The sequence below is a fragment of the Agrobacterium vitis genome, assembly GCF_014926405.1.
Lineage (GTDB): Bacteria > Pseudomonadota > Alphaproteobacteria > Rhizobiales > Rhizobiaceae > Allorhizobium > Allorhizobium vitis_H.
Genome location: NZ_JACXXJ020000004.1, coordinates 517,057 through 620,734 on the forward strand (window position 1 = coordinate 517,057; position 103,678 = coordinate 620,734).

Sequence of the window (103,678 nt, forward strand, 5' to 3'; positions counted from 1 at the left end):
CGCTTCCACACCGTTTGGTGGCTACAAGGAATCGGGCTTCGGTGGTCGCGACAAGTCGATCTTCGCGCATGACAATTATTGCGAACTGAAGACAATCTGGATCGATATTTCCGAGCGTTCCGTGGATGAGACAATCCGATGAACAAAATATCAGTCAAACGTTTGCCCGTTGAAAATGGTGTCTCCGGCTGGGAGGCGATCAGCACGCGTTCGTTTCCCCTCCGTAGCCTCGAAGGCAACGTGACTGCGGATTGGCTGATTGTCGGTGCGGGCTTTGCGGGTCTTTCCGCTGCCCGTCGTCTGCTGCAGCTTCGACCAGACGACAAGATTGTCATTCTCGACGCAAGCGAAGTGGGAAAAGGCGGCTCGGGACGAAATTCCGGTTTCATGATCGATGTTCCGCACGACCTGTCGTCTGGCGAATATTCAAGCGGCAGTACCGACGATACCCGCATCGAAATGGCGCAGAACCGCACGGCGATTGCCTTCGCAACGCAAGCTGCGGCGGAATACGGAATGTCACGCGAGACGTTCGATCCGTCCGGCAAGATCAACGCGGCGGCAACCGAGCGCGGCATAAAGCTAAATGAGGATTTTGGCAAATCCCTGCTGAATGCGGGCGAGAAGCACAGTTTCCTCGATGCGGCACAAATGCGGGAGATCACCGGAACCGATTTCTACCTCGGTGGCATCTACACGCCGGGGGCCGTGCTCATTCAGCCCGCCGACTATATCAGAAACTTCGCAGCCGGGCTTTGGCAGCAGGTCGATATCTTCGAGCGCTCGCCTGTCACGTCCCTGATGCGGGAAAACGGCCAATGGACGGCGTCCTCACCACGGGGCCGTGTCTCTGCACCCAGGGTCATTCTGGGCGTCAACGGCCATATCAATGATTTCGGTCATTTCAACGGTCGCCTCATGCACTTCTTCGGATATGCCTCAATGACGGCTCCGTTCCCGGCAGAGGATTTCGGGCGCAAGGCAAGCGGGCATGATCGATGGGCTCTGCTGCCTGCCGATCCGATGGGAGCAACGGTTCGGAAAATCACATCGAACGGCCAGTCGCGCATCGCTTTGCGGACCAAGTGGACCTACGATTTCAGCCTGAAGCTGACGGATCAGCGTCTGCGAAAAATGGCTCTAGAACATCGGGTATCGCTGGACAGGCGTTTCCCGGCATTGAAGGACCTGCCGTTCGAACACTGCTGGGCAGGCCGCATCTGCCTCACCCGCAACCATGTGCCGGCCTTCGGCGAGATCGAAGAAGGGCTGTATTCGGCTTGCTGCGAAAACGGTCTTGGCACGGTGAAAAGCACGCTGGCTGGCATGCTGACAGCGGAACTCGCCACCGGAAACACCTCGACACATCTTGAAGAATTCAACGATCACGCACAGCCGAGCAGGCTTCCACCGGAGCCTTTCACATGGCTCGGCGCCAACACCGTGATCAAATGGCAGGAATTGCGTGCAGGCCGCGAGGGATAAAACGTCGCCGCGCAATGGGGAGACCGCGCTTAAGCGCGAGGCTTCAACGATAATGGGAACGTAAAACTAGGAGCGAAAAATGAAGACTCTGTGGAAGGCACTTTGCGCAGCGGCGATGGTCGGAATGACCGCCCTGTCGGCACATGCGGAAGAAAAAACCGTCACCATTGGCACGATGTCTTGGGAAGACCTCACCCCGATCACCGGCATCACCAAGAAGGTGCTCGAAGATTCCGGCTACACCGTGAAAGTCGTACCCTTCTCCGAATGGGGCATTGCTTATGCCGCATTGAGCAAGGGCGATGTCCAGATTTTGGCCTCGCAGACCGATTATGTCGCGCAGGATTACTGGAACAAGAACAAGAAGCGCCTGGAAAAAATCTCGCCGGTCTCGCACGGCCTGTATCAGGCGATCGCTGTTCCGAAATACGTCCCCATCGACTCCGTCGATCAGCTGAACGAAAATGCCGACAAGTTCGGCGGCAAGATCATCGGCATCGAGCCTGGCTCGGGCCTGATGAAGGATGCGGCCAACGCCGTCAAGGACTACGGTCTCAAGCTTCAGCTCGTTGAAGGCAGTACCGCCGCGATGACGGCCGCTCTCAAGTCTGCATCCGACCGCAAGGAATGGATTGCCGTGACGATCTGGGAACCATCATGGATGGCACAGAAATACGACGTCAAGTTCCTCAAGGACCCCAAGGGTGTGTTCCCTCCGGCCCAGAGCTACTACTGGATCGGGCAGAAGGGCTTCTCGGCTCAGAACCCACATGCGCGTGAAGTGATTGCCAGCGTGTATGTGCCGCTTGCCGACATCGCCGCAATCAACAGCGCAGTTAGCGACGGCAAGACCATGGATGAGGCCATCAAGAGCTGGACGGACAGCCATGCCGATCTCCTGAAGCGCTGGGAAAACATCAAGTCTGAATAAAATGAGAAGGCCGGGCTGCGCAATGGCGGCGGCCCGGTCCTGACGTCCACAAGAGAGAATGCCGGTCAATACCGGCGCGCGGGGAACGCGATGACCACGTCAATGCATGATGCCAGTGAAGTCCTCATCGACTGCCAATCCGTCTGGAAGATATTCGGAGCTCGGGCGAACGCGGCCGTCGAGGCAGTCAAGACAAGGGGCTTCTCCAAGAAACAGATCCTGACGGAGTACGACTGCGTCGTTGGCGTCTCGGATGCCAGCCTTCAGGTTCGACGCGGAGAGATTTTCTGTATCATGGGGTTGTCGGGCAGCGGCAAATCGACGCTGATCCGTCTTCTGAACAGATTGATCGAACCGAGCCTTGGCACGATTCTGGTCAAAGGCAAGGATATCTCTGCCTTGAACGCCGCCCAGTTGCGCGACATCCGCGCGCGCCATATCGGGATGGTCTTCCAGAGCGTGGCCCTGTTGCCGAACAGGACCGTGTTGGAGAATGCCGCCTTTGGTCTGGAGGTCAGGGGTGTTGGCAAGGAAGAGCGATACAAGACTGCCCGCGCGGCGCTGGAAAAGGTCGGCCTGTCGGACTGGACGGCACGATATCCTTCCGAGCTGTCGGGCGGCATGCAGCAACGCGTCGGTCTTGCCCGCGCTATTGCCGCCGACCCCGAGATCATTCTGATGGACGAGCCGTTCAGCGCGCTCGACCCGTTGATCCGCCGCCAGCTTCAGGACGAATTCCGGCAACTCACCAAGTCGCTTGGAAAATCCGCCGTGTTCATCACCCATGATCTGGAAGAAGCAATCCGCATCGGCGACCGCATCGCCATCATGAAGGACGGTGTCATCGTTCAGGTCGGCAATGCGGAAGAGATCGTTACGCAACCGGCAGACGACTATGTCGCCGAGTTCGTCGCCGGTATTTCCAGAGTTCATCTGGTCAAGGCGCATTCTGTCATGATCCCGATTGAGGATTATAAGTGTGATCATCCCGGCTCAGACATCGACACGCTTTTGTGCGCCACGCCGGAGGCGGATATCGGTGCGCTGATCGCCTTGACGATGCAGTCTGAACGCGATGCCGTAGCGATTGTCGAAGACGGCAACGTCATCGGCATTGTCACCACGCGCGGCCTCCTCTGCGGTGTTGCCGGAAGTCCGGCCCAGCCGACCGCAGCGGCATAGGGGGGAATGTCATGGACACCTCCGTTATTACAGATAGCTTCGATGAACACATTGACGACACGCTCAACTGGATCAGCGATCATGCCTCATGGCTGTTTGATTCCATCAGAGCGGTGCTGGAAGGCACCTATGGCGGCGTTCTCTGGCTGTTTCAGCTCCCGCCATTCTATGTGGTTGCCTTGATTGCAGCCCTTCTCGGATGGCGGTTGATCAACAGCAAGGCCGGTCTTTTGATCGGTGTCGCCATGCTGGGCTGCGCGGTCATGGGCCTTTGGGCCGAAACCATGAGCACCTTGGCGCTCGTGATCACCGCCACATTCATGGCTCTGGTGATCGGCGTTCCTCTTGGCATTGTGGCGGGTTTCGTCAAAGCCTTTGACACGATTGTCGAACCGGTGCTTGATCTCATCCAGACCCTGCCGCCCTATATCTACCTCCTGCCAACCATCGCGCTGATGGGATATGGACCGGCCACGGCCCTTCTTGCCACGGTCATTGTCGCCATGCCACCGGCGATCCGCTTGACATCTCTCGGCATTCGCAGAACGCCCAATGATTTTATTGAATTGGGACAGGCCAGCGGTCTGACGCCCTGGCAGATGTTCGTCAAGATCAGGTTGCCATTCGCGATACCGAGCGTCATGGCCGGGATCAACCAGAGCCTGATGATGGCCTTCGGCATGGTGGTGATCGCCGGTATCGTGGGCTCCGGCGGACTTGGCGAAACCATCTATAGCGCCGTCAGAACGCTGAATATCGCAACGTCGATCAACGCCGCGATTGCCATTGTCATTCTCACCATGGTGCTTGATCGACTGACACAAAGTGCGGCGAGCCGTAACACGGGAGCAAAATCATGACTCCAGCAACAGTTTGGTTTTCTCCGGGTGCCTATCTCGCTCCCGTCGTCGATTGGTTGAACGCGAATTTCCATCCCTTCTTCGACACTGTGACAAAGGTCATCGAAGCCGTTCTTGGAAGTATCGAAACCGTTCTTCTCTTTCTACCTTTCTATACCGTCATTCTGATCACCGTTGCTCTGGCTGCCGTCTTCGTCACTCTTCGTGTTGCGGTGACAAGTGCGTTTGCCCTGTCATTCTGCTTCCTGTCGGGTCTATGGGAAGCGTCGATGCAGACTCTGGCTCTGGTGACGGTGTCGGTTTGTATCTCCGTGCTGATTGCCTTTCCGCTTGGCATTCTGGCGTCCCGGCATCGACGGGTCGAGGCGGTCATCCGCCCGTTGCTCGATATCATGCAGACCGTGCCGCCATGGGTCTACCTGATCCCCGCCGTAATGATTTTCAGCCTCGGTCGAGTCCCGGCAATCATTGCGACGATCGTCTATGGCATACCGCCGATGCTGCGGCTGACAACGCTGGCGTTCAACCAGGTGCCCAAGGACCTGCTGGAGCTTGGACAGGCGACCGGTGCCTCGCCGCGTGCCATCCTGTTCAAGATTGAAATTCCTGCGGCAACGCCCACGCTGCTCGTAGGGTTAAACCAGTGCATTCTTCTGTCGCTGGCCATCGTTGTTCTGGCCGGTCTTGTCGGGGCTGGCGGCTTGGGAGCCGAGGTCACACGCGGACTGACCCGCATGGAAATGGGTCTCGGCCTGCGGGCAGGATTGGCGATCGTCGCGGTGGCGATTTTCCTTGATCGACTGTCACGCGGCGCATTGCAGCGAGGCCGGACACCAGGCGCAGCCAGCACCTGACACTTGATAAGGAACGATCATGCGGCATAGCTTCTTTTGTATCGACAGCCATACATGTGGCAATCCGGTTCGCCTCGTTGCCGGAGGCGGTCCACTTCTACCGCATTTGCCAATCGCTGAGCGTCGGGAACTGTTTGTCCGGGACCATGACTGGGTGCGAAAAGCCCTGATGTTCGAACCACGTGGCCATGACATCATGTCCGGCGCGATCATTTATCCGGCCTACCGCGACGACTGCGATTTCGCAGTCATTTTCATCGAGGTCAGCGGATGCCTGCCGATGTGCGGAGCTGGTACGATTGGCTTGGTGACAGCCGGTATCGAAGAAGGCCTCATCACGCCTAGAGTCGAGGGACAGCTTTCCATCGAAACTCCGGCTGGTCGGGTGGATATACACTATGAAAAGCCCGGCACATTCGTGGAATCCGTTCGTATGTTCAACGTGCCGAGCTATCTCCACGCAACAGATGTCGAGGTTGATATTCCCGGCATCGGGCGTCTTATTGTCGATATTTCCTATGGCGGCAATTATTATGCCGTGGTGGAGCCGCAGGCATCGTGGTCGGGGCTCGACGGCATGTCCGGCAGTGACATCGTAGACCTCAGCGTGAAGCTGCGAGACGCGCTGGCGGATATCTGCGATCCCCAGCATCCGGACGATGAGCGGATTCGAGGTGTTCATCACGCTCTCTGGTGCGATAAACCGACAAGCGATGCGGCAGACGGTCGTGGAGCCGTATTCTACGGCGACAAGGCCATTGATCGCTCCCCGGGCGGGACCGGCACTTCGGCAAGAATGGCACAGCTTTACGGCAAGGGTCGATTGAAGGTGGGTGAGGCGTTTCGTCAGGAAAGTATCATCGGCACTGTTTTCGAAGGTCGGGTCGAGGAAGAGGTCATGGTCGGCACCTTCAAAGCGATCAGGCCGAGCGTTGGCGGATGGGCCCGGATCATTGGTCACAACACCATCTTCGTGGACGATCGAGATCCTCTGGCTCACGGCTTCCAGATCAAATAAAGTAGGGCTTACAGGCACCTCGCGATACATGCCTGCCCCGATTGGAGTTTAGAATGACGCCCTCCGATACCAACGCCCCGGTCGACCGCCTGAAAATCGGCTTCGTGCTCGCGAGATCATTCACACTTTCGGCTTTCGCATTGTTCGTGGACACGCTGCGTCTCGCCAGCGATGAATTCGATCGTTCGGGTCGGGTTCTGGCCGACTGGGATGTGCTCGGCAGCACGCGGCACCTCATCACCTCCAGCTGTGGCGTTCAGGTCGCTCCGACCTCAGACTTGGTAGAAGATCCGAGCCAGTTTCAATTTATTGTCGTCGTCGGCGGGTTGCTGAACAACGAACAGCCAATCGACCGGGAAACGGCTGCATTTTTGAAAAAGGCCGCCACAAAAAACGTCAAACTGATTGGGGTCTGCACCGGGTCTTTTATCATGGCCGAACTTGGCTTGATGAAAAGCCATCGCACATGCGTAAGCTGGCTGCATTATAACGCATTTCGGGAGCGTTTCCCCGATCTTCAGGTTCGCTCCGACCGTATTTTCAATCTCGACAGAACACGGGGCTCGTGTGTGGGCGGGAGTAGCGCCGCTGACATGGCGGCGTTGATCGTTCGCCGTCACATCAGCAAGGATGCCGAGAGAAATGCTCTCGAGGTTCTTCACATCGAGAAAGCCCGATCAGCCCTTGCCATTCAAACACGCAAACCGCTGTCCATCGAGTGCAACGATCCCAGGATCAGAGCGACGCTTATTATGATGGAACAGCACATCGAGGGTAATCTGCCGATCCAGGATCTGGCAGCAGCGGTTGGCCTGTCCAGAAGACAACTTGAACGTCTCTTTATGAACGAAACCAAGAATTCTCCGGCAATGATCTACAGAAGAGTGCGATTGGAGCGCGCAAAACATCTTCTTGTCCAGTCCAAAGCACCTTTGGTCGAAATTGCGCTTGAGGTCGGGTTCGGAAATGCGTCGCACTTCGCCAAGGTCTTTGCTCAGACGTTCGGCCAATCGCCAACTGGCTTAAGAACAGCAATCCGAGCTACTCTCTGATCGGCATCCTCAACTTAACGAAAGACAGGAATCCAATGTGCGATGACGGGTGACGACAGACCGTGATCCCGTATCGCCACCATCGCTTTCCCGCTGAAATCACAGCTCACACCGTTTGGCTCTATTTCCGGTTTCCTCTCAGCCTTCGAATGGTTGAGGACTTGCTGGCGGCTCGTGGGATCATTGTCTCCCATAAAACAGTCCGGCTGTGAGCGGAGAAATTTGGGCGAACTTTCGCCAATGTTTTGATCCGTGACAAGACGCATTGACTGTGGCGCGCTGTGGATCAGGACGGTTTCGTCTTGGAGGTTCTTGTGCAAAGCCGCCGAAATGCCAAGGCGGCCAGGCATCTGATGCGCAAACTGTTGAAGGGCCAGGGTCGCGCGCCGCGGGTGATGATCACCGATAAGCTGCGATCTCACGACGCGGCAAAGCGGGAGATCATGCCCGGTGTTGAGCATCGTTCCCACAAAAGGTTGAACAATCGAGCGAAGAATTCTCACCAACCAGTCCGCCGGCGAGACCGGATCATGAAGCGCTTCAAATCACCGCGACGTCTGAAACGTTTCGTCTCCATCCATGACCACATTGCCAACCTATTCCACATCCCGAGCCCCGATATCCCGTCTAGCCATCGCCGCGTACTGCGCACAGCGGCAATAAACCTATGGACGACAATCGCCCGAGCGTGATCGACGAAATAGGCCGGCGCCATGGTCCTCAGTCAGTGCCGTTAAGTTTACGATGCCCGTCACGACGTTAAATACCGCTAAAAATGTCAGGGCGATGCCACCCCGTGGGAAGCTGCAGAACAGTTTTCCTGGAGAAGGAACCGAATACATATGTTCCATATCAATAGCTTACCTGACAAAATCGGGCGCCAGTGCATCAGTCGTCAATTATCGCTTTATCACGCGACTGTTACACTATAAAATTCATCGTGTATTCGGTTCGGGACACAGAAGCTTTCGCATTTTCCTTATATCCGGCCGATTAGAAGGAACTGGCTTAATCCACGAGAGGAGACAGACATGACGAATGCCTTGCCGCCACTTTACAACGGACATGCGCCGATCACCCTTCAGCAACTGTTCCGCGAAGCGCTTTACGCCTTTGAAGAATGGGACACAGGACTGACAGAACCGCTCGTCACTTTTGAGGGTCGGATCACCCCTATCAGCCTCGTCTTTGAAGCAATGCGCGAATGCAATGACATAGTGCCAATGAACATTTCAATTGCGATCACCCAACGACTAACCAAGCCGTGGGAAGGCGAAGGGCCGCTTGATCAGATGAGTTTCTCTACCGCCGCTCGCATCATGCGGGTCCTAGTACGTAAACGCCTTCTCGCCGATGGCGCTGCTGAGATTGTCACCGTTTCGAAGCTGACGGCCGAACGTATACCGTCTGAATGATATCTGCGGGATCGCGTATAAACGGCGCGATCCCGCGCTCTAAGCTAAACGCCGTGACACCAATTTTATTGGGCTTTGTCGCAAAATTTTTAGATGGTTTGCCGCTTTGATGATCATGAGGTAGATGCCGTCTGGAGAAAGCAGACAGGGCGAACCCTCGCTCTGGCGCAACCGCAATCCGAATACCATGCCCAGCATGAGCGTGGTTTCGATCGCTACGAATGTTCTGGCCATTATGCTTCTTGGCTTTGGCTCCAACGGCGCCGACTTTGCACCGCTTGCCAATTCCTGGAAGGCTACATCGCTAGGTGCCATTTTTGTTTCTCCCAATGTACCCCGCCTTCCAGCTTCGGCTCGGGTTATCAATGGTTCAGCGTCGCTGGTGTCACCGAAGATAATCGCAGCGCGCGAATTGCGGATGCGAGGCGATCTTTCGATCAGGTGATTTCCTCGATCGTCGAAGGGAACGGATTTACCGACAAGCTCGACCGCGTTGCTTTGGTCGGTTTCTCGGGCCGCCTTGCCTCGCCGCTTCCGCTTCAACCGGCTCTGGAAGCGCACATCCTGTTGATACACGGGATGTGCTGACCCGGTGATCCCGGCAACGGAAAGCAGCAAGACTGCAGCCATTCTTCAGTCCCTCGGTCTCAAGGTCGAAACGCTCACACTCCCTGGCGTGCCTCACACGATTTCCGCCAACGGTGCTGCTCAGGCCGGCCGCTTCCTGGCTGATGTCCTTGTGACATAGGAAGGCAGCCAAGGGCGGTGTTACACTGTTTTACCTGTTCCGGTCAGAGACTGTGATCTTCAATAGCCGAGAGCAATTCCGTCCTTGCGGGATTCGGAGGCACCTGTCAGCGTACCATTTTCCCAATCAATCCTGATAATCTGAGCGCCACCGATCGGATCTTCCGCTGGCACGATCTCGAAGCCGCGACGTCTCAACAGGGCAATGGTCTCTCTAGGTACTGTATGCTCGGCCTCGACACGCGGCACCTTGCCACCGACGGGAATGAGGCGCGGCAAATCGATGGCGTCCTGAAGGTCCATGCCATAGTCGATAACCTTGGAAATCAGATGGGCATGGCCCATGGCCTGATAATAGCCGCCCATGACCCCAAAGGATATTTCCGTACGGCCTGCCCGTGTCACCATGCCCGGAATGATCGTGTGCAGCGGACGCTTTCCCGGTGCGATCATGTTCGGATGGTCACGCTTCAGGGAGAAGCTCTGACCGCGATTGTGCAGGACGACACCAGATTGCGGGGCAACAATGCCTGAGCCGAAGCAGTCAAAGATAGAGTTGATGAAACTGACAGCGTTGCGCTCAGAGTCGATCACCGAAATATAGACCGTGTCGCGATGGAGAGGCATCTCGAAGTCCGGCAGATTTGTCAGCGCGCGGGTGAGATCGATCATGCTGGCGAGGTGTGTGGCGAATTCCTCGGAGAGCAGGTCTTCAACGGGAACGCTGGCCTTCTCCGGATCAGCGAGCCAAGCGTCGCGGGCGGCATAGGCAAGGCGCGTGGCCTCGATCTCCAGATGCAGGCGGTCTGCTGAACTTGGATCGTCCTGGGTGTCGAACCGCGAGAGAATATTGAGAATGAGAAGAGCGATAATGCCCTGCCCGTTTGGGGGGCATTCATGGATTGTATGGTCGCGGAATGTCGTGGTGACCGGCACCACATACTCTCCCTTGGCCTCAGCAAAATCCTCAAGGGTATGAAGGCCGCCGAGGGCGCGAAGCCGATCAACCATGTCTTCCGCAACCGCCCCCTTGTAAAAGCCATCTCGGCCTTCAGCGGCGATCCGGCGCAGGGTTGCCGCCAATCGAGGTTGATGGTGGACTTCGCCGATTTGCGGCGCACGGCCGTTGGGAAGAAAGATCTCCGAAGCAGCCGGGTCATCGTTGAGCAGCTTCTCTTCCCGTGCCCAATCCCGATACACCCTTGGTGTGATGGCGTAACCGTTCTCGGCATAGCGGATCGCAGGCTGGAGAATCTGCTCAAACGGAAGGCGGCCATGGTCGGCGTGCAGCCGTGTCCATGCGTCGATAGCGCCGGGTATGGTAACGGCAGACGGCGATTGGCGAGGCACTTCGGCGAGCCCTCGCTCTTCAAACCAGTCCACCGTCAGGGCAGCGGGCGTGCGGCCCGAACCGTTATAGGCAATGACCTGATCACCACCCTTTGGCGCGTAGAGCGCGAAACAATCGCCACCGATGCCGGTGGAACCCGGCTCCACAACGCATTGCACAGCGCAAGCAGCAATGGCAGCGTCCATGGCATTACCGCCTGCTTGCAGGATATTGATAGCGGTGAGCGTTGCATAAGGGTGAGAGGTAGCCGCCATGGCTTCCGTCGATACCGCCACTGAGCGCGTTGGCTTTTCGAAATTGCGCATGTCTTTTAAGTCTCCTCGTCTGAAAATTCGAATAAAGCGCGTCAGCTGCGGGTTCGATACAGTGTCAGTCTGACTTCGAGCGTGGTGAGCGCCTGCACGATGATGAAATTGAGCAGCAGATAGATCGCCCCTGCGGCCATGAAGACCTCAATGGCGCGATAGCTCTGGGAAATCAGCCCCTGCGCTATGCCCGTCACCTCCATCAAGGTGATAATTGATGCCAGCGAAGTGCCCTTGACCATCAGAATGATCTCGTTGCCATAGGCCGGGATGGCCTGGCGCAGAGCCAGCGGCAGGATGATGAAGCGCAGGTTGGCAAGCCGCGACATCCCGAGCGCGGAGGCGGCCTCAATCAGCCCTCGGGGCACATTGCGGATCGCACCGCGCAGAATTTCGCTGCCATAGGCTGCGGTGTTAAGGGTGAGCGCCAATATCGCGCACCAATAGGGCTCACGGAACAGCCACCAAAGGCCGGCCGCCTGCAACGAAGGGCGGAACTGTCCAAGGCCATAGTAAATCAAAAAGATCTGGACGAGCAGAGGCGTGCCCCGAAAAACCGCAACGAAGGTACGAACTGGCCAGACAACCCAGCGCCGTTCACCCTGTTGCACAAGGGCCAGCACGAGGGCAAGAACAAAGCCGCAGACGATCGAGGTGCCTGAGAGCTTCAAAGTCAGAGGTAGACCCGACAGCAGTTTTGGAATGATCTCAAAGAAAAACCCAAAATCGATCATGAGTGCAGGATCCCCCGCGAGGTTCTCACTTCAGCACTGCGGAAGAAACGGCCCGTTACGCCCGCCATCACAAAATAGAGGCATGCGGCGGCCAGATAAAAAAGGAAGGGCTCGCGGGTTGAGCCAGCACCGATCTGCGACTGGCGCATCAATTCCACAAGACCAACCACCGAAATCAGAGCGGAATCCTTCAAGACGAGCTGCCAGACATTGCTAAGACCAGGAATTGCGTGCCGCAGCAACTGCGGTACAATAACCAACAAAAGCATCTGGCTGCGGGAGAGGTCGAGCGCCTTGGCTGCATCAAATTGCCCCCGCTCGACGGCAAGATAAGCGCCACGGTAGACCTCAGCCTGATAGGCACCCGAAATCATGCCGATTGCCACAACGCCCGTTGCCAGCACGGGCAGCCCCACAAATGTGTCGGCTCCGAAAAAACGCGCAACTGTCGTCAGGGCAACGCTACCACCATAATAAAACAGATAGATGGTCAGCAGGTCGGGCACGCCGCGAAAGACGGTGGCGTAGGCAGAGGCAATCACGCGAGGGATACGGGCCGATGATAAGCGACCGGCTGCCGCCAGACTGCCAAAACAAGCGCCGAGCATAAAGCCCAGAACGGACAGCAACAAAGTCAGAGCGGCAGCACCAATCAGTGCCGGACCCCAGCCACCTTCCGCGAACCCGAGCAGATGCAGTTTTTCAAGCATATGGGCGAAACCCTCTCGCAGTTCACGCGGCCAGTGCAACCAAGGCCCTGGCCGCATGCGGTCCGCACCTCTGTTACTTGACCGGTGTCACGTCGGTTTTCACCCATTTTTCGGAGAGACGTTTGATGGTCCCGTCGGCAATAGCCGAGGAGATTGCGGTGTTCAGCATCTCCTTGAGCTTGGTGTCCTGCTTGCGCAATCCCGCACCGGTTCCAAGGCCGAAGACGCCGCCCACGAAGCCCGGGCCTGCAATGGTATAGTCTGCGAATTCTGGCTTTGCGAGTGTCGCGGCCAGTGCCGTCTGCTGGGCGAAGATCGCATCAATGCGACCAGCTGCCAAGTCGAGGTCATGCTGCTCTGTGGTTTTGTACTCGCGGATTTCTACGGTATCGGCAAAATACTTACGCAGAAAATCGAGATTTGTCGTTGCGGCCTGAACGCCAACAACTTTGCCCTTCAGGAGGGATTTCAACTTGTCGATCGCCGCTTTCGAGGGTGCCTCATCCTCAAGTTTGAATTTTTCTGTCGAGATGCCGAGCTTGCCAAGCGCGCTATCCTTGGCAACAGCAAAACCCGAAGGATCCACCGCATAAGGCTGGGTAAAATCGATCGTCTCAAGACGCTTTGGCGTGATGAACATGCTCGCCATGATGACATCGAACTTGCCAACCGTCAGCGACGGAATAAGACCGTCCCAATCCTGAGCAACGATGGTGCATTTGACCTTCATGCGTGCGCAGAGGTCATTGGCGAGTTCGATTTCAAGGCCATCGAGCTTGCCGTCGGAGGTCGTAAAGTTCCAAGGAGCATAGGCTCCTTCGGTTGCAATCTTGATCTCGGTCGGCGCGTCTTGCGCCATGGTGACTGAGCCAGATATCAGTGTCGTGAAGGCGACCGCCAACGCGGCCATGCGACGAAACGTCATGACTTTTCCTCTTTTTGAGCCGTTTTTACGGCGGTTCCCCATCCTTGCCGGATGTTGCCTCCGGCTTCGGACATAGTGACCGATCAGCGTTCAGCGCCGAGCGGGACTTGCGTAGTCGGCCAGCAATGATGCTGTTTCGACGATATGTTCCTGCATTACGGCCTCTGCTCGGCGGGCATCACCTGATCTCAGGGCCTCAATCAGCGTATCGTGTTCCTGACGGGCCGATAGTGGCTTATCAACATAGTCGAACCAGATCCGCATATAGGGTTCTATCACCACATGCAGCGCCGTGATCTGCCGGATGAGCTTCGGGCGGCCACTTAGCCCATAGATAAAAGCGTGGAACTCCTGATGCCGCAAAACCCAGTCGCTGCTTCCGCTTCCGCCTGCGCGCTCCATCCGGGTCAACAAGCGCTCAAGCTCTTCGAAGGTCTCGACATTCATGCGCGGCATTGCGATGCGCACGGCAAGACCTTCCAAAACAGAGCGAATTTCGAATGCCTCTTGAAGTTCAGCGAGTGTCAGACCCGCCACCACACAGCCGCGATTGGGGCGAAGTGTCACCAGCCCATCGGAGGCAAGTCGCCGAAATGCTTCCCGCACCGGCATGCGGCTCATACCGATTTCCGCAGCAATCTCCTCGGCGATCAGGCGGTCACCCGGCTTATAGCGACCAAGGCGCAACGCCTGTTGCATATGCAGATAGGCCTCTTCCTCAGCTGTTGAGGCCTGCATTGCGATGGAGGATTGAACGACGGGCATTTTGGCTCACTGGATTTTTGTATCCAATTATCCAATCATTGCCGTTTCCTCCCGTCAAGGGCTTTTGATTGCTGCCCTGGAAACAGGAGCTCGGCACGGTGTTGATTTCCGAACTAAATTAATAGTTTTGATTGAGTTGAGGATGTCGGCGGTCGCGTACCGATGAGCTCTCTTTGGATTGAGGACTGGCAATGGCACCGTAAACTTATTAGCCTGTGGTCAAAGGATGGCAGGGAGGCACGGCATCAGGCTACCTTGAGATGAGCGACCTCGCTCCACATCTGCATGGCCATTGCTTGTAGGTCACGATGGTGGACAGATGGAATGTCGTGCCGGGGAACGTTAAAGAGGTTGGCGATCGGATCGACGATGAGATCGACCAGTTCACTGCTGATGGAGCTTATGATGGCTATCCAACCTACGACGCAGTTTTCCGTCACAGCCCAGGCGCAAGGGGCGTTATTCCACCGTGCTCGAAGGCAGTTAAACGGCCCAACATCCAAGCATCCTGCCAGAGAGACGACCACGTAGCATCATGCAGGTACATGGCCGGCTGAAATGGCAGGCATCGACCGGCTATGGTAAACGAATGTCAATCGGCGCGGAAAGTTGCCCCATATCGGCGTCTAATATTGGCTCTGACGCAATTTTGGTGGTCAAGGACAGCAAAGCGCGCCAAGTCCCTGGTGCCAAAGTCCGCGCCGCGAGCATTCAGGTTTCGCGTTTTAAACTGCTGTAAAACCTGATTCCGAGGAGACGTACCCTGATCGCTGTAGGATCAAGAGACGTTAGGAGGCACAGCTTTCCAGGTCGCATTGCCCAACCGCATCGGGTTTAGATGAAACTCGATATATCGAGGATTGGTTGAGCTGAAGCGTGCTTCGACTGGGTCTATATGGGCTTCCAGCCAGTGGGTTTGGCGCTCGAAGATGCTAAATCAGGCAAAAACAAAGAAGTCCGAGCTTGGATCATGCGAGTGATCCGACGCGTCGAGATATAAGAGATGCAGCGAAATCCCGTGAAACGAAAAAGCGGACCGCATGCAGACCGCTAGAATTCGGTAAGCCGAGTGAAACAATCGTTCAACGCACCGACGGATCAGCGCTCTCGACTATGACCAACAAATATCTTCTGTGTGCTGGCTTTTCAAGGGGCGGCCCCGTATGCGAGAGAGCCTGACAAAGGACTAGGATTTATGGTCCAGACCGCCGTCATTCTAAGGCGTCAAAAAAATAGGGCCATCGGAAAACCGAGGCCCTTGAAGTGTGAAGGTTAAAACCTCCAGAGGGGAACAACTGATGCGATAGCACTGGTAGAAGGCCATCGCGTGCATCAGCTATGGGATTTATGCCTAGAATATAGGCGGTACGCAAACAAAAATTGTACAATGCACCTATACGTGAAACGGCAGGATCATCGAACGCCCGGAATTCGCGGTTCACGTCGCATGTGAGCCCGATGGTTAAGGATGAAGTCCGACTTGTGAATCATTTGTCAATCGCGAAGACTGTTCGATGGAACACACCATCTGTTTATATAATAATACTCTCGCTTTGAGCCGACGTTACTGCGCCTGCAAGCGACGGACGATGAGGTCTCCAGTAAACTGGACAAGGCAGACCGTGGCAATTAAAACGATGATCACTGCAATCATCACTGTGGTATCAAACCGTTGATATCCATAGCGGATGGCCATATCGCCAAGCCCGCCTGCACCCACGGCTCCTGCCATGGCTGAAGCCCCGATCATCGTTACAATAGTGATGGTAAAACCGCCTACCAGACCGGGCAAGGATTCGGGCAACAGCACATGACGAATAATATGCCAGCGGCGACACCCGATGGCCTGCGCGGCTTCAATCAATCCATGATCCACCTCGCGCAAACTGACTTCGGCAATGCGGGCAAAAAAGGGAGTGGCACTGATCGACAGTGGCACGATGGCGGCCCATACGCCGATGGTGGTGCCCGTGACCAGCCGAGTAAAAGGCAATAATGCCACCATCAGGACGATGAAAGGTGTGGCGCGAAAGCCGTTGATGAGCGCACCCAGTATCCGGTTGGCGCGGGGTGCCTCAATCAACCCACCGGGCGAGGACAGCACAAGGAAAACCGCAAGCGGAATGCCAACGACAAGTGCAAACAGCGCCGAGATCCCCACCATGGTGATGGTGTCCAAAAAGGCGCGGCCCAAGCGTTCATACATCATTTGTGACATAGCCCAATATCCTTGCAGAATGCGCCAGAGCCTGAATCAATGGGGACGAAACATCCGGTGGATTGGCGGCGATGATCAACACCTGACCCTGTACATGGCCCTGAATGCGATCCAGATTGCTTTGAACAAGACGGCTGCCCGGACCAAATGCGGCACTGATGGCACTGAGATCAGGCTCCAGGCCGCCCTCACCGGTATAGGATAATTCAACCACGGCCCGACCATCACCACCAACCTCAAGACGCGATGCGAGATCGGCTGGCAGACCGCGTTGAAGCGGCTCCAGCAAGGCCTTGGTGGCTTCGTGGCTGGGCTTGCCAAAAATCTGCCAGACGGGACCCTGTTCGGCTGTCCCACCCTGTTCCAGCACCAGCACCTGATCGCAGATTTCGCGGATCACGCTCATTTCATGGGTGATCAAGACGATGGTAAGCTTGAGGCGCTGGTTGATGTCTTGCAAAAGCCTGAGGATCGAAAGGGTGGTTTCCGGGTCGAGCGCCGATGTTGCTTCATCGCACAGCAGAATCTCCGGCCTGCTGACAAGGGCGCGGGCGATGCCAACACGCTGCTTTTGTCCACCGGATAGTCGGGACGGATAGGTGGCTCCCTTGCCTTCAAGACCCACCAGTTTCAGCACATCCGCCACACGCTGGTTGATATCATGACGCTCCACCCCCGCCACCAGAAGCGGGAGTGCGACATTGCCCCACACCGTCTTGGCGGACAGCAGATTGAAATGCTGAAAGATCATACCAACGCGGCGGCGAAGGCCCACCAACTGATCATCATTGAAACCGGCAATATCGTCACCATCCACCAGCACGCGACCGCCCGTTGGCCGCTCCAACCGATTGATGGTGCGCAACAAGCTGGATTTGCCGGCACCGCTGCGGCCGATAATGCCAAAAATACTGCCCGCAGGCACGTTAACAGAAATATCTTTCAAGGCATGAACAGGCCCGGCCGATGAGGTGTAAATCTTGGAAAGGTTCTCGAACACGACCGAGCCAGTGCCCTGCAGCGCTAGACTTTTCTGAGGTGCAGCGGAAGCCCGGGTTGCGGCGGTGGCGGAGCCATTCAACCCCGCCTTGCTCGCATCAAGCTGATCAAGCAGCACGGTGGTCACTACTGCCATGCCAGCGTGTAAAGCTTGCGATCATTGCCGAACGCCTTATCGATTGCAGCTTTCACGGCATCGGAGTGCTGATAGATGTCCACCAATTTCTTCAAGGCTGGACTATCGGCCTTGTCCTTTCGTGCGGCAAAGACGATGGCGAACTGCTTGTCATCCACGCCGGAATAGATCAGACCGGAGCTGGGATCAAACGCCTTGGCGGCGACAATAAAGTGAGGATAGCCAAGGGCCAGATCGACATCGCGAGTAATGCGGGCCAGTTGAGGACCTTCCACTTCCGTGAACGTGACGTGTTTTGGGTTGTCGACGATATCGTCGAGCGAACCCTTGAACCCGACACCATCTTTCAGCTTGATCAGCCCGCCTTTTTGCAACAGCAACAGACCACGGCCCTGATTGACCGGGTCATTGGCAATGGCAACGGTTGCGCCATCCGGCACGCTGGCAAAATCCTTGTATTTCAGAGAGTAGATGCCGATATTGGCAAGGGTACCAATGCCCGCAGGCACAATATCATAGCCGCGCTGCGCCACCGCATTGTCCAGAAATGGCTTGTGTTGGAAATAATTGACATCAATATCGCCCGCCTGAAGGGCAATGTTCGGGGTGGTCCAATCACTGAACTCCACCACCTGCACATCCAGCCCGGCGGTTTTTGCTTCTGGCACCAGCGCCTCGATGGAATCGGCATAGACGCCGGGAACAACCCCCACCTTGATGGTTTCGGCATACGCATTGGCAGACAGTGCAATCAGTGCGGCTGCAAGCAGCGTTTTAACTTTGAATGTCATGACACCCCCTAATTTCTATTAGGACATAAATCTAATAGATTTAGTTGTTTTTAGGAGGCGTCTCGTACTCATCTGCGGGAACAAAGGAGAAAATCTTTCTGCCGCAAGCGGAAAGCAACCGGCACGCCGTGTGCAAACCCTCTTGCGGCATCGTGATTTTTATCGTCTGTCCAGTTGTACAACCAATCGATCACCCAGCCATTGGATACCGCAGACAAGGATGATCAGCACAATAACCACGGCAATCATCACCGTTGTTTCGAACCGCTGATAGCCATACCGAATGGCCAGATCGCCAAGCCCACCGGCACCAATCGCGCCCGCCATGGCGGATGCGCCGATGAGGGTGACAAGTGTGACGGTAAAGCCGGAAATAATACCGGGAAGCGCTTCAGGGACCAGAACTTCGCGGATGATGGTCCAGCGATTGCCACCCATGGCGCGCACCGCTTCGATCAACCCGCGATCCACCTCCCGCAACGACACTTCGGCAATGCGCGCATAATAGGGCGTGGCCGCAATGGCCAGCGGTACAATCGCCGCCCAGGTACCAAGCGCTGTGCCAACTATCAACCGGGTCAACGGGATGAGCGCCACCAGCAGAATAATAAACGGAATGGAGCGAAAGGCATTGACCACGGCTCCAAGCACGCGGTTGATCCATAGATGTTCGGCAATGCCACCCTTTGCCGTCACCACCAGCGCCAGACCAAGCGGCAGGCCAGCCACCAGCGAAATCAGGCCAGAAGCAACGGTCATCAGCACCGTTTCCCAGAGAGCACTGAGGAGAAGGTCAATCATCACATCAGACATAGCCAAGGACCTCCACACGGGCATGATGGGATTTCAACTGGGCCTGAAGCTTTTGCAGCAGGGCCAGATCGCTGGCGGGAACTGTCAGAAACAACCGAGCAACCACCTGGGTTTGAATATGCTCAACACCCCCTTGCACCAGCCGGACACCATTCTCAAAACTGTCGGCGAGATCGGCAAACAGCCTGCCTTGGGCATAATCTCCAGCGAGATCGATGCTTAAAACAACAGTTTCCCCCGGTTCCGAGCGGAGCCTTACGGCCAGATGGCCGGGCAGTTGCGGCCGATTGCCCGAAAGCAAGCTCTTGGTGATCTCGGCTTGCGGATTGGCAAAAACCGACCAGACATCGCCTTGCTCGACAATCCTTCCGGCATCGATCACGGCAACCCGGTCGGCAATCGAGCGCACCACATCCATCTCATGGGTGATCAGCACAATCGTCAGGCCAAGCTTTTTGTTGATATCCTTCAACAAGGCCAGAATCGAGCGGGTTGTTTCCGGATCAAGCGCCGAGGTCGCCTCGTCCGACAGCAGCAGGGCAGGCCGTGCGGCAAGGGCGCGGGCAATGCCAACCCGCTGTTTTTGCCCACCGGAGAGGGAAGCGGGATAGGCCTTGGCCTTATCGCTCAAGCCCACCAGTTCCAGCAGATCGCGCGCGCGGGCCAGGCGTTCCGCCTTTGCCACGCCTTCGATTTTCAGTGGCAGTGCCACATTGACTTCTACGGTTTTGGCGGAAAGCAGATTAAAATGCTGAAACACCATGCCAATACGTTGGCGCAAGGGCTGCAATGCCTGCTCCGCAAGGCCAACAATGTTACGGCCCTCAATGCGGATTTCGCCGCGATCAGCCTGTTCCAACCCATTCAGGCAGCGGATCAAGGTGGATTTACCGGCACCGCTTCGCCCGATAATGCCGAGAATTTCGCCTTTGCGGACATCGAGCGAAATGCCGTCCAACGCAATGGTGCCGCCAAAGCGACGATGGACATCGGTGAGTTCAACAACTCTGTCGGGATCAGGAACGGGTGTTGCTTGCGCAAACAATGGCTGACTGTTCATACACTATCACTCCAAACGGGCGAAGGCGGCGGAGCCAAAAGCCTCGCCGCCTCACCACTAAAACGCCTTTCAATGATCAATAGGCAACGATGCCGGTGCCTTTGTAGACCTTGTCAAACACGGCCTTGACCGTATCGTTCTGGTAAGAGGCCACCAGCGTCTTGACCCACGCCTCATTTTCCTTGCCCTGTTTGACGGCAATGAAGTTGCGGTACGGGTTGTCAGCCGTTGGCTCCTGCGCAATGCGGTCGGCGGGTGAAAGACCTGCCTTCAGCGCCCAGTCGGTATTGACGACGGCGGCATCAAGGTCATCAATGGCGCGGCCAACAATGCCAGCATCCAATTCCTTGATCTTGATGGATTTCGGATTTTCAGTGATATCGGCAATGGTTGCCAAAATGCCTGTGCCATCCTTCAACTTGATCAAGCCTTCATTTTGCAGCACGCGCAGCGCACGGCCTTCGTTGGAGGGGTCGTTGGGGACGCCGATCTGCGCGCCCTTGGGAAGGTCCGCAACCGCCTTGTATTTCTTGGTGTAGAGACCGATGGGCCAGACGCCCGTATAGCCAACCGGCGTGATGTGGTAGCCGTGCTGTTTGATCTGGTTGTCCAGATAAGGCTTGTGCTGGAAAGCATTGGCATCGATTTCACCGCGCTCGAGGGCCTCATTCGGCTGGGTGTAATCGTTAAACACCACGGTCTTGATTGTCAGGCCCTTCTTGGCGGCTTCCTGCGCCACTGCGCGCCAGACATCTTCATCTTCGCCGCTGACGATGCCGACCTTGATCACCTTATCCTCGGCGTGAGCCTGCAATGCACCGGTGCCAGCGGCCACTGCCAGCGCCATCAAAGCTGCCAGACCCGCTCTGCGCGACAGAGATGGTGTGTTTCCGAATATTTTTGTCATTGTTGTCGTCCCTTGATGGAAGAAGTCATCGCTCCGATACAACCAACAATGACAGAGTGATCTTCAGGACGCTAAGGCGATAAAACCATTTTTTGCACTGCAAAAGAAATAGGCTTTTGCACAATTTCATTCCTCAAGAACAATAATCTATTGTTTTTGTGGATTAATTGAATTCGGCAATGAAAGGGAGGCAATTCGCATACACCTCAACGTCTTGAGCGCGTCAACCGTAGACCGAGCCTCATAAATCAACAGGCGCCCCTGAAATACGGAAAGCATCGGACAGAAAATACGAATCGGCACGATGCTCTAGATGTCGTAGCTATGTGCGGCATTGATCGTGGAGATGAAACGCTTTGTGCGGTCCTGTTGCGGGACCGTGAAGATATTTTTCGCACTGCCGGTTTCAACGACGCGACCTGCTTCAAGGAAAACAACATCGTTGGCGATCTTTGAGGCAAGCCGGAGATCATGCGTGGCAATGACCATGGTGGTCCCCTCCCCGGCCAATCGGCTCAACACATCCACAACCTCTGCCGCAAGTTCCGGATCCAGTGCCGATGTTGGCTCGTCACACAATAAAACACGCGGCGACGGTGCTAAGGCTCTGGCAATGGCAATGCGTTGCTGCTGGCCACCAGACAAAGTGGATGGCCAGACATCCGCTTTGTGGGCCATGCCCACCTTGTTCAGCAGCTCAATGGCGCGCTGACGCGCTTTTTCCTTTGGCCATTTCAGCACGGTGACCAAGCCTTCCATCACATTTTCGATGGCTGTTTGATGCGGAAACAATTGAAAATTTTGAAAAACCATTCCGGTCTGGCGGCGAATTTTCTGAATGGATTGCCAACCGTTTTTTTGTCCGGGTGCAAATGTCAGACTTGCTTCGCCGATTTTAACGGTGCCGATTGTCGGGATTTCCAGCAAATTGATGCAGCGCAGCAACGTGCTTTTGCCACCTCCGGACGGTCCGACTAGCGCCGTAACATTTCCTTCCGGGATGCGCAGGTTGATATCATTCAGGATAACAGCCTCACCGAAACGCTTTTCGATATTGGAGAGCTCGATCATGCGTTGGACTCCATCATACCGCCATAGCGGGCAAAGCGACGCTCCAACCGCACCTGCACTGTCGAGAGCACAGAGCACAGGGCAAGATAGATCAATGCTGCTTCGATATAGAGGATCAGTGGTTCATAGGTGGTGGCGACAATGCGTTGAGCCGCCTGAAACAGTTCTGGCACGGTAATGGCGGCAGCGAGCGACGTATCTTTCACCAGAGAGATGAACGTGTTGGACAGCGGCGGCACGGCGACACGAGCCGCTTGCGGCAGGATCGTGCGCAGCATGGCTTGATGCCAGCTCATACCAATCGAATAGGCCGCTTCCCATTGTCCCTTCGGCACGGAGGAGATGACAGCGCGAATGATTTCAGAACTATAGGCCCCTATGTTCAGCGTGAAGCCGATCAGCGCCGCTGGAAAGGCATCCAGCAAAATACCAATGCTTGGCAAGCCGTAGAAAATTACAAAAAGCTGGACAAGTAGAGGGGTGCCACGAATGACCCAAACATAAAAGCGGGCAATCGCCGCCACCGGTTTCGCTCCGAACAGCCGGCCGATGGCCGTAACAAGCCCAAGTGTCAAGCCGAACGTGAAGGAAAGTATCGTTAGCGGAATGGTAAACACCAACCCTGCCCACAGAAGAGGGACAAGCGAATCCACCATCAATTGAAGCCAGTGCGGCAAAGACATCTTCCTCAAAAGAGATGCGCCCGGCAGACAATCCCGCCGGGCGCTCTTCACGTGAATATAGGGCGGTTTAAACGATATCCAGCTTTCTACAAAACGCTATTTGGAGACGTCTTGACCGAAATACTTCTCAGAAATCTTCTGATAAGTGCCATCGGCTTTGATGTCAGCCAGCGCCTTGTTGATAGCGGTCCGCAATTCGGGCTCCTGCTTGCGAATGATCACGCCGGAATAATCGGCATCGCTCTGCTGGGCGACGACCTTCACCGGCGCATCTGGCTTGTGCTTCTTGAAGTCGAGGAAAGACAGGCTATCATTGATCGTGGCATCGGCACGACGCGTCAGCACGAGTTGAATGGACTGATCAAACCCATCGGTACCAACCAGTTCCGCACCCGACTTTTCAGCCAGCTTTCCAAAATTGCTGCTGAGAGATTGCGCCGATTTTTTGCCCTTCAGATCAGCAAAGTCCTTGATACTATTGTCATCACTGCGGACGATCAGAACGGCTTTTGAGGCGATATAGGGATCCGAAAAATCATATTTCTGTTTGCGCGTCTCGGTAATGCCCACTTGATTGATCACGGTATCATAGCGCTTCGCATCGAGACCGGCGATCAATCCATCCCATTTTCCTTCCACGAACTCGGCTTTAACACCAAGTTTGGCGGCAATGGCTTCTCCAATTTCCACGTCAAAACCAACCAGCTTGCCACTCTCATTGTGATAGGTGAATGGCGCATAAGTGCCCTCGGTACCGATCTTGAACACGCCAGCCGATTTGATGGTTGCGAGATTTTCACCTGCATGGGCAGGCAAGAGTAAAGCAGCCTGCAGCAATGCTACGGTGGCAAGAGATTTAAGCAGTTTCATATCGGTGATGCGTCCTTATTGGCGATAACCGATAATCGCAGAAATCACATCGAAAATACGCGCATAAAACTGCGCGAGAAATAAGCAATTGCAAATATTTTTCTCATTTTCACGCAAATGCCATGGAATGGTTCAAAGCACTCTTCAATCTCTGTTGGTAAGGAACAAGATAGTCCATGCCGTGCTCCCGGCGCATTGGTAAATCGATGTGGATTTCCTCGGAAATTCGCCCAGGCCGGGGCTTCATGACAATGACCCGGTGGGCAAGCGCGATGGCCTCGTCAATGTCATGGGTCACAATCACCATGGTTGCCTGGGTCGCCTGCCAAATGTCGAGGAGGTGCTGTTGAAGTCGGCCCCTTGTCATGGCATCGAGAGCCGAAAACGGCTCGTCCAACAACAACACTTCAGGACGTGTGACGAGCGCGCGGGCAAGAGCGACGCGCTGGGCCTGACCGCCAGACAACTCCTTTGGCCAACGGTTGCCATAGCCATTGAGGTGAACCGTCTCAAGCACCTCTGCGATGCGGCCCTTGCGCTCTTGGCTATCCAGATGCCGGATTCCGAAGCCGATATTATCGGTAACACGCAACCAGGGCAGCAATCGTGGTTCCTGAAAAATCAAATTGATCAGCGGATGCGGCCTTGTGATGAGGTCATCGCGCAAGTGCACGCCACCCGAGGTCGGTTGATCCAGTCCGCTGATCAACCGCAGCAATGTACTCTTGCCACAGCCAGAACCGCCCACTATCGCCAGAATCTCGCCCGCATTGACATCAAAACTGACGTTGTCCAGCGCTTGAGCACCATTCGCATAGGTCTTGCCAAGATGGGTGACAGACAACATCACAGCCGATCCCCACCATAGGCATCCTGCCAGCGCAGCAAAGGTGCCGTGAGGGCCACCAGCAGCGCATCAGAAAGTTTGCCAATCACAGCAAAGGCAAGAATTGCCGCGATGATCTGTTCGGGCTTACCCAATTGCTGCCCATCAACCAACAGATAGCCCAGCCCTTCCGAAGCGCCCATGAATTCGGCTGCCACCACAAACATCCAGCCAAGACCAAGCCCGGCCCTGAGCGAAACGACAAAGCTTGGCAGCACCGCAGGAAACAGGATGCGCCAGACAAGCTCCAGATTGGACAGCCGAAAGATCTTTCCAACCTCAACAATCTTGCGATCAACCTCACGCAAAGCCGTTGAAATACCAAGGTAGACCGGGAAAAACACGCCGGTGGCAATCAGTACAATTTTGGATGTTTCAAAAATCCCGAACCAGAGAATGAAAAGCGGAACCCAGGCGATGGATGGAATAGCCCTGATCGCCTGAAGGCTAGGGTCCAGCAGCCGTCGTAGAGTGGTGAAATATCCCGTTAGAGCGCCGATGAGCGTACCCGCAGCCGCGCCTGAAACAAAGCCAACCAGAACACGCAATGAGCTTGCCACCAGATGGTGCGCAAGCTCGCCCGTGATTGTAAGCTGCCAAAGCGTTTGCAAGATGCGCGAAGGTGCCGGAATGAGCCGACCAGAGGCCCAACCGAAACGAACAGCGAGTTCCCACAGCACAAATCCCGCCAGTGGCAATATCACGCTTGCAGCAGCACGGTAGAGACCTAGCCTGTAGCCACTGAAGGAGGCTTTCGGCACGGCTTTGCTTTCATCCTGCCGGATCGTTTCAAAAATCGCTACCATAAGGCCTCGTTCACATCGCCCGTTTCTATTGTCCAAGACCGGAGCTGAATTGCGGATCAATCAGCCCGTCAACAGCCTTTGCCACATCCACCTCGGCACCGATGACGCCAGCCTTTTGCAAAGCGACACCCGCTTGGAAAATGGTGTCGCGCTGGGCTGGACCAATCTGCGATGACGACAGATCTGTGCGTTCAAGCTGTTTGGCAATCACAGGTCCCGGCAGCTTGGCAGCTTCTTCCAATGCCACTTTCAAGGCATCAGGATGGGCAATCGCCTCCCGGCGTGCCTGATCGTAGACAGCCAGAACCCGCTTGACCAACGCGGGATGCTCCTTGGCAAACTCTTCCCGTGTGTTTAACACGCCCCATGTATTGTCTTGCGGCTTGCGGTAGAAAAGAACCGCGCCGTTCTCGACCTCAGCCGAGGCCATCAATGGATCGAGGCCTGCCCAGGCATCGACATCGCCGCGCAGCAGCGCAAGCTTTCCATCGGCGTGTTGCAAGAGAACAAGCTTTACGTCTTTTTCGGTCAAACCGGCATCGGCCAGCGCGCGCACCAGAAAGATATGTGGATCGGTGCCACGCGTGACCGCAATTGATTTCCCCTTGAGGTCAGCAGGCTTTGTGATGCCCGTTTCCGCCCGGGTCACCAGAGCGGTCCATTCCGGCTTCGAGTAGACATAGACCGATTTGATGGGATTGCCGTTGATCTTGCCGATCAGGGCAGCAGCCCCCGCTGTGGAGCCAAAATCGATCGACCCGGCATTGAGAAACTCGAGCGCTTTGTTGGAGCCAGCCGACTGCACCCAACGAATGGAAATGCCGTCCTTGGCAAATTCCTTTTCCAGCAAACCTTGCTTTTTCAAGATCAGACTGACCGGATTATAGGTTGCCCAATCCAGCGTAATCTCCTTGGGATCTGCCGCAAAAGAAGACACCGTTCCAAAAGCCAGTAAACAAGCCGTTGCGATTAGCCGCTTCAATATCCGCCCCATATTATCCCCCCTGTTGCGCCGCTTGGCATTTTTCTTTTCCAAAACATAAGGATAGGTGGCAATTGGACGGAACAGAAGAAAAAACCATCTTATTCTATGGAAAATATAGAAAAAAGTTGCCGCACGTGGCGCTCAAGTTAATTGATCGTTGTCAAGCGCTGTCGCCGCGCTGCTTTATCCTCGGGTAATAGCTGATAAATTTACCGGCTTGGCGGCTTCATGGTGTCTTCAATCCTGAATGATCAACCAGGCTCCGTCATGATACGGATTTGATACGCCTCGCCATAATTTTGATCGTTCGTTTCCAATCACGCCACGGTCATGTGCGGCATAATTCAGTGGCCCAAACATGAATCCCAGCGGCGCAGCAAGCGCACGTGCCGAGCCCTTCAAGACAGATCGCGGAAAAAATTGATCGCCCCATGGCTCCCAATTGGGAGTTATATTTCTCAATGAGCTGCATTTAGTACATAAATTCTATATATTATATCATTTTTTAAATACCCTTTTCGCTTGAGATTAAAGCCGGGACATACAGCCTTGAGTATTTTGTCAGCAAGCCAAGACGCCCAACCGCAAGCTGTTTCATACATCCAATACCAGGCTCCACCACCACTTTCTGGTGCGGCCAAGCTCGGCTGGGTCAAAACAGGTTTGCCCGCCAGCGCGCCATCTGCAGCCCCCCTTCCCATGGCGAGGAATTTGCCACCCTGCCTAGTTGGCCGAAAGAAACAGGAGAAACCAAATGGCACTAACCGCTGAAAGCGCAAAAGAACCCGATTTGAAAGGTCCGCTGGATTTTGAAAACAGCCCCCTCAGCCGGGCAGCGCGCCAGCCGCTGATGCTGGGCCTGTTTCTCAATTTGCAGGATATCAATTTTTCCAGCCTGCCCACCAGCAACAGCTGGACTTTTGATTACAATGCCGAAGTGGTCAAAAAGGCCGATGCGCTGGGCTTTGAAATTGCCTTCAGCCGCACCCAATGGCTGCCCAAGGGCGGCTATGACGGTGAGGCATCGCTGGATAGTTTTATTGCGCTTGGGGCCATGGCTGCCATCACCACCAATATCCTGCTGATCTCCACCATCCATGTGCTCTATGGGCCGCTGCACCCGCTGCATCTGGCCAAATATGGCGCAACGCTGGACCACATTGCGAAGGGGCGCTGGGGCATCAATATCGTCACCGGCCACCGCGCCATTGAGCATGAAATGTTCGGCTGGCAGCGCATCGAGCATGACAAGCGTTATGATATGGCATCTGAGCTGTTCCATGTGCTCAACCGGCTGTGGAGCGAGACCGAAAACTTCTCCTATGAAGGCAAGCTCAACCCATGGGCCATCAACAATGGCTGGATCACCCCGAAGCCTGAATTTGGCAGACCACCGCTGGTCACCGCCACCGGCTCGCCCGCCGGGATCGATTTTGCCGCGCGCCATTCCGATCTTGTCTTCGTGACCTCGCCGGGAGGTGCGCATATTGAGAGTGCGCTGGAAACCCTGCCCGACCATATCGCCGCCATCAAAACCCGCGCCGCCTCCTATGGTCGCCGTGTCAAAACCATCATCAACCCGATTGTGGTGAGCCGCGACACCGAGGCGGAAGCCTTCGCCTATGCCGATGCCATTGAGGCGGGCAAGCCACAGCAGGGCACCCGCGCCTTTGCCACCAACAATTACGAGAGCGATGCTCATGCCTGGCGTGGCCGTGGTGATCCACGTCACAAGCAAGGCCGCAATCTGGGTGGCAATATTGAAATCATTGGCACACCGGAACAGGTGGTGGATCAATTGCTGGCCCTGCACAAGGCCGGAATCGATGGCGTTCAGCTGAATTTCTACGATTTCCGCGACGATCTCGATTATTTCGCCGAGCGCATTTTGCCACTGTTGAAGCAAGCGGGCCTTCGGCTCTGAACGGCACGCGCATCTAAACCAAGGGCGCAAACGTCCTTGGTCCTCCCCGATTTATTGAGCGCTTTAATCCAAGGATGCATTTGTGACCTCCTCTACAGACACACTACCGTCCCCGCAAGTTATTGATCGCATTGCCAGCTACGTGCCAGAGCTGACAGCCATTCGGCACGACATTCACCAGCACCCGGAAATCGGGTTCGAAGAGGTCCGAACGTCAGGCATTGTCGCCGAAAAGCTCACCTCATGGGGCATTGAGGTGCATCGCGGCTATGGCAAAACCGGGGTTGTCGGACGCCTGCGCGGCAAACACGCTGGCAATCGTTCCATCGGGCTTCGGGCTGATATGGATGCCCTGCCGATGCCGGAGGAAACCGGCCTGCCGTTTGCCTCTGTCTATCCCGGCAAATTCCATGGCTGCGGCCATGATGTGCACACCACCATCTTGCTGGGCGCTGCCCGCTATCTGGCAGAAACCCGCGATTTTGCAGGCACTGTCACCTTTATTTTCCAGCCAGCCGAGGAAGGACTTGGCGGCGCAAGGGCGATGATTGCTGATGGCTTGTTCAAGGATTTTCCGGTTGATGAAATCTATGGGCTGCACAATTCATCCTATTCTCCGCCCAACCATTTGAAGGTGTCGCCGGGCACCATTCTGGCCGGGGCCGATTTCTTCGACATCACCTTGCGCGGCAAGGGTGCACACGCCGCCCATCCCGATGTGGGGCGCGACCCCATCCCGGCGATTGGTGAGTTGATTCAGGCCCTGCAGACCATTGTTAGCCGCAATGTTCCTCCCACTGATCCTGCCGTGTTGTCTATCACCCGGATTGAAGGCGGATCGGCCTATAATGTTATTCCCGAAACCGCCTCAATTGCCGGAACGGTGCGGGCCTTTTCCGATCAGGTGCGCGAAACCATTCGCACCCGCATCACCGAGATTTCCAACCACATCGCGGCAGCCCACGGGCTGACGGCCACAGTTGATATTCGCGACATTTTCTCCGTGCTGACCAATGACGATGCAGCCGTTGAGGCTGTGGCCTCGGTTGCCCGCGAGGTGCTGGGGGATACGCGGGTCTCCACCCAACCCTATCGCGCGATGGGCAGTGAGGATTTCGCCGACTTGCTCAAACACGCCCCCGGCGCATTTTTTACCCTCGGCCACAGCGGCACAGTGCCCGCGCATAATCCCGGTTTCATCGTCGATGATGCCATTCTTCCTGTCGGCGCAACCCTGTTTTCCCGCTTGGTGGAAAGCAGGCTGAAGGCCGCCTGATCAAAACAATCCATTTCAAAAAGAGAATAAGTGAGGACACCCATGACCATCTCCCTGACACGACGCAAGGCCCTGCTGCTCGGGGCCGCCCTTGGCGGCTCAACCCTGTTGCCATCCTTTGGCTTTGCAGCTGACACCCCGAAAAAAGGCGGCATTGCCACCTTTGTAGCGGCAGGAGAGCCAACAACGCTGGTGCCGCTGTCTGACACCAACACCAGAACCCGCGCCATTTCCACCAAGATCCTCGAAGGTTTGGTGCGGTTTGATAGCACGTTCAAGCCCCACCCGGTTCTGGCTGAATCCTGGGAGCTGTCAGCTGATGGGTTGCGCTTCACCTTCCGCCTGCGCAAGGGCGTGAAATGGCATGATGGCAAGGATTTCACCTCAGCCGACGTGCGGTTTTCGCTGCTGGCCTTCAAGAAAGTTGGTCCGCGTGGCCGAGTGACCTTCGCCAATGTATCGGATGTCGAAACGCCGGACCCGTTGACCGCCGTTGTGGTGCTGGCCAAACCAGCGCCGTATCTGCTGCGCGCCTTGACCGGCGGTGAAACACCTATTCTGCCCGCCCACGCCTACCCGACTGACAATTATGCAGAGAGCCCGAACGGCAATGCGCCAGTTGGCACCGGCCCGTTCGTGTTTGAAGAATGGAAGCGCGGCAGCTATGTAAAACTCAAGCGCAACCCGAATTACTGGCAAGCGGGCCTGCCGCATCTGGATGGTTTCGTGGCCCGTTTTGTTGGCGATGGCGCTGCCGCCTCGATTGCGCTTGAGACTGGCGAGGCCGATTACAGCACCGACGTGTCCTTCAGCGATATTGAGCGGCTGAAGCAGAGCCCAACGCTGACTGTGGATACCTATACCGACGCCTATCTCAACAATGCGCAGGTGTTCGAGTTCAATCTCGAAAACCCAATCCTTGCCAAAGCCGAGGTTCGCCACGCGCTGGCCCATGCCATTGATCGCAACTTCATCAATGATGCGATTTTCTACGGCACGGCGAAACCGGCCTTTTCCAACATTCCGGCGGTGTTCAAAGACTATAACGACGAAGCGCCATTCCAATACGAGTTCGACCTCAAGAAAGCCAATGCGCTACTGGACAAGGCCGGACATCCGAAGGATGCCAATGGCACCCGTTTCTCTTTGCGGCTCACCTATAGTCCCGGCGATAGCTTCAAGAAAACCGCTGAATATTTCCGCTCCACCTTTGGCAAGCTGGGCGTGAAAATTGAGATTGTTGATGGCGATCTCGCCACCTTTATCAAGCGCGTTTACACCGAGCGCGGTTTTGACATCAACCTCAACGGTATCAGCCGATTGTTTGACCCCACGGCGGGCGTGCAGCGCCTCTACTGGTCGGATGGCATCAAAAATATAGCACCCTATGTCAATGCCGCCCATTATAACAATCCGAAGGTGGATGACCTGTTCCGCGCCGCTGCCATTGAAGTGGATGAGAAAAAGCGCGCCGAGGAGTTCAAGGAAATCCAGAAAATCACCGGTGCGGACCTACCGAATTTCTCGGTCATTGCCCTTCCCACGGTGATTGCCCGCAACAAGCGCATCCAAAATCTGGTGACCACCATCGACGTGGCCTACAGCGACCTCGCAGAAGCCTGGAAGGACAGTTGAGTGACCGCCCGCGAAAAAACGGATCAATCCCCCTCTCACCAATGATGGACATCATGGCTCAAGATACACTTTTCCTGCTCTCCCCCGGCTTTGAAGATGCCAAATACCCCGGCACCCGCTTTGTCTGCCCATCTTGCAACCAGATTGAGGGATTGCTGCGCAGCTTCCCCGATCTGGCGGCGAAACTGACCATTCACCGGGTGGATTTTCCACGTCCACGCCAAGAGGTCATCGCAGAGGTCGGCGAGGACCATCAGGGCCTGCCGCTGCTGGTGTTTGGTGAAAACCCGCCGGAGGATGCGGCCAGCCGTGGCGATACCCGTTTCATTCAGGATACAAAGCGCATTCTGGCGCTGTTGGCCGAGCGCCATGGCTTTCCACAGTTGCACTGATCGGAGGAGGCGAAGACATGAAGCTCACCAGACGCGACTTTCACCGCATTGCCCTTGCCGCCGGTGCCTTCACGGCGCTGCCCGGCGGGGCCTTTGCCGCCGCAGAAGAGCCAATTTCCGACGGAACACTGAAGATTGTCTATTTTCCCGAGCCAACCCAGTTGGTAGCCATCAACACCAGCTCGGGCGGCGCGCAATTCATCGGAGCCAAAATCTTCGATGGCTTGCTGACCTATGATTATGACCTGACGCCCAAACCGGCGCTGGCCAAGGAATGGAGCATTTCACCTGACGGTAAGACCTATATCTTCCATCTGCGCCCCAATGTGACCTTCCATGATGGCAAGCCGCTAACCTCGGCGGATGTCGCCTTTTCGATTTTCCGCCTCAAGGAAGCCCATCCGCGGGGACGGGCTATTTTTGCAACGGTGGAAAGCATTGATACCAGCGATCCGCTGGTGGCAAAGCTCTCCCTGTCCAAGCCGACGCCAGCGCTGATCACGGCCCTGTCCGGCTCTGAATCGCCCATTGTGCCAAAGCATATTTTTGAGACCTTCAAGCCCACAGAAAATCCAAAGCCGCAGCAGATTATTGGCAGCGGCCCCTTTGCGCTGAAGGAATGGGTGCCGGGCAGCCATATTCTGCTGGAACGCAATGCCGCCTATTGGGATGCGCCCCGGCCCTATCTCGACCGCGTTATTCTGCGGTTGATCAATGATGCCAGCGCCCGCTCGGCCGCCCTTGAAACCGGCGAGGCCGATATTGGCCCCAATCCAGTGCCCCTCTCCGATCTTGATCGGCTGAAAGGTGTTGCGACACTCAAGGTCGATGATCAGATCTATGCCTATGCGGGCCAGCAGAACCAATTGGTGATCAATCTGGAAAACAGCTACCTCAAGGAGCTGAAAGTCCGCCAAGCCATTGCCCATGCCATCGATGTTAAGGCGCTGATCAATATCGTGCTCTATGGCTATGGCATCCCCTCACCCACGCCGATCAGCCCCGGCCTGGCAAAATTCCACAATCCCGATATTGGATTTGCCAAATATGACGTGGCCTTGGCCGAAAAACTGCTGGATGAAGCGGGCTTTCGCCGTCAAGCCAATGGCAAGCGCTTCAAGCTCCGGGTCACGACCAATCCGTTTAATCCCGCGAGTTATTCCGACTTTATCGCGCAGGCGCTGATCAAGATCGGCATTGAGGCGGATATTCAAAAATTCGATTTCGGCACCTATGTGAAAGTGGTCTATACGGACCGCGCCTGGGATCTTTCGGTGGAATCGCTCTCCAACACGTTCGATCCAACAGCCGGTGTGCAGCGGGTCTATTGGAGTAAGAATTTCAAGCTCGGCCTGCCCTTTTCCAATGCCAGCCACTACGAAAACCCTGAGGTCGATCGCCTGCTGGAAGCGGCTGCCGTGGAGCCGGATATCGAAAAACGCGCCCAATTGTTTAGGGATTTTCAGGTGATCATCGCCCGCGATCTTCCTGTGATCAATCTCGTTTCCCCCATCCAACCCGTGGTGGGCAACAAGCGCGTGCGCAATTACGCTTATGGCGCGGAAGGTCTGATTGGCAACCTTGCCTATGCCAGCCTTGCAAAAAACAGCTAAACATTGAGCAAGCCCCGACAAAGGGGCCTGTTTTTTTGCCCATTATCATGGTTTCGCACTGTCTTCTCAAATAGCATTACAGCGCCAGAACCATTCAAGGTTCGTGGCGCTGTCCTCGTTTATCCGGAAATCATTCTGACAATGGCTCTGGTGTAGCGGGTAAAATCAGGCTGCCAGAGCTTGGGACGCGTTCACATGCATGCGGATGGCCGCCTGCAAATCGCTGACCGATGGATAGACCCGATCATCCAGATCAATCACATGGAATTTAACGGCAATAAACCGCAGAAGATTGCTGCTGTGCGGAACTGCGATTCCCACTGGGATGCCCTGATATTCAATAACTTGTTTCGTCATGACGTGCCTCACATGCCCCTCGGGCCAAGGTTTGCTCTATGCTGAATTTTGCTTCCGATTGAATGAGCGCGAGCAACAACAAGGAGAATAAAAGACCGGTGCCAGCGATGGGGCGCAACGTCGTGCTGTCATTTGAACGGTCATGGCAATCTCCTTTTTCTACTTAATTTATAGACTATTTTTTCAAATTCATCAATCCTAATAAGCATGGAGACGCAAAATAAGTGCATATTTTCCACATTATAGCTATCATTAGAGCATATTATTCCAGATCGAGCCCCTGACATATAAATTCTACTGAAAATTGCATTGAACGGCGAATGACATCCCATCCCTGCTTTCCGGAGCTTTCGACTGTGACAAATGCGCTGGCGTGAAATATCTAAAAAAGAATACCGAGAGCCATTTTCGAATATCTCAAACCCTTGATGCATTTGAGATATTCGAAACTCTTGTCTGGCGGAGATGCGTTAGTATCTTCGAGCCTTGATATAATAGAATGCTCAGTCTTCAGGCCCGCAATGCCGCGATGGTCTCTCGTGTCGTGCCAACCGTGTTTGAAGCAGCATTCTCACTCAAAGGCAGGTTAAGGCGCGCACGCAGGCTATCTTCCGCATAATCAGTGCGGAACACGCCTTTCTCCTGCAAAATCGGAATCACTTTTTCCACGAACGTGTCAAAGCCGCCCGGCGTGATGTGCGGAGCGAAGACAAACCCGTCTGCGGCATCCGATTGAACATAGAGGTCAATGTCATCCGCAATAGTTTGTGGCGTGCCGATAAAATGCTGACGCGCCGTGACGCGAATGATCAACTCACGAATGCTGAGATGATCGCGCTCGGCAATTTCGCGCCATTGCTGTGCGGTTTCAAGGCGGCCCTTTGCGTCCAGATTGTTGGCGCGGCCCTGTGCCAGTTTTTCCTCCGCCGTATCAGGCTCAATGCTGGGCAACGGACCATCGGGATCATAGCTGGAAAGGTCGCGGTTCCAGACCTGTTCCAGAAACACAATCGCCGTCTTTGGGCTGAGCTGTTGCAGGCGAATGGCTCTCAGCTTGTCCTGTGCATCTTCCAAGCTGTCACCAATGATGAAATTCGCACCGGGCAATATCTTCAAGGCATCGGGCTTGCGGCCATATTTTGCCAGCCGCGATTTTACATCCTTATAAAAGGCTTGGCCCGCCTCCAGCGTGCCATGGCGAGAATAGATGACGTCGGCATGACTTGCGGCCAGCTCGCGTCCCTCTTCTGAATCGCCCGCCTGCGCGATAACAGGCGCACCTTGCGGCAGCGGCGCAAGGCTGGAGCGTCCCGCAATGTCGAAATGTTTCGTGTGATGTGTGAAGTCTTCGCCTGCCCAGACGGCGCGGGAGATCTCGATAAACGCACGCGCCCGTTCATAGCGTTCCTTAAAGGGCAGATGATCGCCGCGACGGAAGTTTGCCCCGGTAAAGGCACCGGGCGAGGTCACCACATTCCATCCGGACCGCCCACCGGAGAGACTATCCAGCGTCGCCAGCTGTCTTGCCAGTGCATAGGGTTCATTGAAGGTGGTGGTCAGGGTGCCAATCAGACCAACATGCTGGGTTATGGATGCCAAAGCAGTCAGAATTGCCAGCGTATTGGGGCGGCCCGCCACATCCAGCTCGTGAAAACGACCCTTCTGCTCGCGCAATCGCAAGCCCTCGGCCAGAAAGATAAAGTCGAATTTCCCGCGCTCCACCGATTGGGCAAAATGCTGGAAGGACGAAAACTCAATCTGGCTTCCCGCTGCCGGATCGCTCCAGACGGTGAAATTGTTGACGCCCGGAAATTGCGCCCCGAGGATGATCTGTTTTTTGGCCATAGACTTATCTCTCTCAATTCAGGCAGCGGCGGTGATGCGATTGATGGCTGTGGGCAATCCAAACCGGGCGCGTAGTGTGTTGCCTGAAGGCTCGCGCACAAGACCTGCGCTCCGCAGGGCGGGCAATATCTCATGCAGTACTTGGTCTATCTGCGTTTGGGGATCGGACAACACCAGACGCACAGCGCCAAATCCTGCTGTTGCCGTTTGCGTCAGCCGCTCAACGGCATCTGCACCCACGGCAATATCTGCCACCAAAACAGGCCCGGATGTTTTTGAGCCGCCGTTCATCTGTGCCGCAAGCTCCGAGAGCTGTTGCTGATGGCCAGCCACAAAAACAACATCTGCCGCCTTTGCCAAGGCAATATCCTCCGTGCCTGTCCATGACAACGCCACCACCGGCTGACCCTGTGGTGGGCGGGGCGTAATCGACGGACCAAGCACCCGGAAATTCGGGCTTTCAAAGTTGATATAATGCAGCTTTGCGCCATCCAGAAAGCGCTGGCTCACAGGATCACGGATCACCGTATCGTCTTCCCAACTGTCCCAAAGCCTGCGAATGACCTCACCGGCATCAATCGCGTCGCGATCAAGATCATGCGCGGCAATGGCGGGAAAGCCGTTTAAGCGTCCAAGGGCTCGACCCGCTTGTTCTGCCCTTGCCTGGTCCAGACGCTGGAGCAAAAGCCCGGCCCGACCTTGTGTGACGTAATCCAACGTGGCGATGGCAGTGGAGACATGAAAAGGCTCCAGAAAATTCACCGCAGCGCCGGCAATAATGCCAATGCTGCGACTGCGCGCGCCAAGCCAATTGGCAAGCAGCACAGCATCCAACCCATCGTCGTTGCGGGCAAAGCCATCTTCAAGCGTCAAGAAGCTGGCTGCGCCATCAAGACGTGCAATCAGCGCGCTCCAGAAACCCTGCCAGTCTGCTGGCCTTTTGCTGTCGCGGGCTGCCGCATCAACGCCAATGCCCAAGAGGAAAGGATGTGCCTGTGTCATGGTTTTGATCCAGTGTCCAAATGATGAGGGGGCGTCTTAGCCAGCCGCAAGGCTGAGTTTCGCCTTGCGCTTGCCCTGTGCCGTAATGAGCTGGGCAAAATCCTCAATGATCTGCGTATACTCCTCGGCATGAAAATCGTAAGGCAGTTCCAGCCGGAATTCCGACACCAGTGGCAGAACCGGATCACGCGACAAGATCTCGATAATTTCCGGCGTTGTGCCAACCACATCGGGCAGGATCAGCGTGCGGCGTGGGCCTTGGGGGGCATGGGTACGCTTGTTGCGCTCCTCCACAAACTCCGCGTAGCGGCGGCGGGTTTCCGGGCTGGCGCTATCGGTTGGCAAGATCACGCGGCCAAGGGCCACACGCGGGGTGCGCTCGTGTTGCCAATGCTGGCGAAATGTCTCGATCAAGGCCCGCTGGGCCGTGAGAAAATCATCGGTCTGCTCGCCGGTAATGATATTGCCGCTCAACAGATTAAAGCCAGTCTCACCCGCCCAACGCGCTGATTTCTGCGAGCCGCCGCCGTACCACAAACGATCCGTCAGCCCAGGTGCCAGAGGCCTCACACGCGGAATTTGCGCACCGGCGGCATTGCCTGCCACAGTCTCAGTCGCGAGAGGCTTGGATTGCAGGGCAAGGGCCAGTTTTTCGGCGCGGGCATGGGAGTAATCAGCCTCGGGAGCCGGATCAACAAACGGCGCAATCAGATGAGCAAAGGGTGGCGCGCCGACGGAAACGCCAACATTCAACCGCCCGCGTGAAAGTCCGTCCACAGTGGCGAGGTCTTCCGCCAAACGGAATGGATTTTCATAGCCAAGCTGGATCACCGCTGTGCCGAGCCCGATGGTAGAGGTGCGCTGCGAGGCGGCGGCCAGAAAGGTTGAGGCAGAAGAAATACCGCGCTCCAGATGGCGCTGGCGCACCCAGGCGCTATCATAGCCCAGTTCTTCACCCAGCTCGAACAGGCGCAGCGTTTCTTCCAACCCCTCAGCCGGGTTATCCTCCCGGTAGCTGCCGGGAATGAGAAAGGCAAAATGTTTGATATGGGAGAGAGGCATGATGAGGCTCCAGAGGAAATTCGATTGTCAGCTTGGCGGATGGGGTGAGGCACTCAGGCGGCTGTGGCTTCAAAGCGGGCAAGACGGGCCGTAATCTTGGCTTCCTGCGTGGCCTTCAGCGCCTTCACGCGGTCTGTTGCCTCCTCAAAGGAAGCCGCTGGGGGATAGACAGGACTGGTTGCAGGCTGGCCAGCCTTTGTGCCGATATGCTTTTCAAACGGCAGTGAACGGTAAAGGGTTGGATCGGCTGCCACATCAAATAAAGGGCGATAGCCAAGAGAAATATAGAGCGCCGTGGCTTCCGGCTGGCGAAAGCCGGTGGAGAGATAGGCCCGCGTATAGCCAAGCTGAGCGGCTTTCTCTTCCAGCGCCAGCACGATCTTCCGCGCCAGGCCCTGACGGCGTAACTCAGTGTGGGTCCAGATCCGTTTCAGCTCGGCTGTCTCATCATCGTGGCTCATGAAAGCCCCGCCTGCAATGGTCTTGCCATTGCGCTGGAGCAGCAGAAAATCACCCAGCGGCGGCGTAAAAATCGCTGCCGGATAGCGGAGTATCTCTGCCAAAGCCCCGCCAGCACGGCTATCGGCGCCATATCGTCCATCATATTCGCTCACCAGCCCGTCAATCAGCGGCTGCGCTGCCGGGTCCTGAAGTGAGGACCGGACAAGAATGTCAGTCATAGGGTGTCTCCGGTATCAAGAGTGTGCGCGACCGATCGTTTCGGGATGCCATCTCGGCCGCCGGTATCCCCTCGCCTGTGATGCAAATGTCGGTCGATGTTTACGCCTCAAGGATGCATCTTCAGGAAGCGCTTTGCACGCCACGATGTTTTATGCATGCCTTGAATATTGGAAGATCCTTGCTCGATTTAATAGTTTATAAAAAATATAGATTAACTCTTGTTATTATCTTTCAAACCGGCACGGGAGGATGAATGTCCTACGCCCTCGGCTTTCTCGATAAGTCTCCGCTTGATGGCGCTGAAAGCGCAACATCTGCCCTGCAACGCACCCTCACTTTGGCCGAAAAGGCTGAAGAATCGGGTTTTTCGCGCTTTTGGGTGGCCGAACATCACAATGCGGCCAAGCTCGCCAGTTCATCGCCAGAAGTGTTGATTGGCTTTCTTTTGGCGCACACGCGCAGAATTCGCATCGGTTCCGGCGGCGTGATGCTTCAGCATTACAGTGCCTATAAAGTGGCGGAGAATTTCAATCTTCTGGCGGCACTCGCGCCCGGTCGCGTTGATCTTGGCATTGGCAAGGCCCCCGGCGGCATGCCGCTTTCCACCCGCGCCCTGCAAGGTGCGTTCGATCCGGCCAAAAAGCCCTCGTTTGAGGCGCAGCTGGAAGAGCTGGATGGCTTCTTGCACCATGATGCCAGTATTGAGGCCAACGCAGACCATCTTGCGGCCTTTCCCGCACCGGAAAAACCGGCAGAGCGTTTTCTTCTGGGAGCCAGCCCCGACAGCGCACGGCTGGCAGCGAGGCTTGGCTGGAACTTCGTCTATGCCGGGCACATCAATGGCGAAGAAACCGCGATCCATGATGCCTTGAGCGCCTACCGGGCGGCGGGCGGTCCATCCGCGCTTTTGGCCGTCAGTGTGGTCGTGGCCAAAACTGATGCGCTGGCGGAAAGCCTGACAGGAGACATCCGCCGTTTCCGCGTCGAGATCGAAAGCGGTCAGGGCGTGAATGTCGGCAGCCGGGAACAGGCGCTGGACTATGTCCGCCAGACAGGCGCGCAGCAATATCGGATTGAGGAGCGCACACCGCGGGTTATTCGCGGCACACCAGCGCGGGTTCATGACGAGCTGGAGCGGCTGCATCGCAGCTATGGCATTGGCGAATTTATTGTCGATTGCCCGGTCTCCCAAGGCGCAAACCGGCTGGAGACCATTGAGCTGTTGGCAGGCGGGCGCAAAGCGCTGGCCGCCTAGAGTTTGTCAGGGAAAAGTGGAACACGGTTTTCCCGAAAAGACAAACGAAAACAAAGAAGTTTAGAGTCTGTCTGGTTCAATCTGAACCTGACAGACTCTAAAACCGCACCCCTTTCATGTCAGGATTTGCACCGTGGTTACAAGACGAGATTTTCTCGGTGGAGCGGCGATTGTTGCCCTTTCCATCGTCGCCAATCGGCAGAGTGCCCATGCGGCTGCAAAGGATGCCCCCGTTCACGGTGGCACGCTGACATGGGGGGTGGAAACGGAGCCATCAACGCTCAATCCGCATTTGAACGGTCAGGCCAAGGCCAAGCTGATTTTGCGCAACACCTATGAATCGTTGCTGGCCCGCACGCCGGATGGCGGCTATGTGCCGTGGCTGGCGAAGGATTACGCGATCTCCGAGGATGGCCGAACCTATACCTTCACGCTGCGCGATGATGTAACCTTCAGCAATGGCGAGGCGCTGGATGCAGAGGCGGTTGCGCTCAATATTCTCAAGCTGAAAGAACCGCTTTATTCCGGCAGCATCAGTGCTGGCCATGTGGCACGCATTTCCAGCGTCAAAGCTGTAGAACGACACAAGCTGGTGATTACGCTGGATCGGGTTTATGCACCCTTTCTGGATGGCATCACATGGATTGATATCATTGCCCCGAAATCCTTTGCGTCATCGCAATTGAAATCCGGTGGAGCGGAGGTTGCCGGAACCGGCCCCTTCATTCTCGACAAATATATCAAGGGTCAGGAAATCAGTTTTATCCGCAACCCGGCCTATAACTGGGCACCTGCAACCGCTTCGCATCAGGGGCCAGCCTATCTTGATAAAGTGGTCTATCGCTTCCTCTCGGAATCGGCTGTGCGCAGCGGTGCGCTTTCCTCGGGCCAAGTGGATGTGATTGAGGGCATTCCCGGCAATGACGCCGAATTATTCAAGAACAATCCTGATTTTACCTATCAAAGCGCCATCAACACCGGCACGCCTTATACGCTGTATTTCAACAGCACCAGCGGCCCGACAGCGGATGTGAAGGTGCGCAAAGCCTTGCAGGCCGCCATTGATGTCGATCGCACAATAAAATCGGTCTATCGCGGTGAGCGCCAGCGCGCCTGGGGTGTTCTGACCCCCGCCGATACGGATTTTTACGATAAAAGCATTGAGGGCAGCTATGGTTTTGATCCAAAACTGGCCAACACGCTGCTGGATGACGCGGGCTGGACCAGCCGCGATGCCGACGGCATTCGCACCAAGGACGGCAAGCGGCTGACCATCGACATCATGCAATCGCAGGCCACGCTGCGGGACCAGCGCGACATTCTGCTTCAGGCCGTGCAGGCACAGGCCCGCCAAAATGCAGGCATTGATCTTGCCTTGCAATATGTCGATTCCGGCACCTACGCCAACCGGGACAAGGATGGCCAATACGGCATATTGCCCAATTCCACCACGCTTCAGCAGAATGGCCTGACCATCTATTTCCATTACCTGCCACGCAACAAAGGCGGCTCAATCAATTACAGCCGCACCGAGGCACCGGAAGTTGCCGCGTGGCTGGATGAGGCTGCCTCGACGCTGGATGCCAAAAAGCGCTTCGAGATTTACGCCAAGCTGCAACGCTTCGTGCTGGTAGAGCAGGCCTATGGATTGCCGCTGTATGTCCCAGACGACGAGGTTGCGGCCTCAAGCCGGGTCAAGGGCGTCGGCTTTCGTCCGTTCAGACGCCTTCCCGAAAACGCCTATGACATCTGGCTCCAAGGCTAAAACCCAAAAAAGAAAACCATTTCAAATTCTGGAGAAACACTCTTATGATTATCCGTAGACATGTTCTCAATCTTGGGTTTGGGCTAGGCCTTGCTCTGGCTGCCGCAACGGCCCTCCCCACGATCGTTTGGGCAGCAGATCAAAAGCCAGTCAGCGGTGGCAAGCTGACATGGGGCGTCGAGACCGAGCCTGCAACGCTCAACCCGCATTTGAATGGTCAAGACAAAACCAAACTGTTGCTGCGCAACGCCTATGAATCGCTTCTCGCCCGCAAAGCCGATGGCGGTTATGTGCCATGGCTGGCAACAGAATACAGCATTTCCAGTGATGGCAAGACCTACACATTCAAGCTGCGCGATGATGTGCGCTTTACCGATGGGCAGGTGTTCGATGCCAAAGCGGTGGTCACCAATTTTGAGCAGCTGAAGGATGCCGCCTATTCGGGCAGCACCAGCGCAGGTCCGGTCTCGCGCATCGCAGAAGCAAAGGCCGTGGATGCCCACACCGTGGCGTTCACGTTGAGTGATGTTTATGCACCCTTTCTGGATTATGCAGCCAGCCTCGAAATTCTTTCGCCCGCTGCTTTTAATTCCCAGCAATTGAAATCCGGTGGACCGGAAATTGCCGGAACCGGACCCTTTATCCTGAAGCGCTACGCCAAGGGGCAGGAAATCCAGTTTATCAGAAATCCTGATTATCATTGGGCATCTGCCAATGCAGGCCATCAAGGCCCTGCCTATCTGGATGAGGTGACCTATCGTTTTCTGTCGGAATCCTCGGTGCGCATCGGTGCTCTGACCTCCGGGCAGGTGGATGTGATAGAAGGCGTTTCTGGCAATGATGCCAGCCTGTTCAAGGGCAATGCCGAGTATAGTTATCAGACAGCGCTCAACACCGGCACGCCCTATTCGCTGTTTCTCAATGTCACATGGGGACCAACGCAGGATGTTAAAATCCGCAAGGCGCTGGTGGCCTCCATTGATGTTGATGCGGTGCTAAAGGCCGTCTATCGCGGTGAGCGCACCCGAGCCTGGGGCATTACCTCGCCCATCGATACGCAATTTTATGACAAGAGCATTGAGAAGACTTATGGAGCCGATCCCAAGCTGGCCAATCAGTTGTTGGATGAGGCAGGTTGGACCAACCGCGATGCCCAGGGCTTTCGCACCAAGGACGGCAAACGGCTGACCATTGAGGTGATCCAAGCGCAGGCCACCGTGCGCGACCAGCGCGATGTGTTGCTGCAAGCCTTGCAGGCGCAGGCGCGGCAAAATGCCGGAATTGATCTGGCCATCGTGTTTGTCGATGCCGGAACCTATACGGATCGGCGCAAAACCGGACAGTTTGGCTCTATTGCCAACTCCAACACCCCAACCGATGCCGTGGATATCGAGTTCCACTATCTGCCGCTGGCCAAGGGTGGCTCCATCAACTACAGCCGCGCTGAGGCCCCGGAACTGGAGCAATGGCTGAAAGAAGCCGCAGGCACGCTGGATCACGCCAAGCGGTTTGCGCTGTATTCCAAACTGCAACATTTCGCCATTGTTGATCAGGCCTATGCCCTGCCGCTCTATGAGCCGGAAGACCAGATTGCAGCGGCAAGCCAGATCAAGGGCATTGCGTTTCGTCCGTTCAAGCAATTGCCGGAAAGCGCCTACGACATCTGGCGCAGCCAGTAATTCCAGTGCGTCACCATCCCTCTGAAACCCACAACAGGAGCGACCACCATGGATGCCGAGCAGACAACCACCCTTGGCCAAGCCCCCGCTACTTGGCGTTCAAGCCGGTTCCGGCTCAGGCGCAGCAGTCTGACAGGGCAGATCCTGACACGGATTGGCTCTGGTCTGCTGGTGTTGTGGGCGGCGGTGACGTTGAGTTTCATCAGCCTGCATCTGGCTCCCGGCGATATTGTCAGCCTGCTGATTGGCGAACAGCTGCGTACGCCGGAAGTGGAGGCCGCCATTCGCGCAGAATGGGGGCTGAATGATCCCGTGTATGTGCAATATATCGATTATCTGGGCCGGATTCTGCATGGTGATTTCGGGCGGTCCTATATTTTGCAAACCGATGTTTCCGGGCTTGTGCTGTCGCAGATCCTGCCAACGCTGAAACTGACGGCGGCAGCCCTCACGGTCGCTATTGCGTTCGCCGTCACCATTGCGGTGGTGACAGCGGCCAAACGCGTGCCGCGTATCATTGCTGGTGGGCTGGAATTGCTGCTGATTTCCACGCCATCCTTCTGGCTTGGCATTCTGCTGTTGTTTGTGTTTTCTTTCACGCTGAAACTGTTTCCCGTCTCCGGCGACAGGAGCTTTTCGGCGCTGGTGCTACCAGCCTTCGCGCTTGGCCTGCCGCTGGGGGCGGTGATTGCGCAAGTGTTGCGTGAGGGATTGGAGCGGGCGCTGGAAGAACCCTTTGCCTTGACTGTGCGCAGCTGGGGCACGCACAGCCTTGTGCTGCGGTTGCGCCACGCACTTCGCCATGCGGCCCTGCCTGCCGTGACGCTCACCGGCTGGCTGGTCGGCAATCTCCTCTCCGGTGCGGTAATTACCGAGTCCGTGTTTGGTAGGCCGGGTTTGGGGCGCGTCACGGTCAACGCCGTTCTCGCCCATGACCTGCCCGTGGTGCTGGCGGTGGCCATTCTCTCGGCCTTTACCTATGTGGTGTTGAGCACGGCGGTGGATGTGCTCTATCTGCGGCTTGATCCACGTTTGCGAACTCAGGTGCTGGAGGATGTGCGATGAGCCTTTCCTCCACACTGCCGGATCGCAACCTTGAGCGCACAATTGATGTTTTGCGCAGCATTGTCGCCCGCCCGGGGTTGCTGATTGCCGTTCTGGTCGTGGTTCTCGTTGCTATTTCCACGCTGTGGCCCGCGCTGCTCACATCGGCTGATCCCATCACTGCCGATCCCTTGCAAGCACAATTGCCACCCTCAGCAGACCATTGGTTTGGCACCGATCATCTGGGGCGGGATGTGTTCTCCCGTGTGGTCTATGGCACGCGCTATTCCATTTTGATTGGCGTCAGCGCCATTACCATTGCGGCCCTGTTCGGCTCCCTGCTAGGCCTATTAGCCGGGCTATCGCGCGGGCTGGTGGATGAGTTCATCACCCGTTTTCTCGATGTAGTCTCGTCCTTTCCCGATCTATTGCTGGCGCTGGTGCTGATTTCCTTTACCGGCCCCGGCACGCTCAATCTGATTTTTGCGCTGGGGGTTGCCTCCATTCCTCGCTTTGCCCGGGTGGTGCGCGCCCAAACCTTTGTGATTGCCCAAAGCGGCTATGTGGAACAGGCCAAGACCTTTGGGCTGACCCGCCCGGTTCTGGTGTTTCGCCATGTGCTGCCACATGCCATTGCGCAGGTGCCCATTCTGGCCACCATCGGCCTTGGCACTGCCATCATCAACGCGGCGGGCCTCAGTTTTCTCGGCATGGGTCCGCAGCCGCCAGCACCCGAATGGGGGGCGATGCTGGCCGATGCGCGCAATTATTTGCGCGTGGCGTGGTGGATTGGCGTGTGGCCGGGGCTGGCCATTACCGTCACCGTGATTGCCATCAGCGTGTTGGGACGCCGCTGGCAGGCAGCATTTGAAGGCAGGAGACAGGCATGACCCCGCTGATCCAGATCCGCAACCTCACCATCGGCTTTCCAAAAGATGGGCGCGACCATAATGTTGTGCATGGCCTTGATCTGACAATCCATGCCGGGGAAACCTTGGCCCTTGTTGGCGAATCCGGTTCTGGCAAATCCGTCACGGCACGCGCGCTGCTTGGCCTGTCCGGGCCGGGGGCAAAAATCAGTGCAGACCAGTTCGACATCGAAGGCCAGTCGGTGCTGGGTATCGGCGAGAAACAATGGCGCGCTTTGCGCGGCACAAAGGTGGGCTTTGTGCTTCAAGATGCGCTGGTGTCGCTTGATCCCTTGCGCCGTGTGTCGCAGCAATTGTCCGATGCCTTTGGCCGTCGTGGCTTTTTCAAACACCCGCATTTGCTGCAAGACAGCCGCGCCCTGCTGCAATCTGTCGGCATTCCTGATCCTGACCGGCGCTTGCCGCAATATCCGCACGAGCTATCTGGCGGCTTGCGCCAACGGGCATTGATTGCCACCGCAATCGCCCGCCACCCTGCCCTGCTGATTGCCGATGAGCCAACCACGGCGCTGGATGCCACGGTGCAAAAGCAAATTCTTGATCTGCTGGCAGAACGGCGTAAGGCGGGCCATACGCTGCTGCTGATCAGCCATGATCTGGCCGTTGTCTCACGATTGGCGGACCGGGTGCTGGTGATGAACAATGGATACATTGTTGAGGAAGGCCCAACCGCTAAAATCCTGAAGACCCCGGAGCATCCCTATACACGACAATTGCTGGATGCCGTGCCATCGGCGAGCTCCAAAGGCTTTCGCCTGTCACCCTCGACAGAGATTGAATTGAAACGCCCGGCTGAACCTATCCGCATTGCGCTGCCGCCCAAGCAGATTGATGAGGGCCGCATTGTTTTGAGCGCCAACAATCTGGTGAAACGCTATGGCACCTCGCTTGCGGTCAATGACGTTTCTTTCAATCTCGCGGCTGGCGAAGCGCTGGGCATTGTCGGCGAATCCGGATCAGGCAAGACCACTGTTGCCAAAATCATTCTCGGTCTGGTGGAGCCGGATGGTGGCGCTGTGCTGATTGATGGCAAGCCGTGGAGCAATATCAGCGAGGCCCAGCGCAGACCCAGACGCGCCCATATGCAATTGATTGCGCAGGACGCACTCAGCTCGTTTGATCCCCGCTATACCGTGGAAAAAATCGTTGGCGAAAGCCTTGATTCCGTTGGCGTCTATGGCGATGCCCGCCGCAAGCGGGTGATTGAAGTGCTGGATGCCGTGCGGCTCAACCGCAGTTTTCTCAGCCGCTATCCCCGTGAATTGTCCGGTGGCCAACGCCAGCGCGTGGCCATTGCCCGTGGCTTTGCCCCGCACCCCACACTGCTGGTGGCCGATGAACCGGTGAGCGCGCTGGATGTGTCAGTGCAGGCGCAGGTGCTGGATTTGCTGGCCGAGCTTCAGGCTGCATCGGGCACATCGCTGCTGTTTATCTCCCATGATCTGGGCGTTGTGCATCACCTCACAGACCGCGTGGTGGTGATGAAGGATGGCCAGATTGTCGAGACCGGTCAGGTGGAAAACGTGTTTTCTACCCCACGCCACAGCTACACCCGTGCCCTGCTGGATGCCGTTCCCACGCTGGCCTGAGAAGACAAGACAAACCAAGGAGTTCCCCATGACCCGCCCATCGTCTCGCCGCCTGAAAACTCTGGTAGGAGCAGGCAATCTCACCGCCGCCGCCAATGATGCAAGCCCGCAGGCAGGGGCCAAGCGCGCCGCTGATCTGGCCCGCAAGGCTGAATCTGAGAAAATCACCGGCCTGTTCACCGCCGATTTGTTGCAAACCGACCCGGCAGGGCTGGCAGGCACCACCGGCACCAATGAGCCAATCATTCAGCTGGCAGCGTTAAGCCAAGTGACATCACAGATCGGCTTGATTGCCACCGTGTCCACCACCTTCCACCACCCCTATAATCTGGCCCGCCAGATTGGCACGCTAGACCACGCCAGCGGTGGCCGCGCGGGATGGAATGCTGTGACATCGTCTGTTGGCGAAGAAAATTTTGGCGAAACACTGGCAAGCCCGGAAGAGCGCTATGCCCGGGCGGCTGAATTCATTGAAGTGGTCAACGCCCTCTACGATGCCAATGAGCGTGACGCCGCCACCCGCCGCAATTCCGGTAGCATTTCCATCGACCCCTCAAAATTCCACCCGATCAATTATCGCGGTCAGCATTTTCAAGTCGAAGGGCCACTGAATGTGCCGCCGCTGCCACAGGGCCGCCCAGTGCAGTTTCAGGCGGGGCAATCGGAGGCTGGCGTCAATGTTGGCGCACGTTATGCCGAGGTGGTCTATACCTCTCAGTCGAAGCTGGAGGATGCCATTGCCTTTGCAACCGACCTTCGAAAGCGCGCCAAGGGATTTGGGCGTGGGCATGGCCTGCCCTTCATCATGAACTCCTTCCACTCGGTGATCGGTGAAAGCGATGCCGATGTGGCGCGACGGGTGAAGGAAAAGCACGAGAAAATCAACTATGAGCAAGGTCGCCTGAAACTGGCAGATATGCTCGGCGGCCATCTTGATCTGTCCGATCTGCCGCTGGACAAGCCTCTGCCCGAGGCACTGTTGCCCGAAGTCACCAGCATCAACCGCAGACGCGGACGGGTGGAGATTTTCCGCCGCTATGCCCGTGAAGGGTTGACGTTGCGGCAATTGATCATTCACGCACAGGATACCGGCCATTGGTCAGTTGCTGGCACACCAGAGCAGCTCGCCGATGCCATTGAAGAACGGTTCCGGGCTGGCGTGCTGGATGTGATTTCGCTGCATGGCCTTGGCAACCCCGATCAGGAAGACCTGTTGCTGAACGGGCTTTTGCCAGAGCTTCGCCGTCGCAATTTGCTTGATACGGATTATGTTGGCCATGATTTCCGCTCGAATCTGGAGCTGCCAGAGATTTCAAGGCAACAAACGGTACTTCAGGAAAGTCCGGTGCAAAAAGCTGTTTTCGGCTGACACAGCCAATGTCGGATTTTCGGTAAAAACGAAAATCCGACAACTGTTCGATAATTAGAATATATTACCTATGGATTTTATAGAATATAATTAAACTCCCTCCAAACGAGGGAGATATTCCATCCATGACCGCAGGCGCGCACCTGACAATAAGAGATATCAGCCGGTCGTTCGATATCAATGGCAAGGTGTTGAATGCATTGGATAGCATTAATCTCGACATCACTGAGGGTGAATTTGTCACCATTGTCGGGGCCAGCGGTTGTGGAAAATCCACCCTGCTGAGGATTGCTGCTGGGTTGGATATCGCAAGCTCTGGCACCATCACCCATGCGGGAAAGGTGGTCAATGAGCCAAGCCTCGAGCGGGGTATCGTGTTTCAGGAGCCGCGCCTGTTTCCATGGCTCTCGGTAGAGCGCAACGTGGCTGTCGGCGTGGAAAATAGCGGTCTGCCCAAGGCCACGCGTCAGCAATTGGTGAGGGACCATCTGGAACTGGTTGGGCTGACGGGGTTTGCCAAAGCCTATCCCCACCAACTTTCCGGCGGTATGGCGCAGCGGGCGGGTATTGCCCGTGGTCTCGTCAATCGGCCCAATATCCTGTTTCTGGATGAGCCGTTTGGTGCATTGGATGCCCTGACCAAAACCCGGCTTCAGGATGAATTGCAGGAGATCTGGGCGCGAGAACGCATCACCATGGTGCTTGTGACCCATGATGTGGAAGAAGCGGTTTATCTTGGCGATCGTGTGGTGGTGATGTCGGCACGGCCCGGCCGTATCCGCGACATCATCCCGGTTGAGATTGAGCGCCCGCGCAGACGCACCTCCGCAGAAATTGTCGCCGCCCGCGACCGCGTGCTGCAAAGTTTGCATGGAAGTGATGAGGTGAGGCAGTCAAGCGGTCCAAGACCCCTCCCCGCCCGCGAAAACACTTTGGCGCAACCCGCCTTTTCCCACGGATAATATCAATTGGCTGCCCTTACCGCCGAAATACGCGATGTAGGCAGCCTGACATGAACGGAGTTATTGATGAAATCTGCCTTTCTTTTGCGTATCGCAACCAGCCTTGGTCTGCTGGCGCTTGTATCCGGCCCTTTGCAGGCGGCAGACCCTCTGGTGATCCATGTGGGCTACGCGGCCATCGGTGTCGATAATCGTCCCTTTGCCGAGGGAACATCGGCGGCCACAGCCCGCGCTGGCGAATATCTCGAAAAAGAATTCGCCAATGATCCGAACGTCAAGATCGAATGGACGTTTTTCAAGGGTGCGGGACCAGCTGTGAATGAAGGCTTTGCCAACAACCAGCTGGATTTTGCCTATCAGGGCGATTTGCCTGCCATTATTGGCCGCGCCAATGGTCTGAAAACCAAATTTTTGCTGGCAAGTGGCGCTAGAAAGCCGCTGTACCTGGCTGTTGCCAAAGGATCGGGGATCAAAACGGTTGAAGAGCTGAAAGGCAAAAAAGTCGCTTATCAACGCGGCACCAATGGCCATCTTGCTGCCGTCAAGATTCTGGAAGCCCATGGACTGAAAGAGCGCGATGTGCAGGTGAACAATCTGGATAGCGCAGGCACGGTTGCTGCCCTGACCAGCAAAGATATCGATGCTGCCTTTGGTGATACGGCCTTGATCAATCTGGCCGCCAATGGTTCTGCCGAGATTGTTTACACCACCAAGGGCGATGATCCGCGCTTTGGCCGCAACGCCGGCATTGTGGCACGCGAAGCCTTTATCGATGCCCATCCCGAGATCACCCAGAAGGTGGTGGATGCCTTTGTGAAAGCCGCCAAATGGTCGTCGGATGAGCCAAACCGCACAGCCCTTTTTGAGCTGTGGCACAAATCCGGCACGCCCGTGCCTATCCTTGAAGACTATTTCAGCAATGACACTTTGGCCTATCGCAACGCGCCACTGCTCGATGAACTGCTGATTTCGCAATACAAGGAGCAGGCGGCTAAAAGCAAAGAATTTGGCTTGATCCGCCGCGATGTCGATCTGAATGGCTGGTTTGAGCCGAAATATCTCAACAACTCGTTTGAACGCCTTGGCCTGAAAACCTTCTGGCAAGCCTATGGTGCTGATGGCAAGCCGAACGCTTCCTGACCATTGAACGGAGACGCGAACAATGGCGAAAGTTGCAGAACTTCTGGTTCCCCACACGGGAACAAGACAGATCAGAATTCCAAAGAGTGCCACATCGCTCTTGCTGGCACTGGTGCTGCCACTCGCCCTCCTGTTGCTCTGGTGGCTAACCTCTGTTCAGGGGTGGCTGCCAGAACAAATTTTACCCGCACCCCGCTATGTCTATGAAACAGCCAGCAATCTGATTGGCGATGGCGAATTGCTTTATCACACTGGCGTCAGCCTGCGGCGCGTCGTCATTGGCTTTACCATCGGGGCCAGTCTTGGCCTGTCGCTTGGCGTGCTGATGGGCCTATCCCCCCGTGCCGAGGATTATATCAAGCCGCTGTTTCTGGCGCTTGCGCAAATCCCAACGCTGGGCTGGATTCCCCTGCTGATGCTGCTGGTGGGCATTGAAGAAACGCTGAAAATTATCATCATCGCCAAGGGCGCGTTTGTGCCTGTGACGCTCAATACATTTTCCGGCATCCGCAATGTTTCTGTGAAATATCGTGAGGTTGGCCGCAGTTTTCGCTTCAGCCCCTGGCAGGAACTGCGGCTAATTGTGCTGCCCGCTGCCGCACCAACCATTTTCACCGGCATTCGCTATGGCCTGACCAATGGATGGACCTCTCTGGTGGGGGTTGAACTGCTGGCATCATCCGAAGGGCTTGGCTATTTGCTGGTCTGGGGTCGGCAAATGTTCTGGCTGGATACGGTGATTGTGGCCATGGTGGTGATCGGGTTGGTTGGTTTTATCATGGATCGAGGCCTGAGGCGCACCGAAACCTTGCTGCAACGCTGGAAGCAGGAGGAGGCGTGATCATGGCCCATATTTCCTCCTCCCATTCTGCCGTGAACTGGACCCGTGTTCGGCGTGGTTTAGTTCTGCCTTTGCTTTTGCTGCTGATCTGGGAGGTTTCCAGCCGCGCCCATCTGGTCGATCCGCGTTTTCTGCCCAGTCTAGAAGAGGTGGCGCACACGGCAAAGCGCGAGATTCTGGACAACGGCCTTGTGGGAGAACTCGGTGCCAGCCTGCTGCGCAATCTCTCGGGTTTTGGCATTGGTGCCGTGCTGGGTATCAGCTTTGGCACGCTTGTGGCTCTGACAAAACTTGGCGAACGGCTGGTGATGCCAACCTTCAACGGGCTGAAACAGATTTCTCTGCTGGCGTGGATTCCGCTGATTTCCATCTGGTTCGGCTTTGGCGAACAGGCAAAAATCGTCTTTGTTGCGCTGGCGGCCTTTATCCCCATTGCTCTCAATACATTTGACGGCATCCGTCAGGTGCCGCGTGATTTGATCGAGGTTGGGCGTGCGCTGCGGTTATCGCCACGCCAGCGGATTACCACCATTTACCTGCCCTCCGCCTTGCCGATGATTGCCACTGGCGTTCACCTTGGCCTGATTTATTCCTGGCTGGCCACGGTGGGTGCGGAGTATTTTCTGGCCGTTGGGCCCGGCATTGGCGGATTGGTGATTGCCGGACGCGAACGTTTTGATATGTCGCTGGTGATGGTCGGCGTCATCATTCTGGGGCTGGTTGGCTTTATATTCAATCGTCTCGCCTCTGCCCTTGAAACACATCTGTTGCGTTGGCGGGTCAACTGACACCATCATGCTGCGAATGGCATTTTCCGGAGACGTGCTGATATGACAACACAGAAACAATTGCATCTGGGTGCGTTCATGCGTCCGGTCAGCCTCCACACGGGTGCTTGGCGCTATCCGGGAGCCTTTCCCGATGCCAATTTCAATTTTAGCCATATCGTGTCTTTTGCGCAAAAGCTTGAAGCGGCAAAATTCGATGCGTTTTTCATGGCTGATCATCTGGCTGTGCTCAACATGCCGGTGGAGGCGCTCAAACGCAGCCACACCGTCACCTCGTTTGAGCCTTTCACGCTGTTATCCGCTTTAGCCGCTCTCACCAGTCATATTGGTCTTGTGGCGACAGCCTCCAGCACATTTGAAGAGCCTTACCACCTTGCCCGCCGCTTTGCCTCGCTTGATCATATCAGCGGTGGCCGGGCAGGATGGAACATTGTCACCACCGCCAACCCCGATTCTGCCTTGAATTTTGGTCGCGATGCCCATGTCGAACACGGCGAACGCTATGAACGGGCGCGAGAATTCTATGATGTTGTCACCGGCCTTTGGGACAGTTTTGCAGATGACGCCTTCACCCGTGATGTCGAGAGCGGTCAGTTTTTTGACCCTGATAAAATGCATGTGCTCGACCACAAGGGCGCTGAACTCTCCGTGCGTGGACCACTGAACATTGCCCGCCCCCCGCAGGGATGGCCGGTGATTGTCCAGGCCGGTCAATCGGAGCCTGGGCGTCAGCTTGCCGCAGAAACCGCCGAAGTGGTGTTTTGCGCGCCGCGCGATCTGGCCGCCGGCAAGGCGCTCTACGCCGACATCAAAGGCCGGATGGGCAAGATTGGTCGCAATCCCGATCATCTGAAAATTCTGCCTGCCGCCTTCATCATCATCGGTGACAGCGTGGAAGAAGCCCGTGCAAAACGGCAGAAGCTGGACAGTCTTGTGCATTACGATAGTGCGATCGCCTCGCTGTCGATTTCGCTTGGGCATGATGTTTCCGGGCTCGACCCCGATCAGCCGCTGCCAGAGATTCCAGACACCAATGCCAGCAAATCCAGCCGCGAACAGGTGCTCAAACTGGCCCGCGAAGAAGGTTTGAGCGTGCGCCAACTTGCCCAGCGCTATGGTGGTTACGCCGGTCTTGCCTTTGTCGGCACCGCCGCAAGTGTCGCTGAAGACATGGCCGAGTGGTTGCAGGAACATGGCTCGGATGGCTTCAATGTGGTCTTCCCCTATTTGCCGCAGGGGCTGGATGACGTGGTGGAAAAACTGGTGCCTGAGCTGCAACGTCAGGGGCTTTTCCGCAAGGATTATCAAGGTGTAACCCTGCGTGACAATCTCGGCCTGCCCCGGCCGGAAAACCGGTTTTTCTCAGGCGCATGATCGACTGTTCTGAACAACGGTCGGCAATTGCGTTTTCGAGAATGGAATAACACAACCAAGCCGAGACAGAGCAGGATCAATTCCTAAACCGTGACAGGAAAGCACAAAACAACCTTATAAATACACATAAACTATATATTTTATCATCAATTAACCTCTTGGCTTTCACGGGACATGGCATCCCTGCACTGTCCCTCACCCTGATGGAGTTATTGATGATCAAATCGCATATTGCGGGCCTTGCTGCCGCATTTCTCGGCCTTTCCCTGTTGGCAACAACGGCAGATGCAGCCACCCTTCGCTGGGCGCGCGCGTCGGACGCACTGACACTGGACCCAAATGCGCAAAATGATGGCGTCACGGGTGCATTGCTGGACCAGATCTATGACACGCTGGTGACCCGCGATGCAAAGGGGGCGCTGGAGCCACGGCTTGCGACCGAATGGAAGGTCAAGGATGGCGCACCGGCAACCTGGGTGTTTACCATCCGCAAGAGCGTCAAGTTTCATGACGGTTCCGCCCTGACCGCAGAGGATGTGGTGTTTTCCATCAACCGCGCCCGCTCGGACAAATCCAAGCTGCGGCAATTGCATGCCGATGTGGTGGATGTAAAAGCAGCTGGCGATGACAAGGTTGAGGTGACGCTGCGCGCGCCCAACCTGATCTATCCCAACAACCTGACAGGCACCGATATTCTCAGCAAAAGCTGGGCTGAAAAGAACAATGCGGTGGAGGTGCAGGATGCCGCAGCCTCCAAAGACAACTTTGCTGTACGCAACGCCAACGGCAGCGGACCCTATATTCTGAAATCCCGTGAAGTGGGTGTCCGCACCGTACTAGAAGCCAACCCGGCCTATTGGGGTGAGAAAAATCAGGGTGTTACGGAAATCGTCTACACACCGATTGCTGACAACGCCACCCGCATTGCTGCGTTACTCTCTGGCGAAGTGGATTTTGTGCAGGATGTGCCTGTGCAAGATATTGAGCGCCTGAAGAAAACATCCGGCGTCAAACTGCTGACTGCCCCGGAAAATCGATCGATCTTCTTAGGCTATCGCTTGGACAAGGCCCCTCTTGCATCGTCGAATGCCAAGGACAAGAACCCGTTGAGCGACCTGCGCGTGCGCGAAGCCTTTGATCTGGCGATTGACCGCGAAGCCCTGAAAACCGTGGTGCTGCGCGGCAATTCCGTGCCAACCGGCATTATTGTTCCCCCCTTCGTGCATGGCTGGACCCCGGCGCTGGATACTTATTCCAAGCCCGACATCGCCAAAGCAAAAGCGCTGCTGACAGAAGCTGGCTATCCGGACGGCTTCACCATCACGCTGGACACGCCCAACAACCGCTATGTCAATGACGAGGCGATTTCGCAAGCCGTTGTCGGTTTTCTGGGTCGCATTGGCGTGAAGGTCACGCTGGCGTCGCGGCCCTTCACCCAGCATTCACCACTGCTGGCAGACCGGAAGTCCGATTTCTTCCTCTACGGCTGGGGTGTTCCGACCTATGATAGCGCCTATAATTTCAACGACCTGATCCATTCGCCAATGATCACTATGGGGCGTGGAATGCCACCTATTTCTCGGATGCCGCCATTGATGCGAAAATCGAATCTCTGGGAACAGAAGTAGATGTCGCCAAGCGGGATAAAACCATCTCTGAGCTTTGGACCTATGTGAAGGACCAGAATCTTTATCTGCCGCTGCACAATCAGATCATTGCCTGGGCTGTGCGCGACGGCTTTGGTCTTGAAATTCCAACCAACAACACACCCCGGTTTAACCGCTTCACCACAGGCAGTTAACCCGCGTCACCCCGCCCGATGCGGCGGGATGGCCTTGCGATAGAGTGAATTAACAGCGCCGAGCGGTTTCTCAAACGCGCGGCGCTGTATGATTGGATAGGGATGCATGGCAGGTTTTATTCTCAGACGGTTTTTTCAATCCATAGGCGTCATGCTGGCGGTGGCGCTGATTGCCTTTGCCGTGATCCGCTATGTTGGCGATCCCTTGGAATCGCTGACCAGTCAGGAAACTCGGCTGGATGAAAGGGTTGAACTCAAGGCGCGGCTTGGCTTGGACCAGCCCGTGCCCATCCAATTTCTCACCTTTCTCAAACGCGGCATCAGCGGCGATTTCGGCACGTCCTATAAGCAGCAAGAGCCCGTGACCCGGATGATTTTTGAAAGATTGCCCGCCACACTGGAGCTTGCCACCGCATCCAGCCTGATTGCGCTGCTGTTTGGCGGTCTTTTCGGCGTTTATTGTGCTTTGCGGCCCAAGGGCGTTTTGACCCATGCGATCATGACACTGTCGCTGGTAGGCGTATCGCTGCCCACGTTTTTGATCGGCATTGGCCTGATCGCAGTCTTTTCCGTGCAGCTTGGCTGGCTGCCGTCTTTTGGGCGCGGTGAAACGGTCAAGCTAGGCTGGTGGACTACGGGCCTTTTGACCCTTTCGGGTTGGCGCTCGCTGATCTTGCCTGCCATCACCCTGTCGCTCTTTCAGATGACCATGCTGATGCGGCTGATCCGGGCCGAAATGCTGGAAGTGCTGCGGCAGGATTATATCCGCTTTGCCCGCGCCAGGGGCCTGTCACGCCGCAGCATCCACTTTGGTCATGCTTTGAAAAATACGCTAGTGCCCGTCATCACCGTCGCAGGTCTGCAATTTGGCTCAGTCATCGCCTTTGCCGTGGTGACCGAGACGGTGTTTCAATGGCCGGGTGTTGGCTCACTGTTCATCAATTCGGTGCAGTCGGTGGATGTGCCGGTGATGGCGGCCTATCTGGTGTTTATCTCAGCTCTGTTTGTGCTCATCAATCTGATTGTTGATGGCCTCTATTACGCCGTCGATCCGCGTTTGCGGATTGTGCGCACTGGCACGGAGTGATGCCATGACCACCCAAACCCTTCTCGATTCTTCCAAACGCCGCAGGTGGCGCAGCATTTCCCCGGTCACCATCTTGGCGGGTGGCCTGGCCATTGTGCTGGTGCTGGCTGCTTTGTTTGCCCCGCTTCTTGCCCCCTATGATCCGTTCAATCCAGCAACGCTGGATTTGATGGATGGCATGACACCGCCCATGGCTGCCAATGCCTTCAGCGGCATGGTATTTTGGCTGGGTACCGATAATCAGGGCCGCGATATTCTCTCGTCCATTCTCTATGGCAGCCGCGTCTCCTTGCTGGTTGCCTTTTCCGCCACGCTTTTATCGCTGGCCTTGGGTGTTGGTGCGGGGCTAATCAGCGGTTACGCAGGCAATGCCGTGGATGCCGTGATCATGCGCATTGCCGATGCACAGCTAACCTTTCCCACCATTCTTGTCGCGCTGCTGATCTTCGGCATCGCCCACGGCATCATTCCAGCGTCACAGCAGGAACAAGCCGCCGTGTGGATTTTGATTTTTGCCATCGGCTTTTCCAACTGGCCCCAATTTGCCCGCACCGTGCGCGGGGCGGTGCTGGTGGAAAAACGCAAGGATTATGTTGCAGCGGCAAAATTAATCGGCGTCAGCCGCACCCGTATTTTGCTCACGCATATCCTACCCAATATTGCGGGACCGGTTCTGGTGATTGCCACCATTGGGCTGGCGCTTGCTGTCATTGAAGAGGCAACCCTGTCCTATCTTGGTGTTGGCGTGCCGCCCACGCGGCCATCGCTGGGCACGTTGATCCGCATTGGTCAGCAATTCCTGTTTTCCGGGGAATGGTGGATCATTGGCTTTCCGGCCGCGACGCTGGTTCTGCTGGCCCTCTCCGTCAATCTGTTGGGAGACCGCCTGCGCGACGCGCTCAACCCGCGCCTGAGGAACAATCGCCGATGAGCCTAACTTTGAGCAAGACACCACCCGTTCTGCACATCAACAGCCTGAGCGTGGATTTCCACGGCCCTAGCGGCACCTTCCGTGCCGTCGATGACCTCTCACTAACCATTGCGCCTGGCGAAGTGCTGGGCGTGATTGGTGAATCCGGGGCTGGCAAATCCATGACCGGGGCTGCGATCATCGGCCTGATTGATCCGCCCGGACGCATCTCCTCCGGCGAAATCCACCTGCAAGGTGAGCGGATTGATAACCTCAGCGATAAGGCGCTGGAAAGCTTGCGCGGACGGCGGATCGGCACAGTGTTTCAAGACCCGCTGGTCAGCCTCAATCCGCTTTACACCATTGGTCAGCAGCTGATTGAAACCATCCGTCGCCATCTGCCGCTGGATCAAGCGGGCGCGCGGCACAGGGCGATAGACCTGTTGCGGGAAGTGGGTATTGATGAGCCAGCACGGCGGCTGGATGCCTATCCGCATGAGTTTTCCGGTGGCATGCGCCAACGGGTGGTGATTGCGCTGGCCGTGGCCGCCGACCCCGACCTGTTGATTGCCGACGAGCCGACCTCCGCATTGGATGTTTCCGTGCAGGCGCAGATTATTGCGTTGCTCAAGTCTCTGTGCCAGCGGCGCGGGCTTGCCGTTCTGCTGATCACCCACGATATGGGCGTGGTGGCGGATATCGCCAACCGTGTGGTGGTGATGCACAAGGGCAGAATTGTGGAAAGCGGGCCAGTGGCTGAGGTGATTGGCGATCCGAAGAATGATTACACCCGAGCGTTGATTGCCGCCATTCCCTCGGTTCGGCGCAAGAACACACGGCTCCCGGCAGCATCTGCCAAGGGAGAACTGGTTAAGGTGGAGGGATTGATCCGCGATTTTGCCCTTCCGGGTGGCCGTGGCCTGCCGTTTTTTGGCAAAAATCGAGGGCAGCGCAGTCTTCGTGCCGTCAATGATGTCAGTTTTTCGATTGGCGAGAGCCAGACTTTTGCGTTGGTGGGTGAATCCGGCTCTGGCAAATCCACCATCGCCCGTATTGTCGTGGGCCTTCTCGGCGCGCAATCGGGCAAGGTGACAATCGGCGGCACAGTGTTGGGGGTAGATAAAGCTCCAGCCCTGAAAGGTGCTGTGCAAATGATCTTTCAAGATCCCTATGCCAGCCTCAACAGCCGTTGGCGCGTTAATGATATCATTGCCGAACCGATCAGAACCCTTGGACTTGAAAAAGACAATCGGGTGATTGAGCAGCGCGTTGCTGACCTTCTTGAAAAAGTGCGGCTTGATCCCGATGCGCGGAGCCGCTTTCCCCATGAGTTCTCCGGCGGCCAACGCCAGCGCATCGCCATTGCCCGCGCCCTTGCCAGCCGCCCGCGCTTCATTGTTTGTGATGAGCCAACCTCGGCACTGGACGTGTCTGTGCAAGCGCAAGTGCTGGAGTTGATGGCCAGCCTGCAAGCAGAATTCGGCCTGACCTATCTGCTGATCAGCCATAATCTGGCTGTCGTGCGGCAAATGGCGGATCGGGTTGGGGTTTTGAAAAACGGTGTTCTGGTGGAGGAAGGCGCGGTTGAGGAGGTGTTCGAACGTCCTCAGCATGACTACACCCGAATGTTAATCGCAGCCGTCCCCGATATCGATGATATTGTCGTGCCATCAACGGACACCAAAACACGTTACAACGCCTTATCCGATCATTGAAAGGAAAAACCATGACGGTGCATTCTGGATCACTCACGGCGGCCTCTGATGTGCCGCAGGCTTCTGCCGCAGACCGCATCACAGCCCGCTATGGCGCGCAGCCAAGCGTTTTGCCGCCCAGCTGGAATGAGACGCTGGATGTTCTGCTGAACCATCGCTCCGCACGCGCTTACCTGCCCAAGGCATTGCCGCAAGGCACGGTGGAACTGCTGGTGGCGGCGGCGCAATCGGCTCCCACCTCCTCCAATCTGCAAGCGTGGAGCGTGGTGGCTGTTGAAGACCCGGAGCGCAAGGCGCGTCTGGAAGAATTTGCCGCTCCCAACCCGCAAATCAATGCTGCGCCGCTGTTTCTGGTCTGGCTGGTCGATCTCGCCCGACTTCGAACCATTGCCCGCAGCAACGACAGCGAGGGTGCCGGGCTGGATTATCTGGAAAGCTTTGTGATTGGCGCGATTGATGCCGCCCTTGCCGCCCAGAATGCGGTGGCGGCGATTGACTCGCTCGGCCTTGGCTCGTGTTATATCGGCGGCATCCGCAACCGGCCAGAGGACGTGGCGCGGGAGCTGAACCTGCCGCCTGAAACCATTGCCGTATTTGGCCTCACGGTTGGCTATCCAGACCCAGCGGTTAAAATCGATGTGAAGCCGCGCCTGCCACAATCGGCTGTGCTGTTTCGGGAGCAATATGGCACGGTGAGTGAACAGGATTTAGCCAGCTACGATGAGCGGCTAAAAACCTTCCAGCAAGGCCAGAATATGCCGCAAGCGGGATGGACCAGCGTGATTGCCAAGCGCATTGGAAGTGCGAGCGCTCTCAAAGGTCGGGTTGAATTGACCGCGATTTTACGGCGCTTTGGTTTTGCCTTAAAGTAAAGCCCCAATGAATGCCAGTCTGGTGGCTCTCCACCAGACTGGCATGACATTTTAGAACACCCGGCCTTCTTTCAAATGCGTGGTGGTTCCGTTCAGATAATAATCGCCCACCACCCGCGCCTTGTGCAGGAGCGGATTGTGATTGTAGACAGTGCGAATATTGCGCCAGTGGCGATCAAGATTAAACCCTCGCGAGGTGGCCGAACCGCCACCCAGCTCGAAAATATTGGTGGCTACCGACAGCGCCAGTTGCGAGGTAACGATCTGTGTTTGAGCGGTGATGAGAGATGCTGAAATCAGCGCTGTTTCAATCGCGTCTTCATCGCCCGTTGCAAAGGTGTCTGCCGTACGGTCCAGTGCGCGTGCGGCTTCCCGGATCAAGGTTTGAACTGCAAAAGCACCCGAAGTGATTTCGCCCAGCATTTTTTGCACAAAGGGATCGTCATTTGCGGTTTCTGCCGTGCTGTGCAGGGTGGTGCGGGCGTGGTTGAGCACATAATCAATGCCGTCTTTCACCGCCCCTTGCACAGCCCCCGCAGCCGATGCCGCCAGATGAAGCTGGCGCAGTGCGCCGCAATGGCGACCAAGCTGGGTAGTGAGCTTGCGGCCTGATACTTCATGCGCCAGCACCTCGACATTTTCCAGCAGCACGCCACCGCTGGCTGTCATGCGCTGGCCCATGCCATCCCAGTCATCCAGAATGGTAATGCCCTTGCGATCCAGCGGGATCAGCACGCCAGTGGGATCTCCCTGTTCATCCACCGCGCTGAAGGAGCCAAAATCGGCAAAGGCGGTGCCTGTGGCATACCATTTGCGCCCATTCAGCCGATAATGATCGCCCTCCCGGCTAAGAACCGTGGTGATTTCGCCGGGCCGTTTGGTGCCTTGCTCGGTGCTAGCCCCGGCAAACAGTTTTCCCTCCAGCACATGGTCCAGATGTCGGCGGTCTTCCAGCCCGGTTGGGCCAAGCGCCAGCCCTTCGGTGAAGTTGAAATGGCTGCGCAAGGCGTGGGGTATATTGCTATCCGCTTCGCCCAAAATCATCAGCAACTCGATATAATCGACAATTGAGCCACCCGGTCCACCCTTGGCCTTGGGAATACGCAGCGTGCCAAGCCGTGCCTCTTTGATTAGCCGGAACGCCTCAAACGGCAGTTCCCGTTCCAGCTCGCTGCGGGCTGCATCCTTGGCAAAGGTGTCGGACAAAGTGCGGGCGCGGGCGAGCAAGCCGTCGCGGGTGAAGGCCTCAGGGCTATCTGAAACAAGCGGCTGTGCGGCGCTGTGGGGCATGGTCATCATCCTTCAAAATTGGGCAAGAAGCCGGAGTGCGCATTCCACCCCGGCTATCCCATCCATCATCACGCAACAGCGCGAACCGACTTCACCGACGGCTGATCAGCATGGCGCGGCACGCGGCCTTCAACCGGGTGGCTTGGATCATTAAAGCCAGGTGTGGAAGGATGCCCCTCGGTGACCAGACTGTTGACCAGCGCCTCATCCTCGGCATCCAGCCGCACATCCAGAGCGCGGATATAGCCATCCCAATGTTCCTCGGTGCGGGGTCCGGTAATGGCGGCGGTGATGTAGCGGTTGTTCAGCACCCAAGCGAGGGCGAAATCGGCAGCGGAGATGCCCTTGGCGTGCGCGTGGGCAGCCACCTTGCGGGCGATCTCCACCGATTCAGGCCGCCATTCGGTTTCCAGAATGCGCTTGTCGCCACGGCCTGCGCGGGTATCGGCAGCGGGTGCCTTGCCCGGCTCATATTTGCCCGTCAAAACCCCACGCGCCAACGGCGAATAGGATACAACACCAAGCCCGTAATGATGGGCGGCGGGAAGCTGTTCAGCCTCTGCGGTGCGGTTGACGATGTTGTACAGCGGTTGGCTGGCAATCGGACGATCAATGCCAAGCTGATCGGCCAGATGGGCAATTTCTGCAATCCGCCAGCCACGGAAATTCGACACGCCAAAGTAGCGCAGCTTGCCCGCCCGGATCAGATCGGCAATGGCCCGCACCGGCTCTTCCAAGGGGGCATCAAACACAGCACGGTGAAAATAGAGTATGTCGATGTAATCGGTATTTAGGCGGCGCAGCGAATTTTCAACCGTCTCGATCACCCATTTACGCGATTGGCCGCCGAGATTGGGGCCTTTTTCGCGGGAATTGACAAATTTTGTCGCCAAAACCCAGTGATCACGATTTGCCTTGATGCCGCGCCCGACCACTTCCTCGGATTTGCCATCGTGATAGACATCTGCCGTATCAATGAAATTAATGCCCTGCTCACGCGCCTTGTCGATAATGCGAAAGGCCACTTCATCCGGCGTTGGGCCGCCAAACATCATCGTGCCAAGGCTGAGTGGCGATACTTTCAGCGCACTGCGTCCCAGATAACGATAGTCAACCATAATCCTTACTCCATTTCAGTGTTCGTTGGCGTGATGGCAGGCCACGGCATGGCTCTGACCAAAAAGTTGATAATCCGGTGCCTGTTCACGACAGAGATCTGTCGCCAGCGGGCAACGGGTGTGAAAGCGGCAGCCAGAGGGCGGATTGTGCGGGCTTGGCAAATCGCCGGAAATCGGGGCTGCCTGCTTGCGGCGCGCGGGGTCTGGCACAGCTGCCAGAAGTGCGCGCGTATAGGGATGTCTCGGGTTGGCCCATAGCTCTGCCGTGGGCGCACTCTCAACAATTTTGCCCAGATACATCACCAGCACCCGATCTGAAAAATAGCGAACCACCGATAGATCATGTGAAACAAACAGATAGGAGAGCGACAGACGCTGTTTCAGCTCCACCAGCAGATTGAGAATCTGTGCCTGAATGGACAGGTCCAGCGCCGAGACCGGTTCATCACACACCACCAGTTCTGGCTCCAGAATGATGGCCCGGGCAATGCCGATGCGTTGGCGCTGGCCGCCGGAAAATTCATGCGGGTAGCGGTCCAGTGAATCGGCTGGCAATCCCACCTGTTCAATAATCGCCTCGACAATCTCGCGGCGGCGTTTGCTGTTACCAATGCCATGCACTTTCAGCGGCGTGGTCAAAATGGTGCGGATGGTCTGGCGCGGGTTGAGCGAGGCAAACGGGTCTTGAAAGATCATCTGAATGCGGCGGCGAATGGCTCTTAGATCACCGGCTGACATGGCCGTCACATCGCCGCCCTGAAAGGTGATCTGGCCCGAGGATGGCTCCACCAGCCGCATCAGCGATTTGCCCAGCGAGGATTTGCCACAGCCGGATTCGCCCACCAGCGCCACGGTTTCACCGGCTTCAATCTCCAGCGAAACATCATCCACAGCCCGGACTGTTCCCCGTGCGCCGGCATATTGGGTGGAAAGATTACGCACCGACAAGAGCGTCATGAGACACCTCCGTGAAATTTGCGGATACAACTGGACAGGCAGCAAACCGCCCCGGCGACACTTGCGTCAAAGGCGGCACGGCCTGACCACAGGAAGAGCGCGCGCTGGAACAGCGGGGGCGAAAGGCGCAGCCCTTCTCATTGACTGAAGAGGTGATGGAGCCGGGAATTTCCACCAATGGCCCATCGCGGTAATGCTGCCCTGCGCCGCCGCGCGGAGACGCTGCCAGTAGGCCACGGGTATAGGGATGATAAGGCTGCTCAAACACCGGCTGCGGCAGGCCCTCTTCCACCTTTCGCCCTGCATACATCACCATAACACGATCCGCCCATTGGGCCACAATGCCCAGATCATGGGTGATGAGAATGACCGCCATGTTCAAATCCCGGCGCAAATTATCCAGCAATTGCAGGATTTGCGCCTGAATGGTCACATCCAATGCCGTGGTCGCCTCATCGGCAATCAACAGTTCGGGATTGCAGGCCACGCCAATGGCAATCATCACCCGCTGACGCATGCCGCCGGAGAGTTGATGCGGGTAATCATCCACCCGCTTGCCTGATTCCGGGATGTTGACCAGATCCAGCAATTCTATGGCGCGTTTTCTGGCCTGTTTGTGGTCCAGCTTTTCGTGAATGCGCAGCACTTCGGTGATTTGCTCTCCCACCGTCAGCACCGGATTGAGCGAGGTCATCGGCTCTTGAAAGATCATGCCGATCTCGCCGCCGCGAATGCCGCGCCATTGCCGTTCACTATAGGTCAAAAGCTCGCGGCCCTTGAAGCGGATGGAGCCGCCCTTTTGCCCATGCGATGGCAAAAGCCCGATCAGACCCAGCGCCGTCAAGGATTTGCCGGAGCCGGATTCGCCAACAATCGCCAGCATTTCGCCGCGCTCCACCGAAAAGCTGACGCCCTTGACGGGTTGGGCACTGCCAAAACCAACGGAAAAATCCCGAACATCAATCAAAGCACTCATCGGCGTTCCTCCGAAAACCGGGGATTCAGCGCATCATTCAACCCGTCACTGATCAGGTTGAGGGAAATCACGGTAAACACGATGGCAAGCCCCGGCAGTGCCGTGAGATACCACGCCGTGCGGATCACCTCGCGGCCAGAGCCGATCATTGACCCCCAGGAGACCCGGTTGGGATCGCCCAGACCCATGAAGGACAAAGCCGCTTCCATCAGAATAGCGCCTGCGACCATCACCGAAGAGGTTACAATAATCGGCGGCAGGGCATTGGGCAAAATTTCTGCAAACACGATGCGGGCATGGCCATAGCCGAGACTTCGGGCTGCCAGCACATAATCCTTTTCACGAATGGCACGAAATTCGGCGCGGGTCAGCCGCGCCACCATCGGCCATGTAATCACGCCAATGGCAAAGGTGACGGTGGTGATAGATGGCTGGGCAATGGCGACCAGCACCACCAGCAGCACAAAGCTGGGAAGGGTTTGGAAAATCTCGATGATCTTGACCAGAACATCATCAATCACGCCGCCAAAATAGCCCGCCAAGGCACCAATGGTGACACCGATGGTCAGCCCCATCACGGTGGCGGCAATGCCCACTGTGAGCGAAACCCGCGCCCCATGCACAATGCCTGCCAGCACGTCACGGCCCATGGAATCGGTTCCCAGCGGATAGGCCGGGTTCTGCCCCGGCCAGAGGAAGGGCCGTGAGACCATTTCCAGCGGATCGCCGGGATAAAGCAAGGGAGCCAGAAGCGCTGTGATGATGACAATGGCCAGAAACGCCACGCCAATCAACGCATTGGGGTTGGTGAGAAAGATTTTGACCTCACGGCGCAGCCCCCGTTTTGGTATCAGGCTGGTGCGGGCCGTCAGCGCGTCGGGCGCATGGACATAAGGCCAGCCTTTGGGGGCTTTGGCCTCTTTGGCCTCTTCATTGAGCGCCTTTTCCCCTTCGCGCTGGCGCGTAGCCTCGGCAAGCGGTGTCGTTGCATTGAGAATTGTCATTGGCTTTCTCCAATCCGCGGGTCGAGCCAGGCCTGAAACAGATCCACGACAGCATTGATGATGATCACCAAAAAAGATGACAGCAGCAGAATCCCCAGCAACACGCTGAAATCGCGGGCCATGACCGCTTCAAATGCCAGCCTCCCCAGACCCGGCCAGCTGAACACGGTTTCCACCACCACAGCACCGCCCAGCATGCCGCCGAGATGCAATCCGGCCATGGTGGTAATGGGGATCAAGGCATTGCGCAGAATATGGCGCAACGTCAGCCGAAGCGGTGTGACGCCCTTGGCGCGAGCCGTGCGCACATAGTCCTGAGATTTCACTTCCAGCATGGCAGCGCGGGTGAGCCTCGCATAAATTGCCAGATAATAAAGCGACAGGGACGTTGCTGGCAAAACAATATAGCGGGCGCGATCCAGAAGCGCTGCAAAGCCAGTGAGCGGGCTGCCAATGGTGCTATCGCCACCCGAAGGCAGCCAGCCGAGCTTGACGGAAAACAGCAGGATCAGCATCAAGCCGATCCAGAAACCGGGTATGGAATAAAACAGCAGCGAGCCAAGGGAGAGAACCCGATCTGGCAGGCGGCCCGAAAACACCGCCATGACGGAGCCAAGCACCACCCCAAGCACAAGCGCAATGATAAAGGCCGCCCCCATCAGCACCAATGTGCCGGGCAGGCGTTGTCCAATCAGGTCCGACACCGGCATGCCATAGCGCGGCGAATACCCCAGACTGAAATGAGCAAGATTACTAAGATAATTGCCCAACTGATGCAGCACGGGCAGATCAAGACCAAAGCGCGAGCGAATATCGGCCATTGTCTCAACAGTGGCAGAGCCTGCCTCTGCGGCCAGCACATCGGCGGCATCGCCCGGTGCCAGTTGCAGCAGAAAGAAGTTGAGGATCACAATGCCCACAACGGTGGGTATGGCCTGCAACGTCACACGGCTTGCGCGTTTCAATATTCGGTTTGATGCGGTCATCACTATCGCCTGAAGTGCGGTTTTGAAATTGAGTTCTATGTCAGTAGTTGACTAATTTTATATATTTTGTCAAACATGAGAAAAGAATATTTTTCTGAAAAAATGAGACGTGTCGCGCATAATAGGAATTATATGCCGATAAATCGGACAATTTAACCAACTCCAACTACGAAAGCGTTGCGCGACAGAAGAATTTTCACTTAGCCATCCAGCTATTGGAAAATGTCGCTCTGGTTGCAGCCTGCCCACGCAGCGAGGGAAAACAATGATCGTCAACCGCCCGTCTACCGAACACGCCGCCCATTCCACAACCCGTCGCGGCTTTCTGCTGGCATCGGCAGCAGTCAGCGCATTTGCCATGAGCGGTACGCGTTTGCGCGCCGCAACGCCGGCAAAGGGTGGCACGGCAACGCTGCTTTTGTCGTCTGAGCCACCGGTTTTGACCACCATTGCGCATACGGCGTTCAACTCGGTCTATGTCTCGCCAAAGGTCACCGAAGGGTTGCTCACCTATGATTTCGACCTCACACCAAAACCCTTGCTGGCAACCGATTGGCAGATCAGCCCGGACGGGCTGAAATATACGTTCAAACTGCGAGATGGGGTGAAGTGGCATGATGGCAAGCCCTTCACCTCGGCAGATGTGGCGTTTTCCATCAAAACCATTGCGCAGGTCCATCCGCGCGGGCGCAACACATTCCTCAATTTGACGGAGGTGGAAACCCCGGATGCACGCACGGTGGTGCTCGTGCTGTCCAAGCCCGCCCCCTATCTCATCACCGCCCTTGCCTCTTCCGAGACGCCGATTGTGCCAAGGCATCTTTATGAAGGCACCAAAGTGCAGGAAAACCCGGTCAATCTTGCCCCTGTTGGCACCGGCCCCTATAAATTCAAGCAATGGGTGCGCGGCAGCCATATTGTCTATGTCCGCAATGAGGACTATTGGGACAAGCCCCGCCCCTATCTCGACAGCCTGATTGTGCGCTTCATCTCGGATTCGGCGGCGCGGTCGATAGCGATTGAGGCGGGTGAGATTGATCTGGCGCCAAGCACACCGGTATCCTACGGCGATCTGGATCGGTTGAAAGCCTTGCCGCATATCGGTTTTGAAACGCAGGGCTACCAATATTCCAATGGTGTTACGCGTGTCGAGTTCAATCTGGAAAAAGAGTTTTTCAAGGATGTGCGGGTGCGCCGCGCCTTCGCCCATGTGATTGATCGCAATGTGATTTTCAACACTGTCAACTACGGCTATGGCGCGCCGATTACCGGCCCCATCAATCCCAAACTGTCAAAATGGTATGTTGCAGACCTGAAGACCTATCCCATTGATCTTAAAGCGGCGGAAGCTTTGCTGGATGACGCTGGCTATAAGCGCGGCAAGGATGGCATCCGCGCCCGCCTCAATCTCGATTATGTGCCGGGTGAAGGCTATCCGCGCGGCGCGGATTATATTCGGCAGGCGCTGGCCAAGGTGGGCATTGAGGTCACGGTACGCACACAGGATTTTGCCACCTACACCAAACGCATCTACACCGACCGTGATTTCGATTTTGCCTATGAAGGCATGAGCAATCTGTTTGATCCCACCGTGGGTGTGCAGCGGCTTTATTGGAGCAAGAATTTCCTAAAGGGCGTGCCTTTCTCGAATGGCGCAGCCTATAGCAACCCGAAAGTCGATGCCCTGCTGGAAGCAGCAGCGGTGGAGATTGATCCGAAAAAACGCGTGGCGCAGTGGAAGGAAATCCAGCAGATTCTGGTGGAGGATGTGCCTGCCATCGACATCGCTGCGGCTCCAGAAATCACCATTTATAACAAGCGTATCGCCGATCACACGCTAGGCGCGGAAGGCATCATTAGCAGCCTCGCCTTCGCCTATATCGCGTCATCGTAAGGCTTGGTTTCTGAAGGTTTTCGCCGGGCGTTGAGCCGGTTTCATCTCCTGTTTGTCGAGGATATTATGGTCACTCCCATCTCCAAACTCTGGTATACGCGCTGCCCGGTGCCAACGCCCGTGGGGCTTGCGGCCCAGCTTGGCTATCTTGAACAAAGCTTTGCCGAGATTGGCATCACGCTGGAGTCCATCATTGATTCCCCCGATAAAACCATCCGACAGAGCCATTTCAACCACACGCTGGAATGGTCCTTCCGCCATGGCGGCAATGTGCCACCCATCCGCGCCCGCTCGGAAGGCCGCAACACCCGGCTGGTGGGCATTACCTGGACCGATGAGTTTCAAGCCATCATCACCCTGCCGCACACTGGCATCAAAAGCCTGAAGGACCTGGTTGGCCGCCGGTTTGGCGTGCCAAAGCGGCCGGACGGGATTGTTGATTTCATGCGTGCCACCGCCCTGAAAGGCCTTGTATCGGCCCTGTCGCTGGAGGGGATTTCGATCAATGCGGTTGATCGGACCGACATCACCATCACTGAGTCCGTGCTGGATGGACAAACGGGCGTATCGCTGTTTGGCCTGAAGCGGCGGCAATCCTTTGGCGAGGAGGCCGCAGCCCTGTTGCGTGGCGAGGTCGACGCAATTTTTGTGAAAGGAACTGCGGGTATTGCCGTTGCCAATCTGATTGGCGCGGTGACGGTTTCTGACTTCGGCTTTCATCCCGACCCAACCATCCGCATCAATTCCGGCTCGCCGCGCATTCTCACGGTGGATGCGCGACTGGCCGATGAACGTCCCGATCTGGTGGAGCGGCTGATTGCGGTGATCCGCAAGGCCTCCGGCTGGGCGGAGGCACACCCGGATGAAACCCGCCGCTTCATTGCCCGCGAGGCGGGAGCCAGCGAAGAACAGGTGCTGGCCGCCAATGGCCCGGATGTGCACCGCCATCTCGGCATCGGGCTGGAGTCTGCCCATGTGGCCGCTGTGAAGCATTATAAGGATTTTCTGTATCAATGGGGCTTCTTGCAGGCCGATTTTGACCTCGATGCCTGGGTGGATCAGCGCCCTTATGCCGCGCTGGACCGGAGGGCTGTTGCATGAGTGCCACCGTTTCTGCCATCAAGCCCAATGCGGCACCAAGCCCTGATCCCGTTGAGATCGCACGAGAACTGGCACGCGATTTCGCAACGCGCGCCGCCGAATATGACCGCAGCGGTGATTTCCCCCATGACAACATCGCAGCGCTTCACGAAGCCGGTTTGCTGGCTTTGTTGATTGCCAAAGACCATGGCGGTCTGGGAGCGAACCTTGAAACCGCGCATAAGGTCATCTCCGAAATCGCGATTGGTGATCCTTCAACCGCGCTCATTCTCACCATGCATTACACCATCCATGGTGTGATCAATCTGGGGCGCTGGCCAGAGGCCTTGGCAGCGCGCGTGCTGGCAGCCAGCCGAACCAAGCCGGTGTTGGTCAACAATGCGCAGGCCGAGCCGGGCATGGGCTCCCCCGCCCATGGCGGATTGCCCGAAACCATCGCCCACATTGAGGGAGATCATTGGGTGATCAATGGTCACAAGAGCTTTGTCACTGGGCTTGCCGGGCTGACATGGGCGGTTGTGCTGGCATTGACCACGGAAGAGGTGCCACGCCTCATTCAGGTGCTGGTGCCGCTGGATGCTCCGGGCATTCGCAAAGTGCGCACCTGGGAGGCAGCTGGCATGTATTCCACCGCCAGCGATGATCTCCTGCTGGAAAACGTGCGGGTGCCGCTGTCTGATCTGATCTTTGAACAACCGGCCAGCGAGCCACTGCGCCGCGATCCGGATTTCGCCAACACCTTCTTCACGCTGCTGTCTTCGGTCTATCATGGCGTGGCTCTATCGGCCCGAAATGATCTTTTGAAGCACCTCACCAGCCATGCCCCCACCAGCCTTGGCGCACCCTTGGCCTCTATTCCGCGTCTTCAGGAAGGCGTGGGCCAAATTGAAGTGCTGCTGGCCACCAATGCCCGGCTGCTGCGCTCTTTGGCACGCGACGTTGACCAAAAAACAGCAGGCCCCACCGACGCGCTGGCGGTGCGCCACGTGGTGATCGACAACGCCGTGACCGTCACCGATCTGGCCCTCGAATACGGCGGCAACCGTGGCCTGAGGCGCGATTATCATCTGGAGCGGCACCATCGCGACGCGATTACCGCCCGCGCCCATGCCCCACAAAGCCATATGATCCGGTCCATTTTCGGCAAAGCCGCTCTGGAGCGAGCTTCTGTGAAAACCTGAAACCCTATTTTTGCAAGGATATAGCCATGAGTATCTGCACCTATAGCGCAAGACTTCAGCAGCGGCGGGCCGAGCTGAGCACCATGATCGACATGCAGGAAACGTTCAGCGGTTATTCCTGCGATGATAGCGTTGACGATAGACTGATGGATCTGCGGGAGAGGCTGGCTGACGTGGACTATGATCTGCGCCAACACAGGCTTGAACAACAACAAGAGAACCGGGGAGACAGTCACGGATTGTCTTACTATATCAGCGGCAGATGATATTGGCAAAAAACAGCGTGAGAAGGTCAGCGTAGTAAGGATGCTTCAAATATCTTTTCCTTGCGAGGGTCTGTAAGGTTCAGATTGAACCAGACAGACTCTCGCTTTTCTTGTTGTCGTTTGTCTTTTCGGGAAAACCGGTAGCCACTTTTCCATGAAAAACTCTAGGGTTGAGCAACATTTTGCCTGCACGCAATTTGAACACCAGCCAATAAATGCCAAAAATCAATCCGATATCCGCTTTTCAACGCGATTTTTCGATCTTCAAAACCGGTCTTTCCATAAAATTTTTCCAACTCATCAACGGGAAGCATGAATCTTCCAGAGGGGTGTTGAAAATTAGAATAGTAAATCAATAGACAATATTGATTGCAACACGCAAAAGCTTACCCTTGGTCCACGGGTTCATTCACTCACTACCCAGGGACATTGATGATGACGCTTCGCCGCACTTTTCTTGGCCTCAGCCTTGCGCTGGCCGCTTCTGTTAGCCTTTCGACCATCGGCCATGCATCTGATGCGCCGGTCAAGGGCGGAACCTTGGTCTATCTTGAGCAGCAGGCCCATACCAATCTCTACCCACCAGCAGGCGGCTTTTACCCCAACAGCGGCATTCTCAACCAGATCACCGACAAGCTGACCTATCAAAACCCCAAGACGCTGGACATCGAGCCGTGGATTGCCGAAAGCTGGGCAGTCAATGCCGATAACACGGAATATACCTTCAAGATCCGCCCCGGCGTGACGTTCTCCGATGGCTCTCCCGTGGATGCCAATGCGGTGGCCAAAAACTTCGATCGCTTCGGGCTTGGTGATAAGGGCTTGAAACAGCCGGTGTCGGAAGTGGTCAATAATTACGACCACAGCGAAGTGATTGACCCGCTGACGGTGAAATTCGTGTTTAAAAAGCCCTCGCCGGGCTTTCTGCAAGGCACATCCGTTATCGGCTCCGGTCTGGTGTCGCTGAAAACGCTCTCACTGCCGTTTGAGCAATTCGGCAACGCCACCAAAATCATTGGTTCCGGTCCCTTTGTCGTCAGTGCTGAGACGCTTGGCAAATCCCTCGATCTGAAAGTGCGCGCCGATTACAATTGGGGTCCGAAAAAGCTTGAGCATCAGGGCCGCGCCTATCTTGATGGCATCAAATATATCATCACCCGTGAAGATGGCGTGCGTATTGGTGCGCTTCTGGCCGGTCAGGCCGATCTGATCCGCCAGATTCAGGCCTATGATGAGGCGCAGGTTGAAACACAAAATTTCAAGATCTATGCACCCGGCACCCGTGGCGTGAACAATTCGGTGGTGTTCAGGCCAGACAATCCGCTGGTTGCTGATGTGCGGGTGCGCAAGGCGCTGTCTTTGGCCACCAACCGCGATGAAATCATCAAGACCCTATTCTCCAAGAACTATCCACGCGCCACCTCAATCATTGCTTCCTCGGCCATTGGCTATGTCGATCAATCCGACAAGCTGGGCTTTGATGTTGATAAGGCCAAGGCGCTGTTGGATGAGGCTGGATATAAGCCAGATGCCGATGGCATTCGTGCCAAGGACGGTGCCAAGCTGGTGCTGACAGCCTATGAATCCCTGCCCCAACCACAAAACCGCGCCGCCTTGCAACTGATTGCCCAGCAATGGCAAAAAGTGGGCGTGAAGCTCAACGTGCTGGCCGGCGATGCGGGAAGTGCCACTTTGGATGATCTTGATCCGCAGAAAACCCCTGTGGCTCCTGCCATGGTGGGGCGTGCTGATCCCGATGTGATCAAGAGCCAATATTTTCCGAAAAACCGCGATGTGCTGCGCCAAAAGGGCGGTGCCAGCGACAAGGTGCAGGGCTTTGCCGATGACAAGCTCAATGCCATTTTGCAAGAAATTAGCTCGCAGCCTGATCCGCAAAAGCGGCTGAAGGCCGTGGCCGATGCGCAGGCCTATGTGCTGGATCAGGCCTATGCCATCCCGATTTTTGAAGAGCCACAGGCTTTTGCCGGAGCGCCTTACGTGAAGGGTGTGGCTTTTGATGCCGTTGCCCGCCCAAGCTTCTACAGCGTCTGGCTGGATAAGTAATGGTCAGCAACCGGATGGCGGCAACCGCTGCCACCCGGTTTTGAAATCTGCGGAGATCGATGATGACGCGATATGTTGCAAGCCGGATAGGACAAGCGGTTTTGGTGCTTTGGGCAGCCTTTACCCTGTCCTTCATTCTGTTGCAGGCCATGCCTGGGGACGCGGTGCTGATCAAGTTTCTCAGCCCGGATTATGGGTTAAGCCCAGATCAGATCAAGGAAATACGGGCGGCCTACGCCGTGGATTCCTCAGTGTTCGCGCAATATTTTCACACATTGTCGAATTTCTTACAGGGCGATTTTGGCTATTCGCTGACCGCCGGCGTGCCTGTGACGGCGCAGCTGGCCACAGGTCTGCCTGCCACGCTCACGCTGGCCGCTCTTGCCTTTATTGCCGCCATCGCCCTTGCCGTCTTTGTAGCAGTGCTGTCTTCGCTCGCGCCGTTTTCGTTTCTGCGCAATCTGGTGCAGGCGGTGCCTTCGTTGTTGATCTCGGTTCCAGTGTTCTGGCTGGGTATTATGCTGATCCAGATTTTCTCCTTTCGGCTGAAGCTGGTGTCAGTGATCAATCCCGGACCATGGGAAAGCCTGCTGCTGCCAGTGATCACCCTGTCGGTTCCCATTGCCGCGCCTCTGGCGCAAATCCTGATCCGCAACATTGATGAAATCCGCACACGGCCTTTCATCTCTGTGGTGATTGCCAAGGGTGCCACGCCCGCCCGCGTGCTGTGGCGGCATGTCGCCATCAATGCGGCTTTGCCAGTGCTGACCATTGCCGGGGTGCTGTTTGGCGAGCTGCTGGCAGGTGCCGTGGTGACAGAAACCGTGTTTGGCCTGAACGGTCTTGGGGAATTGACCGAAAAGGCCGTCAGCACGCAGGATATCGCCGTGCTTCAGGCCATTGTGGTGATCTCTGCCACTGCCTTTGTCATCATCAATCTTCTGGTCGATCTTGCCTATCCCCTTCTCGATCCACGCCTGAGAAGCCGGAACGGAGCCACATCATGAGCAGCGTCGAAATTCTCTCTCTGCAAACCCATGCCGTAAAGCCGGATAGCGTCACCCGCCGTGCATCCCTCATCCGTTTGAAACGGCTGCGCCCCGGTTTGGTGCTGGCGTGGGTGGTCATGGTCACCGTGCTGCTCTGGGCCGCTCTGCCATGGCTGTTTACCAGCTATAACCCGCTAGAGGGCATTTCCGGTGGGCAGTTGAAAGCGCCGTCTGCGGCCCATCTTCTCGGCACGGATTCCCTTGGGCGTGATCTTTATGCACGGATTGTCTACGGCTCCGTTCACTCGCTGTCGGGTGCGCTTGCAGCCGTTGGCGTGGGGCTGGTGGCGGGCACGCTGCTTGGGCTTTTTGCCGGAGCCGTGGGCGGGCGCTGGGATATGGTCATCATGCGTTTTGTCGATGTGCTGCTGTCCATACCAACCCTGCTTTTGTCGCTCAGCATCATTATTCTGCTCGGCTTTGGCACCATCAATGCCGCCATTGCGGTTGGTACGACTGCCATTGCCGGGTTTGCCCGGTTAACTCGATCCGAAGTGGTGCGGGTGCGGCGGGCGGATTTTGTCGAAGCCGCCTATGGCAGTGGCGGCACGTTTTTGAGCGTACTGTGGCGGCATATCCTGCCCAATTCGCTGACCTCGGTGATTGCCTATGCCGCCGTGCAATTTGGTTGGGCCATTTTGCAAATGTCCACCCTCGGCTTTCTGGGCTATGGCGCACCGCCTCCAACACCGGAATGGGGCCTGCTGATTTCCGAAGGGCGAAATTATCTCGCCACCGCCTGGTGGCTGACCACAGCCCCCGGCCTGATTGTTGTGGCCGTGGTGCTATCTGCCAACCGCATCAGCCAATCCTTGGGGAGCACCAGCCGATGAGCCAGACCCCTTCTGTTCTCGACATTCGAGACCTGAATATTTCCTATGGTGATGGTGAGACCCGCACCCGCGTGGTGCATGATGTATCCTTCTCGGTCGGTGCCGGCGAGGTTGTGGCACTGGTGGGCGAAAGCGGATCAGGTAAAACCTCCACGGCACAGGCCATCATTGGCCTGCTCTCTGGCAATGGGCAGATTGATAGCGGCTCTATTCGCTTGAATGGCGAGGAGATTTCGCGCTGGAGTGAAAAGCGCTTGCGCGGCATTCGCGGCCCCGTTCTCAGCCTGATCCCGCAAGACCCTTCCAATTCGCTCAATCCGGTGCTCACGATTGGCGCGCAGGTACGCGAAATTCTGGAAATCCACGGCAAGCTTTCCCGCCGGGATACAGATCGGCGCGTGCTAGAACTGTTGGTGCAAGTGGGCCTTTCCCAGCCGGAACTTCGGGCCAAACAATATCCGCACGAACTCTCCGGCGGCATGAAACAGCGGGTGCTGATTGCCATCGCCATTGCGCTCAAGCCAGCGCTGATCATTGCCGATGAACCAACCTCGGCACTGGATGTCACCGTGCAGCGTCGCATTCTGGATTTGATTGACGATTTGCGCAAAGCTTATGGCACCGCCGTTCTGCTGGTGACCCATGATCTGGGCGTTGCCGCTGATCGCTCGGATCGGCTGGTGGTGCTCCAGTCTGGCCGCATTCAGGAACAGGGCAAGACAGCAGAGGTGTTGGCCGCACCCAAAAGCTCTTATACGGCAAGGCTCTTATCCGATGCGCCATCGCTGGCGGCCCCGGTTGTGCGGCCTGCCATTGCCGCGGATCGGCCCATCAGCGTCAGCGTTGAACATCTGGTGCAGGAATTCAAACTGCCAACGGGTGATCGTTTCCGCGCCGTAGATGGCCTTTCCTTCACTGTTCCGCAAGGCACTACCCATGCCATCGTTGGCGAATCCGGCTCTGGCAAAACCACTACAATCAGGGGCATTGCCGGGTTTCAAACCGCCACATCCGGCAGCATCAGGGTGGGTGATTTTGACCTTGGCAGCCTGAACCACAAAAGCCTGCGTGCGTTCCGGCGCAAGGTGCAGCTTGTCTATCAAAACCCGTGGAGTTCTCTGGACCCCAAGCAGACAATCTTCTCAATTGTCGAAGAACCGCTGCTGAATTTTGAGCCGCTCCCCAAGCAAGAGCGCGCCGCCCGCGTGGAAGCCATGATTGAACGCGTTGGCCTGCCGCTTTCCGTTCTCAACCGCAAACCCCATGCGCTTTCTGGCGGGCAGCGCCAGCGGGTGGCCATTGCCCGCGCTCTGGTGCTGGAGCCTGAGGTGGTTGTGCTGGATGAGGCCGTCTCGGCGCTGGATGTGACGGTGCAGGCGCAAATCCTCGCCCTGCTTGGCAATTTGCAGCATGATTTTGGCCTGACCTATATTTTCGTCTCTCACGATCTGGCCGTGGTGCGCCAGATCGCCGACACCGTTTCGGTTTTGCACAATGGCAAACAGGTTGATTACGGCCCGGTTGAAGAGGTCTTCACCTATCCGCAAAGCGCCTACACCCGCGAATTGATCGAGGCGATTCCCGGCCGGGCTTTTCCGCGGAAACACCAACATTCACTGACAGCAGGATCACCATCATGACGCAGACAACACAGCCAAAACGGCTCGGCTTTTTCACACGGTTGCTGGATGATACCGATGCGGCGGGGCGCTATCGTCTGGCGGAAGAGCAAATCCAGCACGCCGAAGCCAATGGCTTTGACAGCGCGTGGATTGCCCAGCATCATTTTCACGCGGAAGAAGGCGGCCTGCCATCGCCTGCGGTGTTCCTCGCCCATGTTGCGGCCCGCACATCCACCATTCGGCTTGGAACCGGGGTGATTACGCTCCCGATGGAAAATCCGCTGCGCGTGGCAGAAGACACCGCCGTGACTGATCTTTTATCCGGTGGCCGTCTGGAAGTGGGCTTTGGCACCGGTGGCACCCGTGAATCGTTCGAGGCTTTTGGCATTGCGGCCGAAAAGCGCGGCGAGGTCTATGGCCAATATCTCGACATCGTTCGCAAGGCATGGGCAGGCAAGGATTTAGGCGCAGGCAACAGGCTCTATCCCAATGCGCCGCATCTGCTGGATCGCGTCTGGCTTGCGACCTTCTCACCCGTTGGCGCAAAGCTTGCGGGTGAAAGCGGCGATGGGTTGATGCTGTCTCGCACCCAGCCGCGCCCGGCAGATAGACCCGATGCACGGCTTGATGAATTACAAAACCCGATCATCGATGCCTATCTGAACGCATTGCCCCAAGGCCGCGCCCCGCGCATTCTCGGCTCCCGCAGCCTGTTTGTGGCTGAAGACCGCAAGCGCGCCTTGAAGCTGGCAGAAGCTGGCCTCACCAAAGTTGCCGCCCGCTTTGCCGCAGCAGGCCATCGCATTGAAGGCACCAGCGTGGAAGATCTGATCAAGGCGCTGGATAGCCATGTGGGCACACCAGATGATGTGATTGCCTCGCTGAAGACTGACACGGCTTTGGCGCGCTCCACCGAACTCGTGTTTCAAGTTCACTCCATCGATCCACCCCATGCCGATATTCTGCGCTCGATTGAGCTGATTGCTGCCGAGGTTGCCCCCAAACTGGGCTGGAGCCGAAACACACAGCAAGCATTAGCCGCAGCAGAATAATCCATTGAATTTTATCAGGAAAGTAAAGTCTGATGACCGATATTATTGACACTCTCAGCGGCATTGTTCCCGGCTCCAAAGGCGAGGCTTTACGCGCACGCCGCCCTGTGACCAAGGACGGGGCGCAAGCCAGCTGGCAAGCGCTGTTTGCACCGGTTGATGACAGCCAGTTTTCAATCGGCGAGCGTTTTGCCGTTGCAGTTTTTGTGGCGGGTCTGCACGGTCAGTCGGAAATTGCCGCATTCTACGGTGAAAAGCTTGCCGCCAATCCTGCGCTGTTGACCGCTGTTCAGACCGCCGCATCCAAAGGAACCGCCATTGGCCCTTACGGCCATTATCCCGCTGGTCCGCTCTCCTCTGAGAACAGCGAGGGGCCTGATTTTGCGGTCACTGAGCGCGAAAAAACCATCCTTGGTGCACGCTTGGCAGCGGCACTAGAACACGCCCATCTTCTGATTTTTCACCTGCGCGATGCCAAACCACAGGCGCTTGATGCGCTGCTCAAAGCGGGCTGGAGCACCACGGGCATTGTCACGCTGTCGCAGCTGATTTCCTTCCTCGCCTTTCAGATCCGCGTTGTCGCCGGTCTGAAAGTCTTGAACGCCGCCTAGAGACTTTCAGGTTCAGACTGAACCTAAAAGTCTCTAGATTTCTTTGTTTTCGTTTGTCTTTTAGGGAAAACCGGATTCCACTTTTCCCTGAAAAACTCTGAGAGGACTTTCCATCATGACCGACACCATTATCGAACCCAAGGTGGACAACGCCCCCAATGTCTTCACGCAAGACCAGATCGGCTGGACACCATGGCTTGAGCCTCTGACCGAACCTGAGCTAACTGACCGCCATTATGAAGCGCTGGTGGACAAGGCGCGGGCGAAATCGCCCTATTTCTCTCTTCTGGTCCGCGATCCCGATATTCTGGAAGCCCGCACCAAGACCGATAAGGATATTTTCTACAACACCGCAGATGGCCTGCCCCGCGCCGAGCGCGAACTGAGCGCCACCGCCACATCGCGCTATAACGGCTGCATCTTTTGCGCGTCCGTCCATTCCCGCTTTGCGTCACACCACTCGCCCCGCAAGGATGATGTGCAAAAGCTGCTGGATGAAGGTGTGGGGGCTGATCTCGATGAGCGCTGGAACGCCATTGTCAGTGCCTCAGTGGCATTAACAGCAACCCCGCCCGTGTTTGCGGTAACCCATGCGGAGCGGCTTCGCGCGGCCGGTCTTTCCGATGACGAGATCTATGATGTCGTGCATGGCGCGGCCTTCTTCAACTGGGCAAACCGCTTGATGCTCTCGCTGGGCGAGCCAACGCCAGCGGCTTGAATGGAGATAATCCCATGACACTTCAACAAAAAATCGCAACCCTGCCCTTTGTGGATATTGGCCGTTTCCATGCGGGAGAAGAGGAGCGCGCAGCCTTCATTACAGACCTGCGTCGCATTCTGTTTGATCACGGCTTTTTCTATCTCACCGGCCATGGCGTTGATCCAAAGCTGATTGCGGATGTGCTCGAGACCGCCAAACGCTTTTTCGCGCTGCCGCTTGAGGAAAAGCTGAAGATCGAAATGGTGAAATCCCGGCACTTTCGCGGCTACAATCGTGCGGGCTATGAGCGCACCCGTGGTCAGCAGGATTGGCGCGAACAACTGGATATAAATACGGAAGGCACGCCTGTCGAGATTGGCCCGGAAACACCTGCGTGGAAACGTTTGCTCGGGCCAAATCAATGGCCAGAGGCTATTCCAGAACTAAAGCCCCTGTTGCTGACCTATCAGGCAGAAGTCACCCGCGTTGGCATTGATGTTTTGAAGGCCATTGCCGTGGCGCTTGACCAGCCGGAAGATGTGTTTGCGCAGATCTACGAGCCGCAACCATCGCAACTGTTGAAAATCATTCGCTATCCCGGGCGGGATGTGGCTGAGACAAATCAGGGCGTTGGTGCCCACAAGGACGGCGGCTTCGTCACGGTTCTTTTGCAAGACAAGGTCGAAGGTCTACGGGTGCAGACTGAAGACGGCGTGTGGCTGGATGCTCCGCCCGTACCGGGCACCTTCGTGGTTAACACCGGGGAATTGCTGGAACTGGCCACCAATGGCTTCGTGCGGGCCGACGTGCATGATGTGGTTGCACCGCCTGCCGGTATTGAGCGCTTCTCCGTCGCCTTCTTCTTAGGCTCGCGCTACGACGCAACGATTCCGGTGATTACGCTTCCAGACGAGCTGCACCGGAAAGAACGCGGCATCACGGTTGATCCGCTGAACCCGATCTTTCGGGAGGTTGGTCAGAACCATCTGAAAAGCCGCCTGCGGTCGCACCCCGATGTTGCCCGCGCCCACCACGCTGATTTGCTCACGCCTGAGCAATTGGCCGGACAGGCGGTAGCGCAGGCCTATTAACAGCGGCTTTGCAAAACAATGATCGACACGCCGAAAATCCGGCAATTGGCATGCTCACCACGGGTGAGGCATGTTGGAGAACATCATGAGCAGTGATTTACAATTTCTCTGGTATATTCCAAACCAGACGGTGCCGGGGCATCGCGGTGACGATACTGTCGTTGGCCATAATGCTCTTGAAACGCTGGTAAAACAGGCGGAAGCGCTGGAACAAAACGGCTGGCAGGGGGCGCTGATTGGTGCCGGGTGGGGACGCCCGGATACATTCACCGTCGCAACAGCGCTGGCGACACGCACGCGCAGCTTTGAAGCCTTGATTGCCATCCGGCCGGGCTATTGGCAGCCCGCCCATTTTGCGTCATCCGCGGCGACGCTTGATCATCTGACTGGCGGGCGTGTGCGCATCAATATCGTTTCCGGCAAAGATTCGGTCTCCGCCTATGGCGACACCGAGGGCGATCAGGCCGAGCGCTATGCCCGCACGCGCGAGTTCATGCGGCTGACCCGCCGCCTGTGGACCGAGGAGAACGTCACCTTCAAGGGCCAATATTATCACGTCACAGAGTCAACCGTTCAGCCGAGGCTTCAGCCACGCGGGGAGCGCAAACACCCCCTGCTCTATTTTGGTGGTGCCTCTCCAGCAGCAGAAGAAGTATCGGCAACCGAGGCCGATGTTCAGCTTTTTTGGGGTGAGCCGCTTGCGGATATCGGGGAGAGGATCAACCGTCTGAAAGACCTGAGCCGTAAGCTGGACCGTGATCTGCCCCCGCTCCAGTTTGGCCTGCGCGTGACCACGCTGGTGCGTGACACAACAGAACAGGCATGGACAGACGCGGAGGCGAAAGTTGAAGCGATGGCTAAAAGCAGCGGGGTCGTTTGGCACGATCATGCTGGCACGGTTGCCGTTGGCCAACAGCGGCTCTATGATCTGGCCAAGCGCGGCGATGTTCTAGACGACAATCTCTACACCGCACCCGGTAAATTTGGCGGCGGCGGGGCTGGAACCACCTGGTTGGTTGGGTCAGCACAAGATGTTGCCCGTTCCCTGAAAAAGTATCAGGAGCTTGGCATCACCCACTTTGTTTTATCAGATACGCCCTATCTCGGCGAAATTGCACGACAGGGACAGCAGTTACTGCCTCTGCTTCGCGGGTAATGGCTGCTCACAGCAAAAACATCACGAAGGCCATTTCTAAGGGACTTCGTAATGTTTTGTTTCTCATTGAATGCTCTTAAGGCCGCAGCTATGCCTTGCCCTTCCATGGCACAAGCACGCGCTCCAGCAGGCGAATGCCAGCACCAAAGGCAAAAGCGCAGACGGATATAATCGCGATGCCAACAAAGACAACATCGGTGGCCAAAAACTGCGACGCGGACATGATCATATAGCCGATACCCCGCGTAGACGCGATCAGTTCAGCGGCCACCAGTGTGCCCCAGCCAATGCCAAGTCCAATCCTGATGCCCGTGAGAATTTCCGGAAGCGCCGAGGGAAAGACAATGCTGGAGAACAATTGCCAGCGGCTTGCGCCCAAGGATCGCGCCGCATTCACCCGCTCAATCGGCACGGATTTTACCCCTGCCTGTGCAGAGAGGCAAATCGGCGCAAACATGGCCAGAAACAACACCATGATCTTCGAGGTTTCGCCAATCCCCAGCCAGATGATCATCAAGGGAAGATAAGAAAGCGGCGGCAAAGGCCAGTAAAACTCGATGGGCGTATCCAGAATGCCCTTGGCCCAACGGTTAAGGCCCATCAGCAAGCCAATGGGTATGCCCGCAACAATGGCGAGAATGGCGGCCACGCCGATGCGAAACAGGCTGGCTCCCACATGGTCACCGATCGATGCCCCCGCATAGCCATCGCTGAAAATGACCACAAACTGATGCACAACCTCATCAGGACGCGGCAAAAACAGATGCGGCACAACCCCCAGAGCCGATACCAGCCACCATGCAAATAAAAGCACAAGTGCCGTCACCACACTGATCAACACCGTCGGCTTTCGACCAATGCCGAACTCGCGCATTCGCACCGTTTTGATACCCGGTGTTGGCACCACTACGGGGCGCACATCGTTGCTGATCAAGGTCATGCGAAAGCCTCTTTATGGGTCTGGCCCGAAATCTGAGTTGTGTGGAGAAGTTCGCGAATTTCTTCGCGCAGCAATGCAAATTGGGGCGAGAGATGGATGGCGCGGACATCATTGGTCTTGACGAATTCGCGCACAAAATCCAGCTCATAGCGGGCAATAATCCGGCCGGGTCTGGGGGACATCACAACAAGATGCGTTCCCAGAAACAAAGCCTCTTCGATGGAATGGGTGATGAAAAAGATGCGTTTGCCCGTCCGGTGCCATACAGAAATCAACAATTCCTGCATCTGTTCTCGCGTCAGACTGTCGAGCGCGCCAAAAGGCTCATCCATCAACAGCACGTCCGGCTCGGTGGTCAAGGCCCTTGCAATGCCAACCCGTTGGCGCATGCCGCCGGAGAGTTCATAGGGAAAACTGCCGGCAAAATCGCCAAGACCAACCAGGTCGAGAAGCTCTTTTGCGCGGTCACGCCGTTCCTTAGCCGACACGCCCGCGAATTTCAGGCCAAGCGCCACATTGTCGAGCACATTGGCCCAAGGCAACAAGGTGTCCTTTTGAAACACCACCCCACGACCTGCCCCCGGCCCGCTGATACCGCGGCCATTGAGGGTTATGGAACCAGCTGACAGGGGCAAAAACCCCGCAATCGCATTCAGAAGCGTGGATTTCCCGCAGCCCGATGCGCCGAGGGCAACGACAAAAGCACCTTCGGGAATATCGAGGTTGACCTTCTCCAGCGCATGGACATCTCCACCGTCACGGGCGTCAAAGTAGACGGTGGCATTTTGAATCCGCAGCATGGGGTTCTCTTTCAAAAACAATCCCGCCGGCAATCGTGCCAGCGGGATGAAAGCCTCTAACAATCAATCAATTGGTGACTTGCAACGCCTCTGGCGTGACGAATGCCGCATAGCTTGGCAGCACATCGCCAATCTTGCCCTGCGTTTTCAGAAATTGCGCTGTGTCTTTGAGGATCTTGGCGGCACCGGAATTCTCACCGCCACCCAACCATGCAGCAGACGCCTGCACCTCAGGTGTCAGCAGGTTGAGGTTCTTCAAGGCGGCAGCCTGTTGTTCAGCCGTGCCACCCAGCAGTTTGGCCAACTGCTTGGCATTGTCGCTATCCTGGCCCCAAGCGCTCTTGTCCTTGGCAAAGGAGGCGTAATATTTGTTGATCACGCCGGCATAGGCTTTCAAGAAATCAGGATTGGCCTTGGCAAATTTTCCAGCAGCCACCCAGGCTGAAAATGTGGGAGCGCCTTTATCCGCAACATCCTTCGATGTCACCAACACCTTGCCATTCTTGCTGAGTTCCGTCAGCGCCGGATCCCAGACAAATCCGCCATCGATGTCGCCGCGATTATAGCTCGCAACAATTTCCGGCTGCGGGATGGCAAACACTTGCACATCCTTTTCGCTCAAACCCAAGGATTTGATCAGCGCCAACAGCTGGTAATGGTCGGTGGACACGGGCGCTGCCGCCAGCTTCTTGCCTTTCAGGTCGTTGACAGAATTGATGCCGGACCCATTGCGCACCACAAGCGCTTCATCCGTTCCGGAAATCGATGCCAGATAGAAGGCCTTGACATCAAGGCCACGCGATGTCGCAGCAGCAAATGGGCTGGAGCCGACATAACCGACCTGCACATCGCCGGAGGCAATAGCTGCAAAAATTTCTGCGCCGGAATTAAACTTACGGAAATCGATGTCATAGCCCGTTGCCTTGGCAAATTCGCCATTGGCAATGGCCACTGAAGACGGAAGCGCATCGGTCTGATAGGCAACAATCACCTTTTTGTCAGCGGCAAATGTTGGAAGCGCGACAAGGGCAATGCCAACGGATGCCAATGCAAATGTGACGAGTTTTTTAAGCGACATTTTGTGATTTCCTCCAAGTCGAGCTGGCGAAATGCCGTTCACTTGTATGCAGACGATCTTAAGGATTGGATACTTAAAGAATAGAAATTATATATTTTTTGTAGTTTACTGGCGGGAATATTGTACTCAATTTTGAAGTATTTCGTATCAACGTCACCCAGCAAGCCCAATGCGCCATTGAAATGGCGGAGGCGTGCCATTGACGGCGAAATCACCGACAATGCGATCCTTGTAGATCCGGGGATTGTGAGAGGACAAAGTGCGGGCGTTGCGCCAATGGCGATCAAGACCAATGGGTTTGCTTGTCGACGATGCGCCAAGAGCATCGAAAATAATGGTTGAGGCCTCAAGAATGAGGTTGGTCACCACCGTCAGAGCTTGAGATGTTTCCAGCTCTGCAATGATATTGGCACGATCTTCGGCGTCACGATCACCGCTGAAATGGGCCTGATAGGCCCTCTCGATGGCGCGTGCCACCTGCAAGACAATTGCGGTTGCCGTGTAGGCATTGCTGCGGATGCGACCGACAACCTGCAACACCTGCGGGTCTTGGCTGGAGCGCGGGCCTGCGGCGTTGGAGTAGTTTCGCACCCGTTTGGCAACGGCCGCAGCCGTCTCGTCGGCAATGGCGCGGCCAATGCCCGCAAGCGTGGCGAGATGAACTGTTTGGTAGAAAGCCGCGCCATAGCGAAACTGATTGTCATCGGCAACGATGTCTAACGGATCAACGGCGGCATCAGTGAATGTCGTTGTGCCACTTGCCGTCAATATCTGGCCAAAGCCATTCCAATCATCAATAACCTCGACACCCGGATCATCACGTCGGACCTGCGCGGCGCTGCTGGCACCATCAAGCCCGGTGACACCCACATTGATCCAGTCGGCAAACAGCGAACCTGTTGTGTAATATTTCTGGCCGTTGATGACGAATTGACCATCCCGCTTGGATACGGTGGTTGAAAAGCTGGCCTGTTGGGCGTTGCCAATTTCCGTCCATGCGTTTCCAACAAGGTCGCCCCGCACCAGACGTTCCGTCCAGCGTCGGCGGTCTGGGCCATCAAGCTTGTTCACCACATCCTCGGCAAAGCCAACATGACCGCGCAGCGCCTGGGTGATATTGGAATCCGCAGCAGACAGCTCGATCAGCAGATTGAACAGTTCAGGCAGTGTTACGCCTGCACCCCCTTCAGATTCCGGCACCCGAAGGGCTGCGAAACCAGCCGCCTTGAGCTTGGCGATTTGCTCGGTGGGCAGTGTCCGGTTGAGCTCGCGTTCAATGGCACCGGTGGAAATTTCAGCGAAGATCGGGCGGAATTTTTCGGCAAGGCTTTCATAGCGCTCTGAAGGGCCCTCGCCCCAGCCTAGATCAATTTGTGACATGACGATGCTTTTCCTGTTGGTCGTTGTTGGTGTCCGGATTTAAGCGGACGCTCCGAGATAGATGTGGTGAAGATCATCGCGCGCAGTCAGCTCCGCAGAGGTGCCCGCCAAAACCACCTTGCCGCTTTCAAGAATGTAAGCGCGGCTGGAATGCCCCAGCGACAAGGCCGCGTTTTGCTCGGCAAGCAAAAAGGCCACGCCCTTTTCACGGTTGAGCCTGCCGATGATCTCGAAAATTTCCTGCACAATGCGCGGGGCCAGACCCATGGATGGCTCGTCCAGCAACACCAGCCGGGGCTGGGTGAGAAGAGCGCGGCCAATGGCCAGCATCTGCTGCTCACCGCCGGATGTCAGACCAGCCAGTGTCTTCCGCTTTTCCTTGAGCCTCGGAAACCAATCGTAGACCTCCTCAATCTGCCGCAACAGATCGCGGCGGCGAGGCCTGTGCAGGAATGCGCCTGCCTGTAGATTTTCCTCAACCGTCAGATGAGAAAACACATGGCGGCCTTCCAACACATGGACAATGCCCCGTGCTGCGAGATGATTGGCAGCAGAGCCGAGAATATCACTGCCATCAAAGCGGATGTGGCCTTTACGCACGGTTGCCCTGTCAGCGCTCACCAGACCGGAAATCGCCTTTAAAACCGTGCTTTTGCCTGCACCATTGGCACCAAGCAATGCCACAATCTCGCCTGCGCCAACGGTGAGCGAAACATCTGCAACCGCCAGAATGGCGCCGCCATAGACAACTTCAATGCCGGACACGTCCAGAAGATTATCTGCAACAATATCAGTCACTTCCGGCTGTTGCTCAGTTGGCTCAAGCGCAAATGACATCATCCATCTCCTTCGTGTCTGTCTGGTTCAGATTGAACCCAACAGACTCTCGATTCTTTTGTTTTCGTTTGTCTTTTCGGGAAAACCGGGTTCCACTTTTCCCTGACAAACGCCAAAAACCGGAGCAGCGGGGCCCGCTCCGGTGCATGACCCATCAGTTGGTGCCAACATCCCGCGGGGTAATGCCGTTTTCCTTGGCATAGGCTGCGGATTTTGCGTCAATCAGCGGGCGAAGGGTTTGGCGATCCGCCTGCACCCAGTCACTGATTGGCGTCCAGTTCTTGCCATTCCACTGTTGCGCCCGTACTGCCCCGCCGCCTTCGTGATCTGCCGGTGTCAGTTGCAGGTTTTGCACAAGGCCAAGGAAACCCGCCTTTTTCAGCGCGGCATCATCGAGCTTGAAGTGTTCCAGCGCCCACTGTCCCTCTTCACTGGTGATCGGGCGGTTGCCGAATTTGGCCTGCGCCTGTCGCACGATTTCAACCGAAATCAGCGCATCCACCAGACCGGAATTGTAATAGACGCTGCCAAAAGCCTTGGTATCGCGCAGGTCCGATTTACCGGTATCGATGATATGTTGCTTCAGGCGCTTATGGATGTCGAAATCCGCACCTGCTGGATATGGTGTTAGAGCCAGATAGCCCTTGGCCGCATCCCCTGCCGGAATGACATCCTCTTCGGACGAGGCCCAGACATCGCCAATCACATGATCCGCCGGGAAGCCGAAGCGCTGGGCGGTCTTGATGGCAACCGGCGTGGACACGCCCCAGGTGCGCAGAAAAATCCAATCCGGTTTCTGCTCGCGCACCTGCCGCCATTGCGATGATTGCTCGCTGCCGGGATCGGCAACCGGAATCTGGATGTTTTCAAAGCCATATTTCTTGGCCAGCAGCGCCAGCGGATCAAGCGTTTCGCGGCCATAGGCGCTGTCGTGATAGACGGTGGCAATCTTCTTGCCCTTAAGCTTGTCAAACCCGCCCTCACGCTGGGCAATGTAATTCACCACCGCCGAGGCTTCACTGTAGAAGGTCACCATCACCGGAAAATTATAGGGAAAGACGCGGCCATCGGTGGCTTCTGTACGGCCATAGGCCAAAGTGACCAGTGGAATCTTGTCTTTCGTGGCGCGATCAGACAGCGCATAGGCTGCCGGAGCACCATTGGGGAAATAGGCGGAAATCGGGGCGCCGTTCAGGCCACGCTTGAAACGTTCATAGCACTCAATACCCTTTTCGGCGGTCCACTCCGTTTCGCACTCCTGCCAGACGATGGGAACACCATTGATGCCGCCTTCCACCTCGTTGATGTAGCGGTAGTAATCGATACGTCCCGCCCAGATGGATGCGCCGGATGCCGCATAAGGACCGACCCGAAAACTGGCTATTGGGAAGAACTGCTTGTTGCTATCCGGTCCCGGTGTCGTCTCAATGGCCTGTGCAGCGCCCGCGAAGACGAAAGCCGATGCCGCAAGAGCAATCGCGTTTCGCAAAAATACCTTGAACATTCCATATCCCCTGTTTGCCAAAGAGGGGCGCCGCAATACCGCACGCGCCCGATCTTATGGATCAGTTGGTTTCTGTTTCCGGCGTGCGTGGCGTAATGCCGTGTTCCTTGGCGTAGGCTTCCGCCCCTTGCTTGATCAGCGGATTGAGAAGATCGTGATCTGCCTTGATCCAATCGGTCTTCAGCACCCATTTCTTGCCATCCCAGCTCTGGATACGGGCAGCACCGCCGCCTTCGTGGTCGGTGGGTGTGATCTTGATCGGTTGCAGCAGGCCCTTGAAGCCGATCTGCTCCAAACGCTTGTCATCAATTGTCAGATGCTCAAAGGCCCAGCGGCCTTGCTCGCCATTCAGCGGTTTCGGGCCAAAATGCTTGTAGCCGGTGCGCAGCGCCTCAACCGCCAATGCCGCATTGACGAGGCCGATATTGTAATTGACCGCGCCAAACAGTTTCGGATCGCGCAAATCGGATTTGCCCTTGTCGAGGATTTCAGCCTTCAGGCGCTTGTGGATCTCAAAATCCGTGCCGCCGGGATAAGGTGCGAGTGCGGAATAGCCGATGGCAGCGGAGCCTGCGGGAATGGCATCAGACTCTGATCCGGCCCAGACATCACCAATGATGTGATCGGCTGGAAAGCCGAAGCGCTGTGCCGTCTTGAGGGCAACAACGGTGGAGACGCCCCAAGTGCGTAGGAAAACCCAATCCGGCTTTTGCTCGCGGATCTGGCGCCATTGTGGTGATTGTTCATTGCCGGGATCGGCCACCGGAATCTGAATATTCTCAAAGCCATATTTCTTGGCCAGAAGCTCAATCGCTGGCTGGCTGGCGCGGCCATAGGCGCTATCGTGATAGACGGTTGCGATCTTCAGGCCTTTCAGCTTATCAAGACCGCCAACCTTGGAGGCAATATAGTTGATGCCGGTAGATGCCTGACTGTAATAGCTGAACAGCAGCGGAAAGGCATAGGGAAACACCGTTCCATCCACGGTTTCCGTCTTGCCGCCTGCGGGATCAATCAGCGGAATCTTGTCGGCTGCGGCTTTTTCAAGCAGGGCATAGGTGGCAGGGGTGCCGTGGGTGAAGAAAAAGGCCAGCGGTGAGCCGTCCTTGCCAGCCTTGACCCGCTCATAGACTTCAACGGTGCGGTCCGGGCTCCATTCGGTTTCAAACTCTTCATAGTTGAGCTTCACGCCCTCAACGCCGCCTTCCACCTCGTTGATATAGCGGAAATAGTCGCGCTCGCCCGCCCACCACAGTTCGCCGGAGGAGGCATAGGCCCCGACGCGATAGGTTGGCAGGGGAATATATTGGCTGACATCTGCTGCAAAGGCTGGCGCGCTGGCCGAGAAGATGGTGCTGGCAAAAAGTGCAGCAATAACAAAACGTTTCATAGGGTTCACTCTTGTGGTTAGGAGGGAAAGAGACGCCGACGTGCGCCATGCGCACGCCGCAAACCGAGCAGGCGCGACAGACCCTCAGGCTCCTTGATCAGAAACCAGATGATGAGAATGCCGAAGATTGCCTTCTGGATATTTTGCAGCAGCCCTGCATCCACATGGCCGCTGAACAGATATTGAAACAGCCAATCGAGCGCCAAAGGCAGCAGACTGACGAAAGCAGCCCCCAGATAGGCACCCCTGATGGTACCAAGGCCACCGATAATGATGATGAAGAGAATTTGGTAAGAACGGGTGAGGCCAAAACTCTGAACACTGGCCGATCCGAGATAGGCAAACGCCCAGAGCGCACCCGCAATACCAAGGATGAAGCTCGACACCGCAAAGGCTTGCAGCTTGGCCCGGAAGGTGGGCACACCAATCACCGCCGCTGCCGTATCCATATCGCGGATGGCCATCCAGTTGCGGCCTGTCTGGCTGCGGACGAGGTTGAACGACAGCAAGGTTAGCAATGCCACACTGCCAAGGGTGAGAAAATACCGACCGTGAGGATTATTGAGATCCAGTCCAAACAGGGAAAGGCCGTGTGGCAGGGCAATGGTTGCGGATGAATTGCCATTGTAAAACCACGGAAATTTCAAAAACAACCACTCAAAGAAGAACTGCGCCGTGAGTGTGCTGACAATCAGGTAAAAGCCCTTGATGCGCGTGGAGGGCAGGCCAAAAGCCAAGCCAACCACGCCAGAGATCAGGCCGGAGATGATCAGCGCCAGCGGCAAGGGCAATTCGGGAACCCGAAGCTGGAAGGCGAAGGTGGCATAGGCCCCCACCATCATGAACGCGCCTGCGCCTAGCGATAATTGCCCCGCATAACCGGTGAGAAGGTTCAGCCCCAACCCTGCAAGCGACAGGATCAGGAAGGGCACAATGATGGCATTGATCCAATATTCAGAGGTCAGAAAGGGAGCAGCCAACAGCAGGATAACAAGTGCCACAAGGCCCACAGCCTTCAGGCCAATGTTCTGCACGGGATGGGTGACTAACCGCAACTCAACGTTCGTCATCGATCAAACCCTTTCAATCTGGCGTTCGCCGAAAAGACCGGCGGGACGGATGAACAGGAAGACGAGCGCAAGCGCATAGGCAAACCACGGTGTGATACCGCCGCCGAGAAAGGGGCCAAGATAGGTCTCGGCCAGGCTCTCGCCCGCACCCACGATCAACCCACCAACAATGGCACCGGGAATGGAGGTGAAGCCGCCAATGATCAGCACCGGCAAGGCTTTCAGAACCACCAGCGACAGGGAAAATTGCACGCCTTGCCGCGCACCCCACAACAGGCCCGCAACCAGCCCCACCAGCCCGGCGACGGCCCAGGCAATCTGCCAGATCCGATTGATATTGATGCCGATGGAGAGGGCCGCGCGCGTATCATCGGCCACGCTGCGCAACTGAATGCCGATGCGTGTTTTGCTGAACAGCAGGGACAGGATAACAACAATGGCAAGAGCAACGCCTGCGGCGATCAGGTCGAACTGGCTGATCATGATATCACCCAGAAAAATCGGCAGATCTTCAATGCCAAGATCCAGCGCCCGCACCTGAGAGCCCATAATGCCTTGCGCCACGCCTTCCACCACATAGGAAAGGCCAAGCGTTGCCATGAACAGCGTCATCGGGCTGCGGTTGGTCAAAGGACGCAGCAAGAGTTTTTCGATGGCAATGGCGGTGAGGATCAAAAGGGCAATGGTGACGGCAATGGCACCAAAGGCAGGCACACCCTGATCCGTCAGCGTGACATAGGTCAGCGCTGCAAACAGCAAAAGCGAGCCTTGCGCGTAATTGAACACGCCGGATGCCTTGTAAATCAGCACAAAACCGATGGCGACCAAGGAATACATCGTGCCCGCCAGCAGCCCGCCAATCAGGGTTTCAATAAACATGTTCATGCCGCGATCTCCTTGTGGTCGGAGCCGAGATAGGCGGCAATCACATCCGGGTTGTCGCGGATCGTCTCTGGCAAGCCATCGGCCAGTTTGCGACCGTAATCGAGCACCACAACGTGATGGGCGAGCTTGAGCACAATGCCAATGTCATGCTCAATCAACACGATGGTGAGTTTGAGCTCCGTGTTCAGCCGGGCAATGACGGCGGCGATTTCCTGCTTTTCCTCAGCATTCATCCCGGCCAGCGGCTCATCCAGCAACAGCAGGCGGGGCTTGCCAACAACGGCTCTGGCGATCTCCACCTTCTTTTGAACGCCATAGGGCAAGGTGCCAACAATGGCTGCCGCATGTTTTTCCAGATCGAACAGATGCAGCACGGCCTGCGCCCGCTCGCGAAAATCTCTCTCCTGCTTTAACGCACGGGGAAGCTGGAAAGCCTCCTCAAGCAGCATGACTTTGGAATGCCGCGATAACCCGGCGATGACATTGTCGAGCACGCTCATACCCGAAAACAGCGCGTTGTTTTGAAACCCGCGACCAATGCCGCGCCGTGCTGCCTCCAGCGGCTGCATGCGTCGGAAATGTTCGCCCTCGAAAACGATTTCGCCGGAATCCGGCACATAGACGCCATTGAGGATATTCAAAAGCGAGCTTTTGCCCGCACCATTGGGGCCAATCAGGGCGCAGATTTCCTGACGCTCGAGCTGAAAACTCAAATCAGAAATCGCCTTCACCCCCTTGAAGGAGAGCGATACGTTTTTCACTTCCAGCGCTGGACCTGTGGGCGTGCTCATCGGGTCATGCTCCGTCTTTCTTTAGTGAAGCGGACAAACAAAGTCCTTCGCCAAACCCTGTGAGCATGGCGTTTTGCGGATAGGCCAAGAGATATTTCGGTGGCGCGAGCGGCTTATCCTGTCATCAGGCAGCCTCGCCAGAAGCCTTGTTTGCCTCCTCACGCTTGACGCGCTCAATGTCGCGGAACTGATGGGCGGGATGGGTTTGTGGCAAGTAAGGCCCCTCGCCAAACAATTTTTCGCGCAAAGTCCCCTCGCGATATTGGGTGGCATAAACGCCGCGCTTTTGCAGCTCCGGCACCACATAGCCAATCACATCGGCAAAACTGTCGTGCGCCAGCGCATAGGCAAGGTTGAAACCATCAATATCTGTTTCCTCCACCCATTCCTGCAACAGATCGGCTATCGTGGTGGGTGACCCCACAAACAATGGTCCAAGGCCGCCAATCCCGCCCCATTTTGCCAGTTCCTCAATGGTCCAGACCTTATTGCCTTCCGACAAATGCTCGACAGCAGAGATAATCGCGTTGGTCTTGACCTTTTTGACCGTATCGGACGGCTGGTAGTGACCAAAATCAATCCCCGTCCAGCCAGACATCAACACCAGCGCACCATCGTAGGAGGCATATTTTGCATAATCTTCAAATTTCGCCCGCGCCTTTTCATCTGTCTCATCAACGATGATGGTTGCCATGGCATAGATCAGAACCTTCTTCGGATCGCGGCCCTGTTCAGCGGCCCGCTTGCGAATATCCGCGACATAAGCGCGGGTGGCATCCTTCAAGGGTGTCGAGATGAACACGCATTCGGCGTGACCTGCGGCAAATTGCTTGCCTGCGCCTGAGGCTCCCGCCTGAAACAGCACCGGCGTGCGCTGCGGTGAGGGTTCGCTCAAATGGTAGCCCGGAACCTCGAAATATTTTCCCTTATGGCCAATCTCGTGTATCTTGGCAGGATCGGCAAAAATGCCGCGCTCCTTGTCACGGATCACCGCCCCTTCTTCCCAGCTGCCCTCGAAAAGTTTGTAGAGAACCTCGACATATTCTGTCGCCACATCATAGCGATTGTCGTGGGAGCGCAGGCCGCCCTGACCGACATTTTTGGCACCACTTTCCAGATAGGACGTGACGATATTCCAGCCAACGCGCCCCTTGGTATGGTGGTCTGCCGTAGAGAGCCTGCGCGCAAAGGTATAGGGATGCTCAAAACTGGTGGAAGCGGTGATGCCAATGCCAAGATGCTGTGTTGCCTGCGCAATCGGATTGGCCAATTGCAGCGGATCGTTCACGGGAATCTGCACACCCTGCAACAGCGCGTTATCCAGATTGCCCTTGTAGACATCATAGTAGCCGATGACGTCGGCGATGAAGATCGATTCAAAAAAGCCAGCCTCAAGAATCTTGGCCAGATCCGTCCAATATTCCAGATCCTTGTATTGCCATGATCTGTCACGGGGATGCCGCCATAGGCCCGGCGATTGATGGCCGACGCAATTCATCTCAAAGGCATTGAAGCGTATCGTCTTTGTCATGAGAGTTTCCAGCCGTGTCTAATGCTGGTGCAGCGTAAGATCAGGCTGACGGACAAGACAGAAAATCTATTATCTTTATAGATTTTATAGAGGTATAATTTTGCCTGATCATGATCACTCTTCGTCAGTAAATTTCGAGTTTGACAGCTTTCGCTATGGTTGTTTAATGTCGAGTGATAAAACTAAGGGGCATTGCCAACTTAATTGTCATTGGTTGCGAGGCTGTGATGCCGTGGCTTTTTCAAGCCCCTATTTCTGCAGTATAATCGGCCCTTGCGTGGCGATATGAGAGTTGAGAGGTTGTACCGGCGGGGAGGAAAGATGGCGTTTATCTGATCGTGTGCTGACAGGAAACGTTGCGCTTGACGAGGCGATTTGAACCACCCCATGATTTTTCTCGCTTCCTCGTATGGCGGGGTGAGTTTTCAATTCTGTTGTCCAGGCCTTTATGAGCCCAGATGATCAGCATCTGGCGCCAAGCTTTGTATCGGCTAGATGTTGCTGCGCAGCTTGTCCGTCACGACGACATGCAGTCCAACGAATTGCTTGATCAGCCTAGGCTGTAGTGACAAATTAATGTTTTGGGATTCCCTTTGAGTGGCAAATCAGATTCAACGCTAACTTTTGGAGGTTGGCGATGGATGGTGAGGTTCTTCGAGATGACCAGTGGGAGCGTTTGAAACCGTTTGTTCCCGGCGGTCGTAAAGGTAAACAGGGCCCACGCAGCGACGGTCGGCCGTTCTTTGATGCGATTTTATGGGGCTTGTCGCAAATTTTTTCGGTTAACGGTATGTTGACCATCGGAAGAGAAATTCCGCTCCAATTGTTGCGGAGCGTACCGATGGTTCTGAATGCCATTACCGAGAAGCTGAAACGCCAATCGAAAGACGATTTCAAGGGACGACATTTTGAGGCGTGGCTGATCGTGCAGGCGGTTGCCTGGTATTTGCGTTATCCGCTCAGCTATCGCGATTTGGAGGAAATGTTCCGGGAACGCGGTTTCGAGATTGACCATAGCACGATCAACCGCTGGGTTCTGGCCTACGCAACGATGATCGAGAAGCGATTACGTCAGCTTCGTCGGCCACATTGCGGCTCGGTTCGCGTCGATGAGACCTACGTCAAGATCCGCGGCAAGTGGCGATACGTGTATCGCGCAATCGACAAGCACGGAAATCCCGTCGACTTCCTGCTGACGGCAAAGCGCGATCTTGATGCCGCCAATACGTTTCCGTCGGCGATCAAAACATCGGTCGATAGCGGGCTGTTGCATCCAGATCCTGTGCACTATGCCACCAAGCATCTCCAACAAGGCATCGAAAGCGACCACTTCCGGCTGAAGAAGAACATGCCGAAGATCGGCGGGTGCCAGTCATTCAACACTGCGCGGCGAACCATCGCGGGTTTCGAGGCGATGCTGTGGTTGAGGAAAGGCTTCAGCTATTCCGGCGGCTGGACCGTCAACGACCAGAACGATCTGCTTGCGCGCCTCTTCGGACTGCAAAAGGTTAACAAAGTATAAATGCACACCGTTTAGGGGATAGTCGAGGCCCACGAAAATCTTTGCGACAAGCCCATTCGGCGGCTTTCCACGGCGCGCAAATCACTTGAACATCGCTGACCAGGCGACTAAGCTCTTTTGGTTTCGTCGAAAATCATGATTGCTCACAATGAAATACAATATTGAATTTTATGCAACCACATCAATCACAATGGTTGGCATCAATTAGTCATCTTACCCGCCGATTTTCCTCGGTAGTTTAGTCGTAAATCCATTCTGTTTCATATTAAGCTTGCTCAATCAGGCTGAATCTGTGTCCTGCCTTCCTGGGAGAGGTGCAATGAATTTCACATCTGGCAGTCTGCCCGTCGCAACGCGCGACGTTTCTCAAGCGAAAGCAGACCTTGATCAGTTCGGCTATGCGATCCTGGCCGATTTGGTGACGGGTTCTGGGCTGGAAGCTCTTCGCCAGCGACTGGTCGAACAGGCGGATGCGGAATGCGCCGCCGGAGTAGCACTTTTGCATGATGTGGATGACAAGCCGCTATCGCAGGAAGTGGCACGAACAATCGATCAACATCGGGTGCCCAGGCAGATCCTGATGATGCTTTACAACAAGGGGAAGGTGTTTCGCGAAATCGCTCATAACCCCAGCTTTCTCACTTGCGTGCGGCACATGTTTGGGGGGCGGGAATTCAACCTCTCAGGGCTTGCGGCCCAGATTACCAACCATGGCAGGCCCGCCCAGAAATTGCACACCGATCAGGACCAGTTGCCGCTCGATCCGTCGAAGGCTTACGTCGCCAACATCTTGGTGATGGTTAGCGATTTTACAGAAGCAAACGGTGCCACGCGGGTGATTCCAGGCTCGCACCTTTGGCCGCGCCCGCCCTGGTCGCGCAGCCCCAATACCGCCCCGGATTACCCCTTCCGCACCATGGGCATTCCAGCTCCGCAGATGAATACAATAGCGGTAGAAGGTCAGCCAGGCAGCGCCCTTATTCTCGACGGTCGCGTATGGCACGGCGCTGGCGCGCATACCGCACCCGGGGTTACCCGGTATGCTGTGGCGTCATCCTATGTACTGCCCTTTATCAGGCAATACGAGAATTTTCCGGCTAATATTCTGCCCGAAATATTCGAGGCCTTGTCCAGCGACGAGCGACATCTGCTAGGGTATGCGGGATACAAGGGATCGCTGGGCTATGTCGAGCCAAAGGCTTCCCGGATCGGTGAGAGCGCACCAGCCGGCTAAAGCGCGTCCACCAACCGCTTCTGGTGGTTTTGAATGCGTAAATTCAAAAAACGAGATCTTAGCTCGTTTTTCCTAGACCCGCACGTCCAGACATCATCCATTTGGCGCAATCGACGCCAAGTTCTGCCATGGCATGCTGTTCGAACTTTGCATTAGCCTCCGGCGTCAGTGTATCGATCCATCGCCCGTTTTGCCCTTTATTGAAGAACAACTTGCCATCGTCTTTCCACAGGCCTGCTCCATGCGGAACATAGCGACGGGCATGGTCCCTCATATGTCCGAGGCTACAGTTGTGCAAAATGCGCGGTAGCCGATCAAGCGACAATGGGACCTCTAAAAAGGCAGCGATCCGAAGGATTTGTTCGCCCATGTCCGTGATGAGGTCGGTATAATGCACAAACAAGACATTCGGGACAATCCGCGCCAACCACCATGATCGTAGATTTTCCCAGAACGGCCAGAACGGAAAACCATCTTTATCAAGCCAGGCATCGAAAAACTCGGTGATGGACGACTGCGGCGGTGTCGCCACGCGCAGCCGCCCAGAAGGCCCCGCTTCCTTGTCTAGCAGCAGTTGCGCATCTTGGCGGGCCGCATTCTGGTGATCGAAAAGGCTCCAGACGATATCTCGGCCATCCCGCCCGACGTAGATATATTTCGCCTTCTCCGAAAAGATCAGCGCATCCATGGGCAAATGTGTTTTGAGAAACCGGCGATGGGTTTGCGCCTCGATCAGGTCCAGTTTAACCTTTTTATCGGGATAGACTGAATCGATCCAAGGCGAAATAGTCGCCACGTCCACCTCGTCATCCTGATCAAAAATGAGTTGCGCAATAATCTGTTGAACCAGCGTCGTTCCTGCTTTGGCATAGCTTGCGACAACGATATCTCCATCACGATATTTTATGTCGTTCCAGATGCTGGCATCAAAATAGCGGTTGGCAAACTCCCGCTTCTTCAAAAGGTGATCGTTCGCATCCATGACGTCCTCCGAAACCATGTCTTAACGAAATGTCGTTTGATGTAAGCCGTCCAGGTAATCGCGCGTATTGTCTTCAAGCTCTTCTGGCTTTTGTTCAGGCATCGACCGCCTCCTGAACGGGTTCCAACGGGATTTCTTAGGCCGCGCATGGAGCCAGGGATAAGCCACATCGGGGCATGCAACGCCCAGAAACGCGCAAAGCGGCTCCCATCCGTCACCTGCGTCCAACACAAGCAAGCGATCAGCGGGAACGTCATCGATAACGGACTGATTCCACCGACGGAAATAGTTGGTCATGAACGTCCGGTCGCTGATATTGTCGCCGAAATCCCTGCGCAAAAAGTCGCTGAGGGCAAGGCCATCATCGCCCAACAACATCCCTTTTCGTTTGGCTGGAAAGATTGTTTCACTGACGGATTCGAACCAGCCATCCGGGTCTCGTCTGGTCAAAATGACTTTCGCCTGCGGATAATGCTCCATCAATTCGCGCCAGAACAGACAACTTGGGTAATCGACAGTGGCGCGATATCCTTCGAAGATACGGTCCCAATCGGCCGTTCCACCAATAGCATCGTTCCAAAGTGGCAGCGAGGTCCGAACCGTCGCGGCGATTTCCATGGCGTGATAGCAGGGCGCTATCCCCAAATGCTCGAGAGCGAGCTTGAGGGATAAAGTCCCTGTTCGACCTAATCCGGCACCAATAACACAAAGGCTCATAACATTTCCCTCATTCTATCAATGGCGCCATCTATGCCAGTCAGGATCTGCGGTATTCTGAAATCGCTGTTCGGCTGGCGGAACCGAACGATTCACGCTGCCAATTGCTCCAGCGAGCATGAAGAAAGAGGCCAGCAGACCGCGCGAGCAAATCCAGTTCATTCGGCCAGACGCACCGGATCTTGTGTCGGAAGACCTTGGGATGTTGACCGATGACCATGATGCGCTGCTCAAGCACTTGAGAGATCGGATCGCCCTTCACCCCCATGAGCATGACGGATGCCATCCCTTCCTCGTCCGATGGCAGGTCCCCCATGCGGTTGAGCCGGAAGTCGCTGCTGAAAATCGCCTCATTCGGAATGATCGTTTGGACAACCAGCGAACCGCCCTCTGCGAGATGCTTCTCTGCATTGGCGAAGAAGCGCAGCTGCTCCTCTTGGGTGAGGAGGTAGTCGAACGACGCCACACAATAAATGAGACCGAATTCTCCCTCGATGGGCACATCCGCCATGTCGCCGAGAACCAGCGAAAGTTTTTCCGCTCCCGGCTTTCGTTTTAGCCGTTCGAGCATCGCTTCGGAAAGGTCAACGCCGGAGACGTCAAGGCCGCGCTGAGACAGTGGCAAGGCTATGCGTCCTGTCCCAACGCCAAGTTCAAGCGCAGGGCGGCCATCGGCGATGTCCGCGAGAACATTGACGCAGGGAGCCATGACGCTTTCGGGCCAGGAATCCTGCCAGCTATCGTAAAATTCTGCATAGCTGTCATAGTTGTTAACCGAGCTTGCCGTCATATGAAGTTCCTATCTAGTCCGGCTTTCGGAGCACGAGGTGTTAAAGTCAGAGTGACCCCCAAAGGGCGTAAAACGAGTGCTGGATAGGGTCGCACTTTGGTATGTGGCATCCGTTTCAAGGTGAAGCGCCTCAAAATACAGACCAATATGGCTGTCATGTGGATCATGCTGAAATGCTCGCCGATGCAGCGCCGGCTGCCCCCGCCAAAAGGGAAAAAAGCGTAGCGCGGTAAGCGCTTTTCCAGCGTGCCGTCCAGCCAACGGTCGGGCCGATAGTGCTCGGGCAAGTCGAAATAGCGACCACTGCGGTGATTGACCCAAGGACTGATCATCAGGGCGCTCCCCTTTGGGAGAAGGAAGTCGCCGAGCACCGTATCCTCAAAGACAGTCCGCCCGGTCAGCCAGGCCGGTGGGAACAGTCGCAGCGCCTCCTTGAGCGCAGCCCTTGTTTCGGTCAATCCTTTCTCGAACAATCCGTCAAGACTGATCGGGCCGTCGCCGTTCGTAGCCAACGCATCTATTTCTGCGGTCACACGATGCAGAACGTCCGGGTGCGCTGTCAACAAGTGCAAGGCCCAGGCAAGTCCGGCAGACATTGGCTCCAGCCCCGAGAGGATCATGGTGCAGAACTCGTCGCGCAGCCAGTTGTCATCCTCATCAGACCCCTCATCGAAGGATCGTTCGAACCCATCGTGCGATGCAACGCTCTTGTCGCTGCCCTCGCGCTGCTGCCGCGCACGGGCAAGGGCAGCGCCAGCCAGTTCCTTCGCAGCATCGCGGGCGCAGGCAAGTCGCGCCTCCGTCCGGTCGAATGGACCGAGTGGAAAGCGTATACCGTCGCGCGTCTTCGCTATGATCAAATCTGATAGGATCACGAACGCGGATTGTTCCTTCTCGCCAAGCGTGGTCTTGAGAAAAAATTGACAGCCGATGTCAAAACACAGCCGTTGCAGGGATTTTCTGATGTCGGAAGATGGAGGCTCGACCTGCCACTGATCGAGATGGCCCTGGGTAATTTCGATTGTTGCATCCACGCCCTTTGCAACGGCGTCGAGATTAAAGCCGGGTTGCAACACCTTTCGCTTGCGGCGCCAATCGTCACCCGAGCTATTCATGATCGAAGAAGCAAAATTGACCATGCCCCTATCTTCATCAGGAAGGGACTTTCGAAAGACTTGATGCTTGTCGTGAAGAACCAATTCAATCAGTTCAGGGGCAGTGACAACATAGAAGCCCTTATCTATGCCGATCAAAGGGCTGTTAATTTCACAGCATGAAGACAGCAATGACAGAGGATCCTTGCGGAACCTGAAGCTGTTGCTGAAAAGGTGTCGCTGCCGGACATTTGGAATTTTTTGTTGATAATTCTCAACTGAGACCATAAAAAATAGCAACCGCCAAAACTGGAAAGCCTATTTCACCAACATCAATTTAAACAAAAAATCGGCATCCTCGGGAATTTAAAATTAAACCCCCGAGGACCAATAGGTAATCAGTATGTATAGATATAACGGGGCTTACGACGATTAAGCTTAGATGCGCCAATAAAGACGGCAAGAAATTTCTTCATATCTTACTCCTTTATTATTTGTCGACGCTAATACAGCGCCGGTAAATAGCAATATATTATATTATAGGAGAAGTCAATTTAATTGCATTTATATGATTCACAACTTGATATTTTGCAATTTTTTTAAGATAAATATAATTTACATAATAATAAATAATTGAAATTCCATTTCCAACTATCCTTTGAATGGGCCGCTGGAAATGGGCTTTTCGCAAATTTTTCGGCTTAACGCGGTGTTGACCATCATCAGAGGGTGTTCCGGCGTGCAAAATTGACCCCATTAGCGGGGTAATCGGCGTCCAATTTTGACCCCCTTCGGATTTATCTGACCATCCGTCTTTTGACGGCGGATGGAGAGGGAGTTGAAGCGAGTGGATACGATTGCGCGCGTCCGGCGGGCCTTTCATGTTCAAGGTTGGTCGATGAAGAAGATCGCCCGTGAACTGCATGTTTCCCGCAACACGGTCCGCAAGATATTGCGCAGCGACGAGACCGACTTCTCCTACGAGCGCGAGCGGCAGCCTTTGCCAAAGACGGGGGCCTGGCAGGCGGAGATCGAGCGGTTTCTTGCGACGAACGAAGGCAGGCCATCGCGCGAACGGCTAACGCTGATCCGGATTTACGAGGAGCTTCGAGCGCTCGGATATGACGGCAGCTATGATGCGATCCGCCGTTACGCCAAGGGTTGGGCGAAGAACCGGGGATCAGCGACGGCGCAGGCCTATGTGCCGCTCTACTATGCACCCGGCGAAGCCTACCAGTTCGACTGGAGCCACGAGATCGTGCTGATCAACGGCACGACGACGACCGTGAAGGTTGCTCATGTCCGGCTCTGCCACAGCCGCATGATGTTTGCACGTGCCTATATGCGCGAGAGCCAGGAGATGGTGTTTGACGCCCACGACAAGGCGTTTGCCTTCTTCCGTGGTACCTGCACGCGTGGCATCTACGATAACATGAAGACGGCGGTGGAGGCGGTGTTCGTGGGCAAGGAGCGGCTATACAATCGCCGCTTTCTGCAGATGTGCAGCCACTACCTTGTTCAGCCTGTCGCCTGCACCCCGGCGTCTGGTTGGGAGAAGGGCCAGGTCGAGAACCAGGTTGGCCTGGTGCGCGAACGCTTCTTCACGCCGCGCCTGAGGGTTAAGAGCCTTGAGGAATTGAACGTTTGGCTGCTCGACAAATGCGTCGCCTATGCCAAAGCGCATAACCATCCGGAACAGGCCGACCAGACGATCTGGCAGATGTTCGAAGCCGAACGCAGCAGCCTCGTCCCCTATGTCGGTCCGTTCGACGGCTTTCACTGCGTTCCGGCCTCGGTCTCGAAGACCTGCACGGTCCGTTTCGACAATAACAAATACTCGGTCCTCTCAACGGCTGTCGGCCGCCCGGTCGAAGTCCACGCCTATGCCGACCGGATTGTGGTCAAGCAGGATGGCACGGTCATCGCCGAACATCGGCGCAGCTTCGGCCGCGGCGAGACGGTCTATGATCCCTGGCATTATGTGCCTGTCCTGGCCCGTAAACCCGGCGCTCTTCGCAATGGCGCGCCGTTCCGCGACTGGGTAATGCCGGCGGCGATGGAGAAGGTCCGCAAGCGATTGAAGACAGTCGATGACGGCGATCGGCAAATGGTCACCATTCTCGGATGCGTACCGGGCGACGGTATCACGACCGTTGAGGCCGCCTGCCAGGAGGCGCTTGATCAGGGCGTCTGCTCGGCTGCCGTCATCCTCAACATACTGGCGCGGCGTCGTGATCCTGCTCCGGCTGCGCCCCTGCAAATCCCCGATGCACTGCGGCTGACCCATGAGCCGGTCGCCGATTGCGCTCGCTATGACAGCCTCAGGAGGGCAAGCTGATGGAACGCACACAGGTTCTGGAATTGATGAGCACCTTGAAGCTCTACGGCATGCGCAGCGCCTATGACGAGGTCATGGGCAACGGCATCAAGCGCCAGCATGAGCCGCCGCGTATCGTTGGCGATCTTCTGCAGTCCGAGATCGCCGAGAAGCAGGCCCGCTCCATCCGCTACCAGCTCAGCATCGCCAAGCTGCCGCTCGCCAAGGATATCGACGACTTCGACTTCACCAACACGCCCGTCAATGAAGGCCTTGTCCGCGACCTGGCCACCGGAGCCTTTGTTGCCGATCAGCGCAATGTTGTTCTCGTCGGAGGCACGGGCACCGGCAAGAGCCACCTGGCCATCGCGATCGCCCGCGCGCTCATCCGCAACGGCACACGCGGGCGCTTCTACAATGTCGTCGACTTGGTCAATCGGCTGGAGACGGAGACGCGCAGCGGCAAGCAGGGCCGGACGGCGGACTATCTCAACCGCCTCGACTTCATCATCCTCGACGAACTCGGATACCTGCCATTCGCCCAGGCCGGCGGCCAGCTTCTGTTCCACCTGATCAGCAGGCTCTACGAGCGCACATCCATCATAGTCACCACCAACCTGGCATTCGGCGAATGGCCAACCGTCTTCGGCGACGCCAAGATGACCACCGCGCTCCTCGACAGGCTCACCCATCACTGCGAGATCGTCGAAACCGGCAACGAGTCCTGGCGCTTCAAAAACCGCTCTCAAAGCTAAAGCCGAAGAGCCCCATCACCCGCACCTGTTTCGCCCTCTGCAACCCCGGCCAGCGCCGGGCGATCCAGGTGCTGATCGTCAACACGGGGGTCAACATTGGACGCCGATATGGGGTCAACTTTCCGCGCCGATTGACAAAATGGAGGTTTCCCATGGCAAAAATGAACGTATCTCTTCCAGACCCGATGAAGGATTGGGTGGAGGCGCAGGCCAGGACTGGGCGATATTCGAACGCTAGCGACTACGTGCGCGACCTGATCCGACGCGACCAGACACGAAACGACAAGATTGCCGCCATGCAAGGTTTCGTCGAGGCCGGGCTCCAAAGTGGCGTTGGCATTCGATCAAAGGATGAACTCTTTGCTGAGGCGATGGATCGTGCCAGCAAGTCATGAGTTTTAAACTTTCTGTCGAGGCAGAAGAAGACATCATTAGGCACTGTAAAGTTAACCTGGCATCGATCAACATTTGGGATCTTGTGGCATGACCAGATTTGCCCGTGATCCACTTTATCGTCGCCATCGATTTCCAGCCGAGGTGATTGCCCATGCCGTTTGGCTCTATTTCCGGTTTCCGCTGAGCCTGCGGATGGTCGAGGATATGCTGGCTGCCCGTGGCGTCATCGTCTCTCACCAAACCGTGAGGCTCTGGGCGGAGAAGTTCGGCCGGCATTTCGCCAATGACATTCGGCGGCGCTCAGCCGGCAGGCTCGGTGACAAATGGCACTTCGACGAGGTTGTCATCACGATCGCCGGCAAGAAACATTGGCTCTGGCGCGCCGTCGATCAGGACGGGTTTGTTCTCGACGTGCTGGTGCAAAGCCGCCGCGATGCCAAGGCGGCAAAGCGTTTGATGCGAAAGCTTCTGAAAGGGCAATGCCGTGCGCCGCGTGTGATAATCACCGACAAGCTTCGATCCTACGGTGCGGCGAAGCGTGATATCATGCCCGGCATCGAACATCGCTCGCACAAGGGCCTGAACAATCGGGCCGAGAATTCTCATCAGCCTGTCCGACGGCGTGAAAGGATTATGAGGCGCTTCAAGTCAGCGAGGCATCGTCAACGGTTCGTTTCCATCCACGATCCGATTGCCAACCTCTTTCACATTCCCCGCCACGACATTCCATCCACCCATCATCGCGAATTGCGAAAAACAGCCATGCAAACATGGTACCAAATCGCTGGCATTCAAGCCGCCTAAAGCATAACCTCAACCCCAGATCATGACTGTGAAGCGCTAAGTTTACAGTGCCCCTTAGCCGATTGCGCCCAAACTTTTGACAAAGCATCGCAAATCGCTGTTGCCATCCATCATGATGACGATCGCGGATCCATCGAAATGAGCCCGGCACTATCTCGACTGTTCAGGTGGTTGTGGCTCCGTCGACCGCTATCCTGGTTTAGAATAACTAAATCTTGCCTACCCTTTGGGAATATTGCCGGCTTGAGCAGTGCTTCATAAGTTGTCGAAATCGACAAAAAAGACAGCATGGGGATCCACATGAGAAGATCGGATAAAATGAAACTCGGAACGTTCGTCTACACGTTCGGTTTTCATGCGGCATCCTGGCGCCATCCCGCCAGCAAAGTCACCGCCGCGACAGATTTCAGCCATATGCTCGATATTGCGAAAAAGTCGGAAGCC

Annotated in this window: 93 protein-coding genes and 7 pseudogenes (1 of these 100 cut by a window edge); 53 read left to right on the forward strand and 47 right to left on the reverse strand. The window is 56.1% G+C overall.

Translation table 11 applies throughout. From position 1 onward, the window contains the following. From IEI95_RS10775 to IEI95_RS10820, 10 genes and pseudogenes are all read left to right on the forward strand, one after another. Positions 1 to 142, forward strand: partial view of an aldehyde dehydrogenase gene (locus IEI95_RS10775; protein ID WP_156537505.1) — the final stretch only. 1,376 nt of this gene lie to the left of the window's left edge; 142 of the gene's 1,518 nt are visible here — the last part of the coding sequence; its start codon lies off the left edge, out of view; it ends in the stop codon at positions 140 to 142. Further along, positions 139 to 1,485, forward strand: coding sequence for an NAD(P)/FAD-dependent oxidoreductase (locus IEI95_RS10780; RefSeq protein ID WP_156537506.1), 1,347 nt, complete (start codon positions 139 to 141; stop codon positions 1,483 to 1,485). The genes IEI95_RS10775 and IEI95_RS10780 overlap by 4 nt, the downstream gene beginning before the upstream one ends. Positions 1,486 to 1,564: 79 nt before the next feature. Beyond that, the gene (locus IEI95_RS10785) at positions 1,565 to 2,416 is read left to right on the forward strand and encodes a glycine betaine ABC transporter substrate-binding protein (protein ID WP_156537507.1); all 852 of its coding nucleotides are present in this window, start codon (positions 1,565 to 1,567) and stop codon (positions 2,414 to 2,416) included. A gap of 90 nt (positions 2,417 to 2,506) precedes the next feature. After that, positions 2,507 to 3,598, forward strand: coding sequence for a quaternary amine ABC transporter ATP-binding protein (locus IEI95_RS10790; protein WP_194416405.1), 1,092 nt, complete (start codon positions 2,507 to 2,509; stop codon positions 3,596 to 3,598). 11 nt (positions 3,599 to 3,609) lie between these two features. After that, complete coding sequence (locus IEI95_RS10795) at positions 3,610 to 4,458, forward strand: ABC transporter permease (protein ID WP_156532920.1); 849 nt, start codon at positions 3,610 to 3,612, stop codon at positions 4,456 to 4,458. Beyond that, a complete protein-coding gene (locus IEI95_RS10800; protein ID WP_194416406.1) occupies positions 4,455 to 5,312 on the forward strand; it encodes an ABC transporter permease in 858 nt (285 codons plus the stop codon). Before IEI95_RS10795 ends, IEI95_RS10800 begins: the two co-directional genes overlap by 4 nt. 19 nt (positions 5,313 to 5,331) lie before the next feature. Further along, positions 5,332 to 6,330: a 4-hydroxyproline epimerase gene (locus IEI95_RS10805; protein WP_194416407.1), complete on the forward strand. Its 999-nt coding sequence runs from the start codon at positions 5,332 to 5,334 to the stop codon at positions 6,328 to 6,330. Positions 6,331 to 6,383: 53 nt separating this feature from the next. Then, complete coding sequence (locus tag IEI95_RS10810) at positions 6,384 to 7,382, forward strand: GlxA family transcriptional regulator (protein WP_194416408.1); 999 nt, start codon at positions 6,384 to 6,386, stop codon at positions 7,380 to 7,382. Between the two features lie 62 nt (positions 7,383 to 7,444). Beyond that, positions 7,445 to 8,074: pseudogene (locus IEI95_RS10815) on the forward strand (IS6 family transposase). Positions 8,075 to 8,413: 339 nt separating this feature from the next. Continuing rightward, positions 8,414 to 8,797, forward strand: a complete 384-nt coding sequence (locus tag IEI95_RS10820) for a BRA0787 family protein (RefSeq protein ID WP_015918375.1) — start codon at positions 8,414 to 8,416, stop codon at positions 8,795 to 8,797. 39 nt (positions 8,798 to 8,836) lie between these two features. On the opposite strand, the gene IEI95_RS10825 is transcribed toward IEI95_RS10820, so the two are convergent. The 7 genes and pseudogenes from IEI95_RS10825 to IEI95_RS29785 all read right to left on the reverse strand — a co-directional run. Next, a complete protein-coding gene (locus IEI95_RS10825; protein WP_194416409.1) occupies positions 8,837 to 9,427 on the reverse strand; it encodes a hypothetical protein in 591 nt (196 codons plus the stop codon). Positions 9,428 to 9,604: 177 nt separating this feature from the next. Continuing rightward, positions 9,605 to 11,200 (reverse strand): gamma-glutamyltransferase, encoded by a 1,596-nt coding sequence (gene ggt / locus IEI95_RS10830; protein WP_156532911.1) that lies wholly within the window; start codon positions 11,198 to 11,200, stop codon positions 9,605 to 9,607. 41 nt (positions 11,201 to 11,241) lie between these two features. Beyond that, positions 11,242 to 11,934, reverse strand: coding sequence for an ABC transporter permease (locus tag IEI95_RS10835; protein WP_156532909.1), 693 nt, complete (start codon positions 11,932 to 11,934; stop codon positions 11,242 to 11,244). Continuing rightward, on the reverse strand, positions 11,931 to 12,644 hold the full coding sequence (locus IEI95_RS10840; protein ID WP_156532907.1) for an ABC transporter permease subunit: 714 nt from the start codon (positions 12,642 to 12,644) through the stop codon (positions 11,931 to 11,933). The genes IEI95_RS10835 and IEI95_RS10840 overlap by 4 nt, the downstream gene beginning before the upstream one ends. A gap of 73 nt (positions 12,645 to 12,717) precedes the next feature. Further along, the gene (locus tag IEI95_RS10845; RefSeq protein WP_087730540.1) at positions 12,718 to 13,569 is read right to left on the reverse strand and encodes a transporter substrate-binding domain-containing protein; all 852 of its coding nucleotides are present in this window, start codon (positions 13,567 to 13,569) and stop codon (positions 12,718 to 12,720) included. 90 nt (positions 13,570 to 13,659) lie between these two features. Further along, complete coding sequence (locus tag IEI95_RS10850; RefSeq protein ID WP_156537511.1) at positions 13,660 to 14,334, reverse strand: GntR family transcriptional regulator; 675 nt, start codon at positions 14,332 to 14,334, stop codon at positions 13,660 to 13,662. A gap of 245 nt (positions 14,335 to 14,579) precedes the next feature. Continuing rightward, positions 14,580 to 14,705, reverse strand: a pseudogene (locus IEI95_RS29785) (transposase); the annotation flags it as partial. On the opposite strand from IEI95_RS29785, the pseudogene IEI95_RS10855 reads away from it, so the two are divergent. Then, positions 14,691 to 14,923, forward strand: a pseudogene (locus tag IEI95_RS10855) (IS5/IS1182 family transposase); the annotation flags it as partial. The pseudogenes IEI95_RS29785 and IEI95_RS10855 sit on opposite strands and share 15 nt — an antisense overlap. A 975-nt stretch (positions 14,924 to 15,898) precedes the next feature. Here the strand turns inward: IEI95_RS10855 and IEI95_RS10860 are convergent. The 12 genes from IEI95_RS10860 to IEI95_RS10915 form a co-directional block, all read right to left on the reverse strand. Then, the gene (locus tag IEI95_RS10860) at positions 15,899 to 16,552 is read right to left on the reverse strand and encodes a methionine ABC transporter permease (RefSeq protein WP_156537512.1); all 654 of its coding nucleotides are present in this window, start codon (positions 16,550 to 16,552) and stop codon (positions 15,899 to 15,901) included. Then, complete coding sequence (locus IEI95_RS10865; protein ID WP_194416410.1) at positions 16,533 to 17,687, reverse strand: methionine ABC transporter ATP-binding protein; 1,155 nt, start codon at positions 17,685 to 17,687, stop codon at positions 16,533 to 16,535. Before IEI95_RS10865 ends, IEI95_RS10860 begins: the two co-directional genes overlap by 20 nt. Further along, complete coding sequence (locus IEI95_RS10870; RefSeq protein WP_156537514.1) at positions 17,678 to 18,478, reverse strand: MetQ/NlpA family ABC transporter substrate-binding protein; 801 nt, start codon at positions 18,476 to 18,478, stop codon at positions 17,678 to 17,680. The genes IEI95_RS10865 and IEI95_RS10870 overlap by 10 nt, the downstream gene beginning before the upstream one ends. A 159-nt stretch (positions 18,479 to 18,637) precedes the next feature. Further along, the gene (locus tag IEI95_RS10875; protein WP_194416411.1) at positions 18,638 to 19,291 is read right to left on the reverse strand and encodes a methionine ABC transporter permease; all 654 of its coding nucleotides are present in this window, start codon (positions 19,289 to 19,291) and stop codon (positions 18,638 to 18,640) included. Further along, positions 19,284 to 20,351 (reverse strand): methionine ABC transporter ATP-binding protein, encoded by a 1,068-nt coding sequence (locus tag IEI95_RS10880; RefSeq protein WP_156532897.1) that lies wholly within the window; start codon positions 20,349 to 20,351, stop codon positions 19,284 to 19,286. The genes IEI95_RS10875 and IEI95_RS10880 overlap by 8 nt, the downstream gene beginning before the upstream one ends. 76 nt (positions 20,352 to 20,427) lie before the next feature. Next, the gene (locus IEI95_RS10885) at positions 20,428 to 21,258 is read right to left on the reverse strand and encodes a MetQ/NlpA family lipoprotein (protein ID WP_156537517.1); all 831 of its coding nucleotides are present in this window, start codon (positions 21,256 to 21,258) and stop codon (positions 20,428 to 20,430) included. Between the two features lie 309 nt (positions 21,259 to 21,567). Beyond that, positions 21,568 to 22,329: an amino acid ABC transporter ATP-binding protein gene (locus IEI95_RS10890; RefSeq protein ID WP_070165914.1), complete on the reverse strand. Its 762-nt coding sequence runs from the start codon at positions 22,327 to 22,329 to the stop codon at positions 21,568 to 21,570. After that, positions 22,326 to 23,006: an amino acid ABC transporter permease gene (locus IEI95_RS10895; protein WP_156532893.1), complete on the reverse strand. Its 681-nt coding sequence runs from the start codon at positions 23,004 to 23,006 to the stop codon at positions 22,326 to 22,328. The genes IEI95_RS10890 and IEI95_RS10895 overlap by 4 nt, the downstream gene beginning before the upstream one ends. Before the next feature lie 102 nt (positions 23,007 to 23,108). Then, positions 23,109 to 23,882, reverse strand: coding sequence for an amino acid ABC transporter substrate-binding protein (locus IEI95_RS10900; protein ID WP_156532890.1), 774 nt, complete (start codon positions 23,880 to 23,882; stop codon positions 23,109 to 23,111). A 109-nt stretch (positions 23,883 to 23,991) separates the two neighbouring features. Further along, on the reverse strand, positions 23,992 to 24,729 hold the full coding sequence (locus IEI95_RS10905; RefSeq protein WP_156532889.1) for an ABC transporter ATP-binding protein: 738 nt from the start codon (positions 24,727 to 24,729) through the stop codon (positions 23,992 to 23,994). Then, entirely contained in the window at positions 24,729 to 25,574 is an 846-nt protein-coding gene (locus IEI95_RS10910; RefSeq protein ID WP_156532887.1) for an ABC transporter permease, read from the reverse strand. The genes IEI95_RS10905 and IEI95_RS10910 overlap by 1 nt, the downstream gene beginning before the upstream one ends. 25 nt (positions 25,575 to 25,599) lie before the next feature. Then, entirely contained in the window at positions 25,600 to 26,568 is a 969-nt protein-coding gene (locus tag IEI95_RS10915; protein ID WP_015918356.1) for an aliphatic sulfonate ABC transporter substrate-binding protein, read from the reverse strand. Between the two features lie 745 nt (positions 26,569 to 27,313). Here IEI95_RS10915 and IEI95_RS10920 point away from each other — a divergent pair. From IEI95_RS10920 to IEI95_RS10940, 5 genes are all read left to right on the forward strand, one after another. Next, on the forward strand, positions 27,314 to 28,483 hold the full coding sequence (locus tag IEI95_RS10920; protein WP_156532886.1) for an LLM class flavin-dependent oxidoreductase: 1,170 nt from the start codon (positions 27,314 to 27,316) through the stop codon (positions 28,481 to 28,483). A gap of 82 nt (positions 28,484 to 28,565) precedes the next feature. Then, complete coding sequence (locus tag IEI95_RS10925; RefSeq protein WP_194416412.1) at positions 28,566 to 29,759, forward strand: M20 aminoacylase family protein; 1,194 nt, start codon at positions 28,566 to 28,568, stop codon at positions 29,757 to 29,759. A 48-nt stretch (positions 29,760 to 29,807) separates the two neighbouring features. After that, positions 29,808 to 31,394 (forward strand): ABC transporter substrate-binding protein, encoded by a 1,587-nt coding sequence (locus IEI95_RS10930; RefSeq protein ID WP_194416432.1) that lies wholly within the window; start codon positions 29,808 to 29,810, stop codon positions 31,392 to 31,394. Between the two features lie 53 nt (positions 31,395 to 31,447). Then, positions 31,448 to 31,786 (forward strand): DUF3088 domain-containing protein, encoded by a 339-nt coding sequence (locus IEI95_RS10935; RefSeq protein WP_234890992.1) that lies wholly within the window; start codon positions 31,448 to 31,450, stop codon positions 31,784 to 31,786. 17 nt (positions 31,787 to 31,803) lie between these two features. After that, positions 31,804 to 33,399: an ABC transporter substrate-binding protein gene (locus tag IEI95_RS10940; protein WP_156532882.1), complete on the forward strand. Its 1,596-nt coding sequence runs from the start codon at positions 31,804 to 31,806 to the stop codon at positions 33,397 to 33,399. Positions 33,400 to 33,564: 165 nt separating this feature from the next. Here the strand turns inward: IEI95_RS10940 and IEI95_RS10945 are convergent, their stop codons facing one another. The 5 genes from IEI95_RS10945 to IEI95_RS10965 all read right to left on the reverse strand — a co-directional run bounded on the left by IEI95_RS10945 (position 33,565) and on the right by IEI95_RS10965 (position 38,345). Further along, entirely contained in the window at positions 33,565 to 33,756 is a 192-nt protein-coding gene (locus IEI95_RS10945) for a hypothetical protein (protein WP_156532881.1), read from the reverse strand. Between the two features lie 510 nt (positions 33,757 to 34,266). Next, the gene (locus tag IEI95_RS10950) at positions 34,267 to 35,601 is read right to left on the reverse strand and encodes an LLM class flavin-dependent oxidoreductase (protein ID WP_156537523.1); all 1,335 of its coding nucleotides are present in this window, start codon (positions 35,599 to 35,601) and stop codon (positions 34,267 to 34,269) included. 18 nt (positions 35,602 to 35,619) lie between these two features. After that, positions 35,620 to 36,603 (reverse strand): LLM class flavin-dependent oxidoreductase, encoded by a 984-nt coding sequence (locus tag IEI95_RS10955; RefSeq protein ID WP_156532876.1) that lies wholly within the window; start codon positions 36,601 to 36,603, stop codon positions 35,620 to 35,622. 36 nt (positions 36,604 to 36,639) lie between these two features. Continuing rightward, a complete protein-coding gene (locus tag IEI95_RS10960) occupies positions 36,640 to 37,665 on the reverse strand; it encodes an LLM class flavin-dependent oxidoreductase (RefSeq protein ID WP_156532874.1) in 1,026 nt (341 codons plus the stop codon). Between the two features lie 53 nt (positions 37,666 to 37,718). Next, positions 37,719 to 38,345: a GNAT family N-acetyltransferase gene (locus IEI95_RS10965; protein WP_156532872.1), complete on the reverse strand. Its 627-nt coding sequence runs from the start codon at positions 38,343 to 38,345 to the stop codon at positions 37,719 to 37,721. 254 nt (positions 38,346 to 38,599) lie between these two features. Between IEI95_RS10965 and IEI95_RS10970 the strand changes: the two genes are divergently transcribed. The 17 genes and pseudogenes from IEI95_RS10970 to IEI95_RS11050 all read left to right on the forward strand — a co-directional run bounded on the left by IEI95_RS10970 (position 38,600) and on the right by IEI95_RS11050 (position 59,466). Next, positions 38,600 to 39,601 (forward strand): LLM class flavin-dependent oxidoreductase, encoded by a 1,002-nt coding sequence (locus IEI95_RS10970; protein WP_156532870.1) that lies wholly within the window; start codon positions 38,600 to 38,602, stop codon positions 39,599 to 39,601. A gap of 133 nt (positions 39,602 to 39,734) precedes the next feature. Continuing rightward, the gene (locus tag IEI95_RS10975) at positions 39,735 to 41,366 is read left to right on the forward strand and encodes an ABC transporter substrate-binding protein (RefSeq protein ID WP_194416413.1); all 1,632 of its coding nucleotides are present in this window, start codon (positions 39,735 to 39,737) and stop codon (positions 41,364 to 41,366) included. A 44-nt stretch (positions 41,367 to 41,410) separates the two neighbouring features. Beyond that, positions 41,411 to 43,045 carry an ABC transporter substrate-binding protein gene (locus IEI95_RS10980; RefSeq protein WP_156532869.1) on the forward strand — a complete coding sequence of 545 codons (1,635 nt, stop codon included), beginning with the start codon at positions 41,411 to 41,413 and terminating at the stop codon, positions 43,043 to 43,045. Positions 43,046 to 43,093: 48 nt separating this feature from the next. Further along, entirely contained in the window at positions 43,094 to 44,110 is a 1,017-nt protein-coding gene (locus tag IEI95_RS10985) for an ABC transporter permease (RefSeq protein WP_156532867.1), read from the forward strand. Next, complete coding sequence (locus IEI95_RS10990; RefSeq protein ID WP_156532865.1) at positions 44,107 to 44,979, forward strand: ABC transporter permease; 873 nt, start codon at positions 44,107 to 44,109, stop codon at positions 44,977 to 44,979. Before IEI95_RS10985 ends, IEI95_RS10990 begins: the two co-directional genes overlap by 4 nt. Further along, on the forward strand, positions 44,976 to 46,607 hold the full coding sequence (locus IEI95_RS10995; protein WP_156532863.1) for a dipeptide ABC transporter ATP-binding protein: 1,632 nt from the start codon (positions 44,976 to 44,978) through the stop codon (positions 46,605 to 46,607). The genes IEI95_RS10990 and IEI95_RS10995 overlap by 4 nt, the downstream gene beginning before the upstream one ends. A 28-nt stretch (positions 46,608 to 46,635) precedes the next feature. Next, complete coding sequence (locus IEI95_RS11000) at positions 46,636 to 47,976, forward strand: NtaA/DmoA family FMN-dependent monooxygenase (protein WP_156532861.1); 1,341 nt, start codon at positions 46,636 to 46,638, stop codon at positions 47,974 to 47,976. A gap of 125 nt (positions 47,977 to 48,101) precedes the next feature. Further along, complete coding sequence (locus IEI95_RS11005) at positions 48,102 to 48,938, forward strand: ABC transporter ATP-binding protein (protein ID WP_156532859.1); 837 nt, start codon at positions 48,102 to 48,104, stop codon at positions 48,936 to 48,938. Positions 48,939 to 49,004: 66 nt separating this feature from the next. Beyond that, complete coding sequence (locus IEI95_RS11010; protein ID WP_156532857.1) at positions 49,005 to 50,078, forward strand: ABC transporter substrate-binding protein; 1,074 nt, start codon at positions 49,005 to 49,007, stop codon at positions 50,076 to 50,078. A 22-nt stretch (positions 50,079 to 50,100) separates the two neighbouring features. Continuing rightward, a complete protein-coding gene (locus tag IEI95_RS11015; RefSeq protein ID WP_156532855.1) occupies positions 50,101 to 50,919 on the forward strand; it encodes an ABC transporter permease in 819 nt (272 codons plus the stop codon). 2 nt (positions 50,920 to 50,921) lie between these two features. Continuing rightward, positions 50,922 to 51,707: an ABC transporter permease gene (locus tag IEI95_RS11020; RefSeq protein ID WP_156532853.1), complete on the forward strand. Its 786-nt coding sequence runs from the start codon at positions 50,922 to 50,924 to the stop codon at positions 51,705 to 51,707. A gap of 42 nt (positions 51,708 to 51,749) precedes the next feature. Continuing rightward, a complete protein-coding gene (locus tag IEI95_RS11025; RefSeq protein WP_156537524.1) occupies positions 51,750 to 53,081 on the forward strand; it encodes an LLM class flavin-dependent oxidoreductase in 1,332 nt (443 codons plus the stop codon). Positions 53,082 to 53,296: 215 nt separating this feature from the next. Continuing rightward, positions 53,297 to 54,882, forward strand: a pseudogene (locus IEI95_RS11030) (ABC transporter substrate-binding protein). A gap of 106 nt (positions 54,883 to 54,988) precedes the next feature. Next, the gene (locus tag IEI95_RS11035) at positions 54,989 to 55,969 is read left to right on the forward strand and encodes an ABC transporter permease (RefSeq protein ID WP_156532850.1); all 981 of its coding nucleotides are present in this window, start codon (positions 54,989 to 54,991) and stop codon (positions 55,967 to 55,969) included. A 4-nt stretch (positions 55,970 to 55,973) separates the two neighbouring features. Continuing rightward, a complete protein-coding gene (locus tag IEI95_RS11040) occupies positions 55,974 to 56,900 on the forward strand; it encodes an ABC transporter permease (RefSeq protein ID WP_156532848.1) in 927 nt (308 codons plus the stop codon). Then, a complete protein-coding gene (locus IEI95_RS11045; RefSeq protein WP_156532846.1) occupies positions 56,897 to 58,594 on the forward strand; it encodes an ABC transporter ATP-binding protein in 1,698 nt (565 codons plus the stop codon). The genes IEI95_RS11040 and IEI95_RS11045 overlap by 4 nt, the downstream gene beginning before the upstream one ends. A gap of 11 nt (positions 58,595 to 58,605) precedes the next feature. Next, a complete protein-coding gene (locus IEI95_RS11050; protein ID WP_420360066.1) occupies positions 58,606 to 59,466 on the forward strand; it encodes an NADPH-dependent oxidoreductase in 861 nt (286 codons plus the stop codon). 51 nt (positions 59,467 to 59,517) lie between these two features. On the opposite strand, the gene IEI95_RS11055 is transcribed toward IEI95_RS11050, so the two are convergent. The 6 genes from IEI95_RS11055 to IEI95_RS11080 all read right to left on the reverse strand — a co-directional run bounded on the left by IEI95_RS11055 (position 59,518) and on the right by IEI95_RS11080 (position 65,797). Beyond that, positions 59,518 to 60,756: an acyl-CoA dehydrogenase family protein gene (locus IEI95_RS11055; RefSeq protein ID WP_156537525.1), complete on the reverse strand. Its 1,239-nt coding sequence runs from the start codon at positions 60,754 to 60,756 to the stop codon at positions 59,518 to 59,520. Positions 60,757 to 60,824: 68 nt separating this feature from the next. Continuing rightward, positions 60,825 to 61,874, reverse strand: coding sequence for an aldo/keto reductase (locus tag IEI95_RS11060; RefSeq protein WP_156532842.1), 1,050 nt, complete (start codon positions 61,872 to 61,874; stop codon positions 60,825 to 60,827). 15 nt (positions 61,875 to 61,889) lie between these two features. Further along, positions 61,890 to 62,831, reverse strand: coding sequence for an oligopeptide/dipeptide ABC transporter ATP-binding protein (locus IEI95_RS11065; RefSeq protein WP_156532840.1), 942 nt, complete (start codon positions 62,829 to 62,831; stop codon positions 61,890 to 61,892). After that, positions 62,809 to 63,807, reverse strand: a complete 999-nt coding sequence (locus IEI95_RS11070; protein WP_156532837.1) for an ABC transporter ATP-binding protein — start codon at positions 63,805 to 63,807, stop codon at positions 62,809 to 62,811. Before IEI95_RS11070 ends, IEI95_RS11065 begins: the two co-directional genes overlap by 23 nt. Then, on the reverse strand, positions 63,804 to 64,811 hold the full coding sequence (locus tag IEI95_RS11075; RefSeq protein ID WP_156532835.1) for an ABC transporter permease: 1,008 nt from the start codon (positions 64,809 to 64,811) through the stop codon (positions 63,804 to 63,806). Before IEI95_RS11075 ends, IEI95_RS11070 begins: the two co-directional genes overlap by 4 nt. Then, the gene (locus tag IEI95_RS11080; RefSeq protein ID WP_156532833.1) at positions 64,808 to 65,797 is read right to left on the reverse strand and encodes an ABC transporter permease; all 990 of its coding nucleotides are present in this window, start codon (positions 65,795 to 65,797) and stop codon (positions 64,808 to 64,810) included. The genes IEI95_RS11075 and IEI95_RS11080 overlap by 4 nt, the downstream gene beginning before the upstream one ends. A 265-nt stretch (positions 65,798 to 66,062) precedes the next feature. Here IEI95_RS11080 and IEI95_RS11085 point away from each other — a divergent pair, with 265 nt between their 5' ends. From IEI95_RS11085 to IEI95_RS11100, 4 genes are all read left to right on the forward strand, one after another. Then, positions 66,063 to 67,691: an ABC transporter substrate-binding protein gene (locus tag IEI95_RS11085; RefSeq protein ID WP_156532831.1), complete on the forward strand. Its 1,629-nt coding sequence runs from the start codon at positions 66,063 to 66,065 to the stop codon at positions 67,689 to 67,691. 66 nt (positions 67,692 to 67,757) lie between these two features. Then, positions 67,758 to 68,792, forward strand: a complete 1,035-nt coding sequence (locus IEI95_RS11090) for an ABC transporter substrate-binding protein (RefSeq protein WP_194416414.1) — start codon at positions 67,758 to 67,760, stop codon at positions 68,790 to 68,792. After that, positions 68,789 to 69,973 carry an acyl-CoA dehydrogenase family protein gene (locus tag IEI95_RS11095; protein ID WP_156532827.1) on the forward strand — a complete coding sequence of 395 codons (1,185 nt, stop codon included), beginning with the start codon at positions 68,789 to 68,791 and terminating at the stop codon, positions 69,971 to 69,973. Before IEI95_RS11090 ends, IEI95_RS11095 begins: the two co-directional genes overlap by 4 nt. Positions 69,974 to 69,999: 26 nt before the next feature. Next, complete coding sequence (locus IEI95_RS11100) at positions 70,000 to 70,239, forward strand: hypothetical protein (protein WP_041699706.1); 240 nt, start codon at positions 70,000 to 70,002, stop codon at positions 70,237 to 70,239. A gap of 164 nt (positions 70,240 to 70,403) precedes the next feature. Here the strand turns inward: IEI95_RS11100 and IEI95_RS11105 are convergent, their stop codons facing one another. After that, positions 70,404 to 70,553, reverse strand: a complete 150-nt coding sequence (locus IEI95_RS11105) for a hypothetical protein (protein WP_156537531.1) — start codon at positions 70,551 to 70,553, stop codon at positions 70,404 to 70,406. A gap of 118 nt (positions 70,554 to 70,671) precedes the next feature. Here IEI95_RS11105 and IEI95_RS11110 point away from each other — a divergent pair, with 118 nt between their 5' ends. From IEI95_RS11110 to IEI95_RS11150, 9 genes are all read left to right on the forward strand, one after another. Then, positions 70,672 to 72,303 (forward strand): TIGR04028 family ABC transporter substrate-binding protein, encoded by a 1,632-nt coding sequence (locus IEI95_RS11110; protein WP_194416415.1) that lies wholly within the window; start codon positions 70,672 to 70,674, stop codon positions 72,301 to 72,303. 62 nt (positions 72,304 to 72,365) lie between these two features. Then, entirely contained in the window at positions 72,366 to 73,310 is a 945-nt protein-coding gene (locus IEI95_RS11115; protein WP_156532825.1) for an ABC transporter permease, read from the forward strand. After that, complete coding sequence (locus IEI95_RS11120) at positions 73,307 to 74,185, forward strand: ABC transporter permease (protein ID WP_156532823.1); 879 nt, start codon at positions 73,307 to 73,309, stop codon at positions 74,183 to 74,185. The genes IEI95_RS11115 and IEI95_RS11120 overlap by 4 nt, the downstream gene beginning before the upstream one ends. Beyond that, positions 74,182 to 75,825 (forward strand): dipeptide ABC transporter ATP-binding protein, encoded by a 1,644-nt coding sequence (locus IEI95_RS11125; RefSeq protein WP_156537532.1) that lies wholly within the window; start codon positions 74,182 to 74,184, stop codon positions 75,823 to 75,825. The genes IEI95_RS11120 and IEI95_RS11125 overlap by 4 nt, the downstream gene beginning before the upstream one ends. Then, complete coding sequence (locus tag IEI95_RS11130; protein WP_156532819.1) at positions 75,822 to 76,859, forward strand: putative FMN-dependent luciferase-like monooxygenase; 1,038 nt, start codon at positions 75,822 to 75,824, stop codon at positions 76,857 to 76,859. Before IEI95_RS11125 ends, IEI95_RS11130 begins: the two co-directional genes overlap by 4 nt. 32 nt (positions 76,860 to 76,891) lie before the next feature. Beyond that, a complete protein-coding gene (locus tag IEI95_RS11135) occupies positions 76,892 to 77,470 on the forward strand; it encodes a CMD domain protein (protein ID WP_156532817.1) in 579 nt (192 codons plus the stop codon). A gap of 115 nt (positions 77,471 to 77,585) precedes the next feature. Then, positions 77,586 to 78,188 (forward strand): alkylhydroperoxidase domain protein, encoded by a 603-nt coding sequence (locus tag IEI95_RS11140; protein ID WP_156532815.1) that lies wholly within the window; start codon positions 77,586 to 77,588, stop codon positions 78,186 to 78,188. Between the two features lie 14 nt (positions 78,189 to 78,202). Next, a complete protein-coding gene (locus IEI95_RS11145; RefSeq protein WP_156532813.1) occupies positions 78,203 to 79,261 on the forward strand; it encodes an isopenicillin N synthase family dioxygenase in 1,059 nt (352 codons plus the stop codon). Between the two features lie 85 nt (positions 79,262 to 79,346). Beyond that, positions 79,347 to 80,417 (forward strand): LLM class flavin-dependent oxidoreductase, encoded by a 1,071-nt coding sequence (locus IEI95_RS11150; protein ID WP_087730493.1) that lies wholly within the window; start codon positions 79,347 to 79,349, stop codon positions 80,415 to 80,417. Positions 80,418 to 80,505: 88 nt separating this feature from the next. On the opposite strand, the gene IEI95_RS11155 is transcribed toward IEI95_RS11150, so the two are convergent. The 12 genes and pseudogenes from IEI95_RS11155 to IEI95_RS29435 all read right to left on the reverse strand — a co-directional run. After that, on the reverse strand, positions 80,506 to 81,357 hold the full coding sequence (locus IEI95_RS11155) for an ABC transporter permease subunit (protein ID WP_087730492.1): 852 nt from the start codon (positions 81,355 to 81,357) through the stop codon (positions 80,506 to 80,508). Further along, positions 81,354 to 82,157, reverse strand: coding sequence for a taurine ABC transporter ATP-binding protein (locus IEI95_RS11160; protein ID WP_156537533.1), 804 nt, complete (start codon positions 82,155 to 82,157; stop codon positions 81,354 to 81,356). Before IEI95_RS11160 ends, IEI95_RS11155 begins: the two co-directional genes overlap by 4 nt. 67 nt (positions 82,158 to 82,224) lie before the next feature. After that, positions 82,225 to 83,235: a taurine ABC transporter substrate-binding protein gene (tauA, locus tag IEI95_RS11165; RefSeq protein ID WP_156532809.1), complete on the reverse strand. Its 1,011-nt coding sequence runs from the start codon at positions 83,233 to 83,235 to the stop codon at positions 82,225 to 82,227. Between the two features lie 153 nt (positions 83,236 to 83,388). Beyond that, on the reverse strand, positions 83,389 to 84,615 hold the full coding sequence (locus IEI95_RS11170; protein ID WP_156532807.1) for an acyl-CoA dehydrogenase family protein: 1,227 nt from the start codon (positions 84,613 to 84,615) through the stop codon (positions 83,389 to 83,391). A gap of 39 nt (positions 84,616 to 84,654) precedes the next feature. Beyond that, positions 84,655 to 85,455, reverse strand: coding sequence for an ABC transporter ATP-binding protein (locus IEI95_RS11175; RefSeq protein WP_156532805.1), 801 nt, complete (start codon positions 85,453 to 85,455; stop codon positions 84,655 to 84,657). Positions 85,456 to 85,606: 151 nt separating this feature from the next. Beyond that, positions 85,607 to 86,956, reverse strand: coding sequence for an ABC transporter substrate-binding protein (locus tag IEI95_RS11180; RefSeq protein ID WP_194416416.1), 1,350 nt, complete (start codon positions 86,954 to 86,956; stop codon positions 85,607 to 85,609). Positions 86,957 to 87,017: 61 nt separating this feature from the next. Continuing rightward, positions 87,018 to 88,346, reverse strand: coding sequence for an ABC transporter substrate-binding protein (locus IEI95_RS11185; protein ID WP_156532802.1), 1,329 nt, complete (start codon positions 88,344 to 88,346; stop codon positions 87,018 to 87,020). A 17-nt stretch (positions 88,347 to 88,363) separates the two neighbouring features. Beyond that, the gene (locus IEI95_RS11190; protein ID WP_156532800.1) at positions 88,364 to 89,416 is read right to left on the reverse strand and encodes a branched-chain amino acid ABC transporter permease; all 1,053 of its coding nucleotides are present in this window, start codon (positions 89,414 to 89,416) and stop codon (positions 88,364 to 88,366) included. Between the two features lie 3 nt (positions 89,417 to 89,419). Beyond that, a complete protein-coding gene (locus IEI95_RS11195; protein ID WP_015918305.1) occupies positions 89,420 to 90,301 on the reverse strand; it encodes a branched-chain amino acid ABC transporter permease in 882 nt (293 codons plus the stop codon). Then, on the reverse strand, positions 90,298 to 91,092 hold the full coding sequence (locus IEI95_RS11200) for an ABC transporter ATP-binding protein (RefSeq protein WP_156532799.1): 795 nt from the start codon (positions 91,090 to 91,092) through the stop codon (positions 90,298 to 90,300). The genes IEI95_RS11195 and IEI95_RS11200 overlap by 4 nt, the downstream gene beginning before the upstream one ends. 124 nt (positions 91,093 to 91,216) lie before the next feature. After that, positions 91,217 to 92,623: an LLM class flavin-dependent oxidoreductase gene (locus IEI95_RS11205; RefSeq protein WP_156532797.1), complete on the reverse strand. Its 1,407-nt coding sequence runs from the start codon at positions 92,621 to 92,623 to the stop codon at positions 91,217 to 91,219. A gap of 241 nt (positions 92,624 to 92,864) precedes the next feature. Next, positions 92,865 to 93,180 (reverse strand): annotated as a pseudogene (locus IEI95_RS29435) (DDE-type integrase/transposase/recombinase); the annotation flags it as partial. A 284-nt stretch (positions 93,181 to 93,464) separates the two neighbouring features. Between IEI95_RS29435 and IEI95_RS11210 the strand changes: the two are divergent. Then, positions 93,465 to 94,145, forward strand: a complete 681-nt coding sequence (locus IEI95_RS11210) for an IS6 family transposase (protein WP_194416433.1) — start codon at positions 93,465 to 93,467, stop codon at positions 94,143 to 94,145. Between the two features lie 319 nt (positions 94,146 to 94,464). Then, positions 94,465 to 95,379 (forward strand): phytanoyl-CoA dioxygenase family protein, encoded by a 915-nt coding sequence (locus tag IEI95_RS11215; RefSeq protein WP_156536659.1) that lies wholly within the window; start codon positions 94,465 to 94,467, stop codon positions 95,377 to 95,379. 58 nt (positions 95,380 to 95,437) lie between these two features. On the opposite strand, the gene IEI95_RS11220 is transcribed toward IEI95_RS11215, so the two are convergent. From IEI95_RS11220 to IEI95_RS11235, 4 genes are read right to left on the reverse strand one after another with little or no spacing between them, the layout of a single operon-like run. Continuing rightward, a complete protein-coding gene (locus tag IEI95_RS11220) occupies positions 95,438 to 96,361 on the reverse strand; it encodes a sulfotransferase domain-containing protein (protein ID WP_156537536.1) in 924 nt (307 codons plus the stop codon). A 21-nt stretch (positions 96,362 to 96,382) separates the two neighbouring features. After that, positions 96,383 to 97,078 (reverse strand): sulfotransferase family protein, encoded by a 696-nt coding sequence (locus IEI95_RS11225; protein ID WP_156536642.1) that lies wholly within the window; start codon positions 97,076 to 97,078, stop codon positions 96,383 to 96,385. A 40-nt stretch (positions 97,079 to 97,118) separates the two neighbouring features. After that, positions 97,119 to 97,868, reverse strand: coding sequence for a class I SAM-dependent DNA methyltransferase (locus IEI95_RS11230; protein ID WP_156536641.1), 750 nt, complete (start codon positions 97,866 to 97,868; stop codon positions 97,119 to 97,121). Next, entirely contained in the window at positions 97,865 to 99,250 is a 1,386-nt protein-coding gene (locus IEI95_RS11235) for a cytochrome P450 (RefSeq protein ID WP_156536640.1), read from the reverse strand. The genes IEI95_RS11230 and IEI95_RS11235 overlap by 4 nt, the downstream gene beginning before the upstream one ends. Positions 99,251 to 99,800: 550 nt before the next feature. Between IEI95_RS11235 and istA the strand changes: the two are divergent. The 5 genes and pseudogenes from istA to IEI95_RS29440 all read left to right on the forward strand — a co-directional run. After that, a pseudogene (istA, locus tag IEI95_RS11240) lies at positions 99,801 to 101,367 on the forward strand (IS21 family transposase). Next, positions 101,300 to 102,034, forward strand: a complete 735-nt coding sequence (gene istB / locus IEI95_RS11245) for an IS21-like element helper ATPase IstB (RefSeq protein WP_156543945.1) — start codon at positions 101,300 to 101,302, stop codon at positions 102,032 to 102,034. Before istA ends, istB begins: the two are co-directional and overlap by 68 nt. Positions 102,035 to 102,186: 152 nt before the next feature. Further along, positions 102,187 to 102,429: a type II toxin-antitoxin system ParD family antitoxin gene (locus IEI95_RS11250; protein WP_156536682.1), complete on the forward strand. Its 243-nt coding sequence runs from the start codon at positions 102,187 to 102,189 to the stop codon at positions 102,427 to 102,429. A gap of 88 nt (positions 102,430 to 102,517) precedes the next feature. After that, on the forward strand, positions 102,518 to 103,234 hold the full coding sequence (locus IEI95_RS11255; protein ID WP_194416417.1) for an IS6 family transposase: 717 nt from the start codon (positions 102,518 to 102,520) through the stop codon (positions 103,232 to 103,234). 300 nt (positions 103,235 to 103,534) lie between these two features. Next, positions 103,535 to 103,678: pseudogene (locus IEI95_RS29440) on the forward strand (nitrilotriacetate monooxygenase); the annotation flags it as partial.

What these genes read in the sequence shown, in the direction of transcription:
- IEI95_RS11150 (WP_087730493.1), top strand. Translation starts at nt 79,347, where the DNA reads ATGAGCAGTGATTTACAATTTCTCTGGTATATTCCAAACCAGACGGTG.
- IEI95_RS11060 (WP_156532842.1), bottom strand. Translation starts at nt 61,874, where the DNA reads ATGGTTGACTATCGTTATCTGGGACGCAGTGCGCTGAAAGTATCGCCA.
- IEI95_RS10850 (WP_156537511.1), bottom strand. Translation starts at nt 14,334, where the DNA reads ATGCCCGTCGTTCAATCCTCCATCGCAATGCAGGCCTCAACAGCTGAG.
- IEI95_RS10920 (WP_156532886.1), top strand. Translation starts at nt 27,314, where the DNA reads ATGGCACTAACCGCTGAAAGCGCAAAAGAACCCGATTTGAAAGGTCCG.
- IEI95_RS11145 (WP_156532813.1), top strand. Translation starts at nt 78,203, where the DNA reads ATGACACTTCAACAAAAAATCGCAACCCTGCCCTTTGTGGATATTGGC.
- IEI95_RS11045 (WP_156532846.1), top strand. Translation starts at nt 56,897, where the DNA reads ATGAGCCTAACTTTGAGCAAGACACCACCCGTTCTGCACATCAACAGC.
- IEI95_RS11135 (WP_156532817.1), top strand. Translation starts at nt 76,892, where the DNA reads ATGACCGATATTATTGACACTCTCAGCGGCATTGTTCCCGGCTCCAAA.
- IEI95_RS11195 (WP_015918305.1), bottom strand. Translation starts at nt 90,301, where the DNA reads ATGAACATGTTTATTGAAACCCTGATTGGCGGGCTGCTGGCGGGCACG.
- IEI95_RS10885 (WP_156537517.1), bottom strand. Translation starts at nt 21,258, where the DNA reads ATGACAAAAATATTCGGAAACACACCATCTCTGTCGCGCAGAGCGGGT.
- IEI95_RS10990 (WP_156532865.1), top strand. Translation starts at nt 44,107, where the DNA reads ATGAGCCTTTCCTCCACACTGCCGGATCGCAACCTTGAGCGCACAATT.
- IEI95_RS10860 (WP_156537512.1), bottom strand. Translation starts at nt 16,552, where the DNA reads ATGTCACAAATGATGTATGAACGCTTGGGCCGCGCCTTTTTGGACACC.
- IEI95_RS11050 (WP_420360066.1), top strand. Translation starts at nt 58,606, where the DNA reads ATGACGGTGCATTCTGGATCACTCACGGCGGCCTCTGATGTGCCGCAG.
- IEI95_RS11080 (WP_156532833.1), bottom strand. Translation starts at nt 65,797, where the DNA reads ATGACCGCATCAAACCGAATATTGAAACGCGCAAGCCGTGTGACGTTG.
- IEI95_RS11090 (WP_194416414.1), top strand. Translation starts at nt 67,758, where the DNA reads ATGGTCACTCCCATCTCCAAACTCTGGTATACGCGCTGCCCGGTGCCA.
- IEI95_RS11220 (WP_156537536.1), bottom strand. Translation starts at nt 96,361, where the DNA reads ATGGATGCGAACGATCACCTTTTGAAGAAGCGGGAGTTTGCCAACCGC.
- IEI95_RS10960 (WP_156532874.1), bottom strand. Translation starts at nt 37,665, where the DNA reads ATGCCTCTCTCCCATATCAAACATTTTGCCTTTCTCATTCCCGGCAGC.
- IEI95_RS11250 (WP_156536682.1), top strand. Translation starts at nt 102,187, where the DNA reads ATGGCAAAAATGAACGTATCTCTTCCAGACCCGATGAAGGATTGGGTG.
- ggt (WP_156532911.1), bottom strand. Translation starts at nt 11,200, where the DNA reads ATGCGCAATTTCGAAAAGCCAACGCGCTCAGTGGCGGTATCGACGGAA.
- IEI95_RS11210 (WP_194416433.1), top strand. Translation starts at nt 93,465, where the DNA reads ATGGTTCTGAATGCCATTACCGAGAAGCTGAAACGCCAATCGAAAGAC.
- IEI95_RS10915 (WP_015918356.1), bottom strand. Translation starts at nt 26,568, where the DNA reads ATGGGGCGGATATTGAAGCGGCTAATCGCAACGGCTTGTTTACTGGCT.
- IEI95_RS11190 (WP_156532800.1), bottom strand. Translation starts at nt 89,416, where the DNA reads ATGACGAACGTTGAGTTGCGGTTAGTCACCCATCCCGTGCAGAACATT.
- IEI95_RS10780 (WP_156537506.1), top strand. Translation starts at nt 139, where the DNA reads ATGAACAAAATATCAGTCAAACGTTTGCCCGTTGAAAATGGTGTCTCC.
- tauA (WP_156532809.1), bottom strand. Translation starts at nt 83,235, where the DNA reads ATGTCGCTTAAAAAACTCGTCACATTTGCATTGGCATCCGTTGGCATT.
- IEI95_RS10840 (WP_156532907.1), bottom strand. Translation starts at nt 12,644, where the DNA reads ATGCTTGAAAAACTGCATCTGCTCGGGTTCGCGGAAGGTGGCTGGGGT.
- IEI95_RS11225 (WP_156536642.1), bottom strand. Translation starts at nt 97,078, where the DNA reads ATGAGCCTTTGTGTTATTGGTGCCGGATTAGGTCGAACAGGGACTTTA.
- IEI95_RS11205 (WP_156532797.1), bottom strand. Translation starts at nt 92,623, where the DNA reads ATGACAAAGACGATACGCTTCAATGCCTTTGAGATGAATTGCGTCGGC.
- IEI95_RS11185 (WP_156532802.1), bottom strand. Translation starts at nt 88,346, where the DNA reads ATGAAACGTTTTGTTATTGCTGCACTTTTTGCCAGCACCATCTTCTCG.
- IEI95_RS10910 (WP_156532887.1), bottom strand. Translation starts at nt 25,574, where the DNA reads ATGGTAGCGATTTTTGAAACGATCCGGCAGGATGAAAGCAAAGCCGTG.
- IEI95_RS11140 (WP_156532815.1), top strand. Translation starts at nt 77,586, where the DNA reads ATGACCGACACCATTATCGAACCCAAGGTGGACAACGCCCCCAATGTC.
- IEI95_RS10790 (WP_194416405.1), top strand. Translation starts at nt 2,507, where the DNA reads ATGACCACGTCAATGCATGATGCCAGTGAAGTCCTCATCGACTGCCAA.
- IEI95_RS11130 (WP_156532819.1), top strand. Translation starts at nt 75,822, where the DNA reads ATGACGCAGACAACACAGCCAAAACGGCTCGGCTTTTTCACACGGTTG.
- IEI95_RS10805 (WP_194416407.1), top strand. Translation starts at nt 5,332, where the DNA reads ATGCGGCATAGCTTCTTTTGTATCGACAGCCATACATGTGGCAATCCG.
- IEI95_RS10905 (WP_156532889.1), bottom strand. Translation starts at nt 24,729, where the DNA reads ATGTTGTCTGTCACCCATCTTGGCAAGACCTATGCGAATGGTGCTCAA.
- IEI95_RS10890 (WP_070165914.1), bottom strand. Translation starts at nt 22,329, where the DNA reads ATGATCGAGCTCTCCAATATCGAAAAGCGTTTCGGTGAGGCTGTTATC.
- IEI95_RS10900 (WP_156532890.1), bottom strand. Translation starts at nt 23,882, where the DNA reads ATGAAACTGCTTAAATCTCTTGCCACCGTAGCATTGCTGCAGGCTGCT.
- IEI95_RS11085 (WP_156532831.1), top strand. Translation starts at nt 66,063, where the DNA reads ATGATCGTCAACCGCCCGTCTACCGAACACGCCGCCCATTCCACAACC.
- IEI95_RS11100 (WP_041699706.1), top strand. Translation starts at nt 70,000, where the DNA reads ATGAGTATCTGCACCTATAGCGCAAGACTTCAGCAGCGGCGGGCCGAG.
- IEI95_RS11235 (WP_156536640.1), bottom strand. Translation starts at nt 99,250, where the DNA reads ATGGTCTCAGTTGAGAATTATCAACAAAAAATTCCAAATGTCCGGCAG.
- IEI95_RS11055 (WP_156537525.1), bottom strand. Translation starts at nt 60,756, where the DNA reads ATGCCCCACAGCGCCGCACAGCCGCTTGTTTCAGATAGCCCTGAGGCC.
- IEI95_RS10980 (WP_156532869.1), top strand. Translation starts at nt 41,411, where the DNA reads ATGATTATCCGTAGACATGTTCTCAATCTTGGGTTTGGGCTAGGCCTT.
- IEI95_RS11160 (WP_156537533.1), bottom strand. Translation starts at nt 82,157, where the DNA reads ATGCTGCGGATTCAAAATGCCACCGTCTACTTTGACGCCCGTGACGGT.
- IEI95_RS11025 (WP_156537524.1), top strand. Translation starts at nt 51,750, where the DNA reads ATGACAACACAGAAACAATTGCATCTGGGTGCGTTCATGCGTCCGGTC.
- IEI95_RS10795 (WP_156532920.1), top strand. Translation starts at nt 3,610, where the DNA reads ATGGACACCTCCGTTATTACAGATAGCTTCGATGAACACATTGACGAC.
- IEI95_RS10785 (WP_156537507.1), top strand. Translation starts at nt 1,565, where the DNA reads ATGAAGACTCTGTGGAAGGCACTTTGCGCAGCGGCGATGGTCGGAATG.
- IEI95_RS10940 (WP_156532882.1), top strand. Translation starts at nt 31,804, where the DNA reads ATGAAGCTCACCAGACGCGACTTTCACCGCATTGCCCTTGCCGCCGGT.
- IEI95_RS11020 (WP_156532853.1), top strand. Translation starts at nt 50,922, where the DNA reads ATGGCCCATATTTCCTCCTCCCATTCTGCCGTGAACTGGACCCGTGTT.
- IEI95_RS10945 (WP_156532881.1), bottom strand. Translation starts at nt 33,756, where the DNA reads ATGACGAAACAAGTTATTGAATATCAGGGCATCCCAGTGGGAATCGCA.
- IEI95_RS11215 (WP_156536659.1), top strand. Translation starts at nt 94,465, where the DNA reads ATGAATTTCACATCTGGCAGTCTGCCCGTCGCAACGCGCGACGTTTCT.
- IEI95_RS10935 (WP_234890992.1), top strand. Translation starts at nt 31,448, where the DNA reads ATGGCTCAAGATACACTTTTCCTGCTCTCCCCCGGCTTTGAAGATGCC.
- IEI95_RS10950 (WP_156537523.1), bottom strand. Translation starts at nt 35,601, where the DNA reads ATGGCCAAAAAACAGATCATCCTCGGGGCGCAATTTCCGGGCGTCAAC.
- IEI95_RS11125 (WP_156537532.1), top strand. Translation starts at nt 74,182, where the DNA reads ATGAGCCAGACCCCTTCTGTTCTCGACATTCGAGACCTGAATATTTCC.
- IEI95_RS11105 (WP_156537531.1), bottom strand. Translation starts at nt 70,553, where the DNA reads ATGCTTCCCGTTGATGAGTTGGAAAAATTTTATGGAAAGACCGGTTTT.
- IEI95_RS10995 (WP_156532863.1), top strand. Translation starts at nt 44,976, where the DNA reads ATGACCCCGCTGATCCAGATCCGCAACCTCACCATCGGCTTTCCAAAA.
- IEI95_RS11000 (WP_156532861.1), top strand. Translation starts at nt 46,636, where the DNA reads ATGACCCGCCCATCGTCTCGCCGCCTGAAAACTCTGGTAGGAGCAGGC.
- IEI95_RS10865 (WP_194416410.1), bottom strand. Translation starts at nt 17,687, where the DNA reads ATGGCAGTAGTGACCACCGTGCTGCTTGATCAGCTTGATGCGAGCAAG.
- IEI95_RS11120 (WP_156532823.1), top strand. Translation starts at nt 73,307, where the DNA reads ATGAGCAGCGTCGAAATTCTCTCTCTGCAAACCCATGCCGTAAAGCCG.
- IEI95_RS11040 (WP_156532848.1), top strand. Translation starts at nt 55,974, where the DNA reads ATGACCACCCAAACCCTTCTCGATTCTTCCAAACGCCGCAGGTGGCGC.
- IEI95_RS11005 (WP_156532859.1), top strand. Translation starts at nt 48,102, where the DNA reads ATGACCGCAGGCGCGCACCTGACAATAAGAGATATCAGCCGGTCGTTC.
- IEI95_RS10820 (WP_015918375.1), top strand. Translation starts at nt 8,414, where the DNA reads ATGACGAATGCCTTGCCGCCACTTTACAACGGACATGCGCCGATCACC.
- IEI95_RS11155 (WP_087730492.1), bottom strand. Translation starts at nt 81,357, where the DNA reads ATGACCTTGATCAGCAACGATGTGCGCCCCGTAGTGGTGCCAACACCG.
- IEI95_RS11180 (WP_194416416.1), bottom strand. Translation starts at nt 86,956, where the DNA reads ATGTTCAAGGTATTTTTGCGAAACGCGATTGCTCTTGCGGCATCGGCT.
- IEI95_RS10835 (WP_156532909.1), bottom strand. Translation starts at nt 11,934, where the DNA reads ATGATCGATTTTGGGTTTTTCTTTGAGATCATTCCAAAACTGCTGTCG.
- istB (WP_156543945.1), top strand. Translation starts at nt 101,300, where the DNA reads ATGGAACGCACACAGGTTCTGGAATTGATGAGCACCTTGAAGCTCTAC.
- IEI95_RS10875 (WP_194416411.1), bottom strand. Translation starts at nt 19,291, where the DNA reads ATGTCTGATGTGATGATTGACCTTCTCCTCAGTGCTCTCTGGGAAACG.
- IEI95_RS10825 (WP_194416409.1), bottom strand. Translation starts at nt 9,427, where the DNA reads ATGGCTGCAGTCTTGCTGCTTTCCGTTGCCGGGATCACCGGGTCAGCA.
- IEI95_RS11015 (WP_156532855.1), top strand. Translation starts at nt 50,101, where the DNA reads ATGGCGAAAGTTGCAGAACTTCTGGTTCCCCACACGGGAACAAGACAG.
- IEI95_RS10880 (WP_156532897.1), bottom strand. Translation starts at nt 20,351, where the DNA reads ATGAACAGTCAGCCATTGTTTGCGCAAGCAACACCCGTTCCTGATCCC.
- IEI95_RS11035 (WP_156532850.1), top strand. Translation starts at nt 54,989, where the DNA reads ATGGCAGGTTTTATTCTCAGACGGTTTTTTCAATCCATAGGCGTCATG.
- IEI95_RS11255 (WP_194416417.1), top strand. Translation starts at nt 102,518, where the DNA reads ATGACCAGATTTGCCCGTGATCCACTTTATCGTCGCCATCGATTTCCA.
- IEI95_RS10800 (WP_194416406.1), top strand. Translation starts at nt 4,455, where the DNA reads ATGACTCCAGCAACAGTTTGGTTTTCTCCGGGTGCCTATCTCGCTCCC.
- IEI95_RS11070 (WP_156532837.1), bottom strand. Translation starts at nt 63,807, where the DNA reads ATGAGTGCTTTGATTGATGTTCGGGATTTTTCCGTTGGTTTTGGCAGT.
- IEI95_RS11230 (WP_156536641.1), bottom strand. Translation starts at nt 97,868, where the DNA reads ATGACGGCAAGCTCGGTTAACAACTATGACAGCTATGCAGAATTTTAC.
- IEI95_RS10955 (WP_156532876.1), bottom strand. Translation starts at nt 36,603, where the DNA reads ATGACACAGGCACATCCTTTCCTCTTGGGCATTGGCGTTGATGCGGCA.
- IEI95_RS10810 (WP_194416408.1), top strand. Translation starts at nt 6,384, where the DNA reads ATGACGCCCTCCGATACCAACGCCCCGGTCGACCGCCTGAAAATCGGC.
- IEI95_RS11200 (WP_156532799.1), bottom strand. Translation starts at nt 91,092, where the DNA reads ATGAGCACGCCCACAGGTCCAGCGCTGGAAGTGAAAAACGTATCGCTC.
- IEI95_RS10965 (WP_156532872.1), bottom strand. Translation starts at nt 38,345, where the DNA reads ATGACTGACATTCTTGTCCGGTCCTCACTTCAGGACCCGGCAGCGCAG.
- IEI95_RS10845 (WP_087730540.1), bottom strand. Translation starts at nt 13,569, where the DNA reads ATGACGTTTCGTCGCATGGCCGCGTTGGCGGTCGCCTTCACGACACTG.
- IEI95_RS11095 (WP_156532827.1), top strand. Translation starts at nt 68,789, where the DNA reads ATGAGTGCCACCGTTTCTGCCATCAAGCCCAATGCGGCACCAAGCCCT.
- IEI95_RS11075 (WP_156532835.1), bottom strand. Translation starts at nt 64,811, where the DNA reads ATGACAATTCTCAATGCAACGACACCGCTTGCCGAGGCTACGCGCCAG.
- IEI95_RS11065 (WP_156532840.1), bottom strand. Translation starts at nt 62,831, where the DNA reads ATGACGCTCTTGTCGGTGCGTAATCTTTCCACCCAATATGCCGGCGCA.
- IEI95_RS11170 (WP_156532807.1), bottom strand. Translation starts at nt 84,615, where the DNA reads ATGTCACAAATTGATCTAGGCTGGGGCGAGGGCCCTTCAGAGCGCTAT.
- IEI95_RS11175 (WP_156532805.1), bottom strand. Translation starts at nt 85,455, where the DNA reads ATGATGTCATTTGCGCTTGAGCCAACTGAGCAACAGCCGGAAGTGACT.
- IEI95_RS11115 (WP_156532825.1), top strand. Translation starts at nt 72,366, where the DNA reads ATGACGCGATATGTTGCAAGCCGGATAGGACAAGCGGTTTTGGTGCTT.
- IEI95_RS11010 (WP_156532857.1), top strand. Translation starts at nt 49,005, where the DNA reads ATGAAATCTGCCTTTCTTTTGCGTATCGCAACCAGCCTTGGTCTGCTG.
- IEI95_RS10985 (WP_156532867.1), top strand. Translation starts at nt 43,094, where the DNA reads ATGGATGCCGAGCAGACAACCACCCTTGGCCAAGCCCCCGCTACTTGG.
- IEI95_RS11110 (WP_194416415.1), top strand. Translation starts at nt 70,672, where the DNA reads ATGATGACGCTTCGCCGCACTTTTCTTGGCCTCAGCCTTGCGCTGGCC.
- IEI95_RS10970 (WP_156532870.1), top strand. Translation starts at nt 38,600, where the DNA reads ATGTCCTACGCCCTCGGCTTTCTCGATAAGTCTCCGCTTGATGGCGCT.
- IEI95_RS10870 (WP_156537514.1), bottom strand. Translation starts at nt 18,478, where the DNA reads ATGACATTCAAAGTTAAAACGCTGCTTGCAGCCGCACTGATTGCACTG.